Raw genomic sequence first — 86,375 nt, forward strand, 5'->3', positions numbered from 1 at the left:
CGGCAGATCGAAGCCGCCATCACTGACCGCTCCGTACATCGTCACATAGTCGGCTAGCGGCGGCTCGATATAGGCTGGCGGCGGTGGTTCGACCGGCCCCGGTCCGGTGGTCGCGCATGCGGAAACCGCGATCGAAGCAGCGCCTAAGGCTGCGGCGTTGAGAAAGCCGCGACGGCTCAGGCGATAGGATTCGATTTCGGTTTTGGACATGGTTGCCTTCTTTAAGTCTCAAATCGCAACAAAGCGTCAATGCGCCGATCGTTGCGCGGGTGCCTGACAACACCTGCGGCGATAGGCGGTTCCGATTCTGGCCTGAAGGTGGACAAACAAAGGCGAAGCTGTGACCGCGCCGCCACTGTGGCGCTGGGGACACACGTCCGCGTGCTAGGTACCTGGCACCAAAGCTTCGAGCGACGGCAGGATCAGCGCAGGTGGAAAGTCCCGGTACTCTTCGGGCTGGTTGGAACGGTTGATCCACACCGTGCGAAAACCGAATTTGGTGGCGCCTGCGATGTCCCAGCGATTGGAGGACTGGAAGGAAACCGCGCCGGGGTAGAGGCGCCAACCGGTGGCGACCATGTCGTAGACCGCCGGATCGGTCTTGAAGCGCCGCACCGTATCGACGGAATAGATATGGTCCAGAACCTGATCGAGCGCGGCGGACTTGACCGCGGCCCGCAGCATTTCGGGCGAACCGTTGGACAGGATCGCCAGTCTTGCTCCCGAAGCCTTGAGCGCCTTGAGCACGGCCGGCACTTCCGGATAGCAATCCAGCCGCCAGTAGGCGTCGAGTAATGTCGCCTTGAGACCGGGATCGGCCGAGGGAACCTTGCGCAAGGCGAAATCGAGCGCCTGTTCGGTCAACTGCCAGAAATCGGCATAGGCGCCCATCAGCGTGCGCACCCAGGAGTATTCGAGTTGCTTGGCGCGCCAGATCTCGGACAGCAATTGGCCGTCCGGCCCGATCCGATCGGCATGGCGGCGCACGGCGGCATGCACGTCGAACAGCGTGCCATAGGCGTCGAAGACGTAGGCGGCGTATTGCATGACGACAGTTTTGAGGGCAGGCGCGGCAAGGTGCAAGCTTTGATTGCATTGTGCCCCGTCGCTGGCCTCAACAAAACTCTTCGATGCCGATTGACGGCGCCCGCCAAAGCATCTTCCAATGGCTGTCACACGACACCGATTGAGACGGGACAAACACGATGACACTGGCGGCTGCGGCGCAATCCGCGACATGGACTTTCGTCGATGGTGATTGGCACGAGGGCAATGTCGCCATTCTGGGACCGCGCAGCCACGCCATGTGGCTCGGCACCAGCGTGTTCGACGGTGGCCGTTGGTTCGAGGGCGTGGCGCCGGACCTTGAGCTTCATGCCGCCAGGGTGAATTCTTCGGCGATCGCACTCGGCCTCAAGCCGTCGATGAGCGCCGACAAGATCGTCGGGCTGACATGGGATGGGCTGAAGAAGTTCGACGGCAAGACGGCGGTCTATATCAGGCCGATGTACTGGGCCGAGCATGGCGGCTATATGGGCGTGCCGGCCGATCCCGCCTCGACCCGCTTCTGCCTTTGCCTCTATGAATCGCCGATGATCCCGCCGACCGGCTTTTCGGTGACCGTGTCGCCGTTCCGCCGCCCGACCATCGAGACCATGCCGACCAACGCCAAGGCCGGCTGCCTCTACCCCAACAACGGCCGTGCCATTCTCGAAGCCAAGATGCGCGGCTTCGACAACGCAATGGTGCTCGACATGCTGGGCAACGTCGCCGAGACCGGAACCTCGAACATCTTCCTGGTCAAGGACGGCCATGTGCTGACGCCGGCGCCGAATGGCACCTTCCTGTCCGGCATCACCCGGTCGCGGACCATGACGCTGCTTGGCGAGTATGGCTTCAAGACCACCGAAAAGACGCTGTCGGTGCGCGATTTCCTCGAGGCGGATGAGATATTCTCGACCGGGAACCATTCCAAGGTGGTGCCGATCACCCGTATCGAGGATCGCAATCTGCAGCCTGGGCCGGTGGCCAAGAAGGCGCGCGAACTCTATTGGGATTGGGCGCATTCGACTTCCGCCGCCTGAGCGGATAAAAAGGCGATCGGCGCTTCATTCCGGAGTTGCCCCAACCCATCCCAGACCTATCTTAGTCCGGTATCCACACCGGATTTTTCCACGAGGGAGTATCATCCATGGCTTTTGAATTGCCCGCTCTGCCTTACGACTATGAGGCGTTGCAGCCTTACATGTCGAAAGAGACGCTGGAATATCACCACGACAAGCACCACAAGGCCTATGTCGACAACGGCAACAAACTCGCCGCGGAGGCGGGCATGGGTGATCTGTCGGTCGAAGAGGTGGTCAAGCAGTCGTTCGGCAAGAATGCCGGCCTCTTCAACAATGCCGCCCAGCACTACAACCACATCCATTTCTGGAAGTGGATGAAAAAGGGCGGTGGCGGCAACAAGCTGCCGGGCGCCCTGCAGAAGGCGGTCGACAGCGATCTCGGCGGCTACGACAAGTTCAAGGCCGACTTCATTGCCGCCGGCACGACGCAGTTCGGCTCCGGCTGGGCCTGGGTCTCGGTCAAGGACGGCAAGCTGGCGATCTCGAAGACGCCGAATGGCGAGAACCCGCTCGTCCATGGCGCGTCACCGATCCTCGGCGTCGATGTCTGGGAACACTCCTATTACATCGACTATCGCAACGCCCGGCCGAAATATCTCGAGGCGTTCGTCGACAGCCTGATCAACTGGGATCACGTGCTCGAACTCTACGAAAAAGCGAAGGCCTGACCGATCTCCAGAAAAGCCCCGGCATCCGGGGCTTTTCTTTTGCGGGGTCGCAGCAAAAATCATCCGGGGAAGGGAATTTTTTCCCTGTGGCATCCGTTAACGTCCTGTCCCGAAATGCCTTCATCATGGAGCCAAATGAATGAGAAAGCTTGTCATCGCCATCTCAATGCTCGCCCTCGCGGCGTCGGCGGCCTTTGCCGACCCGATCCTCGACCGGCAGGCTCTGATGAAGGAGCGTGGAAAGATCGTCGGCGGCATTTCGAAGGTGGTCAAGGGCGAGGAGCCTTTTGATGCCGCGGCTGTGCTGACGCAATTGCAGGCGCTGCAGGCGAATGCCGAGAAATTCGACGCCGATGCGCTGTTCCCGGCAGGCAGCGATACTGGCGATACGACAGCGGCGCCGAAGATCTGGCAAGACATGGCAGGCTTCAAGACGACCGAGGACAAATATCTCGCCGACATCAAGGCAGCGGCCGCCGCCGCTCCCGCCGACGTCGATGCGTTGAAGGTGCAGTTTGGCACCATCGCGTCCAATTGCGGCACCTGCCACCAGACGTACCGGGTGAAAAAGAGCTGATAGCGGGCGATGCCCTGGCCGAAAAAACTCGTTGGCGCCCTCGTCGTTCTGGGCGGCGTCGGCGCGGCTGCCGGGTGGGTCCTGTCGGCGCCGGTGAAGCTCAACAGTGAGACGCTGGCCAAGCTGGGGCCGGGCGACGTGGTCAAGGGCAAGCGCATCTTTTATGCCGGTGGCTGTACTTCCTGCCACGCAAAGCCGGGTTCGCAAGGGGGTGCGCGGCTTCAACTCGTGGGTGGTCTCGAACTCAAGACGCCATTCGGAACCTTCGTTCCGCCCAACATTTCGCAAGACCCCAAGGACGGCATCGGCACGTGGTCGGTCGAGGACCTCGCCAACGCCATGCTGAAGGGTGTCTCGCCCTCTGGCGAACATTTCTATCCGGCGTTTCCCTATGCCTCCTACGCGCGCATGAACCCAGCCGACATCGCTGATCTCTACGCCTTCCTGAAGACGTTGCCTGCCGTCGCCGGCAAGGCGCCCGCGAATTCCCTCGGTTTCCCCTTCAACATTCGTCGCGGCATCGCCCTGTGGAAACTGCTCTACCTCCGTAACCAGCCGGTCGTGGCATTTCCCGAAGGTACGGCTGGCCCAGTGATGGCGGGCCGTTACCTGGTCGAAGGGCCGGGCCACTGCGGCGAATGCCACACGCCGCGCGACTTAGCCGGCGGCACGAAAAAGAGCGAGTGGCTGGCAGGTGCCGTGGCTGCCGAAGGCAAGGGCATCGTGTCCAACATCACATCGGGCGAGGGCGGTATCGGCAACTGGTCGGAAGCCGACGTCGCCAACTACCTCGAAACCGGTTTTACGCCTGACTTCGATTCCGTCGGCGGCGCCATGGTCGACGTGCAGCGCAACATGGCCCAATTGACGCCGGAGGACCGTGCGGCCATCGCCGCCTATCTCAAGGCGATACCGCCACATCCCAACGGCTATCCGGCGCGCAAGAAGACGGCGAACTAGTCTTCGGATGACAGGTGGCGGTCGCCGAGAAAGTCGAAGCCTGTTTCGAAGAAATGGTTGTAGTTGCAGGTCAACTCCTCGCCGGGAGCGATGTCGCGCAGCGCAAAGGTCTCCTCGGGCGAGGAGACGTCGCAATTCGGCTCATCGGCATGGTTCATGTAGCGCGCGTCGTCGGCTTCGAAGACGATGTAGTTCGGGTCGCGCCGGTCGGGATAGGAGTAGCGGTCGAGATAGTTCTTCACCGGCCCGGCTTCGCGCTCATAAGTTTCGACCTCGATGAGCCGGTCGAACCTTGGATCCAGCTTCCAGATCAGCGTGCCGCGGGGAATGGCGTTCTTGGCAAAGACGCCGATGCCCTGGATGGGCGATTTGTCGAGATAGACGTCGACGAGCAGCATGATGGACCTTTACGCGATTGGGGCTGTCGGGCCTAGGAAAAGCCGCGCACTGGGTAGCGCGCGGCCATCGCAATTGCGAGTAAAATGAGCAGCGCGGAATTCAAAAAGTCATGATCGCCAGGGCGACTGGCGGACCACGCCGCTTCCCCGTCAGCGCTGCTGCAGCGCGAGCCGAACACCCAGAGCACAGTAGATGCCGCCAACAACCTTGCCTTGCCATTTCAGCACCGTCGGATTTCGGCGGAGGAACACGCCGAGCCGACCGGCACTCACTGCAAAGACGACCGTGCTGAAAAGGCCGAGTAAGACGAAGATAACCCCCAATGTGGCCAACTGAAGTATTATCGATCCGTTTTCAGGCCGCACGAACTGAGGCAGGAAAGCGAGAAAGAAAAGCGCTGTCTTGGGGTTGAGCACTTCGGTCAGGACAGCCTGTCGAAACGCCTTGCCGGCGGAGATCGCGAGCGCGCCTGCAGCCGGGTTGGCCGGTGTCTTCTCAGTGATCGCGCGAATGCCGAGATAAACCAGGTAGGCCGCGCCCATGTATTTTATGAGGCTGAACAGCGTCGCCGACGTGGCGATGATCGCCGAGATGCCGACCATCGCCATGACGGTGTGAAACACATCGCCGGCCGCGATCCCCGCGCCGGTGGCGATGCCAACCTTGGTTCCGGAGCTCGTTGCCCGCGCTATGGTAAGGAGCGTGGCTGGGCCCGGAATAAAGACGAAGCCGAGCACAACCGCGACATAAGCGATCAATGTAGCGAGATCGATCATCGGTCGATTTCTCCCGTAAGCTGCAGCTTGCCCATCACCTTCAGTGCAAACGAATAGGTATAGGCGATTTCCTCCAGTCGCGAAAACCGGCCGGAGGCACCGGCGTGTCCGGAATCCATGTTGATCTTGAACAGCACCGGATTGTCCCCGCTCTTGCGGTCGCGCAGCCGCGCCACCCATTTGGCCGGTTCCCAATAGGTGACCCGCGGATCGGTGAGTCCGGCCAGCGCCAGGATCGGCGGATAGTTGAGCGCGGCGACATTGTCATAAGGCGAATAGGCGGCAATGGTCCGGTAATCGTCTGCCGACGCGATCGGATTGCCCCATTCAGGCCATTCCGGCGGCGTCAGTGGCAGGCTGGCGTCGAGCATCGTCGTCAGCACATCGACGAACGGAACCTCGGCGACGATGCCGCCGAAACAGTCCGGCGCCATGTTGGCGACGGCGCCCATCAGCATGCCGCCGGCCGAACCGCCTTGCGCGACGATGCGGTCATGCGCGGTGTAGCGCTCGGCAACAAGGTGGCGCGCACAGGCGATGAAATCCGTGAACGTGTTCATCTTGTGCGCCCGCTTGCCGTCGTCGTACCAGCCATAGCCCTTGTCCTTGCCGCCGCGGACGTGGGCGATGGCGAAGACAAAGCCGCGGTCGACCAGTGAAAACCAGTTGGTGTTGAAAGCGGCCGGCACGGCGATGCCATAGGAGCCGTAGCCGTAGAGCAGGCAAGGCGCGGATCCATCCAGCGGCGTGTCGCGGTGGTGCAAGAGCGAGATCGGCACCAGTTCGCCATCGCTGGCCGGCGCCATAAGCCGCCGCGTGACATAGTGGTCCGCATCATGGCCGGACGGCACTTCCTGGGTCTTGAGCAGCACCCGCTCGCGAGTGCGCATATTGTAGTCGAACACCTGGGCCGGCGTCGTCATCGACGAATAGGAAAAGCGCATGATCTCGGTGTCGTACTCATAGGAACCCGACAGGCCGAGCGAGAAAGCCTCCTCGTCCAGGGACAAAAGATGCTCTTCGCCGCTGGTGCGGTCGCGCACGACGATGCGTGGCAGGCCTTCCTTGCGTTCGAGCCGGACCATGTGATCCCTGAAGCCGATTACCGACAGGATCAGCCGGCCGGGCTCGTGCGGCACCAGTTCCTGCCAGTTGGCGCGCACCGGATCGCTTGCCGGCGCCGTCATGATCTTGAAGTCCTTGGCGCCGTCGGCATTGGTCAGGATGAAGAAGATGTCGCCGCCTTCTTCCAGATCATACTGGAGGCCAATCTCGCGCGGCGAGACTAGTTTCGGTTCGGCAAACGGATCATTGGCGCGCATCAGGCGGTATTCCGACGTCTCGTGATCGTTGATGCCGATCATGATCCATTCGTTGTTGCGGGTGCCGTCGACATTCATGAAGAAACCGGGATCGGTTTCCTCATAGACCAGCCGGTCGCTTTCCGGGCTGGTGCCCAGCGCATGGAACAGCACCTTGGACGGGCGATGGTTGGGGTCGAGACGGGTGTAGAAGAAGCCGTCATTGCGGGCGTTCCAGACGCCGGAACCGCCGGTGTCGGAAATCTGGTCGGCAAGCTCCTTGCCATCGGCAAGGTCGCGCACGCGAAGCGTGTAGAATTCGGAGCCCTTGTCGTCGAATGCCCACAAAAGCTTGGCGTGGTCGGCCGAGTGATCGACGCCGCCAAGACGGAAATAGGGCTTGCCTTCGGCCTCCGCGTCGCCATCGAGCAGGATATGCTCGGCGCCACCGTCGCGCGGCATGCGGAAATAGCGCGGCTGCTCGCCGCCAAGCTTGAAGGACGAACCATAGGCATAGGGCCCATCCTTCATCGGCACGGAAGAATCGTCTTCCTTGATGCGGCCCTTCATCTCCTGGAAAAGCTGCTTTTGCAGCTCGACCGTGTCGGCCATCAGCTTTGACTGGTAGGCGTTCTCCGCCTCGAGTTCGGCGCGTATCCCCGCATCGAGCAATGACGGATCCCGGAACATCTCCTGCCAGTTGTCTGCCCGCAGCCAGGCATAGTCGTCGGTTCGTGTGATGCCGTGATGCGTGTCGAAAACCGGCCGCTTCTCGGGCGTTGGCGGGCTTACGATCGGAAATGCGGATGTCTTGGTCATTGCGTCTCGCTTTGCCGGTATGTTGATTGGGGAAGTATCTTGAATGGGAATGAACACGTCGATCAGGGCGGGTTCAAGAGCCGTGGCGTATAGGTTGTGTCGGCTCCAGAAGATGAACCGGGAGGAGAGATGATGACTATTTGGTCCCGGACTGCCGCGGCTTTCGCCGTTGCTTCGGTAACTCTGGCCTTAGCCGGCCAGTCTCATGCGACCGTATTCGCGGCTTGGCAAGTGGCCAATGTGCCGTTTGGCGACACGCTCAATGTGCGCAAATACCCTTCGGGCACGTCCCAGAACCAGGCGGCATACCCAAATGGGACTGTTCTGCGGATGACCGGACGATGCACGGCGTGTCGCGTGATTGCTTTCGCGACGGTGGCAACCTGTGGTTTTGAGTGCGGGCGTGAACAACCAAGTTTGCGCGTGCAATAGCCAAGAAAAATCAAGCATTGAAACCTGATTTGTGAGTTACCGCGAATGTAATGGAGAGCTGACGTGGCGTCAGCCGTTGCTCGTTGGCGCGAGAAATATCGATAAATTACACGATGCACGAAAGATTGAAGCTGATCGGGGAATGATTGACCAGCATCGTTCAATATAGCGCAAAGGGTGAATTGACTTACTTGGTCCGCAGGGTCATTGATGTGCCTGTGACACGAATCGCAGAAGCTCTAGCTGCACAAAATTCGTGCAATGCCCTGGCTGTAAAAAGGGCGCAGATCGAAGTAACTCTTGTTGGGGCCTGAAGACCATGGATATTGTCGAAACACCTTCCAGAAACAGCGATGCGCTGATCGAGTTGACCGCCGATGTGGTGGCCGCCTATGTCAGCAACAATCCCGTGCCGGTCGGCGAATTGCCGAGCTTGATATCCGACGTCCATGCCGCGCTCGGCCGTGTGGGCGGAACCGCCGAACAGCCGCCTGCCGACAAGCAAAAGCCGGCGGTCAACCCGAAGCGCTCGGTTCATGACGACTACATTGTCTGCCTTGAAGACGGCAAGAAGTTCAAGTCGCTGAAGCGCCACCTGATGACCCACTATGACCTGACGCCGGATCAGTATCGCGAAAAGTGGAACCTCGACCCGACCTATCCGATGGTTGCACCCAACTATGCCGCTGCCCGGTCCCAGTTGGCCAAGAAGATGGGCCTCGGCCGCAAGCGCAAGGCGCGGTAATCGCTGCCAGCAGACTTATCGACCCAAACGGCGCCTTCGGGCGCCGTTTGATCTTGCTGGGCGGTAGCGCTGATCGAGCGGAGCAATTCCAGCAAGAGCGTGTGAAACGCTTTCAGGCGGTTTGCTTGAGCGCCGCCTCGGCGTCGCGCTTGATGCGCTTGACCATCGAGCGGAGGCCATTGGCGCGCTGCGGCGACAGATGCTCGTCGAGGCCGAGCTCTTTCAATGTCGCTTCCGCGTCGGTCTTCTGGATTTCGCTGGCGGCCCTGCCGGAAAACAGCGCCAGCATGATCGCGACCAGTCCACGCACGATATGAGCGTCCGAATCGCCGGTGAAGGTGATGACCGGATCAGCTCCAGGCCCCTGTTCGGTGGTCAGCCAGACCTGACTGACGCAGCCCGGCACCTTGTTGGCGGCGCTGCGCTCCTCGTCCGGAAACGGCGGCAGTGCCTCGCCGAGTTCGATGACGTAACGATAGCGGTCTTCCCATTCCTCAAGGAACGAAAAATCGTCGCGGATCGTCTGGATCGTGGTGGTCATGGCCCGGATATAGTTACGCGGCGGCGCCGCGTCACGGAAAAAACAAGGACACCCCGGGCGTCGAGAGGGCAGATAGCCCGCGGTGCGCCGTCGAAACGGCTTAATTCCGCGCCGGCAGGGTGACTGTCTCGGGCAAGACGACTTCCTCCGGCACGCTGCCGGTCATCGTCGATGTGTCAGGGCCGGCGGCGGACTTGTCGTCCAGCATCGCTGCCGCGATCTTGGCGGTCTCCCTGGCGCGGGCGGTGATGGTGTGCATCGCCGACTTGCCGGTCTCGCAGACATCGGGCTTGCGTTCGCAAATGCCGGCGATGTCGCCAACCGCTTCGCGCGCCGCAAACAAGGCCTGGATCGGGCCAACACTTTCGCGGCCGGTTTCATCGGGGCCAACAGTCAGCGGCAGCGCCAGCAGCACCAGCGAAAACCAGAAAGCCATTCTTATCAGGAAGACCATGCCCTTGTCCTCTCGTCGTGACCGGATCATGCATCCATATGGCATGACCTCTTTTGTAGGCAGGATGTTGGCACACATGCGCAAAGGACGGCTTGCGGGCTAAGTGAGAATTTTCCTCAAATTTTAGGCAAATTCGAAACGCGCCGTTGCGCAATCGATTTGTCTCAAATCCGAATGATTTTTCTTAACGCGAAATAACCATCTATCTCCATGCTTTTCCTGCTTTTTCCTGAAAGCTGGGAGTCCGCGCTCTGCCAATGGGCACGGGTCGCCGAATAACCCTCCGTTTACTATGGCTGCATTTGCCCGGGCTTTCGGCTGCCGGCATCCCGATATTTGCCGCAGGCCGGGGCCTTGGTCGGCCCTGCCTTATCCATTCCTTAAACGCTGGATGCGAGTTTCAGAGCCAACCAGAACGATCTGCAAAGCAGAGCTGTCCACAACGATTACGGGTGCGTTGAGTTGAGTTCAATCAAGGCCAGATACGTTGAATTGCCTGGCGCGATTGCCGCCGGTTGCGAACGTATGGTCCATCCGTCCATCCTTGGGCGGAGCGACCGCGAGCGCCAGCGCCGCTTCATCGGGGTCATGCTCGCCGCTCCTTTCTTTGCCGCTGGCGCCGCGGTCACGCTGGTCACTTCAGGCATGGGCGCCGCCGTCACCATGGCCGCCATCTTCGCGGCCTTTGGCCTGTGCTGGTTCGTCGCCTTGCTGGTGGCGGCGACCGGCAAGATGGCGATCGCAAGTCAGCTCGCCCTGGCAGTGGCGGGCGTTTCTCTCGGCAGTCTCATTGCCGCCGCGGGCGGGCTGAGTTCACCTGTCGCCATGCTGGTCGTGGCATTGCCATTCGAAGCCTGGTGGATCGGTGCCTCGCGGCGTGCGGCACTTTGGGGAGCCGTATCGGCCGCCGCCGCCATTTTGGCACAGCCTCTGGCTGCAACCGTGTTCCCGTTCGCAGGAGCGCAGATTGCTACCTGGCACTGGCTGGTGCCATTGGCCTGGGCGCTCACACTGATCCCGCGCGCGTCGGTGTTTCGCGACACGACCGCCGCGGCCGATGTCGTGGACACGGCCGATCGGCTCGAAGACATCATCGATGCGGTGGTCTTGCGCGTCGCCCGTCATGGCGAGGTTCTGGACGCTTCGCCAAAGGCGCGCACGCTTTTGAAATTGCCAGCCGAACTGCTATCAGGAAATGGCTTCTTCGATCGCATTCATCTCTCGGATCGCGTCTCCTATCTCAGCGCCCTGGCCGACATGCGCGATGGCGCGCGGTCGCGCCGGCTCGAATTGCGCGTCAGGCTGCCTCAGAACGGCAATGGCCAAAATGACAATCGCGTGGCGGCCGACAATTATCGGCCGTTCTCGCTCGATCTGGTGCGGAGTGAGGAACAGGGCGACGTCTTCACGCTTGTCCTGCGCGAGAATGACGAGATTGCCCGGCTGCGCGAGGATCTCGCGGCGGCCAATGAGGCGGCCGCGTCCGCCGAGGTGGCGAAGGGGCGCTTCCTAGCGGTGGTCAGCCATGAACTGCGCACGCCGCTGAATGCCATCATCGGCTTCTCGGACATGCTGCTGCATGAGATGTTCGGCGCCTTCAAGGATCCGCGCCAGAAAGAATATGTCGGCCTGGTGAGGGATTCGGGCCAGCATCTGCTGGCCGTCGTGACCTCGATACTCGACGTGTCCAGGATCGAATCGGGCGTCTATGCGACTGAACCGGAGCCATTCCGGTTCGCCGAAGCGGTCGACATGTGCCAGTCCATGATGCAGCTGCAGGCGCAGGCCAAGAACATCGATCTGCGGACGCAGATCGCGCCGGACGCTGGCGACATCAATGCCGATCGGCGTGCCGTGCAGCAGATGCTCATCAACCTTGTCTCCAATGCGATCAAATTCACCCCCGATGGCGGCGATGTCGTCGTCGGCGCCAAGCGGATCGGTTCGCGTCTGCATTTCTGGGTCAGGGACACCGGCATCGGCATAGCCGAGGAGGATTTTGCCAATCTCGGCAAGCCCTTCATGCAGATCCAGAACGACTATACCCGCCGTTTCGAAGGGACAGGTCTTGGCCTTTCGCTGGTCAAGGGCCTAGTGGCCTTGCACGAAGGCACGATGTCCATCGAAAGCATGCCGGGCGAGGGCACCACGGTGACCATCAGCCTGCCGGTGAACGGACCGAAGGGACGCCAGGCGGAGAAAGCCGGCGTGCTGACCATGCCTGTGGCTATGGCGAAAGGGGACAGAAATGGCTCGCTCCGCAAGACAGCCTAAGAAGCCGGTCAAGCGCCCCAGCAATGCCCTTCAGGATGGCGCCGTCGCCGTCGGCGGCATGATCTCGCGCAATCCCGTCCTGGTGGGTGGCTCGACGGCATTCCTGGTGACGCTGTTCTACGTTTCCGCGAATGCCTTGTGGTACCAGCCTTTCCCGCATGCTGGCGCGTTCTTCGCGACCCGCAGCATCGAGGGCTTTCCGCACGCGGCGTCCGACGAACCGGAGACGACATTCAACATCCTGCGGCCATCCGGCGCGCCGGCACCGATCAAAGGCGATCCGGTGGTCGAGCAGGTGCAAGGCATACTCAAGGATCTCGATTTCTATTCCGGAACGGTCGACGGCATTTCCGGACCCAACACGCGCAAGGCCATCCAGGCCTATCAGCAGAAGGTCGGGCTCAACACGTCCGGCGAGATCGACGCGCTGCTGCTGGATCAACTGGGCGCGACGCCGAAAACCGCCTCCGTCGTACCCAGGCCGCGCCCGCGCCCGGATACGCCGGTCGCCGTTCCGGTGTCGTTACAGACGAATTCCGGGCAGACGAATGCCGACCAGGCGCCCGATGCCCGCATCGTCAAGATCCAGGCCGGGCTCAAGGCGTTCGGCAATGACGACATGCAGTTGGACGGCGTCGTCGGCGCGCGCACCAAGGCGGCAATCAAGGAATTCCAGTCGCTGTTCGGGCTGCCGCAGACGGGCGAGCCCGACGAGATCGTCTACGTCAAGATGCGTGAGATCGGCCTGACCAACTGACGGCTGAAACGACGGCTCGCCGAACGGCTGAAATATCGATAGAGCCCCTTGTTTCCATGCATGTCGTTGTTCCAAAACCGGGGCACATTTAGGCGACATGCATTAGCGGAGTTCTCTCATGCGCGTCACATCGGATCTATGGGTCTCGGCCCTGTTGCGCCGGGTGTTCAGCGCCGGCGGATTTGCAGCCGTGGTCAAGCGCGGCGCGACCGAGGCCGGTGCTGTGTTCGTCGTGACGCGGGGCAGGCTGGGCGAGGTTGCCCTGTTCGGCCCGGCGCCGCAGACGAGCTACGATTCGGCCAAGCCCGACGACCGGTTTTTCACTCTGCTCGGGGCCGGCGACGATGCCGCCGTGCTCGATGCCAGGCTGGAAAGGGAGAAAAAATTCGATCCCGACATCTGGGTAGTCGAGATCGAGGCGGGCACTGTGCCCGTCGAGGAGCTTATTTCCGTGAAGACGCCCTGAAGCCGGAGGAAGCCGCCGCATCGTCACTGTTCGATGCCGTGCGGGTATCGCTGTTTGCGGGTGCTGCGTCGCGAGCCACCCTTGAAAGGGTTTCGGCTTTCCAGAGCCGCACCTTGTCGGCGGCTGCTTCGCGATGCAGGAGCCGGTAGCGGTCGAGGAAGTTGCGGATTGCCTGCGGGTGCGGGAACTGGCCGGGATAGACCGCAACCGTGATCAGGAATGCCCTGTCCTCGCTGAGGTCGAGCGAGCGCAGTGCGGCAAGCAGCGAGGCATAATTCTGATTGGCGGTGAGCGCGCGCGCGATCGAGAAATCGATATCGAGCGCATCGGCGAGTGCGGTCTGGAAGAACGCGGCGTTTCCGGTCAGCGCCGTCTCGCGCAATTTCACATAGGTGTCCGCGCCCGTGAAGGGATCGGCGTTCGTCGCTGCCGCTTCGTCGCCAATGCGCATCATGGAACGCAGCCTGCGCCGTGCACTTTCGGCGGCAGCGCCGGCCACCTGTTCTCTGCTGGGCTCGTCGACGGCAGCTTCGGTGCTCGCAGGCGCAATCTTGTCTGCCGCGATGACGTTCGCTTCCGGCTCCCGCATTCGCACCAGAGTTGGCCTTTCGAGGGCCCGGATCAGGTCGGCTATGGTCGGGTTCAGGTCCTTGCGGCGCGCGATGGCGCGTGCATGCGGCAGTCCGTGCCGCCCGATCAGCGCGATGAGATCGATGTTGCTGACGGCGCGTGAGCGGATGAGCAAGGGAGCGGCAATGTCGACCGGTTCCTCGCAGAGACGGCGCACCAAAGCGGCGGGGGCATATTCGCATTCGGAAAGGGCGGCTGCCACGTAACGGCGAGACTCGACGGAGACATCGTTGAACAGCGGCAGCGTCAAGTCTTCGAGCTGGCCGATCTCACGGCGTGAAGGGCGGGTGAGCGAGCAGAATGCCGACACCGCGGCGCGGAACAGCCTTTCGGCCTTTCCTGAGTCTTTGCGTACCGCGATTTGCCTGAAGTCCGAAGATGACACGAAGGATACGCCCGTACTCGACACAATCTCGACCACGCTCCACCGGGACTATGTCGGTTTCGCGAGTGTCCGGTCAGGACGTCCTGACCTCAAGACAAAGGTCAAATTAGCGACGATCCGTTAGCGCTCCGTTAACCCTCTGCCGGCCTTAATGATATTTGGAGGCGTTGCGTTGTGCTCCGGGGAAACCGAGAGGAATGCGCGAATCATGGGCATGGTACTGTCTTTCGTGCCGAGAACGGCACCTAGCAATCGGACAAAGCAAACCGCCGAAATTCCGGCGGCGGTGATCATCTTTCCCGGCATCCGCTACGAGCGGTCTCATGGGGGCGACGTGCGGCCGGTCGATCCCGGCAAGCCAGGGTCGCCAGGGACCAAGCCGGTTCCGCACCACTAGAAGTCCTGCAACTCGCAGGAACTCTGCTCGAAGAAGCGCGACACGATCGGCTTCCAGCTGTCATCGGGTACGAAGGCACGGATGACGAAGATGCCTTCCTCGATCGGCGCTTCGACGAAGATCGCTCCCTGAAGCTCCTCGGGAAGGTCCTTGCGCACGTCGATCATCTGCGCCGGCGTCAGCACGACGGCATCCAGCGCGCCCTCAGTCGTGGTGTGGTCGTTGAAGGAATAGATGTTGTGGCCGCTGCGGTCATAAACCGACACCGACCAGAACGGAACATGTCCAGGCGCCTTGATGCGGACCATGCCTTCGCCCAGGTCGAACCGACATGCCGTAGCATAAAACAGCGGATCGACGGATTTCACCACGGGCGCGCCACCAGCCTCGGCATCGAGCCGGGTCATCTTGTAGAGATCCGACGCCATGGACAGACGCGACCAAGCATCGCGTTCGGAAAATTCAGGCACCAGAAACAGCACGACGATGTGCACGATGCCGGCGCCGAGCAGGCCGAGCAGGACCGCATGAAAAAGCCTGCGCATCGCCGCATGGAAACTACGCATCGCAGCCGACCTTTACGATCCGCGGCAGCGAAACGTCCGACAGGCCGGTGCTGCTGGCGATCGGCGTGTCGTAGAAGGTCAGCACGAAATACATCCTGCCGTAGCCGTCGGTCAGCAGCCAGTTGCCCGGCATCGGATAATGGCCGGCGGAAATGATGACCGAATTGTCGGGCTGGCGCACAACTCCATAGGATTGTAGTGCGGCTAGCCGGGTTTTGCCGGTTTCGACCACGCCGAGCGACTGGTCGGCGGCATAGAGCGTCCAGAACCGTGCCGTCGGAAAACCACCCGCGATCGTGTAGGTGCATTCGCGCCTGAGCTCGGCGCCGCCCGCGTCGCGCGCGGCCACGAAGGACAGCCCTTCGGCGCGGCCGAGCGCAAGCACGCCCTCGCGCGCCACGCGGGCCTTGGAATAAGGATCGGCGGACGGCGTGCCGATGTCGGGAAAGGCCGTCCATTGGCCGATCCGGATGGCGCCGGCACCATCCTGGACTTTCAGCGCATACCAGACGCTGCCGCCACCGCCGACGATGGCTATGGCAAGCGAAAGCAGTGTCAGGAAGGCATTCTTGAGCATGAAGGGCCGGGGACACGAAGAGTTGCGCTCGGGGATATCGCGGCGTGGGGCCCTGTGGCAAGCGGGCCGATGGATTTGCCCGCCCAAGCCAGTCGGAATGATCCGCCCAGTCGGAAAGGATCACAGTGCCGACAGCGTCTCCGGCGATTGAGGCGCATCGAGGGCCAGCGGCGACTGGAACAGTTTGGTCATGTCCCGCAGCGTCTGCGTGGTCCGGCTGGACAGCACCGCCGGCCGTTCAGCCGCGGCATCGGCCGCCGCCTGCGCGTCGCTCTTCTTCTGCGCTTCCTCGGCCTTGGCCGCGATCTCCTCGTCGACAAAGGGTTTGTCGATGCCCGGGATCGGCTTGAGGTCGATGTTCTGGTGCGCGTAGACCATCAGTCGCTGCCACACCATCGCCGGCAGCGAGCCACCCGTCATGTTCTTGGTCGGCGTGAAGTCGTCGTTGCCCATCCATACCGCCGCCGTGTAGTTGCCGGTGAAGCCGACAAACCAGGCGTCGCGGTAGGATTGCGTCGTGCCGGTCTTGCCGGCGACGACGATGTTGGGAAGTTGGGCCCGCCGCGCCGTGCCCATCACCGGCACCGCCGCCAGCATCGTATTCATCGATTTCAGCGCCTGCTCCGACAGCACCCGGTGTGGCGGCGGCGCATCCTTGGCGAAATCATAGACCACGTCGCCGGTGCGGGTCACCAACTGGGTGATGCCGTGCCGCGAGCCGACGAAGCCATTCTGCGCGAACACGCTGTAGCCCGTCGCCTGGTCCATCACCGTCATGCCGGAAGTGCCGAGCACCATCGTCTTGTGCGATTCGAGCGGCGACTCCACGCCCATAGCCTCGGCCATGGCCTTGATCGGGCCGATGCCGAGATGGTCCTTGGCCAGCCGCACCGGCACGGTGTTGATCGACTTGGCCATTGCCATGATCAGTGTGACATTGCCCGCCGAGCCGCCGCTGTAATTGTGCGGTGACCAGCTGCCCCAGCTGATCGGGCCGCCGGAAATGATGGAATTGGGCGTGAAACCGTGCTCCATCGCCGTGGCATAGACATAGGGCTTGAACGATGATCCGGTTTGGCGAAGCGCCTTGGTGGCGCGGTTGAACTGGCTGGCGCCATAGTCGCGGCCGCCGACGATGGCTCTGACGGCGCCGTTGGTTTCGATGACGACCACCGCGCCCTCGGTGACGTTATATTCCTTCCCGAACTGGCGCAGGTGGAACTCCACCGATTCTTCCGCCGCCTTCTGGATGTTGGCGTCGAAGGTGGTGTGGGCAACGAGTGAGTGCTGACCCGGTTTGGCGATCTTCTTGACCTCGTCGAACGCCCAGTCGAGGTAATAATCCGGGCTCTTCTGTTCGCCGCGATCGACGACATCGGCCGGGTGCAGCCTTGCCTGCAGAACCTGGCCTTCGGTCATGAAACCGGAATCGACAAGGTTGGACAGCACCACATTGGCGCGCGCACGCGCCGCCGGCAGGTTGATGTGCGGCGCATATTTGGTCGGCGCCTTGAACAGCCCGGCCAGCATCGCCGCCTCGGCGAGGTTCAGGTCCTTGACGCTTTTGCCGAAATAGAAGTCGGCGGCCGCCTCGATGCCGAATGTGCCGCCGCCCATATAGGCGCGGTCGAGATAGAGCTGCAGGATTTCCTTCTTCGACAGATTGGCCTCGAGCCACAGAGACAGGAAAGCTTCCTTGATCTTGCGCTCCAATGTGCGCTCATTGGTCAGGAACAGGTTCTTGGCCAGCTGCTGGGTGATGCTTGAGCCGCCCTGGACGACGGAATTCGCCCGCACATTCTCGAAGATCGCGCGTGAAAGGCCCAATACATCGATGCCGTAGTGATCGAAGAAGCGGCGGTCCTCCGTGGCGAGAACCGCCTTGATGACATGATCGGGCATCTCGTCGACTGGGACGGAATCGCGCTGGATGATGCCGCGCTGGCCGATCTCGTTGCCGTAGCGGTCGAGGAAGGTAACCGCGAAATCGCCCTGGGCGCGCCAGTCGCCGGCCGTGTCCTGGAAAGCTGGTACGGCGAGCGCCAGCATCACCACAATGCCGCCGGCGCCCAGCGTGAAACCTTCGCTCAACAGTTCGATGATGCCGCGGCGCCAGCCGCTGACGCGGAAGCGCCGCGAAAAAATCGTCGCGGATTCCCAGAATTGGCGCGCCTTGAAACCGATCTCGTAGAGCGAGGAATCGATCCACGCGTCGAGCGCCAGCAGCCGGGTGGCGATCGGCCCTCTTCTCTTGCGTGGTTCAGGACTGGCCATTCGGAAATCCGGCTAGCGATTGCACGACCTGAGGACCGCAAACCGGCAAATTCAGGGCGATGCACCGTCCCGACTATTCATCCATTTTGCGGACACCCACAAGGGCGGTGAGGACACAGCTGCACGGTTTGTTGGTGCAAGGGCAGGGGGGCAGGCATGAATGGCGACCGCCGCCGCTCGAAACCGAGCGCATCGCAATCAGCCTGCCAGAGCAGTGCCTTGAATCATCAAGCGAGGCTGCCGCGATAGCCGCCTTGAGCAGAACCCGCGCGCCGGTGACCGCGTAGGCGGGCTCCACATATTCCGCCTCGTTGTGGCTCAGCCCCTCACGGCACGGCACAAAAATCATCGCGGCAGGCGCCACCCGGGCGAGGAACAGCGCGTCATGGAATGCCCCCGATATCATCTGCTTGTGCGGCAGCCGCAGGGAATTGACGGCCTCCTCGACGGTTTTGACCATATCGGGAGAGAATGCCGCCCCGGGCATGTCGAACGACCGCCTGATCATTGCAGTGCAATGCTGTGCCCCTGCCTCCGCCGCGCAGACCTGGCGCGTTTCGGCTTCGATGGCATCGAGCCGCTCTACCCGCGGGTGTCTGATGTCGACGGCGAAGGCCACCGACTGCGGTATGGCGTTGATCGATCCCGGCTTGGCGGTGACCCGGCCCACCGTCAGCCTTGCGCTGCTGTCGAGCGGCATGACCGTCGTCTGCAGCCTGTGCATTGCGGCAACGGCCGCGACCATGGGATCCCTGCGGTAGGCAAGGCCAGTTGTACCAGCGTGACCGGCAGCGCCCTCAATGGAGACTTCCAGCCAGCGCGTACCTTGCACGGCGGTGACGACACCGATCGGCAACCGCTCCTTTTCCAGCGATGGTCCCTGTTCGATATGGAGCTCGATATAGCCGGAGATCGGCATGCCGAGGGGGCGAAGGGTTGCCTCTGGCAGGGCGGAGATGGTTGCCGCGAGCTCCTCTGCGAGGGACGCACCGTCGCTGCCGACTATGGATTGCCATGCGGAAATATCGGCGCCGGTGAAGGCCATGGAGCCCATGACACCCGGCGCGAACCGGCTACCTTCTTCATTGGCCCAGGCGACGACCTCGATCGGCATTCGAGTTTCGACCTTCGCGTCCTCCACGGCTTCGAGCGTCTCGAAGGCGGAAAGCGTGCCGAGCGCTCCATCGAAGCGCCCGCCGGTCGGCTGGCTGTCGAGGTGGCTGCCGATCAGCAGCGGCGGCAGCGTGGCATCCGTGCCCTCGCGGCGGATGAAGAGGTTCGCCATTGCGTCCTGAAAAACCGCGAAGCCGCGCTCGAGCGCCAATTCCGCCAGCAGGCGCCGGGCGCTGCGATCCTCAATGCTGAACGCCTGTCGGTTTACGCCGCCGGCTGGTGTCGCGCCGATCCGGGCGAAGGCATCGAGGCGGCCCAGCAGCCGCTCGCCGTCGATCTCCGGCACCAAAGTCACCGCTTGAGGCCTCGGATAAAGCCGTTCACCCGTTGCGGGTCGACTTGGTTCCACCACACGCCATCGTGCTTAAGCGAACTGGCGACAATGACGCCGTCGACGATGGCGAGGATATCGTTGGCGTTGTCGGGCGTCACCCCGCTGCCGACAAGGGTCGGCAGTCCGGCGGCGTCCTTGATCATCCTGATGTAGCCGAGATCAGCGGCGTGGCCAGTGCGCTGGCCAGTGGCAATCACCGCGTCGGCATCGAAGAACACCAGATCCTTGACCTGTTCCTCGACCGGCCGGTCGCCGACGATGGCGTGGGCGCCATGCTTGACATGCGCATCGGCGAAGATGCGGATGCCATTGGCCCTAAGCCTGGCGCGGAAGCGCATGGCGCGCGCCGCTTCACCTTCGATAAGGCCCTCATTGGCGACATAGGCGTTGGCCCACTGATTGACGCGGACGAAGGAAGCGCCGGAGGCACTGGCGATCGACAGCGCGGGAATGGAAGCATTGGCAAGCACGTTGATGCCGATCGGCCGGCCGAGTTCCCTGCGGATCCGGTCTGAGACGACGGACATGTAGGCGGAGGTTTCCGGCCCGATATCATCGGGCTTGGCAAACGGAACGTCGCCGTGGTTCTCGACGATCACGCCATCGCAACCGCCGTGCAAATAGGCTTTGGCGTCGTCGAGGCCACGTTGATAGATGGCCTCGACCGCTTCACCATCATAGCGCGGCGCACCTGGAAGAGGCGCCAGATGAACAACGCCGATCACCACCTTGCTTCTGCCGAAGATCGACTGCAGCGCATCATTCGTCGCCTGGCCGACCGGTTTTGAGGATTTTGTCATGCGGTTTCCGCTTCCGTCGTTTCCATGAGCAGTTTCATCTCCCGCCTGTCGGGGCAGGAGCCGAGCGTGCCGGCACGCCCGACCGAGATGGCTGCGGCGCGGGCCGCGGTCCGCGCGGCCGCGGCGCGGTCCATGCCGGCTGCAAGACAGCCGGCGAGGCAACCGCAAAAGACATCGCCCGCGCCGCTTGTGTCTACCACGGCTACCCTCGGCGCCACGAACCGGTCGATCCGTCCTTCGCCATCGGCGACTAGGCAGCCGAGCGCGCCAAGCGTCACGACGGCGGTTCCCGCGCCTTGACGGATTATTTCGCGGGCTGCCTCGTCAGGATTGCTCATTCCGGTCAGCTGCGCCGCTTCGCCTGCATTGGCGATGGCGAGACTGACGTCGCTCAAACCCGCTCTATGGCCGGCCGCAAGCGGGCTTGGATTGAAGACCGTCGTTGCCCCCGCGCCCCGCGCCACCTTTAGGCAAGCGGTCGTTATATCAGGGTCCAGATTACCCTGAACCACGACGATGTCGCCGCGTTCGAGCGATCGGATAAAATCGCCGTCGGCCAGGGGATCGAAGGCTGCGGCGCAACTGGCGCCGGTAACGATGAGATTCTCGCCTCGCGCATCGACCATGATCGTCGACCGGTCGCTGGGCAGTTGCAGCATCATCAGATGGCTGGCATCGAGCTCGCGGCTCAGCTGCTCTGTGATCCAGGCTCCGGCGGCATCGTTGCCGATCGCCGCACGGAAGCGAACATCGGCTCCGGTGCGCGCCGCGGCCACCGCCTGGTTCGCACCCTTGCCGCCAAGTCCATCGGCATGTTCCGATGCGTTCAGCGTCTCGCCCGCCGCCGGAAACCGGTCCAGCCGAAACGTCGTATCGACGCAGACATTGCCGACGACATGGACGCGCATGGCTAATCCCTGGCCGTTGCCCAGCCCAGCATCTGTTCGAACAGTGTCTTGTAGCCATCCCAGGCGATGAAGCCGGGCGGCAGCCAGTGCGGGCCGACATCCGAGGTCCAGGCGACGGTGCGGCCCTGGCCATATTTGCCGGTCACCAGCAGTGGCAGCGAACGGTAGTCGGAGGAAACGGTGGCGAGGACTTCCGCACCGTCCTTTACCGCGACCTCGTTAAAGCCGAGCAGGATCGGCCAATCCTTGCCGAGGCCCTTAAGGATCGGATGGTTCTGCGGGCCGACAACGACCGGCGCATAGCCTTCGGGAACCTCGACGCGGTCGTCCACCGGCAGGCAGGTGACCGGCAGAACGTCCTCGACCGGCGTCTTGTGATAGCGCGCGCCCCCATTGATGCCCTGGAAGCTGTAATAGCCGCCGAACATCAACAGGCCGCCGCCATTGCCGACATAGTCGCGCAACAGGCGCAGCCGGTTCGGCGTCGGTTTGGAGTGGACCCAGGTGTCCGGGTGGAGCAACAGCGTGTTGGCACCAAGATCGGAAAGCACGACCACGTCGTAGGCCGAAAGCGTTTCCATGGTCTGCGGGAAATTTCGCTGCGCCTCATGCGCCGGCATGAAGGTGACGTCGAACGGACCGTCCTTCAGCGCGGCCAGCAGCTCATCGGCACCGGTGTGATAGGTCACGGTCGGAAACTGGTCGAAGCCTTTGATGTGGGTCGCGGTCGAGACCCAGGACTCGCCTGCGAGAAGAACCTTCTTCCTGGACATGTAGACTCCCTATTTTGTTTGGAGCCGCGGCTCAGAGGCCCTCGGCGAACACAGTCTTTGGATTGTCGATGAGCATAGTGCCGATTGCCGATTGCTCGACACCATGGCGCTTCAGTCTCGGCACGAAATGCTTGAGGATGAAGCCGTAGCCGAAACCGCCGAAGCGGGTCAGCATGATCTTGAGAAAAACGTCCTGCGACAGCAGAATCCGGTCGAGTAGCCCCATGTCGATCAGCGAGCGGATCGCCCGTGCATTCTGCTCGTCGGACGGCGACTGAGCATCCTGGTCGGCATAATAGAAATCCATGCCGATCATGTCGTATTCCAGGAAGGCACCGCGCGCGGCGAGGCTTTGCTGATAGGCAAGATCGTTGTGGCTCGGGTTCATGTGGCAAAGCACCGTATGCCGGAGATCGGCGCCTTCCGCCTCGACCACATCGAGCACGTCATGCGCCAGCCGCTCCCAGCCGGGCAGATGAATGGTCAGCGGCACGCCGGTGATCTTGGCCGCGCGGGCCGAAGCCCGCAGTGATTTGCGTTCCTCGTCGGTGAAATCCTTGCTGACGCCGACCTCGCCGATGATGCCGGCCATGATTTCGGGTTGGGTCGACCCGCCGCCGACATCGTTGACGAGGAATTCGGTGACGTCGTCGACGTCCATCGCTTTCAGCCAGTCGGGGTGGGTGTGCTGCAGGTAGAAGCCTGTCCCCATCACGATCCGCAATCCCGAGGCGCGGGCAATGCGCGCCAGCTTCACCGGATCGCGGCCAATGCCGATATTGGTCGCATCGACCACGGTGTGGCCGCCGAGCGCCCGGTATTTCGCCAGCTCCGAAAGCGCCAGGTCGCTGTCGTCGAGCGAGACGTTGTCGCGGTTCATGTAGGGGTTCATCCGCAACTCGCCGATGATCTCCATGCTGACCGGCTGCTCGGCGATCTTCCTCTCGTCGGGATGGCAGGGGCATTTCCACGATTTCGCGCCGTCGAGCAGGATATGCTCATGCATAAGCGTCACGCCCATGTCGGCGATCGCGACCGGGCCGGTAACAGTCATCACGGTGCCGGAGCGGACACCGATGGGCGCCCGTTCCCTTGGTTTGTCTTCGAACAGATGATCCATGTCAGCGGCTCCGCGTTGCGCCCTTGAACAGCCGGAAATTCAGCCAGATGGCAACGAGGATGATTGTGCCGGTGACGATCGGCGTCAGGAAGGGCGACATGTGCGACAGGATCAGGCCGTTGCCGATAACGGCGACGGTCAACGCGCCGAGCACGGTGCCGATGATCGTGCCGCGCCCGCCGAACAGGCTGGTGCCGCCAAGCACCACGGCGGCAATGACATCGAGTTCGAAACCCTGGCCGGAATTCGACGAGCCGGAACCGAGCCGGGCGGCAAGAACAACGCCGGCCACCGCCGCCGCCATGCCCGACAGGACATAGACGAACAGCGTCATGAAGCGCGTATCGACACCGGCGCGGCGCACGGCTTCGGCATTGGCCCCGATGCCGGTGACATAGCGGCCGAATGGCGTCTGGTTGAATGCGAGATAGGCAACGATCAGAACGACAAGGGCGAGCAGTGCCGGTACCGGCACACCGAGAAACCAGGCCCTGCCGATGTTGACGAAGAAGCTGGTCGGCTCAACCGGGATCGAATAGCCGCCGGTGATCAGCAACGCCACGCCGCGGATGATCGAGAGTCCGGCAAGTGTGACGATGAAGGCCGGTATCCGCTCATAGGCGATGAAGAAGCCTTGTAAAGCACCGATCGCCGCGCCGAGTGCCAGCATGGCGGCGACGACGAGCGGCCACGGCAGGCCGGACTGCAGCAAGACAGCCGACAGCGTCGCCGTCAGCGCCAGCACGGACCCGACCGAAAGGTCGATACCGCCGGTTGTGATGACGAAGGTCATGGCTGCCGCAACGATCAGCAGCGGCGCCGACTGGCGCACGATATTGAGCAGATTGGGCGTCGTCAGGAAAGAGCCGGTGGTCAGCGAGAAGACCACGCAGACGACGAGGAAGAACAGCGCTATCGAGACGACGCTGCCATTGGCTATCGCCACATCCTTCCAGGTGGTGTTGTGGCCGCGTTTGGGCGGCGAGGCGCTGATATCCCTGGGTGATGACGTGACATTCATGGCTGCGCTGCCTCATCACGGCTGGCGCGGGCCGAACGCGCCGTGAATTTGCGGCCGACGATGAGGTTGACGACCTCTTCGATGCTGGTGTCGCCGATCTTGCGTTCGGCGACATTGCAACCCTCATACATGACCTGGATGCGATCGCAGACCAGGAACAGATCCTGCAGCCGATGGGTGATGAGGATAACGCTGACGCCGCGGGCGCTGACGGCGCGGATGAGCTCCAGAACCGCTTCGACTTCCGCCACCGCAAGAGCCGCTGTCGGTTCGTCCATGATCAGCACCGACGGATCGAAAGAGGCGGCGCGGCCGATGGCGATCGACTGGCGCTGCCCACCGGAGAGGTTTTCGACCTTGAGCCTGGTATCGGCTATGACGATGCCGAGCCGGTCGAGCATCTCACGCGTCTGATCATGCATACGCTTGTTGTCGAGAAAGGGGACGCCGAGAACGCGGCGCCGCGGCTCGCGGCCGAGGAAGAGATTGCCCGCCACATCAATCGTGTCGCAGAGCGAAAGGTCCTGGTAGACCATTTCCACCCGTGCGGCGCGGGCATCGGCCGGTGAGGAAAAGGAGACAGCCTTGCCGTCGATCTCGATGGTGCCGGAATCCGGAATGACCGCACCGGACAGAACCTTGCTCAAGGTGGATTTACCGGCTCCATTGTCGCCGACCAGGCCGAGCACCTCGCCAGGCTTCAGGTTCAGCGAAACATCGTCCAGCGTCTGGATAGGGCCGTATCGTTTGGAAATACCGGTCATCCTGACGCGGTAGGATTCGCCATCGCTCATCACGGTTCCAGTTCTCAAGGTAACAAGTTCAATCGGTCGCCAGGCCGCGCAGGCAACCCTGAAGTCATTGCGCGGCCCGGCGGTCCGGGGAGGATACTACTTGAACATGTCCTTGAACTGGCCGACATTTTCCTTGGTCACGATGGTGATCGGAACATTGATGATCGGATCGATCTTCTCACCCTTCTTGAGCTTGCCGAAGGCTTCAACCGCTGCCTTGCCTTCACCAGCCGGATCCTGCTGGACGACGGCGACCACCCAGCCCTCTTCGAGACCTTGCACCGCCGACTTGGTCAGGTCCCAGCCGAACACCTTGACATCGCCGGTACGGCCTTGGCTGGTGACGGCGGAAACCGCACCGAGCAGAGCCGGCTCGCCGGTTGCGTAAAGCGTCGTCATGTCGGGATTGGCGGTCATAAGGTTCTCGGCGGCGGACAGGGCTACGTCCTGCACGTTCTGGCCGTCGACCGTGTCGAGGAAGGTGACTTTCTGGCCGCTGTCGGTGACGGCCTTCTTGAAGCCGTCGAGCCGCTGGTTCTGGATGAACGAATTGAGCGCGCCGACAACGCCGATCTTGGCGGTTCCGTTCAGCTTGGTCTTGACGTATTCGGCGTAGAACTTGCCGATATCCTCGCCCGCCTTGGTGTTGTCGACGCCGACGAAGGCGACGTTGTCGCCATTCGGGATCTGCGCGTCGATGGCAATGACCGGAATGCCGGCCGCCTTGGCCGCGGTGATGGCCGGCTTTACACCGTTGACATCGATGGCGACGAGAATGATGCCGTCGACCTTTTGGGTGATGTAATTCTCGATCGCGTCGTTCTGCGCGCTCGGTACATTGTTGGCGTTGAAGATGACGAGGTCGACGCCAGCGGCCTTTGCAGCAGCTGTTGCACCGTCATTGATCTGGTTGAAGAACAGGGCCTGCTGGTTGATGGTCACCAGCGCATAGGTCTCGGCTATGGCGGAAGCAGAGCCGAGGGCGAGGGTCATGGCGATGGCTGCGGTGCAGCCTGAAAGGATCTTGGTAAGACGCATTCCGGTTCCCCTTGGTTTTACGGAAAAGGCCCTTGATCGGGCTCACCTGGCGACTGAGCGCAGAGGCATAATTCAAGGTACTTGATTTCTTGTCAAGTGACTTGAATTAGCGCCAACGAAAAGAAATGGGCGGATGCGCCGGATCAGAATGTCGCTGGCGTGTTCACCCAGAAAATGCTGGCGCGTTCATCTCCGACATTGCGGTACCAGTGCGGCAGTTCGGAGTTGAAGACGAAGGAATCGCCGGCAGACAGGCGAAACGTTTTTTCGCCGACCATCAATTCGATCGCACCTTCCAGGAGATAGCCGACTTCCTCGCCGGCATGCTGGATCGGGCCGGCGCTCTCACCGCCCGCTTCGATATGATGGATGTTGCACTGCAGGAGATGGCCGGGCGAATACGGGATGACACGCTCGAGCGAAATACCTTCGCCGCGCCGAAGCGGATCGAGCGCTATCAACGGTCGCGATCCAGCCCGAAAGACGATGCCTTCCTCGCCATCCGACTCCTCGAACATCCAGCCGATGTTCGTGCCGAGCACCTCGACAAGCCGGTGAAGCATGGGAAGCGAGGGCGAGACCTTGCCGTTCTCGACCTTGGAAAGCAGGCTTTCTGAGCAATTCGCGGCAGCAGCGAGCGCCTTCAAGGTCAGCCCGCGCGTCTGCCGGGAAAGTTTCAACCGCGTGCCGAGCCGCAAGAGGCTGGTGGCGGTCGAGCGCTCGTCGCCCTTGCTGTTGTGGGTATCGATCTTGTTCATCTGGGGGCGCGAACATCTCCGCTGGTTGGGCTGACTCGTAAAACTGATCCTATGCGATGTCCATCCTATGAAAAATGAAGGAATGCGCAGGGTCGCAATCACGGACCCGTCCATGGCAAGCGCTGGGCCCGCCGTTTCAATGCTCGCGAATGGGGGTCCGCCCCTCAGGCCGGTTCGCGCTTCAGCGCCTGTGCCATGCAGTGGATGCCGCCGCCGGTCTTGGAGATCTCGCTCATGTCGACGGCCGCGACCTCGAAGCCGCGTGCCTTGAGCTGGCCTATCAGCGTCTGGCTGGAGGTCGGCGCGATCACTCGGTCCTTGCCCAGCGACATGAAGTTGCAGCCGAGCGCCATCGTGTCCTGGAACGGCACGTCGATGATCTCGTGCCCCTTGCCCTTCAGCCAGTCGACGATGCCGGGTTCAGTGCAGGCGAGGCAAACGGCGGTCAGTTTTTCGGCGATCGGCACCACCATCAGGTCGATATGCACATAGTACTCGTCGATAAAGGCGATGCGGGTCTCCCAGCCTTCCTTGTCGAACCAGGCCTGCACCTGGCGAGCGCCTTCCTCTTGCGTGCGGGCGCCGCCGCAGCCGATCAGCACGACGCCATCCTCGATGACGTTGAAGTCGCCGCCCTCGAAAGTACCTGCCGTGACCATGTCGTAGATCGGGATGCCGAGCTTTTCGTAGGTGCGGATTGCGGCGTAGTTCTCGCCGCGCCGCCACCAATTGGCCATCGCGGTGATGACGGCGCCATAAGGCGTCATCACACTGGAATCACGGGAATAGACCTGCATCGGCAGTTCGGGTGTCGGTTCGTGCCAGTGGATGTTGACGCCGAAATGTTCGTAGGCGGCGACGAGGTCCTTGTGCTGCGCTTGCGCGATCTGGACGTTGCAGGGCGCCTCGCGCAGATGCTTGCGCGACAGCGAGCTGGTCGACAGGTGACGCAGGAAATTGGGCGAGCCGAGCAAGACATCGGTCAGGACGTCGGTCTCGTTGGCGAAGCCCCAGGCGGTCAGCGGCTTGGTGCCGCCGGCCGGATTGCGGCGCTGCAGCGAAAACGGCTCGGCGACAATACGGTCATGAACGGTCATGGGGTGCTCCTCGTGAGGTGGCTTGGGGTGACTGATTGTTCGGGATCCACCAGTCCCGCCCGCGTGGGGTGGTGACATATTCCGGCCAGCGGAATCCAATCGGCGGCTCGTAGTCGCAGAGCGGCGCGATCCAGTTCGAACCGCCGATGCCGCCGCCGGTGCGGGTGACGAACTCGTCCATCGCCGCACCGCGGGCGGTTTTGTCCTCCAGCAGGCGAAGGGCTGCCAACGCGATGGTCTTCGACGCGCAGACGACCATTGGGTCGATGGTGGCAGGAATGCCGCCCAGCGCATTCATTACCCATGACGGATAGGGGTAGCCGGTCTCCGAGCGCAGCGCCGGGCGGGCGACATAGAAGCGCGCAGTCGGCGCATGCCAGCTCATATCGGTGTAATCGTCCGAGGTCGAATTCACCTGCGAGGGCGGCAGATCGCGGCGCAGGATCGCCTCCGCCGCCCGCGGCTCGATCAGGCGTTCGAGTTCTTCGATGAACGGCTCGTCACTCGCCATGCGCCCGGCATTGACCTGTATGTCGCGCGCGACTGCCTTGGCGTCCTGGTCCCAGCGCGGCGGCCCGACGGTCGACAGCGCTTCATAAGCGATTTCGGCCATGGTGTGATTGGCCAGCCCCGGCCGCGACTTCGACACCCAGTACCGCTCATGGCGGCAGCCGCTCATGCTGGCAGCGGCCTCGGCATTGCGGTCGAGCACGGCGGTGATCTGCTCGGCCATCGCCAAGGTCGGCACGCGGATCATGTACTGGATCTCGGCCAATCCTGCCGGCAGGTTGTCGGCGGTCGCCTGGCCGGCGGTCAGGATCGCCTCACTGATCGACCAGCCACCCTGGTGCGGCAGCATGGAATCGCGCAGCGCCTTGGACGCCATGTACATCATCATGAGCGCATCGTTGGCGCCGGGCGCGCGCACCGCCGAATGCGCCTGCGGAATGGGCGCTGCGCCGCCCGCCAACCGCAGCCAGCGCTCCGGCTGGTCGCAGACAAAGCGATAGATCATCGCGTAAGCCGCGCCGCAATGCGTGTCCCAGCGCGCCGTGTTGCAGAGCGGCAGCATGTAAAACGGATGGAAGGAGATCATGCCGGCAAGGCCGTCATAATAACCCCTGGCGGCATGGATCGGCTTTGATCCGCGCACCTTCTCGGCCGGTTCGCCGGTGAAGCGCAGCGTGCCCGGTATGCCGTGGCGCTGCATCGCCGCCTTGGTCGCAAGCAGCCCGCCGAGACTCGAAATGCCCAACCCGGAATGCGGATCGGTGTGGCCACCCGCATGTTCGCCAAGGCCCGGGCGAGGGCGCCTGACGGTCGCCGCGTCCTGGCAATTGCCCGGCACGGCGTCGTATTCGGCATACATGCCGATGGTCGGACCGGCGCCGTTTGTCCAATGCGCGCAGAAGGCTGTGGGCATGCCGCCGGAACCTTCCTCGACGGAAAAGCCTTCGCGCTTCAGTCTCTCCACATACCAGGCAGAGGATTGATACTCGCGCCATGCAGTCTCGCCGAAGTCGAAAATGGTGCGCGTCCACGCCGACAGCAGCGGCCGGATGTCGTCAAGACAGGCAAGCGCTGTTGCTTGCGCCGAAGTGGTGACCGCTTTCTCCATGGCCTCAGAAGAAAGCAGTGAAGCGGTCCGCCAAAAAGTGATATGTTTTTCCGGCTCATGCAAATTCGGTTCACCTGAGGTCTCTTGCGCATACCATCGACACAAGCACTGCGTGCGCTCGACAGCTTCGCTCGTCACGGCAGCGTCTGGCGCGCCGCCGACGAGTTGCACCTGACCCGCAGCGCCGTCAGCCACCAGCTTCGGCTGCTGGAGCGCGACCTCGGCTTCGACCTGCTCGAACGCATCGGCAAGGGCGTGGCGCTGACGCCGCGCGGCCAGCGCTACGCCAGCGATGTGCGCAAGGCGTTGACCGTGCTGGGCGACGCGGTGACGCGCCATGCCGGCACCGGCGTTGGCGGCTCGTTCAGCGTCAGTTGCACGCCTGGCTTCGCCTCGTTGTTCCTGTGCACCCATATCGGCGAGTTCCGGCAGATGTACCCTGACGTGGCGCTGCGCGTCCTGACGCCACGCCGGCTGGATGATGTCAGCAATGCCGACGCCGATGCCTTCATCGCATTTGGCGTCGGCAACTGGCCGAACCGCGCGGTCGAGCTTCTGTGCGAGATCTCCTTCACGCCGCTGTGCAGCCCGACGCTGCTCAACAAGGTCGGTGGATTCTCAAAGCCAGCCGACGTTTTGCGCGCCAACCTCCTGCATCTCGGCGATACCGAGGACTGGGCGCGCTGGCTGGCATTGTCGAAGGTCGAGAACCCCGACCCGGAGGGCGGCATATTCTTTTCGGACATGAATCTCGTCTTCTCGGCCGCGATCGCCGGCCAGGGCATGGCTATGGGCGACGAACTGACCAGTGGCAAAGCGCTGGCCGAAGGCAGGCTGGTGCGTCCATTCGATATCGCGATCAAATCACCGCGGTCGTACTTCCTGGTCTCCGAACACGCCAAGGCCGCGCATCCGGTGCTCGACGCCTTTGCCAGATGGTTGCGGTCGAAGCTCGCGGAGAGCAATGCCAAGGGCATGGCGGACCACGGGCGCCACGCCCGGGTATAGCCGACCACGGCCGCCATCGATTGGATAGATGAATCAAATTTGCCGATCAGGCGAAAACTATTCGGTTGCGGTGAGGCCGCGCGCTGCCCTACGATTTCTCCTGAACCGAGGAAACAGGCAGGATGCAGCAACCCGGCCGGGCCGCAGAGATCAAGGCAATTGGGATCGGCAAGAGCTTCGGCTCGTTCCGTGCATTGGACAATCTGTCGCTCGATATCGGCCGCGGCGAGTTCCTGACCCTGCTCGGACCGTCCGGTTCGGGCAAGACCACATTCCTGATGATCCTTGCCGGCTTCGTGCAGCCGAGCGAGGGCCGGCTGTTCAGCGACGGCGTCGACATCACCGACCGGCCGGCCGAACAACGCGCCGCCGGCATGGTGTTCCAGGGCTACGCGCTGTTCCCGCACATGAGCGTCGATGCCAACATCGCCTTCCCACTCAAGGTGCGCAAGAAATCGGCGGCCGAGATCAAGCGCCGGGTCGGCGAGATGATCGAACGCGTCGGCCTCAAGGGCCACGAGAAGAAGCTGCCGGCGCAGCTGTCAGGCGGTCAGCAGCAGCGCGTGGCGCTGGCGCGCGCGCTGGTGTTCGAGCCTGGCGTGCTGTTGCTCGATGAGCCGTTCTCGGCACTCGACAAGGGTCTGCGCGGCCAGATGCAGGCCGAGATGAAGCGGCTGCACCAGGAGACCGGCACCACCTTCGTCTTCGTCACCCACGACCAGAGCGAGGCACTGGCGCTGTCGTCGCGCGTCGCCATCTTCAACCATGGCAAACTGCTGCAGGTCGGAGCGCCCGACGAGGTCTACGACCGGCCGGACAATCGCTTCGTCGCCGAGTTCCTCGGCGAGATCAACATGCTGCCGCTGAAGGGGGTCCGCCCAGCCGACAATGGCTTGACCGGCCTCTGCGAAGACCGTGCGGTCTCCGTGCGTTGCAAGGCCGAGGCGGTGCGCGGCGATGCGATCCTGGCGATCCGGCCCGAGTACATGTCGATATCAGGGGAGGCGGCGGCCGGTGAGAACGGCATCGCCGCGACAGCGACCAACTCCACCTATCTCGGCGCGGCAACGCGGCTTGACCTGACGACGCGGCAAGGCGCCAAGGTCACGGTCTCCGTGCCCAACGAGATAGCGGCGGCCGCGCTCAGCAAGGGCAACGCCGTCTGGCTCACCTGGCCGGCTGAAAAGGGTTTCCTCCTTCCGCATGGAGGACAATGACGAACGGTGTGGCGAGACACCTGCCCACCACTTTGCGGTACCATCAACGACAAAAAAGGGGAACTGACATGACACACGATACCAAGAAACAAGCCATCGAGAGCCTGTCCGCCAGGGCAGGTCGCGGCGAAATCTCGCGCCGCCAATTCACGCAGCTGGCAGCATTCGTGCTGGCCGGCACGCCGATGATGCTGCGCTCGACCGGTGCCTTTGCCGCGGCCAAGGAACTGGTGCTGGTCAACTGGGGCGGTGACGCCATCACGGCTTACGACGCCGCCTACGGCCAGCCCTTCACCAAGGAAACCGGCATCACCGTCAAGATGGATGGCTCGGGGCCGACCGAAGGCGCCATCGCTGCGCAGTTCAAGAGCGGCGCGCCGACCTGGGACCTCGTCGACGTCGACCCGTTCTCCGCCATCACGCTCGGCGCTCAGGGCGCCCTCGAGCCGATCGACTATGCGATCGTCGACAAGAAGAAGATGCGCGAAGGCTTTGGCTGGGAATACGCCGCCTCGACCTATTTCTTCTCCTATGTCATCGCCTACGACTCCGAGAAGTACGGCAAGGACGCGCCGACCGGCATGGCCGATTTCTTCGACGTGAAGAAATTCCCCGGCAAGCGCTCGCTCTACAAATGGGGCGTGTCGAGCTGGGAAGCCGCCCTGCTGGCCGACGGCATCGCGCCGACGTCGCTCTATCCGCTCGATCTCAAGCGCGCGCATGACAAGATCGCCGCCTTCAAGGAAAACGTCGTTGCCTATTGGGGCGGCGGTGCCGAAAGCCAGAGCGTGCTGCTCAATGGCGAGGCCTCGATGGCGATCGTCTGGTCGACGCGCGCTTCACTGATCGAGCAGGACTCGGGCGGCAAGATCAAGTTCATCTGGGACCAGGGCCTGATCTCGCCCGGCGCGCTCGCCGTGCTCAAGGGCAATCCTGGCGGCAAGGACGCGGCCATGAAGTTCATCGCCAGCACCCAAGACCCGCAAAAGCAGTTGGTCATGTTCGACAAGCTCGGCCAGGGCCCTGCAAATCCAGCTACCGACGCGCTGATCCCCGCCGACAAGAAGCGCATCAACCCGGTCGATCCCGAGAACATGAAAAAGCAGATCGCGCTCGACATGGACTGGTACGCCAAGAATTACGGGGCAGCGCTCGACGAATACACCAAGATCATCTCGGCCTGACCAGGGCCGGGATGATCGGGTCGAAATGAGATCCTATCTCTCCGACAGGATGGGCGCGGCGCTGTTGATGGCGCCGCTGCTCCTGTTTCTTGTCCTCGCCTATGCCTGGCCGTTCCTCGGCGTCGTCAAATGGAGCTTTACGCTGCCGACGCCCGGGCTCGGCCAGTATAACGCACTGCTCACCGACGATCTGGTGCAGTCGGTGTTCATCCGCACGCTGCGCATCGCGGCGATCGTCACCGTGGTTTCGGTGGCCGCTGCCTACGCCATCACCGTCGTCTGGGTGCGCGGAACCCCGGCACAGCGCCTGATCGCCGAGTTCTGCATTCTAGTACCCTTCTGGATTTCCGTCCTGACCCGTGCCTTCGGCTGGGTGGCGCTGCTGTCCAATCGCGGCCTGATCAACACGTGGCTGCAGGCGATCGGCTTCATTTCCGAACCGCTGGCGCTGGTGCGCAACGAATTCGGCGTCATCGTCGGCATGACGCATTTCCTCATTCCTTTCGCCGTCTTCCCGCTGGCATCGGCCATGCGCAGCCTCGACGACCGCGTGCTGCTGGCCGCGCGCGGCCTCGGCTCCAGCCGCATGCGCACCTTCTGGACGGTGTTCGTGCCGATGACGCGCTCCGGCATCATCGGCGCGGCGATGATCGTCTTTGTGTTTTCGCTCGGCTTCTTCGTCACGCCGGCGATCCTTGGTGGCGGCCGCAGCGTCATGATCGCCGAGCTGATCTATCTGCGCATCTTCCAGAGCCCGGATTGGGGCCTGGGGGCGGCGATCAGCGTGGTGCTGGTGCTGTTCGTCGGCGCGCTGATGGCGCTGCTGTTCCGTTATGTCAGACCGAAGCAGCTGATCTGATGCCGACCTATCGGCCCGGTCCCGTCTCGCTGATCATCGCCGCCTTCGTCGCGCTGTTCCTGTTGATGCCGCTGCTCGCCGTCATCCCGGTGTCGCTGACGCCGAGCCGCATGCTGGCGATGCCGTCGGGCGAACTGTCGCTGCGCCACTACCGGTCGCTGGTCGAGGATCCGCGCTGGCTCCAATCGATCCTGCTCAGCATCCGCATCGGCATCGTCAGCAGTGCCTTTTCCACCGTGCTGGCGCTGTGCTTCAGCCTCGGCGTGTGGATGTTCCAGCCGCGCTTCACCGCGGCACTCGTCGGCTTCGTGCTGCTGCCGATGGTGGTGCCGCCCGTGGTTTCGGCGATCACGCTCTACTTCCTGCTCACCTCGATCTCGGGCTTCAGCTCGTTCTTCGGCTATGACACCTGGCTGGGTGTCGCCATGGCCCACTCGGTGATGACCGTGCCGTTCGCCACCGTTCTGATGCTGGTCTCGCTCAGCCAGCTCGACCGGCGCATCGACCTTGCCGCGCGCGGCCTCGGCGCCTCGGTGTGGGAGCGGGCCACCCGCATCATCATGCCCAACATCAAGTTCGGCATCGTCACCGCGGCACTTCTGTCCTTCGTGCTGTCCTGGGAGGAGATCGGCGTCACGCTGTTCATCACCTCGGTCAACGCCATCACGCTGCCCAGGCTGATGTGGATGGGCCTGCGCGACAACATCGACCCGGCGATCGCCGCACTCTCGGTGATCCTGATCATCATCACGGTGCTGGTGCTGGCGGTGCGCAGTTTCGTGAACCGGATGAACGCGGGGCAGTGAGAAGGCAAAGCGTGGCGCAGGCCCGCTTAAGACCTTCGGGCAAAGCTTTCCTCCCATCCCGCCGGACATCTCGCCCACAAGGGCTTCGGGCTACCCCATCGCGCGGCGGATTGTCCTGGACAGGCGGGCAAGGAATGTTGGTCGGGACGATGCGTCGAGCTTCCACGACAGCACCGCCATGGCCATTTGCCGCGGCAGCATGCCGACCGACAGGAACCAGGCGGCAAGCACGGCACGGCGGCGCAGGGACGCCGTCATTTCGAGGCTGGCGACAGCGCCCGCGGCCGCTAGCGCCAGGCGGGAATCGTCGGCCACGGGGTGCCGGTGCCTGTCCGCGCAGAGCGATGCCAGCCGTTCTTCCAGATGGACCGGATCATGGCGAACAATTTCTGCCGGCACGACGGTCAGGCCGGCCTGCGATGCCTGGTCCGACAGCGCCTCCATGCGGTGGAAATCGTGCTCTACCCGCCAGCGTGCCCGTTCGGCGAGCTTTTCACCGAAAACCGAATGGTTGGCGCCGTGGATTCGGTAAGCGCCGACACATTCATCGATGGACTGAACGTGACCATACAGCGGCGCCAGCGTCGCAAGATAGCCGTCGGCGCCCTGGCGAAAATCCGATTCCGGAATCGGCATGATCGATTCCAGGGTCGTCCGGTCAAAGGCCAGCCCGCTGGTTACGGTCGTCTGGTAGCGCCCCTTGCGCAGAAGTTTCGGCATGACATCGCCGCTGTCGAAGGGCAGTTCCGGCGGCGGAAAGACGTCCTTGATGCGTTGCCGGTCATCGACGATGTGCAATCTGGATTGCACCTGGGCGGTTGCCTCGTCCCAGGTGTCGACGATCCTGGAGACGGCTTCCGGATAAAGATAATCGTCGGCGTCGAGGAAGAGGACGATTCGGCCCGAGCTCGCGGCAAAGCCGGTGTTGAAGGCGGCCGCGTGCCCGCCATTCTTTCGTCGCGGACAAGCGAGGATCCTGTCGCCATAGGATTTCATGATCGTCGTGGAATTGTCCTGCGATGCATCGTCGACGACGATGACTTCGACATCGTCGTGGTCCTGCTCCAGCGCGCTGTCGATGCTACGTTCAAGGAAACGCGCGTAATTGTAGTTCGGAATAATGATGGAAACTGGGATTTTGTGGGGGGTGGACTGCATCGCATTCGACCTCGCATCTTGCTTTGGTTTTGGCAGACCCCGCTCGTGGGCTGCCTCCTCTTCAAGCTCGCTCCGCGAATTTGCCGAGGAAAAGCCTCGCCTTTTCGTCGGGTGACGGACCACGTCACTCTTTCACGACTTGATGAAAAGCCGCCATCGCCTTCGAGGATCGCGGTGGCTGACTGGGGTACGCCGGCCAGCCCAAAAGCTCCGACGCTCTTGGTTATCGACCAAGCCCGACGGAAATGGTGTCGCGTTTGGTCACAGTGGGACCGCAGCGGACGCCTTGAAGGCACGTTAGATACTGGCCTTTAAATGCGGCTGGAACAAGCCGCTATCCGAAAACTGATGTCCAGAGGCGTGGCCAGATGGTGTCAGACAAAACAAACCTCACCGAGACGCGGCCAATCCTGCCTAGATCGCAAGGCTGCTCGGCGCCCCGTGACGACGTTGTTGGCGAAGTCGTATCAGCATTCATCAGTTCTATGACGAATCGCCATCGCCTCCGCGCGTCGAATGGTTATATCTGACACAATATGCAGAACGCAGGCAGGCTTCCGAAAGGCAATGGTCGGCAGCGCAAAGGCTAGAGGAAGAGGACGATGACCGCGCCTGGCGATTTGCAGCAGGCACTGTTTCTGAGGCTCAAAAGCGATGCAGCCCTGTCGACCTTGCTGGGCGGCGCGGGATTGCTCGAACGGGCAACCGACAATGCCGCTTTTCCCTACGTGACTTGTGGCCAGACCTCTGCCTTTGACTGGGATACGGGCGCGGAGAACAATAACGATCAGCTGGTCACTCTGCATGTCTGGTCGAAAGCCCAGGGGGAAGCCGAAACACTTGCCATCATGGACGCTATCAAAGCGCGGCTCGCCAATGCGGCGCTGGAGATTGGCGCCCACGGCCAGACACGACTGTCGCTCGAATTCAGCGAGGTTCGCCACGACGAGGATCTGCTCGTGCATCACGGGCTGCTGCGTTTTCGCGCGATAACGCAGGAAAACGCCTGATACGCTTTCAATATGGTCGAAACGGAGTCTAGACTGGACTCTCGCGGGATTTCACGGTTGACGCGGTGAAATCCCAGGTTGACTGTCTCGCGTTGCAGGGGTGTGGCGAGGATGTTTTCGGCGCCGTTCACTGTTCATTTCACGTTCAGCACCGATGCGTTACAACGTCGACCATGAAAACGCTTCGCTCCCACTTCCGAACCGCGACACTGGCGCTCTGTGCTGCCGGGCTGTTTGCGTCGCAGGCGATGGCGATGCCGGTCATCGCGCCCGACCAGGCCAGCCCGATCCTGCTGGCGGCGTCCGATTGCTACGCGATCGGTCAGCAGGTGGCCGAACAGAATGGCGGAACGCTGGCCAAGGCCTCGCAATCGACACGTGGCGGCCAGCCTGTCTGTGTCATTGTCGTGCTCGTTCCTGGCAAGGACGGACAACGTCCGCGCCGTTCCGAAATCGTCGTTCCGCTGAACTGACCCACTCTTCCATTTTACAGACCTCCGTTTCCCAGGCCGCCGGAATCGGCCTATACCTGACCCTAGCTCTTCAACAGGTATCGAACTCCGCATGCGCGTACTCGTCGTCGAGGATGACAAGGATCTCAACCGGCAGATATCGGATGCGCTGGTCGATGCCGGCTACGTCGTCGACCGCGCCTTCGACGGCGAGGAAGGCCATTTCCTCGGCGACACCGAGCCCTACGACGCCGTCGTGCTCGACATCGGACTGCCGCAGATGGACGGTATCAGCGTGGTCGAGCGTTGGCGGCGCGGCGGCCGCAAGATGCCGGTGCTGATCCTGACGGCGCGCGACCGCTGGAGCGACAAGGTCTCCGGCATCGATGCCGGCGCCGACGACTATGTCACCAAGCCGTTCCACATCGAGGAGGTACTGGCGAGGCTCCGGGCCCTGATCCGGCGCGCCGCCGGCCATGCCTCGTCCGAACTGACCTGCGGACCGCTGCGCCTCGACACCAAGGCGTCAAAGGCCGATGTCGACGGCGTGCCGCTGAAACTGACATCGCACGAATTCCGCCTGCTTGCCTATCTGATGCACCATATGGGCGAGGTCGTCTCGCGCACCGAACTGGTCGAGCATCTCTATGACCAGGATTTCGACCGCGATTCCAACACTATCGAGGTGTTTGTCGGGCGGCTGCGCAAGAAGATGGGCATCGACATGATCGAAACCGTGCGCGGCATGGGCTACCGCATGCGTGAGCCGGAGGCGTAACTCGGAACCGCTCAAATCAATCGCAAGGACGCCGCTTTCGCTGCGTTTGTGGCCGCGTTCGCTGACGTTCCGCGTCATCGCCTTTTCCACGGTCTGGGCGATCGTGACGCTCGTCGTCATCTTCACCCTGATCACTACCCTCTACCGCCAGGCCAGCGAGCGCGGCTTCGACAGCCTGCTTTCGGCGCACCTGTTCAATTTGATCGGCTCCATCGGTATTTCCGACAACGGTGCGCTCACCGGCGCTCCCGACCTCGGCGATCTCCGGTTCTCGGAGCCGAATTCGGGCTGGTACTGGTCGGTGGAGCCCGCCTCGGAAGGCGTACATGGCGATCTCCACTCGTCTTCGATGACCACGACAATCCCGTCGCCGAGCGTTGCCGATGTGCCGTTCAACGCCAGCTTCCAGCGCAGCTATGCGGCCGAAGGCATCGACGGCGAGCAGCTCGAAGTATTCGAGAGCGAATTCGTTCTCGATTCCAAGAACCGCGCCGCGCGCTTCCGCGTCATGGGCAACCAGAGCGAGCTCGAACAGGAAATCGCCACCTTCCAGCGCCGCCTGCTGACTTATCTCAGCCTGTTCGGCGTCGGCATGATCGCCATCAACGCGATCGCCATTCTGCTCGGCCTGCAGCCGCTGCGCCGGGTCAGGAACGCGCTTGCCATGGTGCGCGAGGGCACAGCGCAGAGGCTCGACGGCCGGTTTCCGGCCGAGATCGAACCGCTTGCGAACGAAACCAATGCGTTGATTGAAAACAACAGGCGCATCGTCGAGCGATCGCGAACCCAGGTCGGCAATCTCGCCCATTCGCTGAAGACGCCGCTCGCGGTGCTGCTCAACGAGGGCAGGGCGCTTGGCGGCGCCAAGGGACAGCTGATCACCGAACAGGCCGCTTCCATGCAGAAGCAGGTCGAGCACTATCTGCAGCGCGCCCGCGTCGCGGCACAACGCGACAGCGTCGTCTACCGCACGCCGGTGACGCCGCTGGTGCAGCGCATGGTCCGGGTTCTACAGAAGCTCAATCCGCGGACGAACCTGTCGCTGTCATTGCCGGCGACCGAAATCGTCTTCGCCGGTGAACGCGAGGACCTTGAGGAATTGCTTGGTAATCTTCTCGAAAACGCGATGAAATGGGCAAAAAGCGCGGTGTTGGTCTCGGTCGTGCCTTTGACCGGCAAGGACGATCCGACCGGCCTGTTTGAGATCAGCATCGAGGATGACGGCCCGGGCATTCCCGAGGACAAGGCGCGCGAGGCGCTGAAGCGCGGACGGCGTCTGGACGAGACAAAGCCCGGAACAGGTCTGGGGCTGGCCATTGTCGCCGACCTCGTCAACGAGTATGGAGGCGTCCTGGCGCTCGAACGGTCCGGCATGGGCGGATTGAAGGCGGTGGTGCGATTGCGGAGCCTTCAGTGATGTTCAGCCACGGCCATTCGACATCGATGGATGGGGCATGTTATGGCGGCATGTCGATTGGTCCCGGATTGGCCGGCAGCGGCCAAATTTCCGACAAATATCAATACTATGGCCACGTCAGCTTCTCCGATGACGCGGCCCCCGGCTCATTCATAACAGGCTCCAACTCAAGAAAACCGGTTGTTGGCATGAAGATTCGCGTCGCGCTTGTTTCCGCATTGCTGGCCGTTTCCGGCTGCACCACCTTGAGCGGCAAGGGGCCGACCGTAGCAGTGACACCGGCCTCGACGCCTCCTTCCAGCGGCAAGGTGACCACGACGATCATTTCGGCGATGGGCGGCGGCCTCATCGGCGGGTCGATCGGCGCCGGCCTCAGCGAGACCGAGAAGCGCAGTGCGCTCGAGGCTGAATACAAGGCGCTCGAGTACACGACCAGTGGCCAGAAGGTAACGTGGAAGGGCGCCCAGGCTTCGCACTATGGCGAGGTGGTTCCGGCACAGCCCTATCGCGTCGGTTCGCAGGATTGCCGCCAGTACACGCAGACGGTGTTCACCGGCGGGGCCGGAGTGACGGCGCGTGGAACCGCTTGCCGCAACACCGACGGCAGCTGGACACCGCTGACCTAATCAAAGACGGGTCCGGTTGGTATCCGGTCGGTTGATGTCGATCAAGGACATGTGGCGCGCCTGCCGTCAAAGCGTCGCAGGAAGCCTGTGTTGGCACGGCAGAACTCTGCCACTATTGGAAGAACCATGCTGTTCTGGGTCATAGCCGCAATTCTCACGCTGGGTGCAAGCCTGGCGGTGCTGCTGCCGCTGGCCGCCAGCTCGAAGGGCGCGTCGTCGAGCGGCGATCACGATCTCGAAGTCTATCGCGACCAGTTGTCCGAGCTTGACCGCGACGCTGCGCGTGGCTTGATCCAGCCGGCGGAAGCTGCCGAAGCGCGCGCCGAGATCGCTCGCCGCATCCTTCGCCTCGACAATGCGGCAACGACGGGCCAGGCGTCCGTCGGCCGAGCCTCGGTCGCGGCAAGGCTGGTGGCAACCGCGGCCGTGCTGGTAGTGCCGCTGGTCAGCTGGGGCCTTTACAGTCAGCTCGGCTCACCCGATTTGCCGTCGCAACCGCTCAGCGAGCGGTTGGCCAAGAACCCGGCCGACAGTTCGGTCGACGAATTGGTGGCGCGGGCCGAAGCCCATCTTGCCGCCAATCCTTCCGATGGCAGGGGCTGGGATGTGCTCGCGCCAGTCTATCTGCGCATGCAACGCTTTTCCGATGCGGCGGCGGCCTATCGCAACGCTATACGCCTCGATGGCGACAGCGCCGTTCGCCAGGCCGGTCTTGGCGAGGCGATCGCCGGTGCGGCAGGCGGCATTGTCTCGGCCGATGCACAGAATGCCTTCGAGGCGGCCTTGAAACTCGACCCGGCCAATGCGAAGGCGAGCTTCTACCTGGCCATAGCGCTGGCGCAGGAGGGCCGCACCAAGGAGGCGGCCACGGCCTGGCAGGCAATGTTGGACAAGCTGCCGCCGGAGTCGCCATGGCGCAGTGCGGTCGAGCAAGCGCTGGCTAGGTCCGGCAGTTCCGCAGTCGCTTCCGGCGGCGCCACCAACGGTCCCGATGCCGGCGATATCGACGCTGCATCCTCGATGTCTCCCGCTGATAGGCAAGCCATGATCAGCACGATGGTCGCGCGCCTCGACGACAAACTGCGGCAAAATCCGCGCGATCCGGAAGGTTGGATGCGGCTCGTTCGTTCCTATGTCGTGCTGGGCAAGGCCGATCTGGCACGTCAGGCGCTCGGTCGCGCCATTGCCGTCTTTGGGGCCGACAGTGACGAAGCGAAAAAAATCACCGCCTTTGCCGCCACGCTTGGTCTGACGGCGACGGAGTAGAGTAAGACATGACGCGCAAACAGAAACGATTGTCGGTGATAGCGGGCGGGTTGGTTTTCCTCGGTGTCGCCACCGGGCTGACCTTCTACGCGCTTGGCCAGAAGGCCTCCTATTTCTACATGCCGGCCGATCTCACAACCGCCAATGTCCAGCCTGGCCAGCGCATCAGGCTGGGCGGGCTGGTCGAAAAGGGCACGATCCAGCGCGGGCAGGGGGCGACGGTCGGCTTTTTGGTCACCGACACGCACAAATCGGTCAAGGTCACCTATACCGGCATCCTGCCCGACCTTTTCCGCGAAGAGCAAGGCGTCATCACCGAAGGCACCTTCGGCCCGGACGGCGTCTTCGTTGCCGACAGCGTGCTGGCCAAGCATGATGAGCGCTATATGCCCAAGGAGGTGGCCGACGGCCTGAAGGCCAAGGGCGTCTGGCAGGAGAGCAAGAGCGAATAGCTCTGGCAGGAGAGCAAAGTGAATTGCAGCCATGGTTGAAACCGGACATTTCGCCTTGGTCCTGGCGTTTGCGCTGTCACTGGTGCAGGCGCTCGTGCCGCTGCTTGGCGCACGCCTGAACAACCAGCGCCTGATGGCGGTCGGTGCGCCAGTCGCGGTGACCGGCTTTGCCCTGACGGCACTGTCCTTCGTGGCGTTGGCGACCGCCTATGCAAGCTCCGATTTCTCGGTGGCGAGCGTGTGGGAAAACTCGCATTCGCTGCAGCCATTGATCTACAAGATCACCGGAACCTGGGGCAATCACGAAGGCTCGATGCTGCTCTGGGTGCTGATCCTGACCTTCTTCGGCGCCCTTGTCGCCGCTTTCGGGTCAAATCTGCCGGCGACGCTGCGCGCCAACGTGCTTGCCGTGCAGGGCGCCATCGGCGCCGCCTTCTTCCTGTTCATCCTGGTGACATCCAATCCGTTCATCCGGCTCAATCCGGCGCCGATCGAGGGCCGCGATCTCAACCCGATCCTGCAGGATCTCGGCCTCGCCATCCACCCGCCCTTCCTCTATCTCGGCTATGTCGGTTTCTCGATCTGCTTTTCCTTTTCGGTCGCCGCCCTCATCGAAGGACGCATCGATGCGTCCTGGGCGCGCTGGGTGCGGCCGTGGACGCTGGTCGCCTGGATGTTCCTGACCGGCGGCATCGCCATGGGATCGTACTGGGCCTACTACGAACTCGGTTGGGGCGGTTTCTGGTTCTGGGATCCGGTCGAGAACGCCTCCTTCATGCCGTGGCTGTCCGGCACTGCGCTGCTCCATTCGGCGATCGTCATGGAAAAGCGGTCGGCGCTGAAGATCTGGACGCTGCTGCTCGCCATCCTGACCTTTTCGCTGTCGCTGCTCGGCACCTTCCTGGTGCGCTCGGGCGTCTTGACTTCGGTGCACGCCTTCGCCACCGATCCGACACGCGGCGTCTTCATCCTGTGCATCCTGACACTGTTCATCGGCGGCTCCCTGGCGCTGTTTGCGTTGCGCGCCTCGCGTCTGACGGCCGGCGGCCTGTTTCATCCGATTTCTCGCGAAGGCGCGCTCGTCCTCAACAATCTGTTCCTGACCACGGCCACCGCGACCGTGCTCGTCGGCACGCTCTATCCGTTGGCCGTCGAGGCCTTTTCCGCCGACAAGATTTCGGTCGGCGCGCCGTTCTTCAACCTCACGTTCGGACCCTTGATGGTGCCGCTGCTGCTGGTGGTTCCGTTCGGGCCGCTGCTGGCCTGGAAGCGCGGCGATGTCTTCGCCGTCGCCCAGCGCTTGATGGTGGCTTTCGCCGCGGCCCTCCTGGCAACGCTGGTCACCGCTTTGTTCATCGACGGCGCGTCGGTGTTTGCGGCCCTGGGCATCGGCCTCGCCGTCTGGCTGATCCTCGGGGCGCTCACCGACCTTGCCGTCAAATCCGGCTTTGGCAATGTCGCGCCGGGGATCGTGGTCAGGCGCCTGCTCGGCTTACCGCGCTCGGTCTTCGGCACCGCCTTCGCTCATCTTGGCCTTGGCCTGACCACGCTCGGCATCGTCGGCACGCTTTGCTTCGGCACCGAGAAGATCCTGTCGATGCATGCCGGCGAGACCGTCGAACTCTCCGGCCATACGGTGCGTTTCGTCGGGCTTTATCCGGCCCAGGGGCCGAACTACAGCGAGGATCGCGGCCGCTTCGAACTGATCGGCGTCGGCGGCGGTCCTGTTGCCGAAATCAGCTCCGCCAAGCGGTTTTATCCTGTGCGGCAGATGACGACGACGGAATCCGGCATCAAGACGATCGGCCTCTCCCAGCTCTACATCTCGCTCGGCGACGAGGGCAATGACGGTTCCGTCGTGGTGCGTCTGTGGTGGAAACCGCTGGTGACGTTGATCTGGGGCGGCGGCCTGGTGATGATGGCGGGCGCGGCGATGTCGCTGATGGACCGGCGCCTGCGCGTCGGCGCGCCGTCGCGGCGGAAAAGACAGGCGAGCGCTGTGACGTCCTTGGGCCTGCCATGAGCGCAAGATTTTCGCTGACCTCGCTTGTCCTGCTGCTGGCGCTGTTTTTCGCCGGCACGGCCCTGGCGGTGAAGCCTGACGAGATGCTGCCCGATCCGGCGCTCGAGGCGCGGGCGCGGGCGCTGTCGGAAGGCCTGCGCTGCATGGTCTGCCAGAACCAGTCGATCGACGAATCCGACGCCGACCTTGCCCGTGACCTGCGCATCCTCGTGCGCCAGCGCCTCGTCGCCGGCGATACCGACCAGCAGGTGATGGATTACGTCGTCTCCCGCTATGGCGAGTTCGTGCTGCTGAAGCCGCGTTTCGATCTGCGCAATGCGTTGCTGTGGGGCACGCCTGTCCTGCTGTTGCTGGTGGGAGGCGTTTTCATCGTGCTGACCGCGCGGTCGCGCCGCACGCTGGCGACAAGATCCCTGTCCGCCGAAGAGCAGGCATCGTTGGATGCCATATTGCGCCGCGATTGACGCCGCCGTCACTGCCAAACATTACCAAAGTTTCATGTGTCGGAAATGGCGCCGTAATGTGCGCTTCTCTAATTCTCTCTTCCCGAGGATGCCGATCGAGCAGCATCCATTTGAAAGAGGATACGAGAACCATGAATATTGCCCCCAATTCATATTCCCTCACCCGCAAGCATCTGCTGGCTGCCGTCGCGTCCATCGCCGTGGCCGGTGCGATCGGCGTCGGCGCGCTGACCAGTGGAACCAGCCCTGTTCTGGCCGACGCCGTGCGCGTCGAGGCGCCGCAGGTGCCGGGCTTCGCCGATGTCGTCGAGCGCGTTTCTCCCGCCGTTGTCAGCGTCAAGGTCAAGGCCAAGATCAGCCCGGCGGCCGATGATGGCTCCGACCAGTCCGACGATCCGGACGGAATGAACAACATGCCCGATAACCCGCAGCTGCGCCGCTTCTTCAAGGAATTCCGCGGCTTTGGCGACCAGAACGGTCAGGACGGTAACAGGCGCTTCAGCCACCGTGACCACAATAACGGCCAGCCGCGGCCGGTTGCGCAGGGATCCGGCTTCTTCATCTCCGATGACGGCTATCTCGTCACCAACAACCACGTCGTTTCGGAAGGCTCGGCCTTCACCGTGGTGATGAATGACGGCAAGGAACTCGACGCCAAGCTGATCGGCACCGACCCACGCACCGATCTCGCCGTGCTCAAGGTCGAGGGTGTCGGCAAGTTCACCTACGTCGACTTCGCCGACGATTCCAAGGTTCGTGTTGGCGACTGGGTGGTGGCCGTCGGCAATCCGTTCGGCCTCGGCGGCACCGTCACCGCCGGCATCGTCTCGGCCCGCGGCCGCGACATTGGCGCCGGCCCCTATGACGACTTCATCCAGATCGATGCGTCGGTCAACCGCGGCAATTCGGGTGGCCCGACCTTCAACCTCAACGGTCAGGTCGTCGGCATCAACACCGCGATCTTCTCGCCGTCCGGCGGCAGCGTTGGCATCGCCTTCGACATTCCCGCTTCGACCGCCAAGCAGGTCGTTCAGGACCTGATGAAGAGTGGTTCGGTGCAGCGCGGCTGGCTCGGCGTCGAAATCCAGCCGGTCACGTCCGACATCGCCGAATCGCTCGGTCTGAAGTCCAACAACGGCGCGCTGGTTTCCAGCGCCCAGGACAATGGCCCCGGCAAGAAGGCCGGCATCACCGCCGGTGACGTGATAACCCAGGTCGACGGCAAGGACGTTGCTTCGCCGAAGGAACTGGCACGCCTGATAGGCGCCTTTTCGCCCGGCAAATCTGTCGACGTCACCGTGTGGCGCGACGGCAAGAGCCAGACGGTCCAGGTCGATCTCGGCACTCTACCCACCAGTGACAAGCAGGCATCTGCCGACCAGCCGCAGCCGCCCGCTCCGGCCAAGCCCGACACTCTGGCCGATCTCGGACTGACCGTCACCAAGTCCGAAAGTGGCAAGGGGCTGGTGGTGACCGACGTCGACCCCGACAGCGATGCCGCAGATCGCGGCATCCAGCCAGGCGACGTCATCACATCAGTCAATTCGACCGAGGTGAACGGCACAGACGATGTCACCAAGGCGATGACCGACGCAGTCAAATCCGGCCGCAAGGCGGTGCTGATGCAGATTACCCGCGACGATACCAATCGTTTCGTCGCACTGCCCGTCGCCAAGGGCTGACGCTGTTCGACTTTTCCGGTGCGGCCGTTTCAAACACCCCCGAGCCGCCGCACGGGAAAGCATGGAGGAGCGCGCGTTAGTCAGTCATCGTGCTCTCCCCCGGCGGCAGCGGGCCTCCCATCGCCCGCTGCCGCACTATCGTCTGAAAGCCTGCTTGTCGTCTGAAAGCGTTTCGGCGGTCTTGGCGCAACCACATCGGGGACAAGGACTTTATCGCACACGGCTTCGGATGATCTTGATCGCGATGGCAAAGGCCACAATGCAGATGTCTGCCACTCAACCTTCCGGCGAAATCGCGTATAACCGTCCCATGAAGATTCTCATCATAGAGGACGATCGCGAGGCCGCGGATTACTTGCAGAAAGCCTTTACCGAGGCCGGTCACACCGCGCATGTCGCCGGTGATGGCGAAACCGGCTTCGCGCTCGCCGATGCCGGCGACTACGACGTGATGGTCATCGACAGGATGATGCCGCGCCGTGATGGCCTGTCGGTCATTGCCGGTCTGAGATCCAGGGGCAACACGACCCCGGTGCTGATCCTGTCGGCGCTGGGCGAGGTCGATGACCGGGTCACCGGCCTGCGCGCCGGCGGCGACGATTACCTGACCAAGCCCTATGCCTTTTCCGAGCTTCTGGCCCGCGTCGAGGTGCTGAACCGCCGCGCCAGCGCCAAGGAAGCCGAAACCGTCTACCGCGTCGGCGATCTCGAACTCGACAGGCTGTCGCATTCGGTCCGTCGCGCGGCGCGCGAGATCACGCTGCAGCCACGTGAATTCCGCCTGCTGGAATATCTGATGCGCCATGCCGGCCAGGTGGTGACGCGCACGATGCTGCTCGAAAATGTCTGGGACTATCATTTCGATCCGCAGACCAATGTCATCGACGTCCATGTCTCGCGGCTGCGCGGCAAGATCGAGAAGGGCTTCGACAAGCCCATCCTGCATACGGTTCGCGGCGCCGGCTATATGCTGAAGAGCAGTTAGCGGCAGCATGGCTCTTTCCGTGCCAGCCATCATGAAGACGACGGCAGCGCGGCTTTCGGCGCTCTACCTCCTGCTCTTCGCGCTCTGCGCGGTGGCGCTCGTCTTCTACATGACCTCCCTGTCGGCGCGCATGCTGACGGGGCAGACCCAGGACACCATCAACGACGAGGTGCTCGGTCTGGCTCGCGCCTATCAACGCGGCGGCCTGCCGGTGTTGGTCCGTGTGGTCGAGGCGCGCTCGCGCCAGCCCGGCGCAAACCTCTATCTGATCGCCGATGCCAACGGCCAGATTCTGACCGGCAATGTGCAGAGCCTTGAACCGGGCGTTCTCGAAACCGAAGGTTGGACCAGCAGCCCGTTCTCCTACCAGCGCTTTGGCGAAGGAGAACTCGAGCGTCTGCGCAATCTGCCCGCCGAGCAGGGTACCAACCAAACCGAGCAGAACGACGCGCAGGCCCAGGGCGAAACGGGCCACAACGCCATTGCGCTGGTGCTGCGGCTGCCAAACCAGATGATCATGCTGGTCGGCCGTGACCTCGGTGAGCCGGAGCGGTTTCGCGCCGTCATCCGTCGCGCCCTGATGCTGGCGCTCGGCATGATGGGGCTTGGCGGGCTGCTGATCTGGTTCTTCGTCGGCCGCGCGGCGCTGAAGCGCATCGACAGTGTGTCGGAGGCCAGCCGCCGCATCATGGGTGGCGACCTGTCCGGCCGGCTGCCGGTGACCGGGACCGGCGACGAGTTCGACCGGCTTTCCGAAAACCTCAATGTGATGCTGGCCAGGATCGCCACGCTCAACGAAGGCTTGAAGCAGGTTTCCGACAACATCGCGCATGATCTGAAGACGCCGCTGACGCGGCTGCGCAACCGGGCAGAAGCGGCGCTTTCGGGTAAGCACAAGACTGCCGACTACCGTCAGGCACTGGAAGGCACCATCGCCGAGTCCGACCAACTGATAAAAACCTTCAATGCCATCCTGATGATCTCCCGGCTGGAGGCTGGCTACTCCTCGGAGAACACCGACCGCGTCGATCTTGCGGGGGCCGTGCGCGATGTCGTCGAACTCTACGAGCCGGTGGCGGAGGAGGCGGGCGTCTCGCTGGAGACAGACGTGCGGGAGACGGTTTTCGTCAACGGTAACCGCGAACTGATCGGCCAGGCGCTGTCGAACATCGTCGACAACGCCATCAAATATTCGACCGACGTCGCTGCTCAGCCGGCTGTGCGCGTAGCCCTTGAGCGAACCGGCACGGATGTTCGGCTGTCGGTCGTCGACAATGGCCACGGCATCCCCGACGATAGCGACCGCGCTCGCGCGACGGAACGTTTCGTGCGGCTGGAAAAGAGCCGTTCGCAGCCGGGTTCCGGTCTTGGCCTCAGCCTCGCTAAGGCCGTCATGACATTCCACAATGGCCGGCTTGATCTCTTGCCTGGCAATCCCGGACTATCCGTGGTCATGAGTTTCCCGGTACGGGAGGATCACTGATGAGCACGGCTGCGAAGCGGGCGGTGGCGCAATGGCTGCTGAAGCCGTCTATCAGCCTTGCTCCACTTGACGAGAACCGTTCGCGGCAAGAACTGGCCGAGATCGCCTCCGCCGCAAACGAGGAAGGGCTGACACGGCTGGCCAGGTTCCTGGCCGGCAAAGGGGAGGGCCAGGATTTCCTGGCAGCCATCTTCGATCTGTCGCCCTTCCTGCGCGACACGGCACGTCGCCGGCCGCGGATGCTCGATGGGCTGTTCGAGCAGACGGTCGAGGATCGGCTGAAGGCGATCGGTGCTGCCATCGACCAGGCGCACCTGGCCGAGGCGGTCTCGGAAGCCGGCCTGATGATGGAACTGCGCCGGTGCAAGGCCGAGGCGCATTTCCTGATCGCGCTAGCCGATCTTGCCGGTGAAGCCGAAACGGCGCTGACGGTGCGGCGGCTGAGCGACCTTGCCGATGCCTGCACCCGCGCCGCCGTCGACTTCCTGCTGCGTGACGCGCATGGCCAGGGCAAGCTCAAACTGCCGGATCTCGACAATCCGTCGAAGCAATCGGGCTGGATTCTGCTCGGCATGGGCAAGCTCGGCGCGCACGAGCTGAATTTCTCCTCGGACATCGATCTTGTGGTTTTCTTCGATCCGGAAGCGCCGGCCGTCGTCGATCCGCTTGACGCCACCGAGCTGTTTTCGCGCCTAACGCGCCGCCTGGTGCGTATCCTGCAGGATCGCACCGAGCACGGTTATGTCTTCCGCACCGATTTGAGGCTGCGCCCTGATCCGGGTTCCACCCCGCTGGCGATTCCGGTCGAGGCCGCACTGCGCTACTATGAGGCGCGCGGTCAGAACTGGGAGCGTGCCGCCATGATCAAAGCGCGTCCGGTGGCCGGCGACCTGGCAGCGGGCGCGGCCTTCCTCAAGGAGCTCCAGCCCTATATCTGGCGCAAATACATGGACTACGCGGCGATTGCCGATGTCCATTCGATCAAACGCCAGATCCACGCCCACAAGGGCCATGGCGAGATCGCGGTCAAGGGCCACAACGTCAAGCTCGGTCGTGGCGGCATCCGCGAGATCGAGTTCTTCGTCCAGACCCAGCAGCTCATCGCCGGCGGCCGCTTCCCGGAACTGCGCGGCCGCGAGACCGTGCCGATGCTCGGCCAGCTTGCGGCGCGCGGCTGGATCACCGCCGATGCGCGCGACGCGCTGGCGCGTCAGTATTGGTTCCTGCGCCGCGTCGAACATGCCGTGCAGATGGTTGCCGACGAGCAGACGCACACGCTGCCGGAAGACGATGAGGGGCTGGAGCGAATCGCCCGTATGTTGGGCTTTGCCGACGCCTCCGCTTTTTCCCAAGCGTTCCGCACTTCGCTGCAGCAGGTCGAACGCCATTACGCGGCTCTTTTCGAAACCGCGCCGGAGCTTTCGACCGGCATCGGCAATTTGGTATTCACCGGCGATGTCGACGATCCCAATACGTTGCAGACCTTGCACGGTCTCGGCTTTCAGCGGCCAAGCGACATCTGCCGCGTCATTCGCGGCTGGCATTTCGGCCGCTATCGCGTCACCCAGTCGGCGGAGGCACGCGAGCGGCTGACGGAACTGACACCGGCGCTGTTGCGGTCCTTTGGCCAGACGCGCCGGGCCGACGAAGCCCTGATGCGCTTCGACGAGTTTCTCGCTGGCCTGCCGGCCGGCATCCAGCTGTTTTCCCTGCTGCAATCCAATCCAGCCCTGTTGAAGCTTCTGGCGACAATCATGGGTGCGGCACCCCGGCTGGCGGCGATCATCACGCGCCGGCCGCATGTTTTCGACGGTTTGCTGGACCCGGCCTTGCTGACGGAGCTGCCGGACCGCGCCTATCTGTCGGCGCGGCTTTCCGCCTTCGTCGAGGGCGACCGGCTGTATGAGGACGTGCTCGACCGGCTGCGCATATTTGCCTCCGAGCAGAAATTCCTGATCGGCGTCAGGCTGCTGGCCGGCTCGATCGACCCTGCGCGCGCCGGCCGCGCCTTTTCCGATCTGGCGGATCTCACCATCGAGGCGGCGCTGCAGGCGGTGACAACCGAATTCGCGGCGCGCCACGGCACGATTGCCGGGGGCTTGGTTTCCCTGCTCGGCTTAGGCAAACTCGGCAGCCGAGAGTTGACCGCCGGATCGGATGTCGACCTGATCCTGCTCTACGACCACGCGCCGGATGCCGAGGAATCCGATGGCGCCAAGCCGCTGGCGCCTTCGCATTACTACACCCGCATGACGCAGCGGCTGATCGCGGCGGTGTCCGCGCCGACGGCGGAGGGGGTGCTCTACGAACTCGACCTGCGCCTGCGGCCATCCGGCAACAAGGGCCCGGTCGCCACCCATATCGATGCCTTCAAGAAATATCAGCGTCAGGAAGCCTGGACGTGGGAACACATGGCGCTGGCACGGGCGCGTACCATTGCCGGCAACCCCAGCCTGTGCAGCGACGTCGAGGCGGAAGTGGCGGCGGTGCTTGGCCAGCCTCGCAACGCCGCAAAGGTGATGGCCGAGGCCTCGGACATGCGCGCCATGATCGAGAAGGAAAAGCCGCCGCGCGACCTTTGGGACATCAAGCTGATCCCCGGTGGCCTCATCGATCTCGAATTCATCGCTCAGGTGGCCGTCATCACCGGGCAGGTCGAGGCTGGGCCGCGTGCGCCGGCCGTGCCAATTGCACGTGCCCCGGCCGCGCCAATGGCACGTGCCCCGGCCGTTGCACGTGCCACCGGCACGGCCGAGATCCTGTCGCGTCTCGCGCCGGGCTTCGCCGATGCCGGGACAAGGCAGGACCTTGGCGACGCCTACTCGCTCTATCTGGCACTGACCCAGATGACGCGGCTGTGCCTCACCGGAGCCTTTGAACGCGACGATGTTCCACCGGGGCTGTCGGATCTGCTTCTGGCGGTGACCGATCTGCCGGATTTCGGTGTGCTGGAAGCACATCTCAAAGAGACGTCGCAAAAGGTCAGGAAAGATTTCGACCTTTTGCTTCGTACGGGATGACCGCGACGAGCGGCTATCTCGGACCGCATCGGGGGTGACGATGCAACAGGAGAAGACCATGAGAAAGACAACCAAACTTGCCCTTGCCTTCGTTGCCTTGGCCGGCGCCGTCGGCACCACGGCCTATGCCGAAAACAATGCCAGCGCAAAAATGCGTGAGGGCACGATGATGCGCCTCAACAAGGCGATGAAGGATTCGAACGGGACCATCAGCTTCGACCAGTTCTCCGACGCCATGAACGCGCGGCTGAAGAAACTCGTCGCCGACAACGGCGGCAAGCTGACCGTCGCCCAGCTCGCCGAGGCGCTGGAGAAGGCGCGCTTCGAGCAGATGGCCAAACGCATCATCGCCCGCTACGACACCAAGGACGACGGCACGCTGACGTCAGACGACATCACCGGTCGGGAGAAGAAAATCTTTGCCATGCTCGACAGGAACAACGACGGCAAGATCGAGAAGAGCGAATTGCCGAAGGGCGGCCGCTTCGGCCGTCACCCTCAATGGAGTGACGACGGCGACAACAGCGATATGCAGTGAGGCTGTCTGTGGCAGGCTCCGGCGGTGTCAGTCGGAGCCTGCTGCTCAGGCCGCGACCCTGATCGCCGGCGAGGCTTTCTTCAACGGAATGCGCACCGATACGATCGTGCCGACACCTTCGGTCGAACGGATCTTCAGCGCGCCACCCTGGAGCTCGGCCAGCGAACGCGAGATGGCTAGGCCAAGGCCGGATCCGGCGTGGCTCTTGGAGAACTGATTCTGCACCTGTTCGAAGGGCCGTCCGAGCTTGCCGAGCGCATCCTTGGGGATGCCGCAACCATTGTCCTCGATCGTCAGCACCAGCGCGCCGGATGTGTTTCGGGCCCTGACCGATATGTGGCCGCCCTGGCCGGTGAATTTCACCGCATTGGACAAAAGGTTGATGACGATCTGCTTGATCGCACGGCGGTCGGCGACCAGCGTCAGCGCGTCGGCGATGCGGGTTTCCATGGTGATGGCCTTTTGCGTCGCCTGCAATGATACGACGCGAACGGTTTCGCTGATCAGCGGGCCGAGATCGATCTCTTCGCGGTCCAGCGAGAACTGGCCAGCCTCGATCTTGGACATATCGAGAATGTCGTTGATGACGCCCAGGAGATATTTACCGCTGCTGTTGATGTCGGTGGCGTATTCCTCGTAGCGCTCCGATCCGAGCGGGCCGAACAGCCCCTGTTCCATGAGTTCGGAGAAGCCGATGATCGCGTTCAGCGGCGTGCGCAACTCATGCGACATGTTGGCCAGGAACTCGGACTTGGCTCGGTTCGCCGCCTCGGCGCGTTCGGTTTCCTTCATATATTTGCGGTTGAGGTCGACCAGTTCGCGCGACCGCTCCTCTTCCGCCCGCCGCGCAAGGCTGAGATCATGGATCGTCGCCATCAGCCGGCGCTCGCTGTCGACCAGCTTCTCCTGGTGCAGCTTGATCTGGGTGATGTCGGAGCCGACCGAGACGATGCCGCCGTCCCGGGTCCTCAGTTCGTTGACCTGCAGCCAGCGGCCGTCGGCCAGCTGCCGCTCGAAAGAGGCGCCGCCTTGCAGGCCGCTGGTGTTGGCAAGCCGCCGTTCGGAGGCAAAGGCCAGCATGCGTTCTTCCAATGCCGCGCGCGCGGTGCCCGGCATCACGTCACGGTCCGAAAGCCCGTTATCCTGCTGATATTTGGAATTGCACATGATCAGGCGCTGCGCCGAATCCCACAGTACGAAGGATTCGTTGATGTTCTCGATCGCTGTTCTGAGGCGAAGGTCGGCCGCTTCGGAACGCAGCGCCAGATGACGCTGTTCGGTGACGTCGACGGCGATGCCGATGAGCTGGATTTCCGGCGCTTCCGGATCGATGACCTGCGCCCGTGCGCGCATCCAGACCCATTGGCCGTCGGCATGCCGCATCCGGAACACCTGGTCGATGTGGTCGATCTCGCGCGCGACGATTCTGTTGGCGAGCTGGAACAGGTCGCCGTCCTCGGGGTGGATGATCTGATCGACCTCGCCGAAGGACAGCATCGTGTCGCAGGGCTTGTAACCGAGCATGTCGTACATCGATCGCGACCAGTACATCTTGCCGCGCACCATATCCCAGTCCCACAGGCCGCAGCGGCCGCGAACCAGTGCCATGTCGATGCGCTGATGCGCTTCGAGATAGATGCGGTCAGCCGCCTGCGCACGTGCCGCCTGGCCGAAATAGGCATAGAGGATGACGATCAGCACGCCGGCCGTCAGCACGAACAGGGTGACGTTCAGCGAAACAGTCTTGCGCCAGGCATCGAAAACCGCGTCCTGCGGCACCAAGGCCGCCGATGCGCCCTTTCCACCATTCGCCAGGCTGACAGCCGCATACCAGTCCCGTCCGTCGATGTTGACTTCCATGACGCCGGCGCGATCGCCGAACATGAACAAGGGCTGGCCGCCCTCGACCAGGCTGTCGAGCGAATGGCCCTGCCATGGCATCGAACGCGGTGTCTCCGCGACGATCTTGAAAGCACTGTCGGTGATGACGAGCACATGGCTGCGGCCCATCGCGCCCTGACGGCTTGTGGTCTCCAGCAGATCCTGGATGGCGCCAGGCACCGTGTCCGAGGTGGTGGCCAGCGAACTGGCCAGTTGGCCCGCCGCCAGCGTCAGGATCGCCTTGGCATTGCGCTCGACATCGTCGCGCTCGTTCATCAGCGATAGCACGCGCAGCGCCGCGATGACGATCAGGAAGGTGATGATGAGGACGGGTATCGATCGGCGCAGCAGCGGCTCGGCGGCCAGAAGCCGTCGGTAGGCCGGTTCGGCGATGAGCCGCGTATTCCCCGCAAGGCCGTCGCCGCGCGTCTCGCGATGCGCAAAAGCCGTCCCTTCGGGCGCGCCCCACGCGTCCGCCTTCGCCATAAATGGCACTCCCCGTATTTGCCTATGCTGCTTGGTGATCCGGCAAACGCCGCACATCCGAATCGTCAGTAAAGAATCAAAGGTGATTCGCCTTGTCCAGTGGTCCGGCCAAAAAAGATTAAAAATCGACTAAAATAATGCTGAAACGGCCTATCTCCCCCACTAGGGTCCCACGAGGGGGAGATCTTTCGCCTCAAGCCAGCGTGCGCTCGACGATATCCCTTAGATCCGCTGACAGGTTTTCGGCGTTGGCGATCGACAGCAGCGCTTCCTTGGCCTTGGCCTGCCGCGAAGGTTCGAGCGAACGCCAGGATCTGAGCGCCGTCGCCAACCTTGCCGCCACCTGCGGGTTGCGTTTTTCGACCTCGAGTACCGTTTGCGAAAAAAACCGGTAGCCTTCGCCGTCGGCCCGGTGGAAGCCGGTCTGGTTGGCGCTGGAGAAGGTGCCGATCAAGGAGCGTACCCGGTTCGGATTGCCCATCGAGAAGGCCGGGTGGCTGGTCAGGGCCCTCACTGTGTCGACGGTTTGCGGCCCCGGAACGCTGGCCTGGATCTGGAACCATTTGTCCATGACCAGCGGGTCGGACCCATAGATCGTCTCGAAAGCCGCCAGCGCCTCGATAGCCTCGGGCGAATCGTGGTGACGATGCGCGAGCACGGCAAGCGCTGCCGCGCGGTCGGTCATGTTGGTCGCGGACTGGAAATGCCCGGCGGCGAGTGCTGCTCCGCCCGGCTGCAGCGACAGATAATCCAGCAGGGTGTTGCGCAAGGCGCGTCGTCCGGCGCTCGCCGCGTCGGGGCTGAACGCTCCCGTGTCGGCGAGGCTGAGGTAGAGGACCGAAAAAGCGTCCCGGCTCGCGGCGCCGATCGCCAGCGCCAGCGCCTCGCGAGCCGCATAGATGGCATCGGGGTCGATATTCCTGCCGATGTCGCGGGCAATGTCGGCTTCGCCCGGCAATGCCAGCGCCAGCGCACGATAGGCCGGCTCCAGCGTCTCGTCGCCGGCGATGCTGCCGGCAAGCTCGGTCAGCCGCGCGGCGAAGTCAGGCTGCTTGCCGCCGAGGATCTCGCGGAAGGCTGATATCAGTGCGTCGGTCAGCAAGGTGTTGAAGGCCTGCCAGCGCGAGAAGGCGTCGCTGTCATGGCGGGCGAGGAAGAACTGGTCATCGGCTTTCTGCTCGACCGACAACGTTACCGGCGCCGAAAAGCCGCGGTTGAGGGACACGGCCGGGCGTTCGGCGACGCCTGAAAACCGCACCATGTGGCGGCGCTTGCGGACATGGATGACGCCGTCCTCGACGCTGGCACCCTCGACGCCGCTATACTCCACCGCCTTGCCGCCGGCGCCGATCAGGCCGAAGGCGAGCGGGATGTGCATCAGCCGCTTGCGGCTTTCGGAAGGCGTCGGCGGTACCGACTGTTCGATTTCGAGCGTGAACTCCCGCGCGGCCGGATTGTAGGTCGAACTGATCGTCAGGTTGGGGGTACCCGCCTGATGATACCAGAGCGCGAACTGCGACAGGTCGCGGCCGGACGCATCCTCGAACACCTTGACGAAATCCTCGATCGTCGCCGCGTCACCGTCGTGCCGCTCGAAATAGAGGTCCATGCCGGCGCGAAAGGCGTCGACCCCGAGAATTGTGCGGATCATGCGCACCACTTCGGAGCCTTTCTCGTAGACCGTCGCCGTGTAGAAATTGTTGATCTCGCGGTAGCGGCGCGGCCGCACCGGATGCGCCAGCGGACCTTGGTCCTCGGGAAACTGGTGGGCACGCAGCGTGCGCACCTCGGCGATGCGCTTGACCGCGCGCGAGCGCTGGTCGGCGGAGAATTCGTGGTCGCGGAAAACCGTCAGACCTTCCTTCAGGCAGAGCTGGAACCAGTCGCGGCAAGTGATTCTGTTGCCTGTCCAATTGTGGAAATACTCATGCGCGATGATCGCCTCGATATTGGCGAAATCGGCGTCCGTCGCGGTCTCCCGATCGGCCAGCACATATTTGTCGTTGAAGATGTTGAGGCCCTTGTTCTCCATCGCGCCCATGTTGAAATCGGACACCGCGACGATGTTGAAGACGTCGAGATCGTATTCCCTGCCGAACGCCTCCTCGTCCCATTTCATCGACCGCTTCAGGGCGTCCATCGCGTAGCCGGCCAGCTTCTCCTTGCCCGGTTCGACATAGATGCCGAGCTCGACGGTGCGGCCGGACAGGGTGACGAAACTGTCGGCGAGCTGGCCGAGATCGCCGGCCACCAGCGCGAACAGGTAGGACGGCTTCGGGAAGGGGTCGTGCCATCTAGCATAGTGCCAGCCGTCGCCGAGATCGCCTCTGTCGAGCGGGTTGCCGTTGGACAAAAGCAGTGGCGCCTCGTCGCGCAGCGCTTCGATCCGCACCGTATAGACGGACAGGATGTCGGGGCGATCGAGGAAATAGGTGATGCGGCGAAAGCCCTCGGCCTCGCACTGCGTGCAGTAGACATTGTTCGAGCGGTAGAGGCCCATGAGGGCTTCATTGGCCGCCGGCGCCAGCTCGGTGTCGATCAGCAACTGGAAGCGATGCGCGGCCGGCGGATTGAGGATGGTCAGCTGGTCCGGGCTCGCCAGAAAATCCGACGGTTTTACTTTCTTGCCATCGATCTCGATGCGCTTGAGCGTCAGGCCGTCACCGTCCAGCACCAATGGTGCCGACGCGGCGACGCCGTCACGTCGCTCGATCGTGAGCAAGGCGATGACGCGCGTTGCGTCTGGCGAAAGGCGGAAGGTGAGGTTGGTTTGCGGAATGAGGTAGTCGTTGGGGCGATAGTCTTCGAGCTTGAAGACCTGGCCGGTGTCCGTGCGCATTCCGTGGGTTTTCCTGTCGATTGCGTTGGCGGCGGATTGTGTCCGCTGGTCCAAGAAATTTGAAGTCCGCGCTCTTTACACGAAACGGCCCCTCGACAAAACTAAGGCAATGCCTATTTCAGGCGTTCTTCTCCCGTCATCATCACGAGGCACTCATGACCGTCGTCACACCGAAATTCGGCATGGGCGCATCCGTGCTGCGGCGCGAGGATGCAGCCTTCATCCAGGGGCAGGGCCGCTATACCGACGACATCCAGCCGGCTGGCGTCCTGCATGGCTATGTCCTGCGCTCGCCGGTCGCCAAGGCCAGTTTCACCATCGGTTCGACCGAAGCGGCGAAGGCGGCACCCGGCGTCCACTTGGTCCTGACCGGCAAGGACCTTGTTCATCTCGGCGATCTGAAATCCGGCGTCATGCAGGAGCAGCCGGATGGCACCACGGCGCCGACGCGCGACATCCCGATCCTGTGCCGTGATCGGGTCCACTATGTCGGCGATGCCGTAGCCTTCGTCGTCGCCGACAGCCGCGCTCTGGCGCAGGATGCCGCCGAACTGATCGATGTCGACTACGACAGCGAAGACGCGGTCTCCGGGACGGCAACGGCTCTTGCCGAAGGCACGCCGCTGGTCTGGCCGGAACTCGGCTCAAACCGCGCCTTCAGCTATCACATGGGCGACAAGAAAAAGACCGAAGCGGCTTTTGCCAAGGCCGCCCATGTCACCCGCATCGAATTCGTCAACAACCGGCTGGTCTGCAACTACATGGAGCCGCGCTCGGCGATCGGCGAGTGGAACGTGGAGGAGAACCGCTTCGTGCTGACCACGGGGTCGCAGGGCGTGCATTCCATGCAGTATATCCTGGCCGGCGTGTTCAAGATCAAGAAGGCCCAGCTGCGCGTCATCACGCCGGACGTCGGCGGCGGTTTCGGACCCAAGAGCTTCGTCTATCGTGAATACCCGCTGGTGCTGGAGGCGGCAAAGCGGCTTGGCCGCCCGGTCAAATGGGCGGGCGACCGCACCGAACACTTCCTGACCGACGCGCAGGGGCGCGACAATGTCGTGACGGCCGAGATGGCGCTGGACAAGAACGGCCGCTTCCTTGGCATGAAGGTGGACCTGCTCGCCAACATCGGCGCCTATATCTCGCAATACGGTCCGTTCATTCCCTATATCGGCGTCACCATGTCGACCGGCGTCTATGATATCCAGGCGCTCGACGTCTCGGTCACCGGTCTCTACACCAACACCTGCCCGGTCGATGCCTATCGCGGCGCCGGCCGTCCGGAAGCAGCGTTCCTGCTGGAAAAGCTGGTCGATGCCTGCGCCCACGATCTCGGCCTGCCCGTCGAAGAGATTCGCCGCCGCAATTTCATTCGGCCGGAACAGTTTCCCTACCGCACCCAAACCGGCCGCCTCTACGACACTGGTGAATTCGAGGGCCATATGGAGCGCGCCATTGAACGGTCCGAATGGAAAGCGTTTCCGCAGCGGCTGGCGCAGTCGAAGGCTGGCGGCAAGATCCGAGGCCTCGGCATGGCGACCTATATCGAGGCCTGCGCCTTTCCGGGCTCGGAGCCGGCCTTTGTCGAACTCAATGGCGATGGCACGGTGACGCTGAAGATCGGCACCCAGACCAACGGGCAGGGGCACGCCACCGCCTATGCGCAGTTCCTGTCGGAAAAGCTCAATCTCGATATCGACAAGATCCATGTCCGGCAGGGCGATACGGACGAATTGAAGGCAGGCGGCGGCACCGGCGGCTCGCGTTCGATCCCGCTGGGGGGTGTATCAGCTTCCCGCGCGGGCGAGGATCTGGCCAACAAGATCAAGCGTATCGCCGCCGACGAGCTGGAGGCCTCAGTCGGTGACATCGAACTGTCTGACGGCGTTGCCCGCATCGTCGGCACCGATCGCTGGATCGATTTTTCCACTATCGCCAAGGCCGCCAAGACGCCCAATGATCTCAAGGGCTTTGGCGAGTTCGTGCAGGACGAATGCACCTACCCGAACGGCACCCATATCTGCGAGGTCGAGATCGACCCGGATACCGGCGCCACCGAGATCGTCCGCTATATCATCGTCGACGATTTCGGCGTCACCGTGAATCCGATCCTGCTCGCCGGCCAGGTGCATGGCGGTGTCGTGCAAGGCATCGGCCAGGCACTGATCGAAGACACGATCTATAGCGAGGATGGACAGCTTTTGACGGCGAGCTTCATGGACTACGCCATGCCACGCGCCGACAATTTCCCGTTCTTCCATTTCGAGACCCGCAACGTGCCTTCGACCACCAATGCGCTCGGCATCAAGGGGGCAGGCGAGGCCGGCACCATCGGCTCGACCCCGGCGGCGCTCAATGCGGTGACCGACGCGCTCTGGCGTGCCTATGGCGTCAAGCACATCGATATGCCGGCGACGCCTGCGCGCATCTGGGCAACGATCCGGGAAGCTATGGGAGCGTGACAGCCAGCCCCGGCAGCCCCTCATCCACGGCCAGCGATCATGCTGGCGGGCACAACACGCTCACCGGCATCATGCTCAAGATCGTGTCGGTGGCGGTCTTCGTCGGCATGCAGACCTGCATCAAGGCCGCGGGCACCGTGCCGGCGGGTCAAATCGTCTTCTTCCGTTCGTTCTTCGCCATCTTCCCGATCATCGCCTTTCTGGCTTTCAGGCGAGAACTTGGCACTGCGTTCACCACCACGCGTCCGCTCAATCACATCGCCCGGGGCCTTGTCGGCGTCTGCGCCATGGGGCTCGGCTTTTTCGCGCTGACCCGGCTGCCGCTGCCGGAAGCGATCACGCTGAACTATGCGCAGCCGCTGCTGGTGGTGGTGTTCAGCTCGATCTTTCTCGGTGAAGCCATCCGCGTCTATCGCTGGAGCGCGGTTGCGGTCGGTCTGGTCGGCGTGCTGATCATCTCCTGGCCTGAACTGACGCTGCTCAGTTCCGATCAGGCGCTCGACGACCAGGAGGTGCTTGGCGTCATTGCCGTCCTGGTCGCCGCGGCGATCTCGGCGGTCGCCATGCTATTGGTGCGCAATCTCGTGCAAAGCGAACGCACCGCGACCATCGTGTTGTGGTTTTCGGTGACCGCGAGCGTCATGTCGCTATTGTCGCTACCGTTCGGCTGGCAGATGCTGACGCCGCTCCAGGCAGCTCTTCTGGTTGCCGCCGGCTTCTGCGGCGGCCTCGGCCAGATCCTGATGACGGCGGCCTATCGCCATGCCGAGGCTTCGGTGGTGGCGCCGTTCGAATACACCTCGATGATCCTTGGCCTGGTCGTCGGCTATCTCGTTTTCGGCGACGTCGCCACGGTTCACATGCTTGTCGGCGGGCTCATTGTCGTTGCCGCCGGGATATTCATCATCTGGCGCGAGCGCCAGCTTGGCCTGGAGCGCACCCGCACGCGCAAGGCATCTTTGCCTGAAGGGTGATTACGACAGCTCGGCCCGCTCCTTCGCCAATCGCACCAGCACCGTCCTCGTCTGCTCATCGGCTGGGAAGAACGATTCAATCGCCAGTTCCGACAAGGTCACGTCGAGCGGCGTACCGAACACGGTGACGGTGCTGATGAACGACAGCACCTGATCGCCGTGGGCAAGCCTGAGCGGGTGCACGATGGCATTCGGCTCGACCGGCGCCGGCCGGCTGCCTTTCAAGCCGGACGGGTAGGTCCGCAGCTCGCGCTCCAGGTCAACCAGCACCGGGTCACCGCTGGCGTCGTTCTGGTGTTTGAGGCGCTCAAGCAGATGCGCCCGCCATTCCTGGAGATTGACGATGCGCGGTGCGATGCCGCCGGGGTGCAGGCTGAGGCGAAGCACGTTGACCGGCGGCTTGAGCAGCGCCTCCTCGCTGACATCGGCAAGGAAGGGAGCGATGGCGGCATTGGCCGAAACCAGGTTCCAGTGGCGGTCGACAGCGAGTGCGGGGAACGGCTCATGCCCCTTGAGCACGATTTCGACCGCCGCCATCGCCGGCGCCAACATCGCGTCGCCAAGCGAGCGCTCGCCGAAGCTGGGGGCAAAGCCGGCGGCGAGAAGCAACTGGTTGCGTTGCCTGAGCGGAATAGAGAGCTGTTCGGCCAGATGCAGCACCATATCGCGCGAGGGTGCGGCCCGTCCGCTCTCGACGAAGCTCAGATGCCGCTGCGAGATCTCAGCCTCCATGGCGAGGTCGAGCTGCGACATGCGCCGGCGCGTGCGCCACTCGCGGATGAGACTGCCAGCGGAGGTTTGGGCTGTTGTCATCAGCGATGACTAGGCCGGAGAGGGGCGCATTTCAATTACCTGCGAGGTTATCGCTGGGTGAGCGCCTGCAATTTCGCCTTCACCTCAAGAAAATCCCGCCACGCCAGTTTCTTGTGCGACGGGGTTCGCAGGAGATACGCGGGATGCAGCGTCGGCATGGCGGGTATGGCGATGCCTGACGCAGTCGTGTGGACGCGCCAGTTGCCGCGCAGCCGCAGGATGCCTTCTGAGGTGTTGAGCAAGGTCTTGGCTGACGGGCCGCCAAGGTTGATCAGCACCTTCGGATTGACCAGTTCGATCTGCCGCTCGATGAACGGCCGGCAGATCTCGGTTTCGTGCGGCGTCGGCGTGCGATTGCCCGGCGGCCGCCAGGGAATGACATTGGCGATATAGACCGAAGTGCGGTCGAGCCCGATCGCCGCCAGTATGCGGTCGAGCAGCCGGCCCGAGCGGCCGACGAAGGGCAAGCCCTCGATATCCTCGTCGCGGCCCGGCGCCTCGCCGACCAGCATCACGGAGGCTTGCGGGTTGCCGTCGGCGAACACCAGGTTCTTGGCGGTGGCCTTGAGATTGCAGCCGTCGAACGCCGCCATGTGCTGGCGGAGCTCGTCCAGGGTCGTTGCCGTCGTTGCCAGCTGGCGGGCACGTGCTGCTTGCGCTTCGTCGGGAACCGTGGCCGACGGTGCGCGCACAACCGGTGGCGCATTTGCTCTCTCTCCGGCTTCGGCGCGAGACATGTCCGTCGAACGCTGCGGAGCGGCGGTGTCGCCCGAAGGCGTCGCCGTCGGCGCTCGTTCCATCGGCTTTGGCGCAACCTCGGCGAACCGGTTCACCGGCTGGTCTTCAAGCGCCTCGTCGACCCCCACGCTGGCATAAAAAGCCAGCAGGTCGGCGATGTCAGGTCTGTTGTTTGGGGAAGCGGCAGTCATGCCAGCACATTCGTCCGCGTGGCGGCAATTTGCAAGACTGGCCGCTTCCTACCCCGTTGGTATGCGCGGATCCTGCACCAGATAGAAGGTCCACCGCGGCGTATAGTCGGTCATCAGGAATTCGAACCTGGCGGTTTTCAGCGGGTCGACCTTGCCATTCCTGAACAGCAGCCGGTCATAGGGTTCGAAATCGCGATCGAAATCGGCGAAATTGCTCGACCAGATGTTGTCGGGGGTCTTGTTGCGCTGGTCGAACGAAAGCCCGTCGCCGAACACGCTCGGGCGGTTCAGGATCTCCTGCAGCTCGAACTGGAATTCGATCCAGGCCTGGCCGCTATTGTTGAGGACCTCGATGCGCATATACATGATGCCATTGGCGAATTCGCCGGACGGGCCGAAAGCCTGGATCGGCTTTGTCGTGCGGATGGTCAGCGTCACCGGCGTTGAGGAATTCAGCTCTTCGGTGATGACCAGCGGATCATCCCTGGTTCCGACGCCCGAAGCGCCGGTGATGTGGAAGCCGCCAAGTTCGTCGGAGAAGGAGTAGGCGCCAGCCGCCCAGACTTTCACTTCGTCCGCGAAAGCGCGACCCGGTGCCAGCACCAGAAGGCTCAAAAGGAGCGCCCGGCGGACCCGGCCGGGCGTGAAAGGAAAGCGCGTCGATGAAAAGCCGGCGGGCCCAGGAATGCGCATGGCGTGAAGTATGGCCGATAAGCAAGCCGTCGAACAATTAAAAACGTCGGCGCCGAGGGCCATGCCGGGCGAAAACGACCGCCGAGCCCTCGCAATGCGCGACTTTTTGGCCAAAAAGGCATTGTCACATATGCGCCGGTTTCCTGTCGCCGATTGATGCGCTATGCAGCGAAGGAGCCAGCTAGATACCCGAATGGGATAAGCCAGTGCGGAGGGGTTGATGAGCGATATCGAACGCGAAAGCATGGAATTCGACGTGGTTATCGTCGGCGCCGGTCCGGCCGGCCTCGCCGCCGCCATCCGCCTCAAGCAGGTCAATCCCGAGCTCTCGGTCGTCGTCCTGGAAAAGGGCGGCGAGGTCGGTGCCCATATCCTCTCCGGCGCCGTCGTTGATCCGATCGGCATCGACCGGCTCCTGCCGGGCTGGCGCGACGAGGAAGGCCACCCCTTCAAGACGCCGGTCACGGCGGACCATTTCCTGGTGCTCGGCCCTGCCGGCTCGTTCCGTCTGCCTAACTTCCTGATGCCGCCGCTGATGAACAATCACGGCAATTACATCGTCTCGCTCGGCAATGTCTGCCGCTGGCTGGCTGGTAAGGCCGAGGCGCTTGGCGTCGAGATCTATCCAGGCTTTGCCGCCGCCGGCTTGCTGTACAATGAAGGAGGCGCCGTCACCGGCGTCGTCACCGGCGACATGGGCATCGAGAAGGACGGCACGCACGGCCCGGGCTTCGCACCTGGCATGGCGCTGATGGGCAAATATGTGCTGATCGGCGAGGGCGCGCGCGGGTCCCTCGCCAAGCAATTGATCGCCAAATACAAGCTTTCCGATGGCCGCGAGCCCGGCAAATATGGCATCGGCCTCAAGGAGCTCTGGCAGGTAAAGCCGGAGAACCACAAGCCGGGCCTGGTCCAGCATTCCTTCGGCTGGCCGCTCGACATGAAGACCGGCGGCGGCTCGTTCCTCTACCATCTCGAAGACAATCAGGTGGCGGTCGGTTTCGTCCTCCACCTCAATTATAAGAACCCCTGGCTGTCGCCGTTCGACGAATTCCAACGCTTCAAGACCCATCCGGCAATCAGGGGCACCTTCGAGGGCGCCAAGCGCCTGGGTTACGGCTCGCGCGCCATCACCGAGGGCGGCTGGCAGTCGGTGCCGAAACTGTCCTTCCCCGGTGGTGCGCTGATGGGATGTGCGGCCGGCTTCGTCAACGTGCCGCGCATCAAGGGCTCCCACAACGCGGTCCTTTCGGGAATGCTGGCGGCCGAGCATGTCGCCGAGGCGATCGGCGCCGGCCGTGCCAATGACGAGCTGTCCTCCTACGAGGCGGCATGGCGGGAGACCGACATCGGCAAGGACCTGAAGAGGGTGCGCAACGTCAAGCCGCTGTGGTCGCGCTTCGGCACCATCGTCGGTGTCGGCCTCGGCGGCCTCGACATGTGGCTGAATACGCTGTTCGGCTTCTCGCCCTTCGGCACGCTGAAGCATGGCAAAGCCGACTACGCAACACTTGAGCCTGCCGCCCAACACAAGAAGATCGCCTATCCGAAGCCCGATGGCGTTTTGACCTTCGACCGGCTGTCCTCGGTGTTCCTGTCCAACACCAACCACGAGGAAAACGAGCCGGTCCACCTGCTTGTCGGTGACATGGAACTGCAGAAACGGTCCGAACACGATGTCTTTGCGGGGCCCTCGACACGCTATTGTCCGGCCGGTGTCTACGAGTGGGTCGACAAGGACGGCAACGCCGCCGCCGATCCCGCGGCAAAGGACGTGCGCTTCGTCATCAACGCGCAGAACTGCGTCCACTGCAAGACATGCGACATCAAGGACCCGAACCAGAACATCAACTGGGTGCCGCCACAAGGCGGCGAAGGCCCGGTCTACCAAGGTATGTAAGCCACGCGCTGGCCGGACATCTCGGCCGCCGCAAGCAAAATGTTGGCGAAGGCCCGGTCCACCGGGCATGTGAAATATTAGAACTGTTGAAACTGTCACGCGCTTGTGGTTCCATTGCCTGACGATAGGGAGATGGCCAATGCGCGTGGCGGTTCTGGCATGCCTTGTGGCGATCGGCGCGGTGTGCGGTTCCGCTCCGGCGGCCTCGGCCGACACCAGGGTGCTGGTCAAGACGCGGACCTATGACATCACCGGGACCACGGGCCTGGCGCTGATGAAGGCGATGGACCGCAAGGGGCCGAAGCACGGCTTCATGACGCACGCTATCGCGCAGACCGGCTACACCGTGGATTGGGACCTTGACGCCGGCCAGGACAATGGCTCCTGCCGTCTGCGGCGCGCCAACGGCACGCTCAATCTCTTTTACACGTTTCCACGTGCCGCCTCGGCCACCACGCCGGCGCTCCAGAAGCGATGGACGCGGTTCTTCGCCGGCGTCCGCGCCCACGAAGAAACCCATGGCCGCCTAGCCAAGGAAATGATGCGGGCCTCTGAAAGATCGATTTCCGGCCTCAGGATTGCCGACGACCGGTCCTGCTACAAGACGCGCCGCGAGGCGCAGCGGCGTATCAGGACCACCTATGCCGCATATGAGGCGAAGCAGATCGCTTTCGACGCCCGCGAGCATCGCGACGGTGGGCATGTCGAACATCTCATCACCGCTTTGATCAAGCCTTGATCTTTTAGCCTGGCGTCTTGCCGGTCTGGACTATCGCCGCGGTCGCGGTTTCATGCTCATCGACCGGCTTCTGTTGTGCCAGCCTGAGCGAGAATTCCACCATGACCGGCAGGTGGTCCGAGCCGGTGTCCTCCAGTCGTGTCGAGGAATGAATGGTCACGCCGCCCTTGCTGAAAACCTGGTCGATCGGCAGGCCGGCGAAGCGCCGCAGGACATCCGGCAGCTTGATGTGGATCCAGGTCGGCCCGGCGGACGGCATGACGGTCAGCCCGCCGAGCGAGGCGACGCGCCGTACGGCGGCACTCCACGATACGGCGTTGCAGTCGCCCGCCATGATGACCGTCTCGCCGAGCGCGGAGAGCTGATCGGTGAGTTCACCGATCTGCCAGTACTGCTCGCGTGGCCACGGCCAACTGAGATGGATCGCGGCGACATCGACGTCGATGCCGCCGAAGTCGACGGTCGCTGTCGCCATGGCGCCGCGCCGTTCGCAACGCGCCTCGGTGCCGGCGGCAAAGGGCCGCCGCGAGAGCAGCGCGACACCGAATATGCCGTTGGGATAAGGGCAGAGGATCCGGTATGGATACGCGCTGCTGATATAGCCTAGCTCGGTCGCCCACATCGCCGATACTTCGTCGAGGGTGATCACGTCCGGATTGGTCCGGCCGATCAGCGACAGCACCTTCTTCGGCGTCGGATTGTCGTAGCGCAGGTTCATCTGCAGCAACTTGTAGATCGCACGATCTTCGATCTTGGCTTCATAGGCAGCCTGAACCGGCCATGGACTAGGTAATGTGTTGAAGGTCGTGGCAACGGCCGCCACGGCAAAAAGCAGTGCCACGGCCGCTTGCAGGCGAAATGTCGTGGCCAGAAGCGGCAGTGCGCAAAGCGCCATCAGCACGGCAAGGTGGACGCGGAAATGCGAGAAGGAGTCGAAGGCCGGATGCACGGTACCCAAGAACCCGGCGACCAGCGCAACCGAGAACATCATCATCGCGATAAATGCCAGTGAAGCCGCCATGTGTCGACTGCGTCTCATCGGGTCAGGTCCGCGCGGGTTGCCGGAGAATACCGGCCTGCTTATCGGCAGAAATGCGGCCCAATCAAGATGATGAGATGCTCCGGCAGCGCGCAGATCGTCCTACTGGAACGCCGTCTCCGAAAAACTTCTGAGTTTACGCGAATGCAGCCGATCCATCGGCATTTCCGCAAGCTTCTCCATCGCCCTGATGCCGATGGTCAGATGCTGCGCCACCTGGCGCTTGTAGAATTCGGTCGCCATGCCGGGCAGCTTCAACTCGCCATGCAGTGGCTTGTCCGAAACGCACAGCAGCGTGCCGTAGGGAACGCGGAAGCGGAAGCCGTTGGCGGCGATGGTCGCCGATTCCATGTCGAGCGCGATGGCACGCGACTGCGACAGCCGCTGCACCGGGCCGCGTTGGTCGCGCAGCTCCCAGTTGCGGTTGTCGATGGTGGCAACGGTGCCCGTGCGCATGATGCGCTTCAAGTCGTAGCCGGACAGGCCGGTGACTTCGGCGACGGCTTCCTGCAACGCCACCTGGATCTCGGCCAGCGGCGGGATCGGCACCCAGACCGGAAGATCGTCGTCGAGGACGTGGTCCTCGCGCACATAGGCATGCGCCAGCACATAGTCGCCCAGCGCCTGGGTGTTGCGCAGACCGGCGCAGTGGCCAAGCATCACCCAGGCATGCGGCCTCAGCACGGCGATGTGGTCGGTGATCGTTTTGGCGTTGGAGGGACCGACGCCGATATTGACCATGGTGATGCCGCCATGGTTCGGCTTTTTCAGGTGATAGGCCGGCATCTGCGGCAGGCGCGGCGGCGCGATCCCGGCACCGGGCGCGCTTTGCCCAGCCAAGGTGACGACATTGCCCGGCTCGACGAATTCGGTATACCCGCCGCCGCCATTGGCCATCAGGTCGCGGGCACGGGCGACGAATTCGTCGATGTAGAACTGGTAGTTGGTAAACAGCACGAAGTTTTGGAAATGCTGCGGCGTGGTCGCCGTATAGTGCGACAGGCGGTGGAGCGAATAGTCGATGCGCTGCGCCGTGAAGGGCGCCAGTGGCCTCGGCTCGCCGAAGGCCACTTCGAAAGTGCCGTTGGCGATCTGGTCGTCGGTGCCGTCGAGATCCGGCACGTCGAACAGGTCTCGGATCGGCCGCTTGATGCGCTCCGCCGCCGCGCCGTCGACATGGGTGCCTTCGAGAAAGGCGAAATGCAGCGGGATCGGCGTGGTCGATTCCGACACGGTAACCGCAACCCCATGATTGCGCATAATCAGGCGCAGCTGTTCGACGAGGTACCTTGCGAACAGACCCGGCTGGGTGATGGTGGTGGCAAAATGCCCCGGCGTCGGCATATGGCCATAGGCCTGGCGGGAGTCGATCTGGGTGAACGAGTTGGTGGTGACGCCAATCTCCGGATAAAAGGCCCGGTAGCGCTTGCCATTATCGCCGCCCGCTGCCGCCAGTTCCGCAAAGGAGTCGCGCAGGAACTTGGTGTTGCGGTCGTAAAGCACCCGCAGTGCAGCGACGGCCTTTTCGGCGCTATCAAAGCTTTGCCGGCCAAAAGGCTCCGGCATGACGACAGATTCGATGGCTTGAGGGTAGATTCGCTTTTCCATGACTCAATATAGAGACTTGGACCGGCACTTGGGAGGGGTATCGCGACCGAAGGCGGCCAAAGCGTCGGGTTTCTTTCCGATGCATCTCGCGGGATATCGACATGCACAAGACATCTCTTATCCGCGCCGCAGGCTGACCAGGAGCACAAAGCCGACGCCGGACTTCTTCAAAGCTGGCGCTTCGATCGTCGAGCCGGCATCGGCGCGCATTATCGGCACGGCCAGAACCGGAGCGGCAATAACCGTCAGGATAAGCGCCGCCCGCGGCAGAAGCCGAAGGGTCTTGAGAGCATTGGCGGCGAAGCGGTTCATGGGGTTTCAGCTTTTCTTTTCGAGGTCTTGGGTTCTTTGTTCAGTTGCGAAGATGGGTGGGGCAGGCGAGGCGGCAGGTTCTGGAACTGGCTTCGTCCCAGGTGCGGGCCGGACGGCCCGCTTCAGCGACGAGGATGGCGAAGAACATTCCAAACAGGCTCATCAGCAGGCAGACAATGGTGAAGCGGCGAGCAAGCATTGGGTCGGGTCTCCTTCAGCACGCCGGAGAATGCCCTGATGCAACTGAACCGGCTCTGATGACGGCGTTCATCTGCGGTTCAAAATGATTGACGGGATTTTGGCGGCGCCGGCGTCGGTTTCGACAGGGTGCCGGCATTGCGCCGCGACAAAACGAAAACGGGGCCCGTCGGGCCCCGTCTTCATGTCACAAGGATGCGGTCGATCAGAGCTTGTGCCAGGTCTGGCTCTTGCAGATCAGTCCGCCGAGCACGCAGCCGCTCATCTTGAGCGAGCTGCCCGAAAGGGTCGCCTTGCCCGAATAGGTCCTGTCGTTTGCCGGATCGGTGATGTTGCCGGCATATTTGTTGTCGCCTGCCGCCTTGAGCGAGCCGATGGTCTTGCCGGCATATTTGCCGGACTTGAGCGTGATGGAAAACGAGCCGCCGCCAGCGATGGCCGCGGTGTCGCCGGCCTGCGTCTTCCAATTGCCTTCGATCGGGTCGGCCCACGCCGCGCCCGCCATGATCAATGTGGCCGCAAGGGCCAGGCTCGCTTTTCGAAACATGTCTTCCTCCCTTTGGACGTCCGGCCGCACGCTCCGCCTCGCCGGTCTGCCCCTTACGCAAACGTAAGCTAATCCAGCTCCCGACAAAACAAAAGCGGTGCCGCGACGGAAGACTTTGCGATTTTGAAGAGGCCTGAATGCGCCTCCTCGGCGAGGAAATGAAACGATCGGTGCAGTGCCTTTGGTTTCCGTGGTTAGCGGAGTCTTGATTTGTCAGTTTAAAATTTTCGTCAAATTTGACGCAAGCGGGCTGAATTGCTGGCTTTGTATCCTTAACGAATTTCCGCGTTTACCTCTTGTTTTAGCTTTGTTTTCCTCAAATTAAGCACGCCATTTAACGACAGATTCAAGCCTGCACGGCATTCTCGAAAGCATCGGAAGAGCAGCCGGCAAGCACGAAAGAGGCAGCTCTCGGGAGCCTGACAGGGGCCGGAAACAGGGGATTTGAAATGGCACGTTTTGAAATGCTTGAAGCAGGTTTCGGCGCCATGGGGGCAACTGCCCAGGCCGACATTCTTTTCGAACTGGGCATGATGTATGCGACCGGCCGCGATTGCGAGACCGATGTCGTTGCCGCCCACAAATGGTTCAACATCGCCGCGATCAAGGGCTCGGCCCGCGCCGCGGAACTGCGCTCCGAACTGTCGGCGGCAATGTCGAAAGTCGAGATTGCCAAGGCACTTCGCGAAGCCCGCGAATGGATGACCATCCACTGAGATCCGCCGATCGCAGATAGGCCTACCGAAGACAGGGAAGCTCCGGGATCAAGACCGCGCAGACGGCCAGACCCGGCACATTGGAAGGCCGCGCAAGACGGTCGATAACCCAGAGCGTGTGGAATTCGGTTTTCTCGGACTAACGGAAACCGTTTGTCCAGAGAGCATGCTCTGAAGAAAGAGAACGCGGCAGGCCGCAAGGTTCAGTCGCGCACGACACGGGGAAGGCGAGCGGGATTATTAGGCGCGGGGGCGCCTGGAGATTGCTCGACGGGCAAAAAAAGCCACGACCGGCCGGAACAAGGCTGGCGTGGCTTTTTTGCGTGGATGACGTCTTGCAGGCCCAATCGAGCGGCGCCAATGCGCCTAGACAGGCCCAAGGAAGGGTGAAATTGTCCCGCCTCTCTGGAAGAAGTGCGGCCGGGGCGGCCGCGCGTGAGTGGAGGAGTTCTACTACAATGAAAAAATTGAGTATTTTGAACGCGGCCATATTCGGCCTGATGATGAGCACGCCGGTCGCATTCGCCGACGACATCACCTTTGCGGTGGTCGGCCCGATGACGGGACAGCTCGCCACCATCGGCGATCAGTTCAAGCAGGGCGCACAGGCCGCTGCTGACGCGATCAACGCCGCGGGCGGTGTCAACGGGTCGATGATCAAGCTCGATATGGAAGACGACCAGTGCGATCCCAAGCAGGCTGTGTCGGTCGCCAACCGCATCGTCGCCGATGGCGTCAAGTTCATCGACGGCCATGCCTGCTCGGGCTCCAGCATTCCGGCCTCGGCCGTCTATGCCGAAGCCGGCGCTTTGATGATGAGCCCGGCTTCGTCAAACCCGGTGCTGACCGACGCGGCGGCCAAGGCCGGCTGGCCGACGATCATGCGCCTTTATACGCGTGACGATGCGCAGGGCGCCTTCATCGGCCCATGGATCGCCAAGAAGTTTGCCGGCAAGAACGTCGTCGTCCTGCACGACAAGAGCGCCTACGGACAGGGCGTGGCTGACGCCGTCAAGGCAACCATGAATGCCGGCGGCCTCAAGGAGGTCTATTATGACGGCATCAACGCCGGCGAGAAGGACTATTCGGCTCTCGTCACCAAGCTCAAGGACTTGAAAGCCGACGTCGTTTATTTCGGCGGTTATCATCCTGAAGCTGGACTGATCCTGCGTCAGTCGGCGGAACAGAGCGTCAAGTTCCAGCTGATCATGCCGGACTCCATTGCCTCGCCCGAATTCTGGCAGGTTGCCGGCCCGGCCGGCGAGGGCACCATGTTCGTGTTCCCGTCGGATCCCCAGGCAAAGCCGCAAGCCAAGGCAGCCGTCGAGAAGATCAAGGCCGGCGGCTTCGTGCCGGAAGGCTTCACACTGTTCTCCTACGCGGTGATCCAGGCTTTCGCTGAAGGCATCAAGCGCGCCGGCAGCGACGATCCGGCCAAGGTTGCCGAAGCGTTGAAGAACGGTACTCCGATCAGCACTGTTGTCGGCGATGTCACCTTCGACGAGAAGGGCGACCTCAAGAATGCCAGCTACGACATCAACCAGTGGCATGACGGCAAATACGCGCCGATCGCGCAGTAATCGCCGCCCTGGTGGCTGAATAGCATAGACAAATGGCCGGGCTCGTCCCGGCCATTTTCTTGTATGCCCTGTCGTTTGTCTTCCGAGCAATCATCTCGCCGCCGCGGTCGAGGCGTTTTGGTCCTCGACGAACCTCACCAGCACCGTCCCGTCGGTGACCTGCGCGCCCTCCGTGGCGATCTCGGCGATCACGCCGTCATGCGGCGCGGCGATGGTGTGCTCCATCTTCATCGCCTCGAGGATCAGCAGCGGCTGGCCCCTGGTTACCGCGTCGCCTTTTGCCACACGCACCAGCTTGACCAACCCCGGCATCGGCGCACGCAGGCTGCCGGAGCCGGCCGCTACTTCGTCCGCCCGCGCCAGCGGGTCGGGCACAGCGAAGGTATAGCCGACGGCGTCTTCGAACACGGTGATGTGGCCTGGCCAGCGGGCGAGGCGTGGTGCAGCACGAAAATCATGCGAATTTGTGCTGTCATAGGGTGCATCCAGCGCCACCTGGAACCGTCCATCCGGCCGCACCGAAACCCTTGCCGCGATATCGTCTTCGCCGAACTTCAGCCGTGTGCGCCGCGCCACGCTGTGGAAATGCGCATAGCCGGGAAGGGATGACCAGGGATCGTCGGATGGCGGCGATGCTCCGGCAGCCGAGGCTGCGACAGCGGCGGCGGCAATGGTTTCGCCGGTCGGCGGCGGGATGATCGTCAATGTCTCCTGGTGCCGGCCGATCAGGCTGGTGTCGACGTCGCCTGCGGCAAAGTCCGGATCGGCGGCCAGAGCGGCAAGAAAGGCGGTGTTGACGGTGGAACCGGCGATCTCGGTTCGCGACAGCACCGCACCAAGCGCTTCGAGTGCCGCCTGCCTGTCCTTCGCATGGACGACCAGCTTGGCGATCATCGGGTCGTAATAGGGCGAGATGGCGTCACCCGCCCGCACGCCGGTCTCGACGCGCATCGTGGCGCCTTCGGGGGCTGCATCCGGAAATTTCAGATGATGCAAGGTGCCCGTTGCTGGCAGGAATCCCTTTGCCGCATCCTCGGCATAGATGCGCGCTTCGAAGGCATGACCGGCGAGCGCGATCTCGCTTTGCGTCTTCGGTAGCTCTTCGCCGCTGACGACCCGCAACTGCCACTCGACCAGATCGATGCCGGTGACCATTTCGGTGACCGGGTGCTCGACCTGCAGGCGGGTGTTCATTTCCATGAACCAGAAGCGGTCGGCCTTCAGGCCCTGCGAGGCATCGACGATGAATTCGATGGTGCCGGCGCCGGAATAATTGATCGCCTTGGCGGCCTTTACCGCCGCGTCCGTCATTGCTTTGCGCAAAGCCGGTGTCATGTCGGGGGCGGGCGCCTCCTCGATCACCTTCTGGTGGCGGCGCTGCGCCGAGCAGTCGCGCTCGTAGAGATGCACGACATTGCCGAGGCTATCGCCGAACACCTGCACTTCGATGTGGCGCGGCTTGTCGACATATTTCTCGACCAGCACGCGGTCGTCGCCGAAGGCGGCTTTCGCCTCACGCCGCGCGCTGGACAGCGCTTCGGAAAACTCGTCGGGATGCTCGACGCGGCGCATGCCCTTGCCGCCGCCGCCGGCACGCGCCTTGATCAGTACGGGATAGCCGATCTCGCGTGCTTTGGACGCAAGCAGCACGATCTCCTGCGCCTCGCCATGGTAGCCCGGCACGACCGGCACGCCGGCCTTTTCCATGAGCCGCTTGGCGGCGTCCTTCAGCCCCATGGCACGGATCGAGCCCGCCGCCGGCCCGATGAAGATGAGCCCCGCCGCTACCACCTGGTCGACGAAATTGGGGTTTTCGGACAGGAAGCCATAGCCGGGATGAATGGCTTCAGCACCCGTCGCCAGGGCCGCGGCGATGATCTTGTCGCCACGCAGATAGCTTTCGCCGACGGGTGAGGGGCCGATATGCACGGCCTCGTCGGCCATCTCGACATGCAGGGCCCTGGCGTCGGCGTCCGAATAGACGGCGACGGTGTGCACGCCAAGCCTGCGGGCCGTACGGATGACACGGCAAGCGATCTCGCCCCGATTGGCGATCAGGATCTTGGCGAACATGGAGCCTCCACAACCGAGAATCTGGCGACGGCAGGACAGAGGGGAGCGCTGTCCCGCCAGCCTATCCGTGCTCGCGTTCGCCGATGGTCAGACAGGGTATCAGCAGCGACTCGGCGACCTTTCCCCGGCGCCGCCAGTTCCGTAACCGAAATTCGCACTTCGCCACGCAAATGGATCACCTTGCCCATGTAGTCTACCCTCCGCCGAGGGCGGCAACGACCTGCCGGTATAATTCCGCCATCGGCTCATCGAAGCAGCAGAAGATGACGGTTCCCAGCACTATGTTTTGGTTCATGAAGTCAGCCACCGTGCTGACGGCGATACGGGTCGCCTCGTCTTTCGGGTAGCGGTAGACACCGGTCGAGATCGCCGGGAACGCCACTGTGCGGCAGTCATTGGCGGCGGCGAGTTCGAGCGACCTGATATAGCAGGAGGCCAGCAACTCGGCTTCGCCCTTGCCGCCGCCCTGCCAGACTGGGCCGACTGTGTGGATGATGTGTCGAGCCGGCAGTTTGTAACCCTTGGTGATCTTCGCGTCGCCGACCTTGCATCCGTTCAGCATCCGGCATTCGAACTCAAGCTCGCGGCCTGCGGCGCGGTGGATGGCGCCATCGACCCCGCCGCCGCCGAGCAATGAGGTATTGGCGGCATTGACGATGGCGTCGACCGCTAGCTTGGTGATGTCGCCGGTATGAACCTGAATTCGCGGGCGTTCGTTCATCTCACATCCTGAACACGCCGAAGCGCGTCTCCTCGATCTCGGCGTTGAGCGAGGCTGACAGGCTGAGTGCCAGCACGTCGCGCGTCTTCGCCGGGTCGATGATGCCGTCGTCCCAGAGGCGAGCGGACGAGTAGAGCGGATGGCCCTCATGCTCGTATTTCATCAGGATCGGCTTCTTGAATTTCGCCTCTTCCTCGGCGCTCCATTCTCCGCCCTTGCGCTCGATGCCCTCGCGCTTGACCATGGCCAGCACCGTCGCCGCCTGTTCACCGCCCATCACCGAGATGCGGGCGTTCGGCCACATCCACAGGAAGCGCGGTGAGTAGGCGCGGCCGCACATGCCATAATTGCCGGCGCCGAACGAGCCGCCGATGATCATGGTCACCTTCGGTACCCTGGCGGTGGCGACAGCCATCACCAGCTTGGCGCCATCCTTGGCGATGCCGCCGGCTTCGTATTTCCTGCCGACCATGAAGCCGGTGATGTTCTGCAGGAAGACCAGCGGGATCTTGCGCTGGCAGCACAGCTCGATGAAATGCGCGCCCTTCAGCGCGCTTTCGGAAAACAGCACGCCATTGTTGGCGATGATGCCGACCGGCATGCCATGGAGATGGGCAAAGCCGGTGATCAGCGTGATGCCGTAGTTCTGCTTGAACTCATCGAACTCGGAGCCGTCGACGATGCGTGCGATCACCTCGCGCACGTCATAGGGCTGGCGCAGGTCGGTCGGCACGATGCCGTAGAGTTCATCCGCCGGATGAAGCGGCGGAATCGACTTCTGTAAGTTCAGGCTTACAGTCTTGTTCCGATTCAGGTTTTTGACGATGCGCCGGCAGATGGCGAGCGCATGGTCGTCGTCCAGCGCGTAGTGATCGGCGACACCGGAAAGCCTGGTGTGCACATCGGCGCCGCCGAGATCCTCCGCACTGACGTCCTCGCCGGTGGCCGCCTTCACCAGCGGCGGGCCGCCGAGGAAGATGGTCGCCTGGTTGCGCACCATGATCGTTTCGTCCGACATCGCCGGCACATAGGCGCCGCCCGCCGTGCAGGAACCCATGACGCAGGCGATCTGCGGAATGCCGGCGGCCGACATGTTGGCCTGGTTGTAGAAGATGCGGCCGAAATGCTCGCGATCGGGAAACACCTCATCCTGGTTGGGCAGATTGGCGCCGCCGCTGTCGACCAGATAGATGCAAGGCAGATTGTTCTGCAGCGCGATCTCCTGCGCGCGCAGATGCTTCTTCACCGTCAGCGGATAATAGGTCCCGCCCTTCACCGTGGCGTCGTTGACGACGACCATCACCTCGGTGCCTTCGACGCGGCCGATGCCGGCGATCATGCCGGCCGACGAAATCTCCTCGCCATACATCGACCATGCCGCGAACTGACCGATCTCGAGGAAGGGCGAGCCGGTATCGAGCAGCTGGGCGAGGCGCTCGCGCGGCAACAGCTTGCCGCGCGAAACATGGCGCTCACGCGCTTCGTCCGAGCCACCGCGCTCCACGGTCGCGGCTTTTTCCGCGATGTCGGCGACCAAGGCTCGCATGCGCTCGGCATTGGCGCGGAAGGTCTCGGAGGAGGAGGAGATCTGGGTTTGGAGTACCGCCATGCTATACTCCCTCCGCCATGATCTCGCGCCCGATCAGCCAGCGGCGGATCTCGCTGGTGCCGGCGCCGATTTCGTAGAGCTTGGCGTCGCGCAACAGGCGGCCGGTCGGATAGTCGTTGATATAGCCATTGCCGCCGAGCAGCTGGATGGCGTCCAGCGCCATCAGCGTCGCCTTCTCGGCGGCAAACAGCACGCAGCCGGCGGCATCCTTGCGCGTCGTCTGGCCGCGATCGCAAGCGGCGGCGACGGCATAGACATAGGCCCGCGCGGCATTCATCATCGTGTACATGTCGGCCAGCTTGCCCTGCACCAGCTGGAACTCGCCGATCGCCTGGCCGAACTGCTTGCGCTCATGCACATAGGGGATGGCCACGTCGAGGCATGCCGCCATCAGGCCGATCGGGCCGCCGGCCAGCACGGCGCGCTCATAGTCGAGGCCCGACATCAGCACTTCAATGCCGCGCCCTTCCTCATGCAGCACGTTGTCGAAGGGCACTTCGACATCCTCGAATACCAGTTCACCGGTGTTGGAGCCGCGCATGCCGAGCTTGTCGAGCTTTTGCGCCACGGAAAACCCGGCCATCGCCTTCTCGACGATGAAAGCGGTGATGCCGCGCGAGTTTCGCTCCGGATCGGTCTTGGCATAGACGACCAGCGTCTCGGCGTCCGGCCCGTTGGTGATCCACATCTTGGTGCCGTTCAGCACGTAGCGGTCGTTACGCTTTTCAGCGCGCAGCTTGAGCGAGACGACATCCGAGCCGGCGCCGGATTCCGACATCGCCAGCGCGCCGACGCGTTCGCCCGAACACAGCGGCGGCAGGAATTTTTCCTTCTGCGCGGTCGTCGCCCAGCGATTGATCTGGTTGACGCAGAGATTGGAATGGGCGCCGTAGGAGAGGCCGACCGATGCCGAGGCGCGCGAGATCTCCTCGACGGCGATGACATGCGCGAGATAGCCCATGCCGCTGCCGCCGAAATCCGGATCGGCGGTGATGCCGAGCAGGCCAAGTGCGCCGAGTTCGCTCCACAGATGCGCCGGGAATTCGTTCGAGCGGTCTATATCGGCGGCGATCGGCGCGATCTTGTCCTGCGCGAAGCGTCGCACCAGATCGCGCAACGCCTCGATATCCTCGTCATGCCCGAAGCCGAGCGTGTTCGTGTACATGGTTCCTCCTGCCGCATGACCCCGAAAATCGACTTCGATTGTCGGGGTCATGCGCGAAATCAAAATGCTACAGCGTCCTTTGCGCGTCCGAAGGCACGCGCGGCGCTGTAGGCGTCGATCTTCGCGCCGACGAGCCGCATTGTCATCGAAAGATATGTCGCCGTCACTTCAGTGATCGACAGCCGCTCGCCCGGTCGAAACCAGACGATGACGCCGGTCATCATCTGGATCAGCGCCATCGCCGTCAGCCCGGTGTCGTCGATGCTGAAGGCGCCCGTCTCGGCGCCGTCGCGCAGGATGGCTCGCAGTTCCTTTTCGTAGGCCGTACGCATCCGCAGGATCTGCGTCAGCCTTTCTGGCGACAGGCTGCGCAATTCCATGTTCGACACATGCGTGGCGTGCCGGCGCTCGATATGAAAGGCGATGTGATTCTCGACATAGGCTGACAGCCGTTGCACGGGATCCCCACTGATAGGGCGGGCTGCTTCCCACGTATCGGTCAAACCTTCCATGTGCTCGCGCATCAGGGTGAACAGAAGCTCTTCCTTGGTCGGGAAATAGCGGTAGAGCGCGGCCGCCTGGACGCCGACTTCGGCGGCGAGCTGGCGCATCGACATCGCCTCGTAGCCAAAACGGGCGATCAGGTTGACCGCCGCCTCGCGGATGGCTGCCTCGGTCTTTTCACCATCTGATCCGGTCGTACGCGCCATGTCTGCCCCTTCGCGGGACAATAATAAAACGAACGTTCAATTAATTCAAGAGCGCTAAACCAAATCCACCATCATGCAACAATCCTGAACTCGACAGATGTGTTTCCGGGTGCCAACTCCTCGACGTCGACCCTGGAGACGGAAGCCCCGGACGGCCCTTTCCACAGTCGTTCGATCATTGTCGAAACCGCCTCATCGAGGCCTGACATCTGGGTCGTTACAGACCCGTCCGCTTCATTGCGAACCCAACCCGCAAGACCGAGGCTTGTGGCCTCGTCCCGGGCCCAGATTCTGAATCCGACGCCTTGCACATTGCCGTAGACGCGCGCCCGCACTTCCCGAGGATCAGTCATGACTGTCTCCAAGCCTGTCTCCTTGGAATCTGGCGCATGGCCCGGGGAAAGCAACCTGGGAATTATGCGCACAAAGCAATAACTGGGCTCTCTGGCTTTCGAAATTTAATTGACTCAGTCCATTAATTTTGGAAAATGGGGCTGGCTATTGGGAGTTGGACGCAAATGTTGGACGAACGAAAAGCACTGGTGGCCGATATCAGGCACTTCAATCGCTTCTATACGCGCACCGTTGGTCTTCTCGACGAGACGCTGACACAAAGCGCATTCACCTTGACCGAGGCGCGCGTGCTTTTCGAACTTGGCCACCTTAATCGTCCGGCGGCTTCTGAAGCCGTTGGGGAGCGGGGTTTTCTTGCCAAGGTTTTTCATCTGGAGATAGGCCCCACTGCTTCCGATATCGCCAGGCAACTGCGTGTCGATGCCGCCTATCTGACGCGAATTCTGCGCAAGTTCGCCGGCGAAGGGCTGACCGAGACCCGGACCGATCCGGCCGACAAGCGCCGGCGGATTCTGTCGCTCACGGCAAGAGGCGAGGCAGCCCTTTCAGGGCTCCAGGCCGCGGCGGATCGCGATACGGCGCGGCTTATCGAGAATTTGCCTGACCACAGATTGCAGGAACTGGGCAGCGCCTTGCGCAAGGTGGGGGAATTGCTGGGTGATCCCGCCTGTGAGAACGGCGAGGTGACGCTGCGGCCGCACCGCGTCGGCGACGTCGGCTGGGTCGTGCAGCGGCAGGCCCAGCTCTATGCCGAGGAATATGGCTGGACCATCGAGTTCGAGGCCATGCTCGCCGAGATCGGCGCCGATTTCATCCGCAATTTCGAGCCCGGCCGCGATTTCTGCTGGATCGCCGAACGTGGTGGACAGCCGGTCGGCGCGGTGTTCCTTGTTCATCAGGATGACGAGGTGGCCAAGCTGAGGCTGCTGCATGTCGAGGCGACGGCGCGCGGCCTTGGCATAGGCAAACGCCTGGTCGCGGAATGCGTCAACCAGGCTCGGGCTTGTGGCTATAGCAGGCTGGTGCTGTGGACCAACGACGTTCTCGTCGCGGCGCGCGCGATCTACGAGCGCGCCGGCTTCAGGCTGGTTTCCGAGCAGCATCACCACAGTTTCGGCAAGGAATTGACCGGCCAGACCTGGGAACTGGATTTGTAAGCGCGCGCCTTGTGATCTGGTTTGCCTGCTGGCGGATCCTAGTTTCCGCGCGCTGCCGCCAAAGCACCGGGAAGTTCCTCGGCAAAAATATCGAGCTCGTGATCGAGGCCGACGCTGACGCGGATGCAGCGGTCGAGCACCGGCACCATCGGCTTGCGGATGAAGACGTCGCGCGACAGCAGGCCCTGCAGCACTTTCAGCGCGAAGGCGCCGTCGCCACCACAATCGATGGTGACGAAGTTGGTCGCCGACGCCAGCGGCATCAGCCCGTTCTGCTCGGCAATGCCGGCGATGCGCCGGCGGCCGGCAGCCACCCGCGCCACCACGCTCCTGAGATAGTCCTGATCGGCAAGCGCCTCGACGCCGGCGATCTGCGCCATGCGGCTGACGCCATAATGATTGCGGATCTTCTCGAAGTCGCGAATCACCTGGGCCTCGGCGATCGCATAGCCGCAGCGTATGCCGGCGAGCCCATAAGCCTTCGAAAAGGTGCGCATGCGGATGACGTTTGGCCTGGAGATATCGATCGGCGGCAGCGCCGAGGCCGGGCCCAGTTCGCCATAGGCCTCGTCGAGCACCAGCATGGTGGTTTCCGGCAATGCCTCGATGAAGCGGACGAGTTCGTTCTCCTCCCACCAGCTGCCCATCGGATTGTCCGGGTTGGACAGATAGACCAGCGGCGCCTTGTCCTTGCGCACCGCCGCCAGCAGGCCGTCCAGGCTTTCCCTGTCGTTCTCATAGGGGACCGTAACCAGCCGCCCGCCAACACCGGCAATGTGGAAGTTGAAGGTCGGATAGGCGCCGAGCGACGTGACCACGGCATCGCCTGGCGCCACATACATGCGGGCCACCAGGCTGAGCAGGCCGTCTATGCCTTCGCCGACCACAACGTTCTCGGCCTTCACGCGGTGATGCGCGGCGACCGCCACCTTCAAATCATGATTGTCGGGATCGCAATACATCCACATGTCGCCGGCGATCTCGGCCATGCGGGCGATGACTCGCGGCGAAGGCCCAAAGCTGCTCTCATTGGCGCCGATGCGGGCGCGAAAAGCGCGGCCGCGCTCGCGCTCCTGCGCTTCGGGTCCGACAAAGGGCACCGTCGACGGAAGCGCGTCGACAAGCGGCGTTAGGGGAGGGCGTTGGCGCATGGCGGGAGCTCGCTTGAAAAGGGGGCTTCTTGCTAGCGCGCCGGGTGGGTGGGCGCAAGTTGCCGCGAGGCCTGTCTTCGATGCAAAAAACCCGGCGGTTGCCCGCCGGGTTTTCAATTTCGCCGAAGCGAAATTTATTAGAACGAGCGCTGGAAGCGGAGGAGGCCGCCGACACTGCTCTTCTTGTCAGCATTAGTCCAGTTGGAGAAGTCGGCGTCGTCGAACTTGCCTGCATTGAGGTAGTCGACTTCGGCCGTGATCGTCATGCCGGGAACGATGTCGTAGGCGATGTTCGCCGCGACGCCGAGGTTCTTCCAGTCGTCATACGAAATCTGGGCGTTGAACGAGGTCTTCTCGTTGAACTTGTAGGTGCCACCGCCCCACACTGCCCAGTTGCCGCCCCACTGCTTGTAGAAGCCGCGACCGCCAGCCGGAATGGCATAGGTGCCGTCGTCAAGGTTGTCGTCGGTGCCGTAACCGCCCATGACCCACAGCTGTATGGCGTCATTGACGTTCACGTCCAAGCGGACCTTGCCGGCGACTTCTTCGTAGTTGCTGTCATAGGCAATGACGCCGGTGATGGCGCCCCAGCCCTGCGTGTACTTCACGCCGCCGACGACATGCGGAACGTAGCTGTCGATGGTGCCAACGACACCCGAGCCTTCTTCGAGAGAGAGAACGGCCGAGAAGCCGTTGCCAGCGTCGAAATAGTACTGGATGACGTTGGTGTCGAAATCGCCGTAGGGAACCAGCGTATCCTGGATGACGTTGCCGGCGTAGCCGATGAACGTATCGAAGGCCGATTCGTCCTTACCGACGCGCAGGCCACCGAGCTGGATCCAGGCGAAGTTCAGCGAGGTGCCCTTGTTGCCGGCAGTATTGCCAATGGGAAAGCCGTCGGCGTCGAAGGCGCCGTAGCCGTTGCGGTTGCCGAAGTTCCAGCGGGTCTCGGTGTAGGTCTTCAAGGTGCCGAGCTCGGTTTCCTGGCCGGTCCAGGTCTTCAGCGTGAAGCGGGCATTCTTGTACCAGGTGTCGTTTTCGGAACCGTCTTCGTGATCGAAGCTGCGAGCGCCGTCGAACGAGCCGACGTCGCCGCCGCCAATGTCGTAGCGGACATAGCCGCCGATGCGCAGGCAGGTCTCGGTGCCGGGGATGTAGAAGTAGCCAGCGCCGTAGACGTCGCAGATCTTGACGTATTCAGCGGGTTCCGGCTCGGCGACGACGACGGCGTCGGCGGCGCGCGCACCGGAAACTGCGATCAGGGCCGCAGCGGAGCCGAGGAGAAGGCTCTTAATGTTCATTTTCTGACCTCCAGTCAAAAGTTAAAAAACGGGTCTGGGTATTCTTTGCTGAAGGACAGCGTTCCCTGCCCCATCCCCACTACCGAAAAAGATGCGCACCGCGCCGCTTCCTCGAAACCGACATTACCCATGAGGCGGCGGCGTTCAACCACGATCGTACCGGCGAAAGGGCTATTCGGCTGCTATGCCCGGCCTGTGTTGCAGAAACGTCACGATTTGGCCTCACTTAGAAAGCTCTCGTTAACTATCCGGACCGCCGCAACCCCTTGTTTACCGCCGAATCCGGCGATCGGCCGACGGAATCGTGACAAGACCACGAGTCATCCGCCAGGGAATTGCCGCGGAACCGCCGCATCCGAGGAAAAGCCGATGTTCGGCGCGCTCGGACTTTTCCATATAGTGACGCGGGTTTGTTGATTGTGCCGATGCTTTTCTCTATCCAGCGGCGCAACGGAGAGGTGGCCGAGTGGTCGAAGGCGCTCCCCTGCTAAGGGAGTAGAGGTCAAAAGCTTCTCGTGGGTTCGAATCCCATCCTCTCCGCCACTTCTGCCTGCTTGAAGAAGGGCTTCCGAAAATTACTTCATTAAAACAGGCTGATAGCTGGATATCCCACTGTCATCGCCGCGCGATTCGGCGCCAAAATGCTCCCGAAACACCGCTGTTTTGTTCGATTCTGACTGGAGGTCAGAAAATGAACATTAAGAGCCTTCTCCTCGGCTCCGCTGCGGCCCTGATCGCAGTTTCCGGTGCGCGCGCCGCCGACGCCGTCGTCGTCGCCGAGCCGGAACCCGCTGAATACGTCAAGATCTGCGACGTCTACGGCGCTGGCTACTTCTACATCCCCGGCACCGAGACCTGCCTGCGCATCGGCGGCTATATCCGCTACACCATCGGCGTGGGTGATCGCGAAGGCGTGCAGAACGTTCCGGACCACATGGGTGATGGCGACAACGACACCTACTACAAGCAGGCCCGCTTCAACCTGAGGACCTGGACCGGCCAGGAAACCGAACTCGGCACCTTGAAGACCTACTCCGAGACCCGCTTCAATTTCGCCAACAGCAGCGGCGACTACGCTGATCAGGATGGCGTCTACCCGGTCGGCTACAACCCGGATGGCTGGCAGGCTGGCAACAAAGGCGTCTCGCTGAACTTCGCCTGGATCCAGCTTGGTGGCCTGCGCGTCGGTAAGGACGAATCGGCCTTCGACACGTTCATCGGCTATGCCGGCAACGTCATCGACGATACGCTGGTTCCTTACGGCTCGTTCGACACCAACGTCATCCAGTACTATTTCGACGCTGGCAACGGCTTCTCGGCCGTGGTCTCGCTCGAAGAGGGCGCTGGCGCCGACACGATCGACAGCTACGTTCCGCATGTCGTCGGCGGCGTGAAGTACACGCAGGGCTGGGGTGCGATCACGGGCGTTATCGCCTATGACAGCAACTACGAAGAAGTCGCGGGCAAGGTCCGCTTGGACGTCAATGCCTCCGACGCCCTGTCGCTGTTCATCATCGGCGGCTACGGCTCGGACAGCAATGCCGACTACAACTTCTTCAAGCTGTGGGATGGCAACTGGGCGATCTGGGGTGGCGGCACCTACAAGATCAACGAGAAGACCTCGTTCAACGTCCAGGCGCAGTATGACGAAGGCAAGACCTTTGGTCTGGCTGCCAACGTTGCCTACGACATCGTCCCCGGCCTCACGGTCACGGCCGAAGTTGACTACTTCAACAAGGCTGACAGCGACTGGCACGACAGCAGCGACGGCGTCGGCGGCATCCTCCGCTTCCAGCGCTCGTTCTAAGGGCTGGTTCCTTACAAGTGAAATCCAGCCCGGGCGCTTCTACGCCCGGGCTGTTTTTGTTTCGTGACTGGGCTTGGTCAGACAGAAGGAAAAGGGGGATTCGGTAGCTGAATAAAATCCGAGGAATGATTTCGTGGGATCCGCCGCCCGGCGGATGAAATCAGCCGCACGATTTTAAACTCTTGAAAGGACGCCTCCAAACGGATAGGGCTGAATCTATCCACTCGGGGGTGTGGCAAATAATGACAAACGAAGCGATTCAAGAGGGTGGGCCCTCTGATCATTTTACGATGTTTTCTTCTCAAAATTCGACGATACGATACAGTTACAATAAGATCAGAGAAGTAAAATCGTATAGGGTCGGAGAGCTGTTTTCAGCATATCGGGATATACTTTGGGATGATGGGCGGCATAAATATAATGTCAGCTCATTCATCGGCGAGATAGATGAGCTTCTCCTTGGGGAGCGGTTCAGCGCCTTTGACCAGAGTACCCTGGACAATCTCATCGGCACCTTGCGCCAGCGCGGCAACAGCAACGCAACCATCAATCGAAAGATGGCTGCTCTCAGCAAACTGCTGCGCAAGGCTCACAAGATGGGGGATATCCACAGCCTGCCCGAGTTCCGCCGCCAGAAAGAGCGGGCGGGACGGATTCGCTTCCTCGAGAGGGACGAAGAGGCACGGTTGTTCGCCGCTATCAAGAGCCGCAGCGAGGACGCCTACAGGCTTTCGGTCTTCCTGGTCGATAGCGGATGCCGTCTCGGTGAGGCGCTTGGGCTGATCTGGAATGACATCCAGGAGCATCGCGTCAGTTTCTGGATCACCAAATCCGGCCGCAGCCGCACCATTCCGATGACCGAGCGGGTCAAGGAGGTCATCAAGCTGCCGCCCGCCGAAGGCCGCCGGCCCAAGGGACCGTTCACCAAGCTCAGCCAGGCACAGTTCCGTGCCATCTGGAACGACGCGAAGGCCGAAGTCGGCCTCGGCGCCGACGACCAGGTGGTGCCGCACATCCTGCGCCACACCTGCGCCTCGCGTCTTGTCCAAGGCGGCATCGATATCAGACGCGTGCAGATGTGGCTCGGCCACCAGACACTGTCGATGACCATGCGCTACGCGCATCTGGCCACCAACGATCTCGATGGCTGCGTCATCGTGCTGGAAACGCCTCGATCGTGCCAGCCGGCTGGCAACTGCGCGCAAGGCTCCATGTTTTCATCGCCCGTGACGACGCCTTCGTCGCCGAAGGCAGAGCGGAAACAAGTGAACGAGGCCACCGCGGCAAAGGAATCGCAGAAAGCGCCCAGGAAAAGTTCAAAAGCCAAGTAGGCTGGCGAGCCCGACCTATACTATGTGGCAATCCCAGGACCTCGTTTGGTCTTGGGATCTACTTCAGGCTGTTCCGCCGCTCGGCGCGTTCAAGAAAACCTGCGATGTCGTTGGGCAGGCTACCAGTCTCAAGGAATGGCGCGTGGCCCTGGCCCACGACCGTGAACGCTTCCATCATGGAATGGCGCTCTCTCATCTGTTGCAGGGTGTCTATGGACAGCAGTCTCGAATTGGCGCCGCGAATGGCGAGCAAGGGAATGGCTGCCAACGCCTCGAATTGCGGCCATAGAACAGGCGGCGGCTGCGCCAGGTCGAGACTGGCAACGGTGTCGACCAGCTTCGGGTCGAAATCCGGCACCAGGCCACCGTCCGTTTCACGGTAGAGAGCCCAGACCATCCGATCCCAATCCGGCCCCGCAAGGGCGGAGAAGTCCTTGCCATGCACGCCGCGCTGGGCGGCAGCCGCCTCTGCGCGGGTTTTCGGTGTCGGGTCGCGCTCGAGATAAGACTGGATATGGGCAAGCCCAGCCACCTCGATCACCGGTCCGATGTCGTTGAAAACAATGGCTTTCAGGACAGCCGGCCGCATCATCCCGAGCACATGGATGATCAGCCCGCCGCGCGACGTCCCGATGAAGGCTGCGTCTTCGATGTTCAGCGCCGCCAGCCCGGCAAGGACGTCGCCGGCCTCGACACCGACATTATAGTGGCTGATATCAGGGTCGTAGGCGGATTGCCCGCGCCCGCGATAGTCGAAGGCAATGACCTTTCGCGGATTTGCCGCATGCGTCGACAGATAGAGCGCCAGCTCATGAAAATCCCGGGCATTGCGGGTCAGGCCCGGCAGGCAGACGACCGGCCAGTGGCCGGGACTTGCTTCGCCGTAGACGCGCGCATGGAGGCTAAGCCCATCGGGTGCGGCGTAGAAGAAATCGGAAAAGCCTTCGTGGTTTGGCATGCGGACTCCTCCGTCGTGTAGATGGTCTGCGACTGCTACAGGCGGGGGCACGGACGGTCAAATTGAAGGACGTGGCGCGGGAAATTTTGAAATTTGGCGGGACAGTACCCCCCTCTGCCCTGCCGGGCATCTCCCCCGCAAGGAGGGAGATTGGCAGCGTCGGCGCTCAGCCCATCCTGTTGCGTTGGAGATTGGCGAAGGCCGACGTGACATTCGATCTCCCCCCTTGCGCAGGGCTGTCCGGGGAAATTTATTCATATATGAAGGCCATCTGATTGAGGGAGGATCGGTCTCTTGGTCGGCTCGGATTGACCGGCGGCGGCTTGTCGATGGCGT

General features: G+C 62.7%; 79 protein-coding genes and 1 tRNA gene (1 of these 80 cut by a window edge). 38 read left to right on the plus strand and 42 right to left on the minus strand.

What is annotated here, in order from left to right:
- Positions 1 to 210: the 5' portion of a L,D-transpeptidase gene (locus NKH19_RS06550; RefSeq protein WP_352876687.1), read on the minus strand. 615 nt of this gene lie to the left of the window's left edge; the window shows 210 of its 825 coding nt (coding positions 1–210); the start codon lies at positions 208 to 210; the stop codon falls past the left edge of the window.
- A 174-nt stretch (positions 211 to 384) separates the two neighbouring features.
- Positions 385 to 1,047 (minus strand): haloacid dehalogenase type II, encoded by a 663-nt coding sequence (locus tag NKH19_RS06555; protein WP_352876689.1) that lies wholly within the window; start codon positions 1,045 to 1,047, stop codon positions 385 to 387.
- Between the two features lie 158 nt (positions 1,048 to 1,205).
- Here NKH19_RS06555 and NKH19_RS06560 point away from each other — a divergent pair, with 158 nt between their 5' ends.
- The 4 genes from NKH19_RS06560 (at position 1,206) to NKH19_RS06575 (ending at position 4,331) form a co-directional block, all read left to right on the plus strand.
- Positions 1,206 to 2,084, plus strand: coding sequence for a branched-chain amino acid aminotransferase (locus NKH19_RS06560; RefSeq protein ID WP_352876692.1), 879 nt, complete (start codon positions 1,206 to 1,208; stop codon positions 2,082 to 2,084).
- Positions 2,085 to 2,191: 107 nt separating this feature from the next.
- Entirely contained in the window at positions 2,192 to 2,794 is a 603-nt protein-coding gene (locus NKH19_RS06565) for a superoxide dismutase (RefSeq protein WP_256749502.1), read from the plus strand.
- A 139-nt stretch (positions 2,795 to 2,933) separates the two neighbouring features.
- Complete coding sequence (locus NKH19_RS06570; protein WP_352982054.1) at positions 2,934 to 3,371, plus strand: c-type cytochrome; 438 nt, start codon at positions 2,934 to 2,936, stop codon at positions 3,369 to 3,371.
- 9 nt (positions 3,372 to 3,380) lie between these two features.
- Complete coding sequence (locus tag NKH19_RS06575) at positions 3,381 to 4,331, plus strand: cytochrome c (protein WP_352982055.1); 951 nt, start codon at positions 3,381 to 3,383, stop codon at positions 4,329 to 4,331.
- Here the strand turns inward: NKH19_RS06575 and NKH19_RS06580 are convergent.
- The 3 genes from NKH19_RS06580 to NKH19_RS06590 all read right to left on the minus strand — a co-directional run bounded on the left by NKH19_RS06580 (position 4,328) and on the right by NKH19_RS06590 (position 7,626).
- A complete protein-coding gene (locus NKH19_RS06580; protein ID WP_352982056.1) occupies positions 4,328 to 4,729 on the minus strand; it encodes an SET domain-containing protein in 402 nt (133 codons plus the stop codon). The genes NKH19_RS06575 and NKH19_RS06580 overlap by 4 nt on opposite strands.
- A gap of 150 nt (positions 4,730 to 4,879) precedes the next feature.
- Complete coding sequence (locus NKH19_RS06585) at positions 4,880 to 5,506, minus strand: LysE family translocator (RefSeq protein ID WP_352871022.1); 627 nt, start codon at positions 5,504 to 5,506, stop codon at positions 4,880 to 4,882.
- A complete protein-coding gene (locus tag NKH19_RS06590) occupies positions 5,503 to 7,626 on the minus strand; it encodes a S9 family peptidase (protein ID WP_352871021.1) in 2,124 nt (707 codons plus the stop codon). Before NKH19_RS06590 ends, NKH19_RS06585 begins: the two co-directional genes overlap by 4 nt.
- Before the next feature lie 751 nt (positions 7,627 to 8,377).
- Here NKH19_RS06590 and NKH19_RS06600 point away from each other — a divergent pair.
- On the plus strand, positions 8,378 to 8,803 hold the full coding sequence (locus NKH19_RS06600; RefSeq protein WP_224696683.1) for a Ros/MucR family transcriptional regulator: 426 nt from the start codon (positions 8,378 to 8,380) through the stop codon (positions 8,801 to 8,803).
- 112 nt (positions 8,804 to 8,915) lie between these two features.
- Here NKH19_RS06600 and NKH19_RS06605 read toward each other — a convergent pair whose 3' ends face one another.
- Positions 8,916 to 9,344: a SufE family protein gene (locus NKH19_RS06605; protein ID WP_352871019.1), complete on the minus strand. Its 429-nt coding sequence runs from the start codon at positions 9,342 to 9,344 to the stop codon at positions 8,916 to 8,918.
- Positions 9,345 to 9,444: 100 nt separating this feature from the next.
- Positions 9,445 to 9,798, minus strand: coding sequence for a DUF5330 domain-containing protein (locus NKH19_RS06610; protein ID WP_352871017.1), 354 nt, complete (start codon positions 9,796 to 9,798; stop codon positions 9,445 to 9,447).
- A gap of 525 nt (positions 9,799 to 10,323) precedes the next feature.
- Here NKH19_RS06610 and NKH19_RS06615 point away from each other — a divergent pair.
- The 3 genes from NKH19_RS06615 to NKH19_RS06625 all read left to right on the plus strand — a co-directional run bounded on the left by NKH19_RS06615 (position 10,324) and on the right by NKH19_RS06625 (position 13,295).
- Complete coding sequence (locus tag NKH19_RS06615; protein WP_352871016.1) at positions 10,324 to 12,072, plus strand: PAS domain-containing sensor histidine kinase; 1,749 nt, start codon at positions 10,324 to 10,326, stop codon at positions 12,070 to 12,072.
- A complete protein-coding gene (locus tag NKH19_RS06620) occupies positions 12,047 to 12,829 on the plus strand; it encodes a peptidoglycan-binding domain-containing protein (protein WP_352871014.1) in 783 nt (260 codons plus the stop codon). The genes NKH19_RS06615 and NKH19_RS06620 overlap by 26 nt, the downstream gene beginning before the upstream one ends.
- Positions 12,830 to 12,947: 118 nt before the next feature.
- Positions 12,948 to 13,295: a DUF1491 family protein gene (locus tag NKH19_RS06625; protein WP_352871012.1), complete on the plus strand. Its 348-nt coding sequence runs from the start codon at positions 12,948 to 12,950 to the stop codon at positions 13,293 to 13,295.
- Here NKH19_RS06625 and NKH19_RS06630 read toward each other — a convergent pair.
- From NKH19_RS06630 to NKH19_RS06700, 15 genes are all read right to left on the minus strand, one after another.
- Positions 13,273 to 14,310, minus strand: a complete 1,038-nt coding sequence (locus NKH19_RS06630) for a hypothetical protein (RefSeq protein WP_352871010.1) — start codon at positions 14,308 to 14,310, stop codon at positions 13,273 to 13,275. The two genes, NKH19_RS06625 and NKH19_RS06630, sit on opposite strands and share 23 nt — an antisense overlap.
- A gap of 393 nt (positions 14,311 to 14,703) precedes the next feature.
- Positions 14,704 to 15,273 (minus strand): DUF1254 domain-containing protein, encoded by a 570-nt coding sequence (locus tag NKH19_RS06635; protein WP_352871008.1) that lies wholly within the window; start codon positions 15,271 to 15,273, stop codon positions 14,704 to 14,706.
- Entirely contained in the window at positions 15,266 to 15,850 is a 585-nt protein-coding gene (locus NKH19_RS06640) for a DUF1214 domain-containing protein (RefSeq protein ID WP_352871006.1), read from the minus strand. The genes NKH19_RS06635 and NKH19_RS06640 overlap by 8 nt, the downstream gene beginning before the upstream one ends.
- A 120-nt stretch (positions 15,851 to 15,970) precedes the next feature.
- The gene (locus tag NKH19_RS06645; RefSeq protein WP_352871004.1) at positions 15,971 to 18,124 is read right to left on the minus strand and encodes a transglycosylase domain-containing protein; all 2,154 of its coding nucleotides are present in this window, start codon (positions 18,122 to 18,124) and stop codon (positions 15,971 to 15,973) included.
- Between the two features lie 73 nt (positions 18,125 to 18,197).
- Entirely contained in the window at positions 18,198 to 19,592 is a 1,395-nt protein-coding gene (locus tag NKH19_RS06650) for a Zn-dependent hydrolase (RefSeq protein ID WP_352982057.1), read from the minus strand.
- Positions 19,589 to 20,431 carry a BtpA/SgcQ family protein gene (locus NKH19_RS06655; RefSeq protein ID WP_352871001.1) on the minus strand — a complete coding sequence of 281 codons (843 nt, stop codon included), beginning with the start codon at positions 20,429 to 20,431 and terminating at the stop codon, positions 19,589 to 19,591. The genes NKH19_RS06650 and NKH19_RS06655 overlap by 4 nt, the downstream gene beginning before the upstream one ends.
- The gene (locus tag NKH19_RS06660; RefSeq protein WP_352982058.1) at positions 20,428 to 21,339 is read right to left on the minus strand and encodes a ribokinase; all 912 of its coding nucleotides are present in this window, start codon (positions 21,337 to 21,339) and stop codon (positions 20,428 to 20,430) included. The genes NKH19_RS06655 and NKH19_RS06660 overlap by 4 nt, the downstream gene beginning before the upstream one ends.
- Positions 21,340 to 21,341: 2 nt before the next feature.
- Positions 21,342 to 22,112, minus strand: coding sequence for a glutamine amidotransferase (locus tag NKH19_RS06665; protein WP_352872006.1), 771 nt, complete (start codon positions 22,110 to 22,112; stop codon positions 21,342 to 21,344).
- 31 nt (positions 22,113 to 22,143) lie between these two features.
- Positions 22,144 to 23,232 (minus strand): phosphotriesterase family protein, encoded by a 1,089-nt coding sequence (locus tag NKH19_RS06670; RefSeq protein WP_352872004.1) that lies wholly within the window; start codon positions 23,230 to 23,232, stop codon positions 22,144 to 22,146.
- 1 nt (position 23,233) lies between these two features.
- Entirely contained in the window at positions 23,234 to 24,253 is a 1,020-nt protein-coding gene (locus NKH19_RS06675) for an ABC transporter permease (RefSeq protein WP_352872003.1), read from the minus strand.
- Complete coding sequence (locus NKH19_RS06680) at positions 24,250 to 25,047, minus strand: ATP-binding cassette domain-containing protein (protein ID WP_352872002.1); 798 nt, start codon at positions 25,045 to 25,047, stop codon at positions 24,250 to 24,252. Before NKH19_RS06680 ends, NKH19_RS06675 begins: the two co-directional genes overlap by 4 nt.
- A 96-nt stretch (positions 25,048 to 25,143) precedes the next feature.
- The gene (locus tag NKH19_RS06685) at positions 25,144 to 26,085 is read right to left on the minus strand and encodes an ABC transporter substrate-binding protein (RefSeq protein ID WP_352872000.1); all 942 of its coding nucleotides are present in this window, start codon (positions 26,083 to 26,085) and stop codon (positions 25,144 to 25,146) included.
- A gap of 143 nt (positions 26,086 to 26,228) precedes the next feature.
- Positions 26,229 to 26,843 carry a cupin domain-containing protein gene (locus tag NKH19_RS06690; protein WP_352871998.1) on the minus strand — a complete coding sequence of 205 codons (615 nt, stop codon included), beginning with the start codon at positions 26,841 to 26,843 and terminating at the stop codon, positions 26,229 to 26,231.
- Positions 26,844 to 27,007: 164 nt separating this feature from the next.
- Positions 27,008 to 27,940: a dimethylarginine dimethylaminohydrolase family protein gene (locus NKH19_RS06695; protein ID WP_023760469.1), complete on the minus strand. Its 933-nt coding sequence runs from the start codon at positions 27,938 to 27,940 to the stop codon at positions 27,008 to 27,010.
- Positions 27,927 to 29,558 carry a zinc-binding metallopeptidase family protein gene (locus NKH19_RS06700; RefSeq protein WP_352871996.1) on the minus strand — a complete coding sequence of 544 codons (1,632 nt, stop codon included), beginning with the start codon at positions 29,556 to 29,558 and terminating at the stop codon, positions 27,927 to 27,929. The genes NKH19_RS06695 and NKH19_RS06700 overlap by 14 nt, the downstream gene beginning before the upstream one ends.
- A gap of 84 nt (positions 29,559 to 29,642) precedes the next feature.
- Between NKH19_RS06700 and NKH19_RS06705 the strand changes: the two genes are divergently transcribed.
- The 5 genes from NKH19_RS06705 to NKH19_RS06725 all read left to right on the plus strand — a co-directional run bounded on the left by NKH19_RS06705 (position 29,643) and on the right by NKH19_RS06725 (position 34,632).
- The gene (locus tag NKH19_RS06705) at positions 29,643 to 30,566 is read left to right on the plus strand and encodes a LysR substrate-binding domain-containing protein (protein ID WP_352871995.1); all 924 of its coding nucleotides are present in this window, start codon (positions 29,643 to 29,645) and stop codon (positions 30,564 to 30,566) included.
- A gap of 122 nt (positions 30,567 to 30,688) precedes the next feature.
- Positions 30,689 to 31,783: an ABC transporter ATP-binding protein gene (locus NKH19_RS06710; protein ID WP_352871994.1), complete on the plus strand. Its 1,095-nt coding sequence runs from the start codon at positions 30,689 to 30,691 to the stop codon at positions 31,781 to 31,783.
- Between the two features lie 68 nt (positions 31,784 to 31,851).
- Entirely contained in the window at positions 31,852 to 32,967 is a 1,116-nt protein-coding gene (locus NKH19_RS06715; protein ID WP_352871992.1) for an ABC transporter substrate-binding protein, read from the plus strand.
- Positions 32,968 to 32,992: 25 nt separating this feature from the next.
- Complete coding sequence (locus NKH19_RS06720; RefSeq protein ID WP_352626809.1) at positions 32,993 to 33,826, plus strand: ABC transporter permease; 834 nt, start codon at positions 32,993 to 32,995, stop codon at positions 33,824 to 33,826.
- Positions 33,826 to 34,632, plus strand: coding sequence for an ABC transporter permease (locus tag NKH19_RS06725; RefSeq protein ID WP_352871989.1), 807 nt, complete (start codon positions 33,826 to 33,828; stop codon positions 34,630 to 34,632). The genes NKH19_RS06720 and NKH19_RS06725 overlap by 1 nt, the downstream gene beginning before the upstream one ends.
- A 90-nt stretch (positions 34,633 to 34,722) precedes the next feature.
- Here NKH19_RS06725 and NKH19_RS06730 read toward each other — a convergent pair whose 3' ends face one another.
- Positions 34,723 to 35,790 (minus strand): glycosyltransferase family 2 protein, encoded by a 1,068-nt coding sequence (locus NKH19_RS06730; RefSeq protein ID WP_352871988.1) that lies wholly within the window; start codon positions 35,788 to 35,790, stop codon positions 34,723 to 34,725.
- A gap of 602 nt (positions 35,791 to 36,392) precedes the next feature.
- On the opposite strand from NKH19_RS06730, the gene NKH19_RS06735 reads away from it, so the two are divergent.
- From NKH19_RS06735 to NKH19_RS06800, 14 genes are all read left to right on the plus strand, one after another.
- Complete coding sequence (locus NKH19_RS06735) at positions 36,393 to 36,800, plus strand: DUF3168 domain-containing protein (protein ID WP_352871987.1); 408 nt, start codon at positions 36,393 to 36,395, stop codon at positions 36,798 to 36,800.
- A 173-nt stretch (positions 36,801 to 36,973) separates the two neighbouring features.
- Positions 36,974 to 37,273 (plus strand): hypothetical protein, encoded by a 300-nt coding sequence (locus NKH19_RS06740; protein ID WP_126068492.1) that lies wholly within the window; start codon positions 36,974 to 36,976, stop codon positions 37,271 to 37,273.
- A 91-nt stretch (positions 37,274 to 37,364) separates the two neighbouring features.
- A complete protein-coding gene (locus tag NKH19_RS06745) occupies positions 37,365 to 38,030 on the plus strand; it encodes a response regulator transcription factor (protein ID WP_023812809.1) in 666 nt (221 codons plus the stop codon).
- Positions 38,014 to 39,447, plus strand: a complete 1,434-nt coding sequence (locus tag NKH19_RS06750; RefSeq protein ID WP_352970599.1) for an ATP-binding protein — start codon at positions 38,014 to 38,016, stop codon at positions 39,445 to 39,447. Before NKH19_RS06745 ends, NKH19_RS06750 begins: the two co-directional genes overlap by 17 nt.
- 188 nt (positions 39,448 to 39,635) lie before the next feature.
- A complete protein-coding gene (locus NKH19_RS06755) occupies positions 39,636 to 40,073 on the plus strand; it encodes an RT0821/Lpp0805 family surface protein (RefSeq protein ID WP_352871984.1) in 438 nt (145 codons plus the stop codon).
- Positions 40,074 to 40,199: 126 nt separating this feature from the next.
- The gene (ccmI, locus tag NKH19_RS06760; protein ID WP_352982059.1) at positions 40,200 to 41,339 is read left to right on the plus strand and encodes a c-type cytochrome biogenesis protein CcmI; all 1,140 of its coding nucleotides are present in this window, start codon (positions 40,200 to 40,202) and stop codon (positions 41,337 to 41,339) included.
- An 8-nt stretch (positions 41,340 to 41,347) separates the two neighbouring features.
- Positions 41,348 to 41,791 (plus strand): cytochrome c maturation protein CcmE, encoded by a 444-nt coding sequence (gene ccmE, locus NKH19_RS06765; RefSeq protein WP_352871982.1) that lies wholly within the window; start codon positions 41,348 to 41,350, stop codon positions 41,789 to 41,791.
- A 31-nt stretch (positions 41,792 to 41,822) separates the two neighbouring features.
- Complete coding sequence (locus NKH19_RS06770) at positions 41,823 to 43,814, plus strand: heme lyase CcmF/NrfE family subunit (RefSeq protein WP_352871981.1); 1,992 nt, start codon at positions 41,823 to 41,825, stop codon at positions 43,812 to 43,814.
- On the plus strand, positions 43,811 to 44,278 hold the full coding sequence (locus NKH19_RS06775; RefSeq protein ID WP_352871980.1) for a cytochrome c-type biogenesis protein: 468 nt from the start codon (positions 43,811 to 43,813) through the stop codon (positions 44,276 to 44,278). The genes NKH19_RS06770 and NKH19_RS06775 overlap by 4 nt, the downstream gene beginning before the upstream one ends.
- Positions 44,279 to 44,409: 131 nt before the next feature.
- Positions 44,410 to 45,960, plus strand: a complete 1,551-nt coding sequence (locus NKH19_RS06780; protein WP_352871979.1) for a Do family serine endopeptidase — start codon at positions 44,410 to 44,412, stop codon at positions 45,958 to 45,960.
- Between the two features lie 310 nt (positions 45,961 to 46,270).
- Positions 46,271 to 46,945, plus strand: coding sequence for a response regulator transcription factor (locus tag NKH19_RS06785; protein WP_352871978.1), 675 nt, complete (start codon positions 46,271 to 46,273; stop codon positions 46,943 to 46,945).
- Positions 46,946 to 46,952: 7 nt separating this feature from the next.
- The gene (locus tag NKH19_RS06790) at positions 46,953 to 48,428 is read left to right on the plus strand and encodes a sensor histidine kinase (RefSeq protein ID WP_352871977.1); all 1,476 of its coding nucleotides are present in this window, start codon (positions 46,953 to 46,955) and stop codon (positions 48,426 to 48,428) included.
- Positions 48,428 to 51,448: a bifunctional [glutamine synthetase] adenylyltransferase/[glutamine synthetase]-adenylyl-L-tyrosine phosphorylase gene (locus tag NKH19_RS06795; RefSeq protein WP_352871976.1), complete on the plus strand. Its 3,021-nt coding sequence runs from the start codon at positions 48,428 to 48,430 to the stop codon at positions 51,446 to 51,448. The genes NKH19_RS06790 and NKH19_RS06795 overlap by 1 nt, the downstream gene beginning before the upstream one ends.
- Before the next feature lie 58 nt (positions 51,449 to 51,506).
- The gene (locus NKH19_RS06800; RefSeq protein ID WP_352871975.1) at positions 51,507 to 51,986 is read left to right on the plus strand and encodes an EF-hand domain-containing protein; all 480 of its coding nucleotides are present in this window, start codon (positions 51,507 to 51,509) and stop codon (positions 51,984 to 51,986) included.
- 45 nt (positions 51,987 to 52,031) lie between these two features.
- On the opposite strand, the gene NKH19_RS06805 is transcribed toward NKH19_RS06800, so the two are convergent.
- Together NKH19_RS06805 and pepN are read right to left on the minus strand one after the other, a co-directional pair.
- Positions 52,032 to 54,353, minus strand: a complete 2,322-nt coding sequence (locus NKH19_RS06805) for a PAS domain-containing sensor histidine kinase (RefSeq protein WP_352871974.1) — start codon at positions 54,351 to 54,353, stop codon at positions 52,032 to 52,034.
- Positions 54,354 to 54,546: 193 nt separating this feature from the next.
- Positions 54,547 to 57,192 (minus strand): aminopeptidase N, encoded by a 2,646-nt coding sequence (gene pepN, locus NKH19_RS06810; RefSeq protein ID WP_352871973.1) that lies wholly within the window; start codon positions 57,190 to 57,192, stop codon positions 54,547 to 54,549.
- Positions 57,193 to 57,347: 155 nt separating this feature from the next.
- Here pepN and NKH19_RS06815 point away from each other — a divergent pair, with 155 nt between their 5' ends.
- Together NKH19_RS06815 and NKH19_RS06820 are read left to right on the plus strand one after the other, a co-directional pair.
- Positions 57,348 to 59,654, plus strand: coding sequence for a xanthine dehydrogenase family protein molybdopterin-binding subunit (locus NKH19_RS06815; protein WP_352871972.1), 2,307 nt, complete (start codon positions 57,348 to 57,350; stop codon positions 59,652 to 59,654).
- Between the two features lie 71 nt (positions 59,655 to 59,725).
- The gene (locus NKH19_RS06820) at positions 59,726 to 60,628 is read left to right on the plus strand and encodes a DMT family transporter (protein WP_352872009.1); all 903 of its coding nucleotides are present in this window, start codon (positions 59,726 to 59,728) and stop codon (positions 60,626 to 60,628) included.
- Here the strand turns inward: NKH19_RS06820 and NKH19_RS06825 are convergent, their stop codons facing one another.
- From NKH19_RS06825 to NKH19_RS06835, 3 genes are read right to left on the minus strand one after another with little or no spacing between them, the layout of a single operon-like run.
- Entirely contained in the window at positions 60,629 to 61,441 is an 813-nt protein-coding gene (locus tag NKH19_RS06825; protein ID WP_352871971.1) for a helix-turn-helix domain-containing protein, read from the minus strand. It lies immediately after the preceding gene.
- Positions 61,442 to 61,488: 47 nt separating this feature from the next.
- Positions 61,489 to 62,370: a uracil-DNA glycosylase gene (locus NKH19_RS06830; RefSeq protein WP_352871970.1), complete on the minus strand. Its 882-nt coding sequence runs from the start codon at positions 62,368 to 62,370 to the stop codon at positions 61,489 to 61,491.
- Between the two features lie 48 nt (positions 62,371 to 62,418).
- Complete coding sequence (locus NKH19_RS06835; protein WP_352871969.1) at positions 62,419 to 63,063, minus strand: hypothetical protein; 645 nt, start codon at positions 63,061 to 63,063, stop codon at positions 62,419 to 62,421.
- A 10-nt stretch (positions 63,064 to 63,073) separates the two neighbouring features.
- Between NKH19_RS06835 and NKH19_RS06840 the strand changes: the two genes are divergently transcribed.
- The 3 genes from NKH19_RS06840 (at position 63,074) to NKH19_RS06850 (ending at position 65,702) form a co-directional block, all read left to right on the plus strand.
- Complete coding sequence (locus tag NKH19_RS06840; protein ID WP_352871968.1) at positions 63,074 to 63,220, plus strand: hypothetical protein; 147 nt, start codon at positions 63,074 to 63,076, stop codon at positions 63,218 to 63,220.
- Positions 63,221 to 63,283: 63 nt separating this feature from the next.
- Positions 63,284 to 64,963, plus strand: coding sequence for an electron transfer flavoprotein-ubiquinone oxidoreductase (locus NKH19_RS06845; protein WP_352871967.1), 1,680 nt, complete (start codon positions 63,284 to 63,286; stop codon positions 64,961 to 64,963).
- A 139-nt stretch (positions 64,964 to 65,102) separates the two neighbouring features.
- Complete coding sequence (locus tag NKH19_RS06850; RefSeq protein WP_352871966.1) at positions 65,103 to 65,702, plus strand: DUF922 domain-containing Zn-dependent protease; 600 nt, start codon at positions 65,103 to 65,105, stop codon at positions 65,700 to 65,702.
- Positions 65,703 to 65,706: 4 nt separating this feature from the next.
- Here NKH19_RS06850 and NKH19_RS06855 read toward each other — a convergent pair whose 3' ends face one another.
- The 5 genes from NKH19_RS06855 to NKH19_RS06875 form a co-directional block, all read right to left on the minus strand.
- Positions 65,707 to 66,741 (minus strand): endonuclease/exonuclease/phosphatase family protein, encoded by a 1,035-nt coding sequence (locus tag NKH19_RS06855; protein ID WP_352871964.1) that lies wholly within the window; start codon positions 66,739 to 66,741, stop codon positions 65,707 to 65,709.
- A 102-nt stretch (positions 66,742 to 66,843) separates the two neighbouring features.
- Entirely contained in the window at positions 66,844 to 68,307 is a 1,464-nt protein-coding gene (locus NKH19_RS06860; protein WP_352871963.1) for an AMP nucleosidase, read from the minus strand.
- 159 nt (positions 68,308 to 68,466) lie between these two features.
- Positions 68,467 to 68,661, minus strand: coding sequence for a hypothetical protein (locus NKH19_RS06865; protein ID WP_352871962.1), 195 nt, complete (start codon positions 68,659 to 68,661; stop codon positions 68,467 to 68,469).
- A 40-nt stretch (positions 68,662 to 68,701) separates the two neighbouring features.
- Positions 68,702 to 68,860: a hypothetical protein gene (locus tag NKH19_RS06870; protein ID WP_352871960.1), complete on the minus strand. Its 159-nt coding sequence runs from the start codon at positions 68,858 to 68,860 to the stop codon at positions 68,702 to 68,704.
- A gap of 204 nt (positions 68,861 to 69,064) precedes the next feature.
- Positions 69,065 to 69,406: a DUF2147 domain-containing protein gene (locus tag NKH19_RS06875; protein WP_352871959.1), complete on the minus strand. Its 342-nt coding sequence runs from the start codon at positions 69,404 to 69,406 to the stop codon at positions 69,065 to 69,067.
- A gap of 449 nt (positions 69,407 to 69,855) precedes the next feature.
- Here NKH19_RS06875 and NKH19_RS06880 point away from each other — a divergent pair, with 449 nt between their 5' ends.
- Both NKH19_RS06880 and NKH19_RS06885 read left to right on the plus strand, forming a co-directional pair.
- Positions 69,856 to 70,122 (plus strand): SEL1-like repeat protein, encoded by a 267-nt coding sequence (locus NKH19_RS06880; protein WP_123167916.1) that lies wholly within the window; start codon positions 69,856 to 69,858, stop codon positions 70,120 to 70,122.
- Positions 70,123 to 70,580: 458 nt separating this feature from the next.
- The gene (locus tag NKH19_RS06885; RefSeq protein ID WP_352871957.1) at positions 70,581 to 71,702 is read left to right on the plus strand and encodes an ABC transporter substrate-binding protein; all 1,122 of its coding nucleotides are present in this window, start codon (positions 70,581 to 70,583) and stop codon (positions 71,700 to 71,702) included.
- A 90-nt stretch (positions 71,703 to 71,792) separates the two neighbouring features.
- Here NKH19_RS06885 and NKH19_RS06890 read toward each other — a convergent pair whose 3' ends face one another.
- The 6 genes from NKH19_RS06890 to NKH19_RS06915 form a co-directional block, all read right to left on the minus strand.
- Positions 71,793 to 73,775: an acetyl/propionyl/methylcrotonyl-CoA carboxylase subunit alpha gene (locus NKH19_RS06890; protein ID WP_352871956.1), complete on the minus strand. Its 1,983-nt coding sequence runs from the start codon at positions 73,773 to 73,775 to the stop codon at positions 71,793 to 71,795.
- 193 nt (positions 73,776 to 73,968) lie between these two features.
- A complete protein-coding gene (locus tag NKH19_RS06895) occupies positions 73,969 to 74,496 on the minus strand; it encodes an O-acetyl-ADP-ribose deacetylase (RefSeq protein ID WP_352871955.1) in 528 nt (175 codons plus the stop codon).
- A 1-nt stretch (position 74,497) separates the two neighbouring features.
- Positions 74,498 to 76,105: a carboxyl transferase domain-containing protein gene (locus NKH19_RS06900; RefSeq protein WP_352871954.1), complete on the minus strand. Its 1,608-nt coding sequence runs from the start codon at positions 76,103 to 76,105 to the stop codon at positions 74,498 to 74,500.
- A gap of 1 nt (position 76,106) precedes the next feature.
- Positions 76,107 to 77,270, minus strand: coding sequence for an isovaleryl-CoA dehydrogenase (locus NKH19_RS06905; RefSeq protein ID WP_352871953.1), 1,164 nt, complete (start codon positions 77,268 to 77,270; stop codon positions 76,107 to 76,109).
- Positions 77,271 to 77,329: 59 nt separating this feature from the next.
- Positions 77,330 to 77,980: a TetR/AcrR family transcriptional regulator gene (locus tag NKH19_RS06910; RefSeq protein ID WP_352871951.1), complete on the minus strand. Its 651-nt coding sequence runs from the start codon at positions 77,978 to 77,980 to the stop codon at positions 77,330 to 77,332.
- A gap of 71 nt (positions 77,981 to 78,051) precedes the next feature.
- Positions 78,052 to 78,333, minus strand: a complete 282-nt coding sequence (locus tag NKH19_RS06915) for an acylphosphatase (protein WP_352871949.1) — start codon at positions 78,331 to 78,333, stop codon at positions 78,052 to 78,054.
- Between the two features lie 165 nt (positions 78,334 to 78,498).
- Here NKH19_RS06915 and NKH19_RS06920 point away from each other — a divergent pair, with 165 nt between their 5' ends.
- The gene (locus NKH19_RS06920) at positions 78,499 to 79,491 is read left to right on the plus strand and encodes a bifunctional helix-turn-helix transcriptional regulator/GNAT family N-acetyltransferase (protein WP_352871948.1); all 993 of its coding nucleotides are present in this window, start codon (positions 78,499 to 78,501) and stop codon (positions 79,489 to 79,491) included.
- A gap of 38 nt (positions 79,492 to 79,529) precedes the next feature.
- On the opposite strand, the gene NKH19_RS06925 is transcribed toward NKH19_RS06920, so the two are convergent.
- Entirely contained in the window at positions 79,530 to 80,642 is a 1,113-nt protein-coding gene (locus tag NKH19_RS06925) for a pyridoxal phosphate-dependent aminotransferase (protein ID WP_352871946.1), read from the minus strand.
- A 137-nt stretch (positions 80,643 to 80,779) separates the two neighbouring features.
- Positions 80,780 to 81,943, minus strand: coding sequence for a porin (locus NKH19_RS06930; RefSeq protein ID WP_352871945.1), 1,164 nt, complete (start codon positions 81,941 to 81,943; stop codon positions 80,780 to 80,782).
- A 452-nt stretch (positions 81,944 to 82,395) separates the two neighbouring features.
- On the opposite strand from NKH19_RS06930, the gene NKH19_RS06935 reads away from it, so the two are divergent.
- The 3 genes from NKH19_RS06935 (at position 82,396) to NKH19_RS06945 (ending at position 85,081) form a co-directional block, all read left to right on the plus strand.
- Positions 82,396 to 82,486 (plus strand) — tRNA-Ser (locus tag NKH19_RS06935).
- Positions 82,487 to 82,634: 148 nt separating this feature from the next.
- Positions 82,635 to 83,750, plus strand: a complete 1,116-nt coding sequence (locus NKH19_RS06940) for a porin (RefSeq protein WP_352871943.1) — start codon at positions 82,635 to 82,637, stop codon at positions 83,748 to 83,750.
- Positions 83,751 to 83,992: 242 nt separating this feature from the next.
- Complete coding sequence (locus NKH19_RS06945) at positions 83,993 to 85,081, plus strand: tyrosine-type recombinase/integrase (RefSeq protein WP_352871941.1); 1,089 nt, start codon at positions 83,993 to 83,995, stop codon at positions 85,079 to 85,081.
- A 58-nt stretch (positions 85,082 to 85,139) separates the two neighbouring features.
- Here NKH19_RS06945 and NKH19_RS06950 read toward each other — a convergent pair whose 3' ends face one another.
- Positions 85,140 to 86,039 (minus strand): alpha/beta fold hydrolase, encoded by a 900-nt coding sequence (locus tag NKH19_RS06950; RefSeq protein ID WP_352871939.1) that lies wholly within the window; start codon positions 86,037 to 86,039, stop codon positions 85,140 to 85,142.
- Positions 86,040 to 86,375: the final 336 nt, after the last annotated feature.

The organism is Mesorhizobium sp. M1338 (assembly GCF_040318045.1).
In the GTDB taxonomy this organism is placed as follows: domain Bacteria; phylum Pseudomonadota; class Alphaproteobacteria; order Rhizobiales; family Rhizobiaceae; genus Mesorhizobium.

Coding starts and splice junctions, on each gene's coding strand:
- NKH19_RS06555 (WP_352876689.1), bottom strand. CDS start 1,047: ATGCAATACGCCGCCTACGTCTTCGACGCCTATGGCACGCTGTTCGAC.
- NKH19_RS06560 (WP_352876692.1), top strand. CDS start 1,206: ATGACACTGGCGGCTGCGGCGCAATCCGCGACATGGACTTTCGTCGAT.
- NKH19_RS06565 (WP_256749502.1), top strand. CDS start 2,192: ATGGCTTTTGAATTGCCCGCTCTGCCTTACGACTATGAGGCGTTGCAG.
- NKH19_RS06570 (WP_352982054.1), top strand. CDS start 2,934: ATGAGAAAGCTTGTCATCGCCATCTCAATGCTCGCCCTCGCGGCGTCG.
- NKH19_RS06575 (WP_352982055.1), top strand. CDS start 3,381: ATGCCCTGGCCGAAAAAACTCGTTGGCGCCCTCGTCGTTCTGGGCGGC.
- NKH19_RS06580 (WP_352982056.1), bottom strand. CDS start 4,729: ATGCTGCTCGTCGACGTCTATCTCGACAAATCGCCCATCCAGGGCATC.
- NKH19_RS06585 (WP_352871022.1), bottom strand. CDS start 5,506: ATGATCGATCTCGCTACATTGATCGCTTATGTCGCGGTTGTGCTCGGC.
- NKH19_RS06590 (WP_352871021.1), bottom strand. CDS start 7,626: ATGACCAAGACATCCGCATTTCCGATCGTAAGCCCGCCAACGCCCGAG.
- NKH19_RS06600 (WP_224696683.1), top strand. CDS start 8,378: ATGGATATTGTCGAAACACCTTCCAGAAACAGCGATGCGCTGATCGAG.
- NKH19_RS06605 (WP_352871019.1), bottom strand. CDS start 9,344: ATGACCACCACGATCCAGACGATCCGCGACGATTTTTCGTTCCTTGAG.
- NKH19_RS06610 (WP_352871017.1), bottom strand. CDS start 9,798: ATGGTCTTCCTGATAAGAATGGCTTTCTGGTTTTCGCTGGTGCTGCTG.
- NKH19_RS06615 (WP_352871016.1), top strand. CDS start 10,324: ATGGTCCATCCGTCCATCCTTGGGCGGAGCGACCGCGAGCGCCAGCGC.
- NKH19_RS06620 (WP_352871014.1), top strand. CDS start 12,047: ATGGCTCGCTCCGCAAGACAGCCTAAGAAGCCGGTCAAGCGCCCCAGC.
- NKH19_RS06625 (WP_352871012.1), top strand. CDS start 12,948: ATGCGCGTCACATCGGATCTATGGGTCTCGGCCCTGTTGCGCCGGGTG.
- NKH19_RS06635 (WP_352871008.1), bottom strand. CDS start 15,273: ATGCGTAGTTTCCATGCGGCGATGCGCAGGCTTTTTCATGCGGTCCTG.
- NKH19_RS06640 (WP_352871006.1), bottom strand. CDS start 15,850: ATGCTCAAGAATGCCTTCCTGACACTGCTTTCGCTTGCCATAGCCATC.
- NKH19_RS06645 (WP_352871004.1), bottom strand. CDS start 18,124: ATGGCCAGTCCTGAACCACGCAAGAGAAGAGGGCCGATCGCCACCCGG.
- NKH19_RS06655 (WP_352871001.1), bottom strand. CDS start 20,431: ATGACAAAATCCTCAAAACCGGTCGGCCAGGCGACGAATGATGCGCTG.
- NKH19_RS06660 (WP_352982058.1), bottom strand. CDS start 21,339: ATGCGCGTCCATGTCGTCGGCAATGTCTGCGTCGATACGACGTTTCGG.
- NKH19_RS06665 (WP_352872006.1), bottom strand. CDS start 22,112: ATGTCCAGGAAGAAGGTTCTTCTCGCAGGCGAGTCCTGGGTCTCGACC.
- NKH19_RS06670 (WP_352872004.1), bottom strand. CDS start 23,232: ATGGATCATCTGTTCGAAGACAAACCAAGGGAACGGGCGCCCATCGGT.
- NKH19_RS06675 (WP_352872003.1), bottom strand. CDS start 24,253: ATGAATGTCACGTCATCACCCAGGGATATCAGCGCCTCGCCGCCCAAA.
- NKH19_RS06680 (WP_352872002.1), bottom strand. CDS start 25,047: ATGAGCGATGGCGAATCCTACCGCGTCAGGATGACCGGTATTTCCAAA.
- NKH19_RS06685 (WP_352872000.1), bottom strand. CDS start 26,085: ATGCGTCTTACCAAGATCCTTTCAGGCTGCACCGCAGCCATCGCCATG.
- NKH19_RS06690 (WP_352871998.1), bottom strand. CDS start 26,843: ATGAACAAGATCGATACCCACAACAGCAAGGGCGACGAGCGCTCGACC.
- NKH19_RS06695 (WP_023760469.1), bottom strand. CDS start 27,940: ATGACCGTTCATGACCGTATTGTCGCCGAGCCGTTTTCGCTGCAGCGC.
- NKH19_RS06700 (WP_352871996.1), bottom strand. CDS start 29,558: ATGGAGAAAGCGGTCACCACTTCGGCGCAAGCAACAGCGCTTGCCTGT.
- NKH19_RS06710 (WP_352871994.1), top strand. CDS start 30,689: ATGCAGCAACCCGGCCGGGCCGCAGAGATCAAGGCAATTGGGATCGGC.
- NKH19_RS06715 (WP_352871992.1), top strand. CDS start 31,852: ATGACACACGATACCAAGAAACAAGCCATCGAGAGCCTGTCCGCCAGG.
- NKH19_RS06720 (WP_352626809.1), top strand. CDS start 32,993: ATGAGATCCTATCTCTCCGACAGGATGGGCGCGGCGCTGTTGATGGCG.
- NKH19_RS06725 (WP_352871989.1), top strand. CDS start 33,826: ATGCCGACCTATCGGCCCGGTCCCGTCTCGCTGATCATCGCCGCCTTC.
- NKH19_RS06730 (WP_352871988.1), bottom strand. CDS start 35,790: ATGCAGTCCACCCCCCACAAAATCCCAGTTTCCATCATTATTCCGAAC.
- NKH19_RS06735 (WP_352871987.1), top strand. CDS start 36,393: ATGACCGCGCCTGGCGATTTGCAGCAGGCACTGTTTCTGAGGCTCAAA.
- NKH19_RS06740 (WP_126068492.1), top strand. CDS start 36,974: ATGAAAACGCTTCGCTCCCACTTCCGAACCGCGACACTGGCGCTCTGT.
- NKH19_RS06745 (WP_023812809.1), top strand. CDS start 37,365: ATGCGCGTACTCGTCGTCGAGGATGACAAGGATCTCAACCGGCAGATA.
- NKH19_RS06755 (WP_352871984.1), top strand. CDS start 39,636: ATGAAGATTCGCGTCGCGCTTGTTTCCGCATTGCTGGCCGTTTCCGGC.
- ccmI (WP_352982059.1), top strand. CDS start 40,200: ATGCTGTTCTGGGTCATAGCCGCAATTCTCACGCTGGGTGCAAGCCTG.
- ccmE (WP_352871982.1), top strand. CDS start 41,348: ATGACGCGCAAACAGAAACGATTGTCGGTGATAGCGGGCGGGTTGGTT.
- NKH19_RS06770 (WP_352871981.1), top strand. CDS start 41,823: ATGGTTGAAACCGGACATTTCGCCTTGGTCCTGGCGTTTGCGCTGTCA.
- NKH19_RS06775 (WP_352871980.1), top strand. CDS start 43,811: ATGAGCGCAAGATTTTCGCTGACCTCGCTTGTCCTGCTGCTGGCGCTG.
- NKH19_RS06780 (WP_352871979.1), top strand. CDS start 44,410: ATGAATATTGCCCCCAATTCATATTCCCTCACCCGCAAGCATCTGCTG.
- NKH19_RS06785 (WP_352871978.1), top strand. CDS start 46,271: ATGAAGATTCTCATCATAGAGGACGATCGCGAGGCCGCGGATTACTTG.
- NKH19_RS06790 (WP_352871977.1), top strand. CDS start 46,953: ATGGCTCTTTCCGTGCCAGCCATCATGAAGACGACGGCAGCGCGGCTT.
- NKH19_RS06795 (WP_352871976.1), top strand. CDS start 48,428: ATGAGCACGGCTGCGAAGCGGGCGGTGGCGCAATGGCTGCTGAAGCCG.
- NKH19_RS06800 (WP_352871975.1), top strand. CDS start 51,507: ATGAGAAAGACAACCAAACTTGCCCTTGCCTTCGTTGCCTTGGCCGGC.
- NKH19_RS06805 (WP_352871974.1), bottom strand. CDS start 54,353: ATGGCGAAGGCGGACGCGTGGGGCGCGCCCGAAGGGACGGCTTTTGCG.
- pepN (WP_352871973.1), bottom strand. CDS start 57,192: ATGCGCACGGACACCGGCCAGGTCTTCAAGCTCGAAGACTATCGCCCC.
- NKH19_RS06815 (WP_352871972.1), top strand. CDS start 57,348: ATGACCGTCGTCACACCGAAATTCGGCATGGGCGCATCCGTGCTGCGG.
- NKH19_RS06820 (WP_352872009.1), top strand. CDS start 59,726: ATGCTCAAGATCGTGTCGGTGGCGGTCTTCGTCGGCATGCAGACCTGC.
- NKH19_RS06825 (WP_352871971.1), bottom strand. CDS start 61,441: ATGACAACAGCCCAAACCTCCGCTGGCAGTCTCATCCGCGAGTGGCGC.
- NKH19_RS06830 (WP_352871970.1), bottom strand. CDS start 62,370: ATGACTGCCGCTTCCCCAAACAACAGACCTGACATCGCCGACCTGCTG.
- NKH19_RS06835 (WP_352871969.1), bottom strand. CDS start 63,063: ATGCGCATTCCTGGGCCCGCCGGCTTTTCATCGACGCGCTTTCCTTTC.
- NKH19_RS06840 (WP_352871968.1), top strand. CDS start 63,074: ATGGCCGATAAGCAAGCCGTCGAACAATTAAAAACGTCGGCGCCGAGG.
- NKH19_RS06845 (WP_352871967.1), top strand. CDS start 63,284: ATGAGCGATATCGAACGCGAAAGCATGGAATTCGACGTGGTTATCGTC.
- NKH19_RS06850 (WP_352871966.1), top strand. CDS start 65,103: ATGCGCGTGGCGGTTCTGGCATGCCTTGTGGCGATCGGCGCGGTGTGC.
- NKH19_RS06855 (WP_352871964.1), bottom strand. CDS start 66,741: ATGAGACGCAGTCGACACATGGCGGCTTCACTGGCATTTATCGCGATG.
- NKH19_RS06860 (WP_352871963.1), bottom strand. CDS start 68,307: ATGCCGGAGCCTTTTGGCCGGCAAAGCTTTGATAGCGCCGAAAAGGCC.
- NKH19_RS06865 (WP_352871962.1), bottom strand. CDS start 68,661: ATGAACCGCTTCGCCGCCAATGCTCTCAAGACCCTTCGGCTTCTGCCG.
- NKH19_RS06870 (WP_352871960.1), bottom strand. CDS start 68,860: ATGCTTGCTCGCCGCTTCACCATTGTCTGCCTGCTGATGAGCCTGTTT.
- NKH19_RS06875 (WP_352871959.1), bottom strand. CDS start 69,406: ATGTTTCGAAAAGCGAGCCTGGCCCTTGCGGCCACATTGATCATGGCG.
- NKH19_RS06880 (WP_123167916.1), top strand. CDS start 69,856: ATGGCACGTTTTGAAATGCTTGAAGCAGGTTTCGGCGCCATGGGGGCA.
- NKH19_RS06885 (WP_352871957.1), top strand. CDS start 70,581: ATGAAAAAATTGAGTATTTTGAACGCGGCCATATTCGGCCTGATGATG.
- NKH19_RS06890 (WP_352871956.1), bottom strand. CDS start 73,775: ATGTTCGCCAAGATCCTGATCGCCAATCGGGGCGAGATCGCTTGCCGT.
- NKH19_RS06895 (WP_352871955.1), bottom strand. CDS start 74,496: ATGAACGAACGCCCGCGAATTCAGGTTCATACCGGCGACATCACCAAG.
- NKH19_RS06900 (WP_352871954.1), bottom strand. CDS start 76,105: ATGGCGGTACTCCAAACCCAGATCTCCTCCTCCTCCGAGACCTTCCGC.
- NKH19_RS06905 (WP_352871953.1), bottom strand. CDS start 77,270: ATGTACACGAACACGCTCGGCTTCGGGCATGACGAGGATATCGAGGCG.
- NKH19_RS06910 (WP_352871951.1), bottom strand. CDS start 77,980: ATGGCGCGTACGACCGGATCAGATGGTGAAAAGACCGAGGCAGCCATC.
- NKH19_RS06915 (WP_352871949.1), bottom strand. CDS start 78,333: ATGACTGATCCTCGGGAAGTGCGGGCGCGCGTCTACGGCAATGTGCAA.
- NKH19_RS06920 (WP_352871948.1), top strand. CDS start 78,499: ATGTTGGACGAACGAAAAGCACTGGTGGCCGATATCAGGCACTTCAAT.
- NKH19_RS06925 (WP_352871946.1), bottom strand. CDS start 80,642: ATGCGCCAACGCCCTCCCCTAACGCCGCTTGTCGACGCGCTTCCGTCG.
- NKH19_RS06930 (WP_352871945.1), bottom strand. CDS start 81,943: ATGAACATTAAGAGCCTTCTCCTCGGCTCCGCTGCGGCCCTGATCGCA.
- NKH19_RS06940 (WP_352871943.1), top strand. CDS start 82,635: ATGAACATTAAGAGCCTTCTCCTCGGCTCCGCTGCGGCCCTGATCGCA.
- NKH19_RS06945 (WP_352871941.1), top strand. CDS start 83,993: ATGACAAACGAAGCGATTCAAGAGGGTGGGCCCTCTGATCATTTTACG.
- NKH19_RS06950 (WP_352871939.1), bottom strand. CDS start 86,039: ATGCCAAACCACGAAGGCTTTTCCGATTTCTTCTACGCCGCACCCGAT.